This window comes from Geopseudomonas sagittaria, assembly GCF_900115715.1.
Classification (GTDB): Bacteria; Pseudomonadota; Gammaproteobacteria; order Pseudomonadales; family Pseudomonadaceae; genus Geopseudomonas; species Geopseudomonas sagittaria.
Genome location: NZ_FOXM01000003.1, coordinates 287,484 through 396,104, shown reverse-complemented (window position 1 = coordinate 396,104; position 108,621 = coordinate 287,484). Strand labels below are relative to the sequence as shown.

The window sequence follows — 108,621 nt, the reverse complement described above, 5'->3', positions numbered from 1 at the left end:
TTCTCGGCCTGCTGGGCCAGCCAGCGGCACAGGTTGCCCAGCGAGATGATGTAGTTGCCTTCGTTGTGCATGGTTTTCGGCACGGCGAAGTCGGGGATCTTGCTGGCGGCGTCGCCGCTCTTCAGCAGGTAGATGTCGTCGCGCTTGACCGGGGTGTGCAGCGGCGCACCGAGGGCCTTCCAGTCGGGAAACAGTTCGTTGAGTGCGCGTGGTTCGAAGACGGCGCCGGAGAGGATGTGCGCGCCGACTTCGGAGCCTTTCTCCACCACGCAGACGCTGAGCTCCTGGCCGGCCTCGGCGGCTTTCTGCTTCAGTCGGCAGGCGGCGGAGAGACCGGCAGGGCCCGCTCCGACGACGACGACGTCGAATTCCATGTATTCGCGTTCCACTCTCTAATCTCCTAACTCAAGGCTGGCAATCTGCTTGTTGGAATCCGCAAAGGCGGTTTTTGTGCAGCGCAATATATTTACGCTGTACGGCAAGGTCGGTACAAGCGTTTGTTTGACGCTGACTGAAGACGCGCATTTTAAGGCGCGGCGCTCGCACAGTGGAAGTTTTGTCGTATTGACCGGTCAGGGGGATGCCGTCAAGATATTGTGTTTTTGCTGGTCGCGGTAGCGCTGAGCGTCGGTTCCACCCGACAGGCAGCCCGGCCTGGTACGCCTTGGCGATACCATATCAATTCACCGGAGAACACGAGGAATCCATGAAGATTCTGGTAGCTGTCAAACGAGTGGTCGATTACAACGTCAAGGTTCGCGTCAAGGCGGACAATTCCGGCGTCGACCTGGCCAACGTCAAGATGTCGATGAACCCGTTCTGCGAGATCGCCGTGGAAGAAGCGGTGCGTCTGAAGGAGAAGGGCATCGCCACCGAGATCGTGGCCGTCTCCGTTGGCCCGACCGCTGCCCAGGAACAGCTGCGCACCGCGCTGGCCCTCGGCGCCGACCGTGCCATCCTGGTCGAATGCGCTGACGAGCTGAACTCGCTGGCCGTGGCCAAGCTGCTCAAGGCCGTGGTCGACAAGGAACAGCCGCAGCTGATCATCACCGGCAAGCAGGCCATCGACAGCGACAACAACCAGACCGGCCAGATGCTCGCCGCGCTGACCGGCTTCGCCCAGGGCACCTTCGCCTCCAAGGTTGAAGTGGCCGGCGACAGCGTCAACGTCACCCGCGAGATCGACGGCGGCCTGCAGACCGTGGCCCTCAAGCTGCCCGCCATCGTCACCACCGACCTGCGCCTCAACGAGCCGCGCTACGCCTCCCTGCCCAACATCATGAAGGCCAAGAAGAAGCCGCTCGATGTGGTCACTCCCGAGGCGCTGGGCGTGTCCACCGCCTCGACCGTGAAGACCCTCAAGGTCGAAGCTCCGGCCGCACGCAGCGCCGGCATCAAGGTCAAGTCGGTGGCCGAACTGGTCGAGAAACTGAAGAACGAAGCGAAGGTGATCTGATGGCTATCCTGGTTATCGCTGAGCACAACAATGCAGCGCTGGGTGCTGCGACCCTGAACACCGTTGCCGCCGCTCAGCAGATCGGTGGCGACATCCACGTGCTGGTCGCCGGTAGCGGTTGCGCCGCCGTGGCCGAAGCTGCCGCCAAGGTGGCTGGCGTGGCCAAGGTGCTGGTCGCCGACAGTGCCGCCTTCGCCCACCAGTTGCCCGAGAACGTCGCTCCGCTGGTCGCCGGGCTCGGCAAGGGCTACAGCCACGTACTGGCTGCCGCCACCACCACCGGCAAGAACGTGCTGCCGCGCGTCGCCGCACTGCTGGACGTCGACCAGATCTCCGAGATCATCAAGGTGGAGAGCCCGGACACCTTCAAGCGGCCGATCTACGCCGGCAACGCCATCGCCACCGTGCAGTCCTCGGCGGCGATCAAGGTGATCACCGTGCGCAGCACCGGTTTCGACCCGGTGGCGGCCGAAGGCGGCGCTGCGACCATCGAGGCAGTGGCGGCGGGCAGCGATGCCGGCATCTCCAGCTTCGTCGGCGAGGAGCTGGCCAAGTCAGAGCGTCCCGAGCTGACCGCCGCCAAGGTGGTGGTCTCCGGTGGTCGCGGCATGCAGAATGGCGAGAACTTCGCACTGCTCTACAAGCTGGCCGACAAGCTCGGTGCAGCCGTCGGCGCCTCGCGCGCTGCCGTCGATGCCGGCTTCGTGCCCAACGACATGCAGGTCGGCCAGACCGGCAAGATCGTCGCTCCGCAGCTGTACATCGCCGTGGGCATCAGCGGCGCCATCCAGCACCTGGCCGGCATGAAGGACTCCAAGGTGATCGTCGCGATCAACAAGGACGAGGAAGCGCCGATCTTCCAGGTGGCCGACTACGGCCTGGTGGGCGATCTGTTCGACATCGTTCCGGAGCTGGAAAAGGCCCTGTAAGCCGGCGTGCTCCTGTCGAGAACCCGCTCTTCGGAGCGGGTTTTTTATGCTCGGCACAACCGCGGGCGCGCAGCTGTCCCTTAAATCCCCGGCGTCCCTTAAACTAGCGGGCTTACCGGCTGTGCCGGCAACCGACTTGCGAGGTGTTCATGACCATCCGTTGCACCCTGTCGCGCCTCGCTGTGGCGCTGCTGGTACTGGCCGGCGCGAGCCAGGCACTGGCTGCCGGCAAGTGCGAGCGCCTGGTCGCTACCGGCAATCCGGACCAGCCGCCCTATCTCTGGCGTGATCCGCAGAACCCGCAGCAGCTGGTGGGCGCCAGCGCCGACCTGTTCAAGGCGCTGGGCAAGGAACTGGGCGTGAAGGTCGAGGTGATCTACGCCGGCAAGCGCGCCAGCGCGGAGGCCGACGCGCTGAACGGGCGGGTCGATCTGCTGCTCGGCAGCTACCTGACCCCGGCGCGCCTCGAGCAGTTCGACTTCATCCATCCGGCCTATCTCGAGGTGCCGGTGCAGGTCTGGGCGCACCGCGACCGCGCCCCGCTATTCACCCAGCTGGGCGATCTGGCCCGCCACCGCGGACTGGCGGTCGCCGCCGGCAATTTCGCCGAGCCGCTGGCACAGCAGGCTGCCGAGCAGTTCAAGCTCAAGCGCACCAACCAGGCGGGCGAGGCCCTGCAGCAGTTGTGGCTGGGCAAGGTCGACTATCTGCTGCTCGAGCGCCACGCTGGCGGCGCACTGGTCGAGCGGCTGGGCATGGAGGCCGATCTGCAGCCCCTCGAACCGGCATTGAGCAGCGAGCCGTTGTTCCTTGCCCTGTCGCACAACTCGGCCTGCAACGATCCTTGGCTGCGCGGCAAGCTGGCCAGGAAAATGACCGAATTTCGCACCGCCGGCCTGCCGCAGACCCTGCTGCAGCGCAACCTGGAGCGCTGGAAAGCCCAGCCCCTGGCGACGGTGAGCCCCTGAAGCAGGATGTTTTCGATGACACAACGTATTGGTGCCGCGCTGGCACTGTTGCTGCTGGCCGGCTGTGCCAGCGATCCGGCGCCCGTCGCGCAGCTGCAGCTCACCGAGCAGGCGCTGCAGCAGGCGCGTGCCGTGGGCGCGACCGGCGAGCCGGAAGCGCTGGGCCGTGCCGAAGCCGGCCTGGCCGGCGCGCGGCAGGCCTTCGAGCGTGAGGAGTATCGCCAGGCGCGCATGCTCGCCGAGCGGGCCGAGCTGGACGCCCGGCTGGTCGAGGCGCAGAGCCTGACCGCCAGCCATCGTGCGCATATCAACGAGATGAAAGCGCGCATCGCCGAGCTGCGCGCCCAGCTGGAGGCTCAGCCGTGAGCATGGCGAAGATGCGTTCGTGGTGGGGGCTCTGCGCCGCCGCCGTGCTGCTGACCGGTTGCGCGACCCATGAGGATCCGCAGCAGGCGCTGGAAGAGGCGCGCCACAGCCACCAGTTGCTCGCCAGTGATTCGGTGGCGCTGGCCAGTGCGCCCAAGGATGTGATGCGTTCCGGCGAGTTGCTGGCGCGCGCCGAGCGGCTGGCCAGCTATTGGGGCAGCGAGGAGGATGTCGCGCACTACGCCTACCTGAGCCGGCAATACAGCGCGATTGCCCGCGAGCACAGCGTGCTGGCCGCGGAACAGCAGCAGCTGACTCGCCTGCGCAAGGAGCGCGAGCGCCTGCAGCTGGCGCTGCGCGAGGCCAAGCTGCTCAGCGTGCAGCAGCAGAGTCGCTGGCTGGAAGAGCAGATGCTCAGCCTGGCGACCACCTCGACCGAGCGCGGTCTGGTGATGACCCTGGGCGATGTGCTGTTCGATGCGGGCCGGGCAGAACTGAAGAGCTCGGCCAACCGCACGGTGCTCAAGCTCCACCAGTTCCTTCGGCTCAATCCGCAGCGTATCGTGCGTATCGAGGGCTACACCGACAACCGTGGCCAGACCGCCGAAAACCTGCTGCTATCGCGCGCCCGGGCACAGGCGGTGGCCGATGTGCTGGTCGAGCTGGGTATCGCTGCCGAGCGGATCGAGGTGCAGGGCTATGGCGAAGCCTTCCCGCTGGCGGCGAATGCCTCCAGTCACGGTCGGGCGCAGAATCGTCGGGTCGAGATCGTGTTTTCCGACGACCTGGGTCAGCTCGGAGCGCCGCGCGAGTAACCTGCGCAAGGCCGGGCGCCGGGCGAACATCAACCGGTAAGTGCCGACGGCGCAGCTGTCGGCATCCGTTTTGGCGAGGCTGGCGATGATGGTCATGCGTGCATTTCTCGGTGGGCTGCTGTTGTGTGGTCTAGTCGCCTGTGACTCCGACCAGTCGCCGCAGCCGAAGGCGCCAGCCAGCGAGCCGGCGGAGGCGGTGCTGCCGGCGCCTGTCGAGCCCGCGCCTCCTGTGCCGGCCGCCGCACCCGCGCCTGCCCCGCAGCCGGCTCCCGAACCGCCAGTTCCCGAATCCGAGCCGCAGGGTCAGCCTGCGCCGCCTCAGAAGTCCTCGCAGGTGCCGTCCGCACCGCGCCCGGCCGACTCCGCGCGTGCCGCCGCCGCGAGCCGGCCGGTAGCGCCGTTGGACCTCAGCCTGCCCAGCGAGGTGCTGGAGCGCTTCAAACTGCCCGACGAAGTGCCGGTCGAGGCCCTTGAACCGCCCGCCCTGTTGCCGCCGTTGTTCGTCGACAAGGCCACCGAACCCGACTCCTTCGAGCTGGGCGGCAAGCTGATCACCAGCGAGCGCCCGGTTGCGGACGAGGACTCCTGGCACTCGGTGGAGGGCGTCGAGCTGCAGTTGCAGTTCCGTCGCTGAGTTGGCCGCGGCGGCTACTCGTCCTCGCCGTCCTCCCGACGCGCCTTGGCCTCCAGTTCCGCGTTGCGTTTGTGCATGCGTTCCAGCTCTTCCTCGCTGAGCGGCATCTTGTCGGCGCTGTCGCGTAGCAGCAGCAGGCTGCCGACCACCGAGCCGAAGGCCAGGGCCAGAAACAACCAGGCGTACCAGGGCATGATCTTCTCCATCAGTTGATGTCGTCCTCACCATAGCGCCGACCGCTGCGGCTGTCTTGCCCGTTCGCCCGGCGCTCCGGCCGGCACGGGCTTGCGCTACAATGCCCGGCGATTCGACTTGCCGAGAGAGCCCCATGTCCTGCCAGACCCCGATCATCGTCGCCCTGGATTTCCCCACCCGTGAAGCCGCGCTGGCCCTGGCCGAGCGACTCGACCCGCAGCAGTGCCGGGTCAAGGTCGGCAAGGAGCTGTTCACCCGCTGTGGACCGGCCGTGGTCGAGACCCTGCAGCAGCGTGGCTTCGAGGTGTTCCTCGACCTGAAATTCCACGACATCCCCAACACCACGGCCATGGCGGTCAAGGCTGCCGCCGAGCTGGGTGTGTGGATGGTCAACGTGCACTGTTCCGGCGGCCTGCGCATGATGGCGGCCTGCCGCGAGACCCTGGAGGCGCTGAGTGGACCCAAGCCGCTGCTGATCGGCGTGACCGTGCTGACCAGCATGGAGCGCGAGGATCTGGCGGGGATCGGCCTGGATGTGGAACCGCAGGAGCAGGTGCTGCGCCTGGCCTCCCTGGCGCAGCAGGCCGGTCTGGACGGTCTGGTCTGCTCGGCCCAGGAAGCGCCGGCGCTGAAGGCCGCGCAGCCGGCCCTGCAGCTGGTGACCCCGGGCATCCGCCCGGCCGGCAGCGCGCAGGACGACCAGCGCCGCATCCTCACCCCGCGTCAGGCGCTGCAGGCCGGTTCCGACTATCTGGTGATCGGCCGGCCGATCAGTCAGGCCGCCGATCCGGCCGTCGCGCTGGCCGCGGTGGTGGCCGAGCTGCACGGCTGAGTTTTTCTGGCACGGCGCGACGGGCGACGGGGAGGTGTCGATGAGCGAGTTCGATCCCTACCGCCCGCCGCAGGCGTCGCTGCTCGATCCGCACCTGCCGGCCGCGTTCGTCGGCGGCGCCTGGAGCCGCAGCCAGTTGCGTGTGCTAGGCGCCCTGGCCCTCGGCTACCTGTTCGGTCTGTTCGTCCTGCTGGCGCTGAGCCTGTGGCAGGTGCTGCATCCGCAGTTCGCGCCGCTGCCCTTTACCCATCTGCTGGGTCTGCTGCTGGTGCTGCTCTGGGGCTACCTGCTGCTGCGCCTGCGCGCGCTGCTGGCCAGCCGCTTCGGGTTGCACGATGGCCTGGACTGGCCCTTGGCACTGCAGATACTGCTGGGTCTGCTGGCGGTCGGCTTCGCTGCGCTGCCCGACGAACAGGTCCAGAATCCGCTGTGGCTGGAGCTGGGCAGCTTCGCGTTGTTCGTCGCCCTGGGGCTGTGCGTGCTGCGCTTTGCCCTGTGCCTGCAGCGTATCCCCCGGCCCTATCCGGCGCTGCGCCTGTTCGCCTGGCTATTGCTGCTTGCCGGGATCGCCTGCGCCAGCGTGGTGTTGCTGGTGCCGGCACTGCTGCTCGGCCTGGCCGCGGCTGCGGCGCTGGCCTGGGTATTCTTCACCGCCGCCGGCGAGCTGCCGGAATGACCACGCCGCCTCGCGCGGCCGCTTGACTCATTGCGCCGTGCGCTGCGCCCGGCGAGTAAGGCGGAGCAGCCTGCTGCGGGACGCCGGCCCCGGCCGTACTCACTCGTCGCGCCCTTCCAGCATGGTCCGCTTGAGCAGCACATAGATCGCGCCGGTGCCGCCGTGCTTGGCCAGGCAGGAGGTGAAGCCGAGCACCTGCGGATGCTGGCGCAGCCAGGTGTTGACGTGGCTCTTGACCATCGGCCGGCGGCCGTCGGTGCGCGCGGCCTTGCCGTGGGTGACGCGCACGCAGCGCACCTCGAAGCGCGCCGCCTCGGCGAGGAATTCCCACAGGGTGGCGCGTGCCTTCTCGACGTTCATGCCGTGCAGGTCGAGACTGCCCTCGAAGGCGATCTGGCCGGCCTTGAGCTTGCGCATCTGGCCTTCCTGCACGCCGTCGCGCGCCCAGTACAGCTCGTCCTCGGCGCCGACGTCGATGACGAACAGGTCGGAGAGGCCGTCCACCGTGGTGGTTTGCTGGGTGAGGATCGCGTTCTGCTGGCGACTGCTGAGTTGTTGGCGGTCGGTCTTGGGCTTGCCGGTGTCGGCGCGCTCCTCGACCTTGATGCGCTTGACCCCGCGCATCTCGCTGTGGAACAGGGAAAAATCGTCGTCTTGCATGCTGGCTCTCCGCATCGGACGCGCAATTCTAGCGGAACTTTGCGCCCGTGCGGATGCCGGCTGCAGGCGGGGCGGAGCTTTGCCTCGCCGTGTGCGTGGGTCAGGCGCCGAGCGCCGCGGCGTCGGCCACCACGGTGGCGAACAGGTCGGCCAGGGCGGCCAGCTCGACGCGGTGCAGGGTGGCGGCGTCCACCAGGCTGCCGTCGATGCCCGGCAGGTCGCGGGTGGCGCAGGCGGCGGCGACCACCGTGCTGCGATAGCCGAGGTCCTTGGCGGCGCGCACCGTGGCGCTCACGCACATGTGGGTCATGAAGCCGACCACTACCAGCTCCTCGCGGCCCAGTTCGCGCAGCACGCGATCCAGCTCGCTGCGGGCGAAGGAGTTGGGCAGCGGCTTGCGCACCACGGCCTCGCCGGGCTGCGGAGTCAGTTCCTCGAAGATGTCGCCGCGCGGGCCTTCGGGGTCGAACAGGTAGCCGGGCACGCCGATGTGCTGCACGTGCACCACGGAGGCACCGGCGGCGCGCGCCGCCTCGAGCAGGCGCAGGATCTGCGCGGCGGCATCCTCGACGCCCGGCAGGCGCAGGTCGCCGTTGCGGTACTCGTTCTGCGCATCGATGATCAGCAGGGTGGCCTGCTTGAGGTCGGCGGCCGGGTAGCCGCTGCCGGTCAGTTCGAACAGGGTCTTGGCGTCGCTCATGCTGTACTCCGGTAGGGGATGGACGCGACCATTGTGGGCATGACGACGGCGGCGCTGAAGGCTCAGGCTTGCCGACCGACAATGCATTTTTGCAGGGAGCCCCGATGGCCTTCGACTGGAACGACATACCCGTGCTGCTGGCGCTGGAGCGCCACGCCACCCTGGCTGCAGCGGCGCGGGCGCTGGCGGTCAACCCGACCACCGTCGGCCGGCGCCTGCAGGCGGCCGAGCGGGCGCTGCAGGTACGCCTGTTCCTGCGCGACGGCGGCAGCTACCGGCCGACGGCGGCCGGTCAGGTGCTGCTGCAGCGCGCTGCGGCCCTGCAGGGCGACGTGCAGGGCATGTTGCTGGCTGCCCGCGAGGAGGCGCAGAGCGTGGCCGGCAGCGTGCGGCTGACCTCGGTGGAGTTTCTCCTCGCTCACTGGCTGATTCCGCAACTGCCCGGTCTGGCCGCGCGCCATCCGCAGCTCGACCTGCAGCTGCTCGGCGACAACCGCGACCTGTCGTTCACCCGCCACGAGGCCGATCTCGCACTGCGCCTGGCGCGGCCACAGCAGGATGCCGCGCTGGTGATGCGCAAGGTCGGCGAACTGGGTTACGCGGTGTACGGCGCGGAGGGCTTCGCCGCGGCGCGGCCGGACGACTGGCGCCGGCTGCCGTGGCTGGGCTTCGACGCGAGCCTCGGCCATCTGCCGGAGGCGCGCTGGTTGCAGCAGCTGGACCCGCAGGATGGGGTACGCCTGCGGGTGACGGCGGTGACCTCGCTGCAGCGCGCCTGTCAGGCCGGGCTGGGTCTGGCGCTGCTGCCCTGCCTGGTCGGCGAGGTGCCCGGACTGCGCAGGCTGTCCGGCGTCGAGCTCAGCCGCGAGCTGTGGTTGCTGTGCCACCGCGACCTGCGCCAGACCCTGCGTTTTCGCGCGCTGGCCGACTGGCTGGCGGAGCGTGTGGCGGCGGATGCACAACTACTGAGCGGCGTGCCGAGCTGACGGCCGAGGACGTTGCCGAGCGGCGGCGCGGGTCTTGGCGACGCCCTTCGGCTAGAATGCGCGGCCCATCACCGAGGACCCCAGCCATGAGCGCCAACCACAGCCGTCTGCAAAGCATCCGTGACCTGATCCGCTGGGGTGTCAGCCGCTTCCATGGCGCCGAGCTGTTCTTCGGTCACGGCACCGACAACGCCTGGGACGAGGCGCGGGCGCTGGTACTCGGCGCGCTGCACCTGCCCTGGGACATGTCGGCCGACTACCTCGACTGCCGCCTGGAGGCCGACGAGCTGGAGGCGGTGCGCGCGCTGCTGCAGCGGCGCATCGACGAGCGCATTCCGGCCGCCTACCTGCTCGGCGAAGCCTGGTTCTGCGGTCAGCCGTACTGCGTCGACGAGCGCGTGCTGGTGCCGCGCTCGCCGATCGCCGAACTGATCGAGCGGCAGTTCACGCCCTGGCTCAATGGCGCGCCGGCGCGCATCCTCGACTTGTGCACCGGTTCCGGCTGCATCGGCATCGCCTGCGCCCACGCCTTCCCGGAGGCCGAGGTGGTGCTCGCCGACCTGTCGTTCGACGCGCTGGAGGTGGCCAACCTCAACATCGAGCGTCACCAGCTGGAAGAGCGCGTCTACACCGTGCAGGGCGACGGCTTCGACGGACTGCCGGGGCAGCGCTTCGACCTGATCGTCTCCAACCCGCCCTACGTGGACGCCGAGGATTTCGCCGACATGCCGGCCGAGTTCCACCACGAGCCGGCCATGGGCCTGGCCTGCGGCGCCGACGGTCTGGATCTGGTGCGGCGCATGCTCGCCGAGGCGGCCGATCACCTCACCGAAGACGGCCTGCTGGTGATCGAGGTGGGCAACAGCCAGGTGCACGTCGAGGCCGCCTACCCGGAGGTGGCGTTCACCTGGGTCGAGTTCGCGCGTGGCGGCCACGGCGTGTTCGTGCTGAGTGCCGAGCAGTGCCGCCAGCATCAGGCACTGTTCCGCTCGCGCCTGCAGGGCGAGTGAGCCGCTGCCGAGCGTAGGATGGGTATCGCTGCGCTCCACCCATCCTACTCAATGCCGTGCCGTCAGCTCGGCGGCAGGATGAAGCGCGCCAGGCCGTCGAGCAGTTCGACGGCCAGCGGCAGCTGCGGGTCGTTGTAGGACGCCAGCGGTGGGGCGTCGGCCGGCACGATGCGCAGCATATGGTTCATGCCCTCGATGATCAGCAGCTGCGCCTCCGGCTTGGCCTGCTGCAGGAGCAGGGCTTCTTCCAGATCGACTTGGACGTCGTGGCTGCCCTGGATGATCAGCGCGGGTATCGGCACTCGGGCGAAGGCCTCTGCCGGGCGCTGGCGCAGCAGCGAGATCAGGTAGGGCTGCACGCTCGGGCGCAGCAGCACCTGCAGCTTCGGCGACACCTCGGCCACCGTGCGGCCCTGTTCCAGCTCATCGAGGATCGCCTCGGTCTGCGCCGCCAGCGCTGGCGGCAGGCGTCCCTGCAACTGGTCGCGCAGTACCGTGCCGAGCGGATGGGCGATGCCGGCCAGACTGACCAGCGCATCGGCGCCGGCGTCCACCGCGGCGAGGGTGGCGATCAGCGCGCCCTCGCTGTGGCCGAGCAGGATCAGCTGGGAAAAGCGCGGATCAGCCTTGAGCAGTTGCCCCCAGGCCACCGCATCGGCGACGTAGGCCTCGACGCTCAACTGCTCCTCGCGGGGGGCCGCCGCGCGGCTGGCGGCCACCCCGCGCTTGTCGTAGCGCAGGCTGGCGATGCCGCGCTCGGCCAGGCCGAGGGCCAGGCGCCTGAGGCTGTCGTTGTTGCCCCCGGCGGGATTGTTGCCGTCACGGTCGGTCGGGCCGGAGCCGGCGATGATCAGCACCACCGGCGCCGGCTGCGTAGTCGCGGGCAGCATCAGGCTGCCGTGCAGGATGCCGCCGGGCACGACCAGCTCGACCGGCCACTGCAGGATGCTCGGCAGGGCGACCCGGGTCAGGCCCGAGCAGAGCAGAAGGGTCAGCAGCAACAACGTTCGGAACATGCGGGCGGCTCGCAAGGGCGTGGCGGTGGGCGGAGCGGGGAGGGCGTCAGACGTTGCCGGCGTTTCCCCAGCAGGCGGGCGCTTGGGTATACTTCGCGGCTCTCTATTTTTCCCCGCCGCGGAGCATCCTGCATGTCTGGCAATACTTACGGCAAGCTGTTCACCGTCACCACTGCCGGTGAAAGCCATGGTCCGGCGCTGGTCGCCATCGTCGACGGCTGCCCGCCTGGGCTGGACATCTCGCTGGAAGACCTGCAGCGCGACCTCGACCGCCGCAAGCCCGGCACCAGCCGCCACACCACCCAGCGCCAGGAAGCCGACGAGGTGGAAATCCTCTCCGGCGTGTTCGAGGGCAAGACCACCGGCTGCCCAATCGGCCTGCTGATCCGCAACACCGACCAGAAGTCCAAGGACTACTCGGCGATCAAGGACCTGTTCCGCCCGGCCCACGCCGACTACACCTACCACCACAAGTATGGCCTGCGCGACTACCGCGGCGGCGGCCGCAGCTCGGCGCGCGAGACCGCCATGCGCGTCGCCGCCGGCGCCATCGCCAAGAAGTACCTGGCCAGCCTCGGCATCCAGGTGCGCGGCTACATGAGCCAGCTCGGCCCGATCGAGATCCCGTTCAAGAGCTGGGACAGCGTGGAGGACAACGCCTTCTTCAGCCCCGACCCGGACAAGGTGGCCGAGCTGGAGGCCTACATGGACCAGCTGCGCCGCGACCAGGACTCGGTCGGCGCGAAGATCACCGTGGTCGCCGAAGGCGTGCCGCCGGGTCTCGGCGAGCCGATCTTCGACCGTCTCGACGCCGAACTGGCCCACGCGCTGATGAGCATCAACGCGGTCAAGGGCGTGGAGATCGGTGCCGGCTTCGCCAGCGTCGCCCAGCGCGGCACCGAGCACCGCGACGAGCTGACCCCGGCGGGCTTCCTGTCCAACAATGCCGGCGGCATTCTCGGCGGCATTTCCTCCGGCCAGCCGATCGTCGCCCACCTGGCGCTCAAGCCGACCTCGAGCATCACCACGCCGGGCCGCTCCATCGACGTCCACGGCAATCCGGTGGAAGTGATCACCAAGGGCCGCCACGATCCCTGCGTCGGCATCCGCGCCACGCCGATCGCCGAGGCGATGATGGCCATCGTGCTGATGGACCACCTGCTGCGCCACCGCGCGCAGAACGCCGACGTGCAGGTGAGCACCCCGGTGCTGCCGCAGCTGTGAGTGCCGGTGCCGGCCGGATGCCTTCCCGGGTAGCCCGGTCGGCGCTCGCTAGATCATGACCTCCGTGTTGCCCTACTGGCGCCTGTCCGGCTTCTACTTCAGCTACTTCGCCCTGCTCGGCGCGACGGCGCCGTTTCTCGCCCTGTATTTCCATCACCTGGGCTTTTCCGCGGCGCGCATCGGCGAGCTGGTGGCGATTCCCATGCTGATGCGCTGCGTGGCGCCCAACCTGTGGGGCTGGCTGGGCGACGTCACCGGCCGGCGCCTGCTGATCGTGCGCCTCGGTGCGCTCTGTACCCTGGTCAGCTTCGCCAGCATCTTCTACCGCCAGGACTACGCCTGGCTGGCGCTGGTGATGGCCCTGCATGCGTTCTTCTGGCATGCGGTGCTGCCGCAGTTCGAGGTGATCACCCTGGCCCACCTGCGCGAGCAGGCGGCGCGCTACAGCCAGATCCGCCTGTGGGGCTCGATCGGCTTCATCTGCACCGTGGTCGGCCTCGGCGCGCTGTTCGAGCGGCTGAGCCTGGATGCCTATCCGTGGGCGCTGATCGGCATCATGCTGGCCATCGTCCTCAGCAGCCTGTGGATTCCCAACGCCCAGCCGCAGGTGCACGCCGACGAAACCGCGCGCGGTGGTTTCCTGCAGCAGCTGCGCCGTCCCGGCGTGCTGGCGTTCTACGCCGCGGTGGCGCTGATGCTGCTCAGCCACGGCCCGTACTACACCTTCATCACCCTGCACCTGGAAAGCCTCGGCTACAGTCGTACCCAGATCGGCTGGCTGTGGGCGCTCGGCGTGCTGGCCGAGATCCTCCTGTTTCTGGTGATGGCGCGCCTGCTGGCGCGCTTCTCGGTGCGCCAGGTGCTGCTCGCCAGCCTGTTGCTGGCCGTGCTGCGCTGGCTGCTGCTCGGCAACCTGGCCGCGCACTGGCCGGTGCTGCTGCTGGCGCAGGTGATGCATGCCGCCACCTTCGGCAGTTTCCACGCCGCGGCCATCCACTTCGTGCGCCACAGCTTCGCCGCCCGCCAGCAAGGCCAGGGGCAGGCGCTGTATGCCGCGCTGTCCGGCGTCGGTGGCGCGCTCGGCGCGCTGTACGCCGGCTACAGCTGGAGCAGCCTCGGCCCGGCCTGGACCTTCGCCCTCGCCAGCCTGGCGGCGCTGCTGGCCGCGGCGATCATTGCCCGCCGCCTGCGCGAGCCGGAGCTGGCCCCCTGAATCCGCTCTTCGCCACCCGAATATTCGAGATCCCCAAGATGACCGATCAGCGCGAACTCCTCACCCGGCAGATCATCGACGCCGGCCGTTTCCTCTACGGCCGCGGCTGGTCGCCGGCCACCAGCAGCAACTACTCGGCGCGCCTGTCTGCCGACCAGGCGCTGCTCACCGTGTCCGGCAAGCACAAGGGCCAGCTGACCGACAACGACGTGCTGGCCACGGATCTTTCCGGCAACAGCCTGGAGCCGGGCAAGAAGCCGTCGGCCGAGACCCTGCTGCACACCCAGCTGTACGCCTGGCGCGCCGACATCGGCGCGGTGCTGCACACCCACTCGGTCAACGCCACCGTGCTGTCGCGCCTCACTCCCACCGATCATCTGCTGCTGGAGGACTACGAGCTGCAGAAGGCTTTTTCCGGGGTGACCAGCCACGAGGGCCAGGTGCTGGTGCCGATCTTCGCCAACGACCAAGACATCGCCCGCCTGGCCGGCAAGGTCCAGCAGTGGCTGGATACCCATCCCGACTGCGTGGGCTACCTGATCCGTGGCCACGGCCTTTACACTTGGGGTCCGCAGATGAGCGACGCCCTGCGCCAGATCGAGGCCTTCGAGTTCCTCTTCGAATGCGAACTGAAGACCCGCCAGGTGCTGGGTCGCTGAGCCCCCTCCTGACTGGACAAGCCGACTTAACAAGGAACCGCCCATGAGCCGCCTGAGCGTCTACCACGAGTCCACCCCGCAGCTGCCGAACAAGGTGCTGACCCACGCCGAGGACATCGCCGCCACCCTGGCCGAGGTCGGCGTGCGCTTCGAGCGCTGGCAGGCCAGCGCGCCGATCGCCCCCGGCGCCAGCCAGGAGGAGGTGATCGCCGCCTACCGCCACGAGATCGACAAGCTGATGAACGAGCAGGGCTACGTCACAGTCGACGTGATCAGCCTGGATCGCAGCCACCCGCAGAAGGCCGAGCTGCGCGCCAAGTTCCTCGACGAGCACACCCACGGCGAGGACGAGGTGCGCTTCTTCGTCGCCGGCCGCGGCCTGTTCACCCTGCATGTCGGCGATCAGGTGTACGCGGTGCTGTGCGAGAAGAACGACCTGATCTCGGTGCCGGCCGGCACCCGCCACTGGTTCGACATGGGCGAGGAGCCGCACTTCGTCGCCATCCGCCTGTTCAACAACCCCGAGGGTTGGGTGGCCAAGTTCACCGGCGACAGCATCGCCAAGACCTTCCCGCCGCTGGAGGACTGAGCGTGCCGATCAAAGCCATCCTCACCGACATCGAAGGCACCACCAGCGCGGTCAGCTTCGTCTTCGACGTGCTGTTCCCCTTCGCCGTCGAGCACCTGCCGGGCTTCGTGCGCGCCCATGCCAATGAGCCGGCGGTGGCCGTCCAGCTGGACGCCGTGCGCGCCGAAAGCGGCGAGGCGCAGGCCGATGTCGAGCGGGTCATCGCCATCCTCCTCGAGTGGATCGCCGCCGACCGCAAGGCCACCCCGCTCAAGGCGCTGCAGGGCATGGTCTGGGAGCAGGGCTACCGGGCCGGCCAGCTCAAGGGCCACGTCTATGCGGATGCGGTGGAGGCGCTGCGTCAGTGGCATGCCGCGGGCTACGCGCTGTACGTGTACTCCTCCGGCTCGATCCAGGCGCAGAAGCTGATCTTCGGCTGCTCGGAGGCAGGCGACCTGACCCCGCTGTTCTCCGGCTATTTCGACACCACCAGCGGCGGCAAGCGCGAGGCCGAGTCCTATGCGCGCATCGCCGCGGCCATCGGCCGCCCGGCCGGCGAGATCCTGTTCCTCTCCGACGTGGTGCAGGAACTGGATGCCGCCCAGGCCGCTGGCATGGCCACCTGCGGCCTGGCCCGCGACGGCGGCGAACTGGGCGGACACCTGACGGTGACCAGCTTTGCCGCCATCGCGCCAGCGGCATTCTGACGCCGTTCCGGAACACGCCAGCCAGCCGCCGCGCGGCGGCGGGTCTGCCACGGTGGCGTCACACGGCGGTTCCAGACTGTCGCAAAGCCGGCGCGCTGCCGACACTCCCGATTCTCTGCGCAGCCCAGGCTGCGCAATATTTTCAATGACTTGCAAGGAAAGACGCCCATGAGCGACTACCAGGAAACACTCTACGACGGTTACGGCCAGCGTTTTCGCATCGACGAGATGCTGCATGAAGTGCGTACCGAGCATCAGCATCTGGTGATCTTCCAGAACGCCCGCATGGGTCGGGTGATGGCGCTGGACGGCGTGATCCAGACCACCGAGGCCGACGAGTTCATCTACCACGAGATGCTCACCCACGTGCCGATCCTCGCCCACGGCCTGGCCAAGCGCGTGCTGATCATCGGCGGCGGCGACGGCGGCATGCTGCGCGAAGTCGCCAAGCACCGCAGCGTCGAGCACATCACCATGGTCGAGATCGACGGCACCGTGGTCGAGATGTGCAAGCAGTACCTGCCCAATCACTCCAAGGGCGCCTTCGACGATCCGCGTCTGAACCTGGTGATCGACGACGGCATGCGCTTCGTCGCCACCACCGAGGCGAAGTTCGACGTGATCATCTCCGACTCCACCGACCCGATCGGGCCGGGCGAGGTGCTGTTCTCGGAGAACTTCTACGAGGCCTGCCGTCGCTGCCTGAACGACGGCGGCATCCTGGTCACCCAGAACGGCACGCCGTTCATGCAGCTGGGCGAGGTGCAGACCACCGCCAAGCGCATGCACGGCCTGTTCGCCGACTGGCACTTCTACCAGGCGGCGGTGCCGACCTACATCGGCGGCGCCATGACCTTCGCCTGGGGCAGCACCAACGCCGACTACCGCAAGCTGCCGCTGGAAACCCTGCGCCAGCGCTTCGCCGGCAGCGGCATCGTCACCCGCTACTACAACGCCGACGTCCATCAGGGCGCCTTCGCCCTGCCGCAGTATGTGCTGCAGGCGATCCACAAGCCGAGCAACGACTGAGGCCCGCCGCGCAGCCAGCAGCAAACGCGCAGCAACCAGCCAAAGAGAAGGGGCCCGATCAGGGCCCCTTCGCGTTTTAGCGTCCTGCGCCGGTGCGGCCGGCGGATTCAGGGGCGACAGGCGGCCAGCTCTTCCATCAGGGTTTGTACCAGCGCAGCGGCCGGCAGCGGGCGGGCCATGGCCGCCCCCTGGCCGGCCCACAGCGACAGGTATTCGCTGCGCCCCTGGCGGACGGCGGCCTGGCGGATGTCGCCAGTCAGCGCGTTCTGCACCGGGTAGGCGGGCACCTGGTCTTCCTCGGCGGCCAGGCGGCGCATGAAGTCGTTGGCGATGCCGCGCGCCAGGCGGCCGGAGAAGGCGCGGGTCAGGCGCGTGCTGTCGTCGCGGGCGGTGAGGATCGCCTCCTTCCAGATCGAGGGGATGCCCGACTCCGGGCAGCAGAGGAAGGCGGTGCCCAGTTGCGCGGCCTGGGCGCCGAGCAGCAGGCAGGCGGCGATGCCACGGCCATCCATGATCCCGCCCGCGGCGATCACCGGGATGTTCACCGCCGCCACCACCTGCGGCAACAGCGCCAGCAGGCCGAGGCAGGACTGCTGCGGGTCGCCGAGGAAGCTGCCGCGATGGCCGCCGGCCTCGCAGCCCTGGACACAGACCAGGTCGGCACCGACCGCTTGCCAGGCCCGGGCCTCGGCCACCGTGGTGGCGGTGCCCATCACCCGGCAACCGGCGGCATGAAAGCGGGCGACGGTGGTCGCGTCGAGGATGCCGAAGGTGAAGCTGACCAGCGGCGGCGCCAGCTCCAGCAGGGTTTCGATCTGTGCGCGGTTGCCCTCGCAGAAGCGCGCCGGCCGGCCGCCGGGCGGCAGGCCCAGTTCGGCACGCAACGGGTCGAGGCGGGCCTGGGCGCGGGCCACTTCCGCCTCGCTGGGGTCGGGATCGTCGAGGATGAACAGGTTGACGTTGAACGGCCGGTCGGTCAGCGCACGCACCCGTGCCACCCCCTCGCGCATCGCCGCCGGCGACAGCGTGGCGGCGGCGAAGGAGCCCAGGGCACCGGCGTTGCACACGGCGGCGACCAGCTCCGGGGTGGTCGCGCCGCCGGCCATGGGCGCCTGGATCAGCGGATGGCGTAGGCCGGTGAGGGTGGTGAACGATGTGTTCGCTACGGGCATGGCGTTGCCTCCTGGAGCCTGAGCAGTCCGTAGTCTGGCCTCAATGCAGCGGCTTGACCATGTACCGCGCCGGTACCCGATAGGAGGCCAGGTTGCGCTGCTGCACGGACTCCAGTTCGGCCTCGGCCACATAGCCCAGGCGCGCCCAGAAATCCTCCGAGCCCTGTACCGAAACCAGAGCGGAATACCTGATCTGCGGCGTGCGCCCGTGCTCCAGGTTGCGCCTCACCAGCGCCGGGCCGATGCCGCGTCCTGCGGCGCGGCGCGCCACCGCCAGATCGTGCAGGTACAGGCAGTCGGGATGGTTCGGCGCGCTGAAGGCGCCATCCAGCGGCGTGACCTTGCCGGCCTGCGAGCGGTAGCCGAACAGGTAGGCGCACACGCCCTCGCCATCCTCGGCGACCCAGGCCAGGTCGGGGAAGCCGTGCAGGCGCTGGAGGATGATCGCGGCGCTCTCCAGCAGCTCGCGGGGGTAAGACGCTTCCTGGATCGCCAGCACGGCGGGGATGTCGTCTTCGGTCATCAGACGCAGGTGGTAATTCATGGCAGTTGGCAGGGATCGCTCGATCGGGGCGCTTAAGCAGGACAGGATGGGTCGGCAAGACGGCTTGCGGGGATGGCTGCGCTGCAGGGCTGGCGCGGCGGGGCAATTATTCCAGATTGGCGCGGGCAAGTATGCCCCGTGCTATTGCGCAGGGTTGCGCGCTGCGCAGTCAATAATCCAGACGTGCGCCCTGCAGTCGGCCATGCACCGTGACCAGGTCATAGGTGCGCTCCTCGTCCTTGAGCTGATTGACGATCCGGTAGGCGAGTTTGTTGGCGGCGCTGCTCAGCCGCTGGCAGTCCGCCATGGCGGGCATCGCCTGCAACTGGCGGTCGACTTCGCGGGCGGCCTTGCGACCGATCTCATGATGACCGAGTTCATGCTGGTTCAGCGCCGTCAGATAGCGCTGGAAGCGTTCGCGCTGGCCGGCGCTGCCGCCGACCAGGCGTGGCAGTTGGATGGTGGTGTTCAGTCCGGTGGATACCGCAATGATCCGGCAATCGCCATTGGCATCTGCAGCCCAGCGATAGTTCCAGCTCACGCGCCAGGTGGTGTAGGCGTGGAATGTTTGCCCGTCATGGCGGATCGGCGAGGTATTGTTCAGCGCCCTGGCCAGCGACCCGGAATTGCTTGCCGCTACTTCATAGTCGCTATAAGTGAGTGTTTCGCTGATCTCGGCGGATGCAATAGGTGCCATCAGGGCGAGCGTCATCAGGAAAGTTGCATGCTTGAGCTTGCGGGTAACGCCTGGCTGGCAAGCGTTCTTGCAGTTCAGGTCTTTCATACTGACATGCCCCTGCAGGCTGCCCGAATCCTTTGGCTGGGCGCGCAATTGCTCGCGCAACACTTGATGCGGGAGTGTTTTAATTGTTCTTTATGGTGTGGTGGTGTGCTTTCAATATTGAAACTAGCAGGGGTTTCAATGGTTTCTTGAGGTCGTATATATGAAATTAGGCGATTTAGGATTGGTGGGTTTATTTGGAATAATTAATTGGCTGTGAGTTTGGCGGCAATAATTTGTTATCGATGTTGTTGCTGGTTCTGCTCGGGTTCTGTTGCTGTATTTGTCGCTGCGGCTCGAAGAGTTGACGTCACAACTGGCGTGGGCCCCGCCGATGGTTGAGTTTTCTTTGTTTATCAGGGCTTGCCCGGGTCAGCCTTGTGGCGCCCTCCGTGTCGGAGGGCGGGCTTGTCGGCAGTGGCCGCTGAGCTGACTGTTGTCCCGATCCGGCGAGGTTTCGGCGGGATGTAGCGTTTTTTGGCGTTTCGGTGCGATGTTTTTCTGTCGTCAGCCGGGGCTTGTCTTTCGTCCAGGGCCATCAACTCCCGGCGTGGTCAGGGCGGTGCGCGCAGCCGTGGATGGCCAGGGGCCTGTGGCAAGGGGAGGCGGCTATACAGCAGGCATGTTTTGGGGCTAGGCTGAACTCGCTGTGGATTTTCAACTGATGAAAAACCAGGGAGTGCGGGCAATGGCTACGATCGCTCCAGACGATATCAGCAGCACCGTTTTGCGCAGGATGAAGGAGGGTGGTTTCGACTTTGCCCGAGTTCATCCCATTGAGTTTTATGCGATTTTCAGCGACGAGGAGAAAGCGCGGCAGGCGGCAAGGAGTTTCCGTGGCGAATCGCTGAATGCCCAGGTCAGCCAGCGCGAGGGAGGCTGGCATTTGCAGGTGAGCAAGGTGATGTACGCCACCCACGCCGGCATCGACGATTTCGAGCACGACCTGCAGGAGCTGGTCGCTCCGCTGGGTGGCGTACTGGATGGCTGGGGCGTGACCCAGGAAGTGGGCGACGCGCATCCTTGATGGCTTTATCGACCCTGGTGGCCTGTTTGGTTGGTTCGGTGAGTCAATTTCGGCGCCCATGGCCCCGATACGGCGTTGCCAGTCCTCACCATAGCCCTGCTATGACTCGTCGCGGCGCCTTGTCTCGGAACCATGCTCATCCGAACTTGAGTTAACCAACTACCGCACAGGCCACTAGTCCCGTCCGTCGTTGCAGGAGCTGCGACGGAGGGACGTTCCATCGTTCCCGAGTTTTCCCTGCCCGACTTTAGGGCGCGCTTCCGGCGAGCGCTGCTTGATCTGCGTTGTTTTGAGGCGTGCACGCGGTGGCGCAGGAGTGTCGCGCGCCATTTTGGCGCGGGGGTGCCTGCTTTTTTGTGTAAGCGCATGATTTATAAGGAATTATAAGAATGGCGCGGCTCTTGCATTATGCATGGCAAGAGGCACAGACAGGGAGCCCGCGAGCATGGTTCGCAGCACTTACGATGAGATGTACGACGCCCAGGGCGATTGCCGGGCACACTATCGCACCTTCGCCCGCTGGCTGGCCGCCACGCCGGCCGAGCAGCTGGAGCAGCGCCGACGTGAGGCGGACCTGCTGTTCCATCGCGCAGGCATCACCTTCACCCTGTATGGCGACGATCAGGGCACCGAGCGCCTGATTCCCTTCGACACCATCCCGCGCAGCATTCCGGCGAGCGAGTGGCGCACGATCGAGCAGGGCTGCATTCAGCGGGTACGCGCGCTGAACATGTTCCTCAGCGACCTCTATCACGACCAGCGCATCGTCAAGGCCGGGATCGTCCCGGCCGAGCAGGTGCTGGCCAACGAGGGCTACCAGCTGGCGATGCAGGGCATCGACCTGCCGCACAATCTCTACGCGCATATCGCCGGGGTCGATCTGGTGCGCGACGGCGACGGCACCTACTACGTGCTGGAAGACAACCTGCGCACGCCCAGCGGCGTTTCCTACATGCTGGAAAACCGCAAGATGATGATGCGCCTGTTCCCCGAGCTGTTCGCCGGGCAGCGCATCGCGCCGGTCAACCACTACCCGAACCTGCTGCTGGACACCCTGAAGAGCTCCAGCCTGGTGGACCACCCCAGCGTGGTGGTGCTCACCCCCGGCCGCTACAACAGCGCCTACTTCGAGCACGCCTTCCTCGCCCGCGAGATGGGCGTCGAGCTGGTGGAGGGCGCCGACCTGTTCGTGCGCGACGAGCGCGTGTACATGCGCACCACCGCCGGCCCGCAGCCGGTGGACGTGATCTACCGGCGCATCGACGACGCCTTCCTCGATCCGCTGGCCTTCAATCCCGACTCCATGCTCGGCGTGCCCGGCCTGCTGGCGGCCTACCGCAAGGGCAACGTGGTGCTGGCCAACGCCATCGGCACCGGGGTGGCTGACGACAAGTCGATCTATCCCTACGTGCCGGAGATGATCCGCTTCTATCTGGACGAAGAGCCGATCCTGCACAACGTGCCGACCTGGCAGTGCCGCAAGCCGGCCGAGCTGTCCCACGTGCTGGCCAACCTCGAGCAGCTGGTGGTCAAGGAAACCCAGGGCTCCGGCGGCTACGGCATGCTGGTCGGCCCGGCCGCCAGCCAGGCCGAGATCGAGACCTTCCGCGCCCGCCTCAAGGCCAATCCGGCAGCCTACATCGCCCAGCCGACCCTCAGCTTGTCGACCTGCCCGACCTTCGTCGACAGCGGCGTGGCCCCGCGGCACATCGACCTGCGTCCGTTCGTGCTGTCCGGGCGCGAGGTACGCCTGGTCCCCGGCGGGCTGACCCGCGTGGCGCTGCGCGAGGGCTCGCTGGTGGTGAACTCGTCGCAGGGCGGCGGCACCAAGGACACCTGGGTGGTCGAGGAACCGACCGCCGCCCCCGAATCCCGCGAAGTCTGAGCGAGAACCGTCATGCTGAGTCGAACTGCTGCCGATCTGTACTGGATGTCGCGCTATCTGGAGCGCGCGGAAAACATGGCGCGGATGCTGGATGTCAGCCATTCGCTGTCGCTGATGCCGCAGGGCGGGCGCGGCGATGGCCTGGAAGAGCTGGCCATGCCGCTGCTGATCACCGGCACCCTGGACGCCTACCTGGAGCGCCATGGCGAGCTGGACGCCGAGCGCATCCTGCACTTCTTCGCCCTCGACGCCGACAATCCGGCGAGCCTCTACAGCTGCCTGCGTGCGGCGCGGGCCAACGCCCACGCGGTGCGCGGGCGGATCACCGCCGACGTCTGGGAGAACATCAACGCCACCTGGCTGGAGATGCGCCACATCGCCACGCAGTCGCCGGCGAACTTCGGCGCCAGCCATTTCTGCGAGTGGGTCAAGGAGCGCTCGCACCTGTTCCGCGGTGCCACCGAGGGCACCATCATGCGCGGCAACGCCTATCGCTTCATCCGTCTCGGCACCTTCATCGAGCGCGCGGACAATACCCTGCGCCTGCTCGATGCCCGCCACCAGCTGATGGGCGACGAGCCGCTGGGCGACTCCTCGGCGCGTGACTACTTCCAGTGGAGTGCGCTGCTGCGCGCGCTGTCGGCCTACGAGGCGCATGCCGCCCTGTATCGCGGCTCGCCGCGGGTCGCCCAGGTGGCCGAGCTGCTGCTGCTGCGCCCCGAGGTGCCGCGCTCGCTGCGCACCTGCATCGGGGCCCTGAGCCAGATCCTCGCCGAGATTCCCGGCACCAACGGTCGCCCGGCCCAGCGCATGGCCGCCGAGCTGGAGGCGCGCCTGCGCTTCACCGGCATCGAGGAGGTGCTGGAGGAGGGGCTGCAGGCCTGGATTCACGATTACATCCTGCTGGTGCGCCAGCTGGGCAGCGCCGTCCACAGTGCCTATCTGGAGGCCGTATGAAACTTGCCATCCATCACGACACCATCTACCGCTACGCGGACCAGGTGCGGGCCAGCATTCAGTATCTGCGTCTGACGCCGCAGGACAGTCCGCGCCAGCGGGTACTCGACTGGGCGCTTGAGCTGCCGCAGGCGGCCCATCGACAGCGCGACGGCCACGGCAACATCCTCCATGTGCTGACCCTCGATGAACCCCATCAGGCCATCGTCATCAACGCCCACGGCCATGTGGAAATCGACGAGGACTGCGAGAGCGAGAACGATCCGGGCTCGCCGCTGCCCTACCTGCGCAGCACCGCCCTGACGGCGGCCGATGCCGCCCTGCGCGAATTTGCGCGCAGCGTCTGCGGCGCACAGCGCGACCGCCCGGCGCTGATAGATCTGATGGCGCAGTTGTACCAGCGCATGCCGTTCACCCCCGGTGCGACCCGCGTCGAGACCACCGCGGCGCAGGCCTTCGCCCTCGGCGCCGGGGTCTGCCAGGACCACACCCATGTGTTCCTCGCCTGCGTGCGCAGTCTGGGCATTCCGGCGCGCTACGTGTCCGGCTACCTGTGCGCCGCGGGCAGCGAGCGGCTGGTCAGCCACGCCTGGGCGGAGGTCTGGCTCGATGGCGCCTGGTACAGCTTCGACGTGACCAACCAGCTGGCCCGTCCCGAGCGCCATCTCAAGCTGGCGGTCGGCCTCGACTACCTCGACGCCTGCCCGGTACGTGGCATGTGTCGCGGTGGCGGCCAGGAGCAGATGCACGCCCAGCTGCAGGTCATTCCCCAGCAGCAGGAGCAAGTGCAGGAGCAGTGACCGCTCAATGGCTGCGCGGTTGTCCGGCGCCCACGGCGAGTGGGCGCCGCTTCGACCACAGCCGGCGCATCAGCCACTTCTCCAGTTCCACCAGCAGCATGACCGCCAGGCCGCAGGCTGCCACCAGGGTCCAGCCCTGGGCATCCAGCGCCGCAGTGCCGAACAGCGCCTGCAGCGGCGCCCAGTGACTGAACGCCAGCTGCAGCGGCAGCAGCAGGGCAACCATCGCCCAGACCATCGGGTTGTCGCGCAGGCCGAAGCTGGCGGGACCGTGCAGACGGCGGGCGCAAAACAGGTAGCCGGTCTCGCCGGCCACCAGCGCGTTGACCGCCAGGGTGCGGGCGACGTCCAGCGGCAGGCCGAGCTGCTGGGCGTAGAGGAACAGGCCGAGGCTGGCGCCGGTCAGCAGCAGGCCGACGAACAGCAGACGCCACAGCAGTTGTCCGGACAGCAGCGGTTCGGCCGGATCGCGCGGCGGGCGCTGCATCAGGTTGTCCTCGGCTGGCTCGAAGGCCAGCGCCAGCGACAGGGTGACGGCGGTGATCATGTTGACCCAGAGGATCTGCAGCGGGGTGATCGGCAGGGTCAGCCCGAGGGCGATGGCGAACAGCAGCACCAGGGCCTCGCCGGCGCTGGTCGGCAGGATGAACAGGATCGACTTGCGCAGGTTGTCGTAGACCGTGCGACCTTCCTCCACCGCATGGGTGAGGGTGGCGAAGTTGTCGTCGGCCAGCACCATCTGCGCGGCCTCCTTGGCCGCCTCGGTGCCCTTGATGCCCATGGCGATGCCGATGTCGGCGCGCTTGAGTGCCGGGGCATCGTTGACCCCGTCGCCGGTCATTGCCACTCGCTCGCCGCGGGCCTGCAGACGCTCGACCAGGCGCAGCTTGTGCGCGGGGTTGGTACGGGCGAACACCGTGGTGTCGCTCAGCCGCGTATCCAGTGCGGCATCGTCGAGCTGATCGAGATCGGTTCCGGTCAGCGGCATGCCGCCACCCAGGCCCAGCCGCTCGGCGATCACCGCGGCGGTGGCGGCATGGTCGCCGGTGATCATCTTCACCGCGATGCCGGCACTGCGGCATTCGGCGATGGCGGCGATGGCCTCCTCACGCGGCGGGTCGAGCATGCCGACCAGGCCGAGGAGAATGAAGTCGCCCTTGAGGTCGGCGTAGTCCAGCTGGCTCTGCGGTGCCGGCAGTGGGCGCATGGCCAGGCCGATCATGCGCAGGCCGTCGGCCGCGCCCTCGTGCAGGCGGGCATGCCAGGCGCGTGGGTCGAGGCGCTCGGCGTTGCCGTCGCGCAACTGGCGGTTGCACAGTTCGAGCAACCGCTCCGGCGCACCGAACAGGTAGATCAGGCCGTGGCCGGAGTGGTCGTGATGCAGGCTGGCGGTGCAGCGCAGCTCCGGGCTGAACGGAATGCTGTCGACCCGCGGCAGGCGGCTCAGCTCATGGGCGCCATCCAGGCCGAGCTTGCCGGCCAGTGTGAGCAGCGCCGCTTCGGTGGGGTCGCCGCTGATCTGCCAGCCCTCGGCGGCCAGACGCAGGCTGGCGCTGTTGGCGAGCAGGCCGGCACGGGCCAGTTCGAGCAGGTCATCGGCCGGCGGCGGTGCGAGCAGGCAACCTTCGCGGCTGAGGCTGCCGGTCGGTTCATAACCGACGCCGCCGATCTGGTAGCTGTGCGCGGTGGTGAACACCTGCTGCACGGTCATCTCGTTGCGGGTCAGGGTGCCGGTCTTGTCCGAGCAGATCACCGTGACCGCGCCGAGGCTCTCCACCGCCGGCAGGCGGCGGATGATCGCGCGATGGCGGGCCATGCGCTGCACGCCGAGGGCGAGGACGATGGTCAGCACCGCCGGCAGGCCTTCGGGGATCGCCGCCACCGCCAGGCCGACGGCGGCCATCAGCATCTCGCTGGGCGAGTAGTCGCGCCAGAACACGCCGATCAGGAAGGTCAGCGCGGCGAGCAGGAGGATGGCCACGGTGAGCTGCCGGGCGAAGCGCTGCATGTCGGCCAGCAGCGGGGTCTGCAGGCTTTCCACCCGGCTCAGCAGGCCGCTGATGTGGCCCAGTTCGGTCTGCTGGCCGGTGGCCACCACTACGCCGGTGGCGTTGCCGGCACTGACCAGGGTGCCGGAGTAGGCCATGCCGTGGCGGTCGCCGAGGCTGGCGGCGCGGTCGACGGCGGCGCAGTCCTTGTCGGCCGGCAGCGATTCGCCGGTGAGCATGGCCTCGTCGATGCGCAGGTCGCGGCAGTCGATCAGGCGCAGGTCCGCCGGTACGCGGTCGCCGGCTTCGAGCAGGACGATGTCGCCGGGCACCAGCTGTTCGGCCGACAGCGACTGGCTCGCCCCGTTGCGGCGCACCCGGCTGTCGTGGGTCAGCAGCTTGCGGATCGAGCGCATGGCCTGTTCGGCCTTGCCCTCCTGGATGAAGCCGACCAGCGCGTTGATCAGCACCACGCCGAGGATCACCAGCGCGTCCAGCCGGTGGCCGAGCAGCCCTACTAGCAGTGCGGCGCCGAGCAGCACATAGATCAGCAGGTTGTGGAACTGGTGTAGCAGGCGCCTGAACCAGCCCGGCCCGGCGGTCTCCGGCAGGAGGTTGGGACCATACTGGCGCAGGCGCCGCTCGGCCTCTTCGACACTCAGCCCGGCAGCGTGGCTGTGCAGTTGCTCGAGGCACTGTTGGGGGCTGCGTGCGTGCCAGTCCTGTGGCGCTGCCGGGGGCATGGCTGTTCTCCTGGTTGCTGCGGGTCATGCTCTGCGCGGCCGCCGCTCGGCCGGCGCCTCGAGAGTCGAGTATGGGGCTTCAGTTGTCCGTGCGCTCGTAGACGTACGGCTCCATCAGGTCCTGCATGCTGTAGAAGCCGTTGCCCCGCTCCAGCAGGTTCTTGGCGGCGAACAGCACGCCATTGCCGAAGGCCTCGCGGGCGATGGACTCGTGGCTGAGGCGCACGGTCTGGTAGGGAAAGCCGAAGAGGATCTCGTGGCGGCCGACGATGCCGCCGGCGCGGATCGACTTGATGTCGTCGCTGCATTGGTCGAGGGTTTCGGCGATGACCCGGGCGGTGCCGGAGGTTTCCGGCTTGGCTGCGAAGTGCTCCTCGATGATGGCGATATCGGCCTCGGGAGCGATCTGCTTGAGGATCTTCGCCGCCAGGATCAGGAAGTTGATGCCGATGGTGATGTTCGGCGACCAGAGCACCCGGGTGTGCTCGGCCACTGCCCGCAGTTGCGCGACGCGCTCCTCGGGGTACTGGGAAATGGCGCTGATGATGGCGATGCCGCGCTGGCTCGCCGCGCGGGCATACAGGTCGAGGCCGTCGGCGCTGGAGAAGTCGATGATCACGTCGACCGGGTGGCGGTCGAGCAGGCTGTCCATGGCGATCTCGTCGCAGCCGAAGATCAGCGCCGGATTGTCGGAGACCACGCCCAGGCAGTCGGCGGCCGACTTGCGCTCGGGATTGGCCGAGCCGCGGATGACCCACTGCAGCGCAGTGGCGTCGCTTTCGAGCAGAACGGAGGCGACAGACTTGCCTGTGCGTCCAAAACCTATCAATCCAACCTTCAATTTGCATGCCCTCGAGTGTTCGATTGTTGTTGTCCGAATACGCATACTCCCGGGGAAAATGACTGCGCGTTCAATATGTTGTGGGTGGTCCGGGCGGACCGACCGCGTCCCGACCTTACCCCATGCTGGCGCGGTGGGTCCACGCGTCGGGCCGGGGCCAAGGCTGCGTGATGGATGTGACGATTGCGGGACACTGCGCCGCAGCCCCCGAGTTACGGGGGCTGCGGTCTCGTAATATCCCGCAATAAAACCACGGTCTTTGCCGCCTGGCCGCGGCGGCTCGCCCTGCGGGGCGATCCGCAACCTGCTGCAAGCGTGGACGCGCCGGCAATTCGGCGTCGCTCCGCTTTGCCTCGCGGCGCTGGCCCAGTAGGATCAGCGCTTTTCGCGAAGGGAGTACGCGCATGCGCACCCAACTGGACAGCTGCCTGGCGGCCGTCAACCAGGTTCTGCTCGGCAAGGACAAGCAGGTGCGCCTGGCCCTGGCCTGCCTGCTGGCGCGTGGCCATCTGCTGCTGGAGGATCTGCCGGGGATGGGCAAGACCACCCTCAGCCATACCCTGGCCAGGGTGCTGGGCCTCAGTTATCAGCGCATCCAGTTCACCTCCGACCTGCTGCCCGGTGACATTCTCGGCACCTCGGTATTCAATCGGGAAACCGGGCAGTTCATCTTCCATCCGGGGCCGATCTTCGCCGAGCTGGTGCTGGCCGACGAAATCAACCGCGCCACCCCGAAAAGCCAAAGCGCCCTGCTCGAGGCGATGGAGGAGGGGCAGGTGACCATCGAGGGGGCCACGCGGCCGCTGCCCGAGCCGTTCTTCGTCATCGCCACGCAGAACCCCAGCTGCCAGGGCGGCACCTTCGCCCTGCCTGAGTCGCAGCTCGACCGCTTCCTGATGCGCGTGTCGCTCGGCTATCCGGCGCGCAGTGCCGAGAAGGCACTGCTGCTCGGCGAGGCGCGCCGCGACCTGCTGCCGCGTCTGGAACCGATTCTCGACCACGCCGCGCTGGCGCGGATCCAGGCCGAGGTGCCGGGCGTGCATGCCAGCGATGCGGTGATCGACTACGTCCTGCGCCTGGCCGAGGCGACCCGTACCCAGCCGGCCTTTGCCCTTGGCCTGTCGCCGCGCGGCAGCCTGGCGCTGCTCGCCGCGGCGCGGGCCTGGGCGATGCTGGCCGGCCGTGACTACGTGATTCCCGAGGACGTGCAGGCGGTGCTGCCGTCGGTGGCCGGCCATCGCCTGCGCGACCAGGCCGATCCGGCCGGGCACGGCGGCGGTGCGCTGGTGCAGTGGTTGCTGCGCGAAGTGACGCCGTTCTGATGCCCGCCCGCCTGTTTGCCACGCGCTGGCACCGCTGGCTGGAGAAGCGCATTCCGCCGGCCCGCCAGGTGCGTCTGGACCAGCGGCGGATCTTCATCCTGCCCACCCCGCAGGGGTTGATGTTCGGTCTGGCGCTGCTGCTGATGCTGCTGGCGGCGATCAACTACCAGAACAGCCTGGCCTACGGGCTGACCTTCCTGCTGCTGTCGCTGGGCCTGGTCACCATCCTGCACACCTACCGCAACCTGGCCGGCCTGGTGCTGGCCGCGGGCGAGGCGCCGCCGGTGTTCGCCGGCGAGCAGGCCGGTTTTCGTCTGCGCCTGCAGAGCAACGGGCGTGCCCATCGCGGCATAGCCCTGGGTTGGCCCCCGGCGCCGCTGCAGGCGGTGGAGGTCGAGGCCGACGGCAGCAGCGAAATGGAGCTGTTCCTGCCCGCCAGCCAGCGCGGTTGGCTGCGTGCGCCGCGCCTGCGGGTCGAGAGCCGCTTTCCCCTCGGTCTGTTGGTGGCCTGGAGCTGGGTCGACCTGGATCTGGCGGCGCTGGTCTATCCGCGCCCGCTGAGCGGCGAGCTGCCGCCTGCCGGTGGCGGCGTGGCGGACGACGAGGAGCCGGGGATGGCCAGCACGCGCAGCGGCGTCGACGACTTCCAGGGGCTGCGCCCCTACCAGAGCGGCGACTCGCGCCGGCGTCTGCACTGGAAGGCCTGGTCGCGCGGCCAGGGGCTGCTGGTCAAGGACTTCGCCGAGCTGCAGGGGCATGACCTGTGGCTGGACTTCGACAGCCTCGGCGGCGATCGTGAAGCGCGCCTGTCGCTGCTCTGCCACTGGGTCGTCCAGTTGGCCGGTCACGAGCAACCCTTCGGCCTGCGCCTGCCGGGGGTGAGTCGTGCACCCGGTAGCGGCGCGCTGCAGCGCGAGCTGTGCCTGCGCGAGCTGGCGCTGTTCGGCCTGCCGGCCAATCCTGCGGAGGTCCGTCGATGAAGGCTTCGCCGGCGATTCCGCGCATCAGCCTGCTCTGGCTGCTGGTGGCCCAGGCGCTGGTGATCCTGCCGCACCTGGCCCATCTGCCGGGCTGGATAACGGGTCTGTGGCTGGTCTGCGCCACCTGGCGCTTCCAGGTGTTCCGCATGCGCACCAGCTATCCCGGTGGGGTGACCAAGGGCTTCATGCTGCTGGCGGCGGGGGTGGGGGTATACGCCTCGCGCGGTTCGCTGATCGGCCTGGATGCCGGGGTGGCGCTGCTGATCGCCACCTTCGTGCTCAAGCTGGTGGAACTCAAGACCCGCCGCGATGCCCTGGTGCTGGTATTCCTCGGCTTCTTCGCGGTGGTCACCAGCTACCTGTTCGACGATAGCCTGCCGGCCGCGGTGTACAGCCTGCTACCGGTGACCGCCCTGCTGGCGGCGTTGATCGGCCTGCAGCAGAGCGGCCTCAGCGAGCGGCCCTGGCCGACCCTGCGCCTGGCCGCCAGCCTGCTGCTGCAGGCGGTGCCGCTGATGCTGGTGCTGTTTCTGCTGTTCCCGCGGCTGGGGCCGCTGTGGTCGGTGCCCATGCCGGGCGAGCGCGGCACCACCGGCCTGGCCGAGAGCATGAGTCCGGGCGACATCGCCGAACTCAGCCAGTCCTCGGCGCTGGCGTTCCGGGCCAGTTTCGACGGACCTATTCCGCCGCGCCCCGAGCTCTACTGGCGCGCGCTGACCTTCGAACAATTCGACGGTCGGCGCTGGTCGCAACTGCCCGAGCCGCCGCGCACCGAGCCGGACTGGCAGGCGGAGGGGCCGGCGCTGTCCTACAGCATCGTCATGCAGCCGAGCGGCCAGCCCTGGCTGTTCGCCCTGGATACCGCGCGCACGGAGCTGGAGCAGACCCGGCAGATGGGCGACTTCCGTCTGCAGCGGCGCCGGCCGGTGGAGCAGAGCCTGCTCTACGACGTGACCTCATGGCCGCAGGCCCGCCGCGAGCCGCAGGCCAGTCCGCGCCTCGGTGCCGCCCTGCAGCTGCCGGCCGACGGCAACCCGCGGGCGCGGCGCTGGGCGGCGCAGCTGCGCCAGCGCCACGGCGAGAATCCGCAGGCGCTGGTCGACGAGCTGCTCGGCCACTTTGCCCGCGAGGCGTACTTCTACACCCTCAAGCCGCCGCTGGCCGGTGCCGACACCGTCGACCACTTCCTGTTCGACAGCCGGCGGGGCTTCTGTGCCCACTATGCCGGGGCGATGACCTTCGTCCTGCGCGCGGCCGGCATTCCGGCGCGGGTGGTGGCCGGCTATCAGGGCGGCGAGCTGAATCCGGCCGGCAACTACGTGTTGGTGCACCAGTTCGATGCCCACGCTTGGGTCGAGTACTGGCTGCCGGAGCGTGGCTGGGTCAGCGTCGACCCGACCTTCCAGGTCGCCCCCGAGCGCATCGAGCAGGGCCTGGAGCAGGCGCTGCCGGCCGAGGATGCCTTCCGCGCCGGGACCGCGCTGTCGCCGATCCGTTACCGGCATGTCGCCTGGCTGAATTCGCTGCGTCTGTCCTGGGACAGTCTCAACTATGCCTGGCAGCGCAAGGTGCTCGGCTACCAAGGCGAGGCGCAGCTCGAACTGCTCAAAGGCTGGCTGGGCCAGGTGGATGCCAGCCGGGTGGCGCTGCTGCTGGTCGCGGCGGCTGCGCTGCTGCTCGGCGGCCTGGCCTTGCTGCTGCTCAAGCCGTGGCAGCGCGAGCATGACCCGCTGCTGCGGCTCTACCAGCGCTTCGAGCGCCTGCTGGCGCGCCATGGCCTGCGCCGCGAGGGTGGCGAGGGGCCGCTGGCGTTCGCCGCGCGGGCCGCCGCGGCGCTGCCGGCGCAGGCGCGGGAGATCGACGCCTTTGCCCAGCGGTTCGCCTGGCAGCGCTATGCCGGCACGGCCGCCGACCTCGCCGCGCTGCGCCGGGCGCTCAAGCAGCTGCGGCGCAAGCTGCCGCGGCGAGGCTGGTGGGGCGCCGGCGCGCTCGTCCGTGGCCCCCGCCGTGAGGTCTGAGCCGCGCGGTGCCTGGACTGCTTCGCGGTGGCGGCGGCAGGCGCCTGCTATGCTCGGCGCTGAAGCGGATCAACCCCTTGCGGAGGAAACTCAATGGCGGCACTGGCCAATCGGCTGATCGCGCGCTTCATTACCCTGGAGGTGGCCCTGCTGGCGACCGGGGCGCGGCTGGCGGCCGCTACCGACGCAGAAGCCTTGCACGACCTGCGCATCGCCGTGCGGCGCCTGCGCAGCCTGCTGCGGCCGCTGCGCGGCCTGCCAGGCGTCGACACCCTGGAGGCGGCCACCGCCGAGGTCGGGCGGCTGAGCAGTCCGCTGCGCGATCTGGAAGTGCTGATCAGTGAGCTGGAGCATCACGGCCTGCACAGGCCCGCGATGGCGCGCCGGCAGATCCTCGAGCAGGGCTATCAGGCCCTGCTCGCCGGTCCGGCGCTGCCCCATCTGCAGCAGTGCCTGACCCAGTGGCCCGGGTTGCTGCGCGAGGTGGAGCGCGAAGGGCTGCTCAAGGGCATGGAGAAGAAGTTGCACCGCCGGCTGCTGCGCCAGCAGCAGGCGCTGCAGACGGCGCTGGCCGACCCGGCGCACGACCGCCATCGTCTGCGCCTGCTGGTCAAGCGCGTGCGCTACGCCGCCGAGGTCTGGCCGCATCAGCTGTCCGCGCCGCCGGCTGCCCTCAAGGCTGCGCAGTCGGCGCTGGGCGACTGGCACGACCATCTGCAATGGTGCCTGCGAGCCGGCGACGAAGCCGACCTGCAGCCCTGCCTGGTGCGTTGGCAGCGCGAGCTGGCGGCCGCCGAGGTCGAGGCGGATGCGGTGCTGCTGCAGCTGCAGGAGGCACTGGGCGCGGCGGACAGCGTCTGCTGATCGCCGTGCCCGCGAGCATTGAGAGCTAAGCCAGCTCCGGCAGGCCGAAGAACGCTCGGGCGCAGGCCGTGCTGTGTGCCGCCAGGATTTCCGGCGTCTCGTGGCGATGGCGCGCGACCTCGTTGAGCACCTCGATCAGGAAGGCCGGCTCGTTGTGACCGTGCTTGGGGCGTGGCCGCAGGGTGCGCGGCAGCAGGTAGGGGGCATCGCTTTCCAGCATCAGCCGGCCGGCCGGAATCTCGCGCACCAGTGGGTGGAGGTGGCTGCCGCGGCGCTCGTCGCAGATCCAGCCGGTGATGCCGATATGCAGGTCGAGGTCGAGGTAGGCGTACAGCGCGCGCTTCTCGCCGGTGAAGCAGTGCACCACCGCGGCCGGCAGACGGTCGCGGAACTCGCCGAGGATCGCCAGCAGGCGCTCGCTGGCCTCGCGCTCGTGGAGGAACACCGGGCGGCCCAGCTCGCAGGCCAGCGCCAGTTGCTCCTCGAGCGCGCGCTCCTGCTGGGGCCTGGGCGAGAAGTCGCGATTGAAATCCAGCCCGCATTCACCCACTGCACGCACCTGCGGCTCGCCCAGCAGGTCGCGCAGCCGACGCGCACTGTCGCTGTTCCACTGGCTGGCCTCGTGGGGGTGCAGGCCGGCGGTGGCGAACAGACGGCGGCCTTCGGGGTCGAACTGCCGGCACAGTTCCAGTGCCGCTTCGCTGTCGTCCGGCGAGGTACCGGTGAGCACCATCTGGCAGACGTCGGCGGCATAGGCGCGTTGCAGAAAACCTTCGCGGTCTTTGGCGAATGAGGCATGGGTCAGATTGACGCCGATGTCGATCAGCTGCATGGTGCTGCACCCGTATTCTGGCCGAATGCCCTGGAAGGGAATTCGAGATTGACGAAAAAGAGCTTATTTAACCGCAACCTGGCTGCCCGATGCAGCGGCTTTGTCGAGCGTTGTGCCGCGACGCTGCCCGTCCTGATGCTGCTGGGGTGCCTGCTGGCGCTGCTGCCGCAGGGCGCCAGTGCGCGTCTGGCCGGCCCGCCGGAAGGCTGGGCGCCGGGCGAGACGACTCGCGATCTGGCCGCCGTGCGTGCCAGCGGCCAGCTGCGCGTGCTGGTCAACCAGAGCCGCAACAGCTCCGGCGAGGTGCGCGGCGAGCCGATTGGCATCGAGTATCGGCGTCTGCGCGCCTTCGAGCAGTACCTCAATCGCAACGCCCGCGACGGTCGCGAGGTGCGCCTGAAGCTGATCCCGCTGCCCAAGGAGCAGTTGCTGCCGGCGTTGCTGCGTGGCGAGGGCGATCTGGTCGCGCCGGGCGAGCTGCTGCCGGTGCGCCGCGGCATGGCGGTGCGCGCCAGCACGCCGATCCTGCGCGATGTGCCGCTGGTGGTGGTGGCGCGCCAGGGCAACCGCCGCTATCAGCGTCTCGAGCAACTGGCCGGCCGCAGCCTGGCGCTGCCGGCGGGCAGCGCCGCACGCGATGCCTTGCTGAAGGTCAATGCCGGCTTGAAGACGCCGATCGTCGCCGACTGGCAGGACCCCAGCCTGGCCGTGGAGGATGTGCTGGAGCTGGTGCACGCCGGCATCCTGCCGATGACCGCGGTCGAACTGCCGATTGCCGAGCGCTGGGCCAAGGTACTGCCGAAACTGCGCATCGAGCGCCACCTGCAACTGACCGACCAGGGTGACATGAGCTGGTTCGTGCAGCGTGCGGCGCCCAACCTGCGCGCCAGCGTCGACCGCTTCCTGCGCGGCTACCGCGCCCCGGCCGATCAGGATGCGGCCTTCCTGCGGGTCTATCGGCGCCTGTACAAGGTCCACTATCCCCTTGGCCGTCTCGAGCGCCAGCGTCTCGAGCGGGTGCGTCCGGTGCTGATGCAGCATGCCCGGGCGCAGTCGCTGGACTGGCTGCTGCTGGCGGCGCTGGCGTTCAAGGAGTCGACCCTCAATCCGGCCGCCCGCGGGGCTGGCGGGGCCACGGGGCTGCTGCAGGTCACGCCGGCGGCGGCGCGCAACGTCGGGGTGGGCAATGCCGCCAGTCTCGACGGCAACGTGCAGGCCGGGGCGAAGTATCTGGCGATGATCCGCCGACGCTATTTCGCCAGCGCCCAGTTCAACGAGCGCGAGCGCATGGCCTTTGTCCTCGCCGCCTACAACCTGGGCCCGCAGCGCGTGCAGCGTCTGCGCGCCGAGGCCCGCAGGCGCGGGCTCAATCCCAACCAGTGGTTCTTCCAGGTCGAGCGGCTGGCCGCCGAGCGCTTCGGCATGGGCGTGGTCAGCTACGTCAGCAGCGTCAACAAGTACCATCTGGCCTTCGCCCGCGAGCGCTATCGTCTGGAACCTTGATCGATCTGGTTTTTCGATCGGTTACGCCGGGGGTTTGCGCTGTTCGTTTCGGGTTTCTCGGCTAGATTCTCTTCATCACCTGCCTGAAGAGAATCCTGTCATGAATGCGTTCTGTGCCTCCCTGATGTCCACCCGCGGCGGCTACGGCCTGACCGTGCTGCGCGTGGTGATCGGCTTGACCTTCATGGCCCACGGCGCCCAGAAGCTGTTCGGCTGGTTTGGCGGTGGCGGTCTGGCCGGTGTCGGTCAGTGGATGGAGTCGATCGGTCTGGCCCCGGGTTACCTGATGGCGCTGCTGGCCGGCAGCGGCGAGTTCTTCGGCGGCCTGGCGCTGGTCATCGGCCTGCTGGTGCGCCCGGCGGCTGCGGTGCTGGTCGTGGTCGCGCTGGTGGCGATCTTCAGCGTGCACTGGGTCAACGGCTTCTTCATGAGCAACAACGGCTACGAATACGCCTTGGCGCTGCTGGCGGCCTGCGTGGCGCTGCTGCTGGAGGGCGCCGGCAAGCTGTCGTTTGACGAGGTGCTCGCGCGTGCCTGCTCCAGCCGCTGAAGCGGGCGCTCAGGGATAATCGATCTCGACCACGTACCAGGTGCGCTCGCCGGTCGGTGTGTGCACCTGTACTTCGGCGTCCAGCGCCTTGCCGACCAGGGCGCGGGCCAGCGGCGAGTCGATGCTGATCAGGTTGAGCTTGAGGTCGAACTCGTCGGGGCCGACGATGCGATAGCGGGCGGTTTCGCCGTCCTCGTCCTCGAGGGTGACCCAGGCGCCGAAGTAGACCTTGCCGGGATCGCTCGGCCGCTCACTGATCACCTTGAGGTTCTCCAGGCGCTTGCGCAGAAAGCGCACCCGACTGTCGATCTCGCGCAGCATCTTCTTGCCGTAGGTGTACTCGGCGTTCTCGGAACGATCGCCCTGGGCGGCCGCCTCGCTGACCGCCTGGGTGACCTGCGGACGGCGCACGTTCCACAGCTCGTGCAACTCGGCGCGCATGCGTGCCTCGCCCTCGGGGGTGATCAGCGGGGTGCCGGCGGTACGCGGCGGACGGTAACGGCTCATCGGGCATTCATCCAGCAAGGCGGGTGGTAGGCAGGTTCAGGTTTCGCGCAGCACGGCGAGCGGGCTGGCATTCAGGGCGCGGCGGGTGCCGAGCAATCCTGCGCCGCCGACCAGCAGCGCGCCGATCAGCGGCAGCAGAAGCAGGGATGGGTGCGGCTGCCAGGACAGGTCGAACACCAAGCGGTAGAGCAGGGCGCTGGCCACTTCGCAGCCCAGCGCCGCGAGCAGGCCGCTGCCGGCGCCGAGCACGGCGAACTCGTTGCGGCGGGCGCGGACCAGCAGTCCGCGTTCGGCACCGAGGGCGCGCAGCAGGGCGCCTTGGCGGATACGCTCGTCCAGCGTCGCCTGCAGGCCGGCGAACAGCACCGCGAGGCCGGCCGCGAGCACGAACAGCAGCACGTATTCGACCGCCAGGGTCACCTGGCCCAGGATGCTGCGCAGCTGGGCGAGCACCGCGTCGACCTGCAGCAGAGTGACTGCCGGGAAGGCGCGCGCCAGCTCGACCAGCGCGCGCTCGGAGCCTGGTGGCAGGTAGAAGCTGGTGAGGTAGGTGGTCGGCAGGTCGGCGAGGATGCGTGGCTCGAAGATCATGAAGAAATTCGGCTGGAAATTGTCCCAGTTGACGCTGCGCAGGCTGCTCACCCGTGCCTCCACCTCCTGCCCGGCGATGCTGAAGACGAGGCGATCACCCAGGCCGACGCCGAGGCGTTCGGCCAGCTCGGCCTCCATCGACACGGCCGGGCCATGGTCGGCTGGCAGGCCGTCCCACCACTGACCGGCGAGCAGCTGATTGTCCTGCGGCAGGCTGGCCGACCACGTCAGGCTGAGGTCGCGGCGTACCGCGCGGTCGCCGCGGGTTTCCTGGTCGACCCGAGTCTGCCACGGCTCGCCGTTGATGCTGAGCAGCCGCCCGGGGACGACCGGATAGAGCGTGGCGGGCTGCGGCGACAGCTCGGCGATACGTGCGGCGAAGGCCTGTTCCTCGGCGGGCAGGATGTTCAGGGCGAAGTGGTTGGGCGCCTGCTCGGGGAGCTGCGCGTGCCAGTTGTCCAGCAGTTCGCTGCGCAGCATCACGGCCAGGGCCATGGCCAGCAGGATCAGGCCGAAGGCCAGCGACTGCCCGGCGGCCGCCAGCGGATGGCGGAGCAGCTGGCCTAGACCCAGGCGCCAGGTCAGCCCGGCGTTGGCCAGCAGGCCGCGCAGGCCGCGCAGGGCCAGCAGCCACAGGCCGCCGAACAGCAGGCAGGCAACCAGGCCGCCGCCGAGCAGGGCGAGGGTCAGCAGGATCTCCAGACTCAGCCACCACATGATCAGGGCCAGCGCCAGCAGGGCGCAGGCGTAGACCAGCCAGCTGGCCAGGGGCAGCGGCAGCAGGTCGCGGCGCAGCACGCGCAGCGGCGGCACCCGGCCCAGGGCGGCCAGCGGCGGCAGGGCGAAGCCGGCCAGCGCCACCAGGCCGGTGGCCATGCCGACCAGCGCCGGCAGCAGGCCGCCGGCGGGGATCTCGTCCGGCAGCAGTCCACCGAGCAGGTAGAACAGGCCGAACTGCGCCAGCCAGCCGAGCAATGCGCCGGCCAGGCTGGCGAACAGGCCGAGCAGCAGCAGTTGCAGGCCGAACAGCAGCAGCGCCTCGCGGCGCGACAGGCCGAAGCAGCGCAGCATGGCGCTCAGGTCGTAGCGCCGACTGGCGAAGCGTGCGGCGGACAGGGCGACGGCAACCCCGGCGAGCAGTACGGCGACCAGGCTGGCCAGGCCCAGATAGTGTCCGGCGCGGTCGAGGGCGCCGCCGATCTGGCGGCTGCCGTCGCGAGCGTCCTGCAGGCGCTGGTGGGCGGCCAGGCCGGGCTCGATAGCGCGGCGATAGGCGGCCAGCGCGGCGGGCTCGCCGCGCCACAGTTCGCGGTAGCTGACCCGACTGCCGGGCTGGACCACCCCGGTGCTGTCCAGGTCGGCCAGGTTGATCAGCACCCGCGGGGTCAGGCTGTAGAAGTCGCCGGCGCGATCGGGCTCGTAGGTCAGCACCCGGGTCAGGCGCAGCGGCTGGCGACCGATCTCGATCGAGTCGCCGATCGCCAGGTCCAGCGCCACCAGCAGGCGCGCCTCGACCCAGGCCTCGCCGGGCGCCGGGCGTCCGCCGGGCGTCTCGGCGGCGAAGGGGCGCTCGGCGCTCCTCAGCTGGCCGCGCAACGGGTAGGCCTCGTCCACTGCCTTGACGCTGGCCAGCTGGATGGCCTGGTCGGTGGCGACCACGCTGGAAAACTCCACGGCACGGGCGTGCGCCAGGCCCTGCTGGCGGCCGGCGGCGATCTGCTCGGCAGCGGCGGGGGCGCTGCCGCGCAGCACCAGGTCGGCGGCGAGGAATTCGCCGGCCTGCAGCAGCATGGCGCCATTCAGACGGGCGCTGAAATAGCCGATGGCACTGCTGGCCGAGACGGCGATCAGCAGAGCGAAGAACAGCACGCGCAGTTCGCCGCTGCGCGCCTCGCGCAGCAACTGGCGCAGGCTCAGCTGGAGCAGGCGGGTAAGCGGCAGGGTGCGCATGTCAGGCCTCCGTGGCGACCAGGCGCCCAGCTTCCAGGCGGATCTGCTGCTGGCAGCGGGCGGCCAGGCGGGCGTCGTGGGTAACCAGCACCAGGGTGGTGCCGCGCTCGCGGTTGAGCTCGAACAGCAGTTCGGTGATGCGCTCGCCGGTGAGGCTGTCTAGATTGCCGGTGGGTTCGTCGGCAAACAGGATGTCCGGCTCGCCGACGAAGGCACGGGCAATCGCTACCCGCTGCTGCTCGCCACCGGACAGCTGGCGTGGGTAGTGGCCGAGGCGCTGGCCGAGACCGACCCGCTCCAGCAGGTTGCGCGCGCGTTCGCGGGCCTCGCCGCAGCCGGCCAGCTCCAGCGGCAGCATGACGTTTTCCAGCGCGGTGAGGCTGTCGAGCAGCTGGAACGACTGGAACACGAAGCCGACGTGTTCGGCGCGCACGCGGGCGCGCTGGTCCTCATCGAGATGGGAGAGGACATGGCCGGCCAGCAGCACGTCACCGCTGCTGGGGCGGTCGAGGCCGGCGAGCAGGCCGAGCAGGGTGGATTTGCCCGAGCCGGAGCGACCGACGATGGCCAGGCTGTCGCCGCGGCCGAGCTGCAGGGATAGATCGTCGAGGATGGTCAGCTCGCCTTCCGCGCTGCCGACCACTTTGCTAAGGTTCTGCGCGGCAAGAATGCTGCTGTTCATGGAGAATCCGATGCGTATCTGGTTGTTGCGCGGCTGTCTGGGCCTGCTGTTGCTGGCCCAGAATGCGACGGCGGGAACCTTGCTGGTCGTTGGCGATAGTATCAGTGCGGCTTTCGGCCTGGAAACCCGCGATGGCTGGGTCAGCCTGCTGGCCGAGCGTCTGCAACGGGAGGCTCCGCAGTGGCAGGTGGTGAACGCCTCGGTGAGCGGCGACACCAGTGCCGGCGGGCTCTCCCGCCTGCCGGCGCTGCTCGATGCGCATGCGCCACAGCTGGTGCTGATCGAGCTGGGCGGCAACGACGGCCTGCGTGGCCAGCCGCCTGTGCAATTGCAACAGAATCTTGCGGCTATGATTGCGCAGAGCCGCGCGGCCGGGGCAGAGGTGCTGCTGCTGGGCATGAGGCTGCCGCCCAACTACGGCCCGCGCTATACCCGCGCCTTCGAGCAGGCGTACGTCGAGCTGGCCGAGCGCGAGCAGGTGCCGCTGGTGCCGTTCTTCCTCGAGGGCGTGGGGGGCGTCGACGGCATGGTGCAGGCCGACGGCATCCATCCGACGGCCGCCGCCCAGCCGATTCTGCTGGAAAATCTCTGGCCGACGCTGCAACCGCTGCTGTGAGGCTTTTCCCGCCCGAGGCTTTCGGCTAAGGTTGCGCGCCGCGCCGCCCCGGAGCCATTGATGTCGCGCCATTCCTGGTCCCTGTACGCCTACCGGCTGCTTGTTCCCGACGAGCAGCTGGACCTGTTCGCTTGTCAGGAGGCGCGCATGCACCTGGTCGCCCGGCAGCTGGAGCTGGACGATCCGGGCGATCACACCCTGTGCGGCAGCCTGTTGCCGGCCCATCCGTTGTGGCAAGCGCTGGACAAGACCGCACTGAAGGATCGTCGCCTGTGCTCGGCCTGCCTGCAGCGCCTGCGTGCCGACCGTCATGGCTTGCCGCGCGACTGGCCGTTGCGCTGAGGTTTCCCCTGCTTTTGCCGGGGGTGTACAATTAATGACCGTTAAAATTGCTCAGGTATCGCCGATGTTCACCCGTGTTGTTGCCGTTCGCCCCATGCTGGCCAGCCTGGCCGCACTGCTGCTGGCTGCACCCGCCGGCGCGCTCGAACTGCCTCTGCCGCCGCCCGGTGAGGATGTTGTCGGCCAGGTCCGGGTGATCAAGGCCAAGTACGAGGACACCTTCGCCGACATCGGCACGGCCAACGACCTCGGCTATCTGGAAATGGTCGCTGCCAATCCGGGCGTCGATCCCTGGCTGCCTGGCGAGGGAACCGATATCGTCCTGCCGACCCGCTTCGTGCTGCCGCCAGGACCGCGTGAAGGCATCGTGATCAACCTGGCCGAGTACCGCATGTACTACTACCCCAAGGGTCAGAACGTGGTGCATACCTTCCCGATGGGGATCGGCCGCGAAGGCTGGGGCTCGCCGATCGCCAGCACCACCATCACCGGGAAGTTTCCGAATCCGACCTGGACGCCGCCAGCGTCGATCCGCGCCGAGCATGCCGCGGACGGTGACATTCTGCCGGCGGTGTTCCCGCCGGGACCGGACAATCCGCTGGGCCCATTCAAGTTCACCCTGGGTACGCCGGGTTACCTGATCCACGGTTCGAACAAGAAGTTCGGCATCGGCATGCGTGTCAGTCATGGCTGCTTCCGCATGCTCAACCACAACGTGCTGGAGCTGGCGAAGATGGTGCCGGTCGGCACGTCGGTGCGGATCATCAACGAGCCGTACAAGTTCGGCGTAGCGGGCGGCAAGGTCTACCTCGAGGCCCACACGCCGCTGGACGATCACGGCGACCCCTCGGTGGTCGACAAGCACACCGAAGTGATCAATACCCTGCTCAAGCGCGATGACCTGAAAGACAGCATGCGTCTGGACTGGGAGGTGGTGCGCGAGGTGGTCGCCGCCGAGGATGGCCTGCCGGTGGAGATCGCCCTGTCGCGAGAGGAGCTGGCCAGCGCGGTAACGCACTAAGCCGTTGCTGGTTGGAAAAGCCCGCTGTGGCCAGGCTGCAGCGGGCTTTTTATTGCCTGAGCGCTGGGCAACTACTCTATGGGCGTTGTTGCCAGGCAATAAAAAAGCCGACCCTCGCGGGTCGGCTTCTGCAAATGCAAGGTCGTGAAACCTATTACTTGCGGCTGGCTTTTTCCAGCATGCGCAGGGCGCGCTCGTTGGCTTCGTCAGCGGTCTGCTGAGCCTTCTGAGCAGCTACCAGAGCTTCGTCGGCCTTGCGGTAGGCTTCGTCGGCACGAGCCTGAGCGCGGGCAGCGGCGTCTTCGGTAGCGGTCAGACGGGCTTCGGTTTCTTTGGACATGCTGCTGCAACCGGTAGCCAGGATGGCGGCCAGGGTCAGAGCGGAAATTTTCAGAACGTTGTTCATCGTGTTCCCCTTAAGGTGGACTTTCCATGATGCAATCTCCCTTACGGGAAATCGGCTGGGTTATATAGTACGCATTACTTTTAGTAAGTAAACGTGTCGAGTGCAAGGCGAGTGGAATTTTTTATGTTTTGTTATGTGCTTGATCGCGGATCTGTTTAAAAAACAATCAGTCGACTGCTCCTCGTGGGGGCACTTGTTCGGACTCCGGTTGTCCAATCGGCGTGATCCGCGCCGTTGAAGAGGGATGCTCGGGGCGCTACAGACTTTGGACAGGGCCTGGCAGGCTTTGCTAATGTTCCCTATTCCGGCAGACAGTTTTATGGCTATCGTCGCTGAACTGGACGGCGGTTGCGCAGTGCAAGGGGAGACGCGTGATGAACAAGTCACTGCCCATTCGGCATGATCAGGTTGGCAAGCAGTTCGAGGTGACGGTGGATGGCTGTCGTGCCTACCTGTCCTACATGGACCTGGGCAAGCAGACCATCGACATCTACCGCACCTTCGTGCCCGATGCCCTGCGCGGGCGTGGCGTGGCGGCGGCGCTGACCGAGCAGGCGCTGCAGTTCGCCGAAGGCAAGGGGTATACCGTGATTCCTTCCTGCTCCTATGTGGAGCGCTATCTGGAGCGTCGCCAGCGTAGCGTCGAGCGTCAGGAGTAGGGCGGATCAACCAACAAAAAGCCGGGCGAATGCCCGGCTTTTTGTTGTCTGCATGGTCGCTCAGCCACGCTTGCGCTTGGGCAGGACGTCCTTGAGCTTGGCGTGCATGCTGCGCAGGGTCTTTTCCGTGCTGTCCCAGTCGATGCAGGCATCGGTGATGGACACGCCATACTTGAGGTCGCAGAGGTCCTTCGGAATCGACTGGCTGCCCCAGCCCAGGTGGCTTTCCACCATCAGGCCGATGATCGAGTTGTTGCCCTCGAGGATCTGGTTGGCGACGTTTTCCATCACCAGCGGCTGCAGAGCCGGGTCCTTGTTGGAGTTGGCGTGGCTGCAGTCGACCATGATGTTCGGGCGGATGCCGGCCTTGGTCAGTTCCTGCTCGCACAGGGCGACGCTGACCGAGTCATAGTTCGGCTTGCCGTTGCCGCCGCGCAGGACCACGTGGCCGTAGCGGTTGCCCTTGGTGGTGACGATCGACACCTGGCCCTGCTGGTTGAGGCCGAGGAAACGGTGCGGGCTGGAAACCGACTGCAGGGCGTTGATCGCCACGGTCAGGCTGCCGTCGGTGCCGTTCTTGAAGCCGACTGCCGAGGACAGGCCGGAGGCCATTTCGCGGTGGGTCTGCGATTCGGTGGTGCGCGCGCCGATGGCCGACCAGCTGATCAGGTCCTGCAGGTACTGCGGGGAGATCGGGTCGAGGGCTTCGGTGGCGGTCGGCAGGCCCATCTCGGCCAGATCGCAGAGCAGCTTGCGGCCGATGTGCAGGCCGTCCTGGATCTTGAAGGAGTCGTCGAGGTAGGGGTCGTTGATCAGGCCCTTCCAGCCGACGGTGGTGCGCGGCTTTTCGAAGTACACGCGCATGATCAGGAACAGGGAGTCGGAAACCTCGGCAGCCAGCACCTTGAGGCGCTCGGCGTACTCGTGGGCGGCCTTGATGTCGTGGATCGAGCAGGGGCCGACCACCACGAACAGGCGGTGATCCTTGCCGTCGAGAATGTCGCGCACCACTTGGCGGCCGTGGCTCACGGTCTGGCGGGCGGTTTCGGTGAGGGGCAGTTCGTGCTTGAGCTGGTCGGGGGTGATCAGCGCCTCGTTGGAGGCGATGTTAAGGTCGTCGATCGGTAAATCAGCCATCGTGTTACTACTCGTCAGGTCACGGATGCCGTCCGCCAGCCAGGCCCGTGGCGGAGCGCAGCAATATGGGGCAACGGGATGCCTGAACCTTAACGCTTTAGGCCGCCGCTTCACAATAAAGACTTGCAGTTTTTCCGGGGTTGGCCGCAGCCGTTCGGCCGCTTTATTGCCATGCATCAGTGTGCGATCAGCGGTGGTTTTCTGCGCGAGTGGCTTGCCTACGCCGGCACGGCCCATGGATAGTGCGCGATCGCTATTGTTGAGGAGCATTGCCATGAGCGAATCCGCTCGCCCGCGCATCGGCATCATCGGTACCGGTGCCATCGGTGGATACTACGGCCTGATGCTGGCTCGCGCCGGTTTCGAGGTGCACTTCCTGCTGCGTAGCGAGTACGCGGCGGTGGCTCGCGAGGGCCTGCGTGTGCGCCATGCCCAGCTCGGCGAGCTGCATCTGCCCAAGGTCAATGCCTGGCAGGATGCGGCCGCGATGCCGGTCTGCGACTGGCTGCTGGTCGGCGCCAAGACCACCAGCAATGGCGAGTTGGCGCCGCTGATTGCCCAGGTCGCCGCGCCAGGGGCCAAGGTGGTGCTGCTGCAGAACGGCCTGGGCGTGGAGGATGCGTTGCGTCCGCTGCTGCCCGACTCGCTGCACCTGCTCGGCGGCTTGTGCTTCATCTGTGCCCATCGCGAGGCGCCGGGCGTGGTGGTCCACCAGTCCCAGGGCGTGTGCAACCTGGGCTACCACAGCGGTCCGGCCCTGGCGGGTGAGCGTCTGGCGCTGCTCGAGCAGGGCGTGGCCTGGCTGCGCGAGGCAGGCATCGAGTCCAGCGTGCTTGCCGATCTCAACCAGGCGCGCTGGCAGAAACTGGTATGGAACATCCCCTACAACGGTGTCTCGGTGCTGCTTGGCAGTTCCACGCGGCCGCTGATGGCCAATGCCGACAGCCGCGCGCTGCTGCAGTCGCTGATGCAGGAAGTGGTCGATGCCAGCCTGGCCTGCGGCTACACGCTGCCGGACAACTACCCGCAGAAGCTGCTGGCCTACACCGACCGCATGCCCGACTACCTGCCGAGCATGTACCACGACTTCGCCCAGCAGCGCCCGGCCGAGCTGCCGGCGCTCTACGCAGCACCGCTGGCCGCGGCGACTGCGGCGGGTGTCGAGATGCCGCGGGTGCGCATGCTGTATCAGGCGCTGTCTTTCCTGCAGGCTGCGGGCAGGCGATAGGAAGGAAGCCGGTATGGCCGGCGCGCGGTGCTGTTCAGGTCGCTCGCGTGCCTCCCGGCGGGGCCGGCGAGTGATCGTTAAACGCCTGCTACGCTGAGTAGGAAACACAGCCCCCGCCAACGGAGGCCTGATGATCCGCTCGATTCTCTACGCCACCGATCTCGGTCTGTTCGCGCCTTACGTGCTGCAGCATGCGCTGTTGCTGGCGCGTGCCCATGGCGCCGATCTCTATGTCCTGCATGTGGTCGAGCCGCTCGGCTTGTTCGCCGAGTCGGTTCTGCAGACCCATCTGGACGAGGCTACCCTCACTGATCTGCAGGCTAACGGGCTGGACAGCGTGATGGTGAGCATCGAGCAGCGGGTGTTCGAAGGCTTCTGTGACGAGTTGCGGGAAAGCGAAGAGGACTCGCTGCCGATCCGGGCCGTGCGGGTACTGCTCGGCGACCCGCCACAGATGATTCTGCAGGAGGCCCAGGATCTGGGCGTCGAGCTGATCGTGATCGGCTCGCACAGCCAGAGCATGGGAGCCGGTTCGGCGCTGGGGCGCACCTGCATGCGGCTGCTGCAGCAGGCTCGGGTGCCGGTCTATCTGGTGCCGATCATTCCGGAGGGTAGCGGCTGTTGAGTGAAAGCATACAAAAAGGCCATTTTAATCTAAGATCAAAAATAGACCATGGATATGGTTATAAAAGATAAGGGCTGCAGTGGGCAGCCTTCGGCCTAATTCCCGTTTCGAGGATTTTTCATGAAGCTTCAGCAACTGCGTTACATCTGGGAAGTGGCGCATCATGAACTGAATGTTTCGGCCACCGCCCAGAGTCTGTATACCTCGCAGCCCGGGATCAGCAAGCAGATCCGCCTGCTGGAGGACGAGCTGGGGGTCGAGGTCTTCGCCCGCAGTGGCAAGCATCTGACCCGGGTGACGCCGGCGGGCGAGCGGATCATCACCACGGCCGGGGAAATCCTGCGCAAGGTCGAAAGCATCAAGCAGATCGCCCAGGAGTTCTCCAACGAGAAGAAGGGCACGCTGTCGATCGCCACCACCCACACCCAGGCGCGCTATGCCTTGCCGGGAGTGATCAGCGCCTTCATCAAGCAATATCCGGAGGTGGCCCTGCACATGCATCAGGGCTCGCCGACGCAGATTGCCGAGATGGCTGCCGATGGCACCGTGGACTTCGCCATCGCCACCGAGGCGATGGAGCAGTTCGGCGATCTGGTCATGATGCCCTGCTACCGGTGGAACCGCTGCGTGATCGTCCCCCAGGGCCATCCGCTGACGCGCCTGCCGAAGCTGACCCTGGAGGCGCTGGCCGAGCATCCCCTGGTGACCTACGTGTTCGGCTTCACCGGTCGCTCCAAGCTCGACGAGGCCTTCAGTCATCACGGTCTCGAGCCCAAGGTGGTCTTCACCGCCGCCGATGCCGACGTGATCAAGACCTACGTGCGCCTGGGGCTGGGGGTGGGCATTGTCGCGCGCATGGCCATCGATCCGGTGCTCGACCAGGACCTGGTGATGCTGGATGCCAGCGAACTGTTCGAGCCCAGCGTGACCAAGATCGGCTTCCGTCGCGGCACCTTCCTGCGCGGCTTCATGCTGGACTTCATCGAGCGCTTTGCGCCGCACCTGACCCGCGAGCGGGTGGCCGAGGCGGTGCAGTGCCGCAACAAGTCCGAGCTGGAAGAGCTGTTCGTGGATGTGCAGCTGCCCACCTGCTGAGCAGGCGCTAGGCATAAAAAAGCCCGACCAGCGGTGGTCGGGCTTTTTTCGTCTGCGCCCGGGCGAGGCGTTTAACGCTGCGGGCGCAGGCCTGCGCTCAGCGGTACTCGCAGAGATAAGCGGTGTCCTGGGCGACCTTCAGCTGGAACTTGCTGTCGGCCGGCACGTTGAACTTGCTGCCGGCGGCAAAGGTTTCCCAGCTGTCGCTGCCCGGCAGCTTGACGGTCAGGGCGCCGGCCACCACGTGCATGACTTCGGCCTTGGCGGTGCCGAATTCGTACTCGCCGGGAGCCATCACGCCGACGGTGGCGGGGCCTTCGCTCATCTCGAAGCCGATGGATTTGACGGTGCCGTTGAAGTACTCGTTGACCTTGAACATGCGGGCCTCGCAGGAAGGGAAGAAAAGGGTCCGCAGTATGCCCAAGGCGCATGAATACGTCACCTGTGCCGCTGCCACGGGCAGTGCAATCGTGCTCGCTGGCCCTGGCCTTCGGCGACTCAGTGTGGTGCTTGTAGTTCGAGGCGTGCTGCGGCGAGTGTCGGCAGGGTCAGCGGCAGCAGGCGGGCGATGTTGCGCGCATCGTCGATGCCGCGATGCTGGGTGCCGCGAAATACCAGCCCGGCCTGTTCCAGTGCGTGGTTCAGGCCGACCTGCTTGCGCCCGGCGCTGTCCTTGAACTGGCGGTTGAACAGCTTCTTCAGGTTGAAGTGCGGCAGCCCGGTCAGGCAACTGGCGATCTGCTGCCGGCGCCATTCTGCCTCGAACTGTTGGCGATCGTAGTTGCCCCAGCTGAGCCAGCCTTGCAGGCTGGCCAGATGTTGCTGCAGCCAGGGTTCGAAACTTGCCTGCAGCTGGAGCAGGGTAGGCGCGCCGTCCACGTCGGTCTGGCGGATATGCGTCAGCTGCCGGCAGAAGGCGGTGAGCTGCGGGCAGCGGGTAGGGCGGACGAAGCTCTGGAAGTGGTCCTGCTCGCGGCCCTGCTCATCGACGATCACGGCGCCGATCTCGATGATTTCCATTTCTTCGATCGGCCAGCCACCGTCATCGGTGGTCGCTTCCAGGTCGATTACCAGCCAGTGCTTCATGCGCGCCGCTCCTCCGTCCGTATGGCGCGAGTATGGGGTCTGCCTACTGCTGCGGCAAACCCCTGTGCTAGGCTCAGGCGCTCGCTCAATGGAGGTGAAAGGATGGCAAAGGTCGCATTTCTGGGGCTCGGGGTGATGGGCTACCCGATGGCTGGACATCTGGTGCGCAACGGCCATGAGGTGTGCGTGTACAACCGCACGGCGGAGAGGGCGCAGCGCTGGGTTGCCGAGCACGGCGGGCGCAGTGCCGTGACGCCGCGCGAGGCCGCGCTGGGTGCCGAGTATGTGATGAGCTGCGTGGGCAACGATGACGATCTGCGCGCCGTGGTGCTGGGTGCGGATGGCGCCTTCGCCGGCATGGCGCCGGGCTGCGTGCTGGTCGATCACACCACCGCATCGGCAACGGTGGCGCGGGAGCTGGCGGTGCTGGCCGCCGAACGCGAGCTGGAGTTTCTCGATGCGCCGGTATCCGGTGGCCAGGCCGGTGCGCAGAACGGCGTGCTGACGGTGATGGTGGGTGGCGAGCCGGCAGTGTTCGCCCGCGCCGAGCCGGTTATTCAGAGCTATGCGCGCATGGTGCGCCTGATGGGGCATGCCGGTAGCGGTCAGTTGACCAAGATGGTCAATCAGATCTGTATCGGTGGTCTGCTTCAGGGGTTGTCCGAGGCATTGCATTTTGCCCAGTGCGCGGGCCTGGATGGCAAGGCGGCGATGGAGGTGATCAGCAAGGGCGCGGCGCAATCCTGGCAGCTGGAGAATCGTCACGCGAGCATGCTCGAGGGGCGCTTCGACTTCGGTTTCGCGGTAGACTTGATGCGCAAGGATCTCGGCATCCTGCTCGACGAGGCGCGCAGCAACGGCGCCCAGTTGCCGGTCACCGCGCTGGTCGATCAGTTCTACGCCGACGTGCAGGCGGCGGGCGGCGGGCGCTGGGATACCTCGAGCCTGCTCACCCGACTGAAGTCGCCGGCGAAGTCCTGAGTGACCCGGGTCAGTGCGCCCAGGTGCTGCGGAGGCTGAGCAGGGCGGCGCCTGCATCCAAGCCGGCGTGGCGTGTCTCCGCGGAATAATCATGATGGGCAGCACTTGGCGAGTGCCGAAGCGGCGGCTATCCTCGCGCGCCGCGTGGCGGAGGTCACGCCTGGTTATCTGGGTCCAAAATTGTTCTGGTGGCACTGATCATGCAATGTCGAGCCGGTTGTGGGGCCTGCTGCATCGCCCCGTCGATTTCCTCGCCCATCCCCGGCATGCCCGCGGGCAAGCCGGCCGGTGTGCGCTGCGTGCAGCTGGATGAGGGAAACCTCTGTCGTCTGTTCGGTCGACCTGAGCGGCCAGCGGTGTGCGCACGGTTTTCCGCCGACCCGCTGGTCTGCGGCGAGACGGATGAACAGGCCATTCGCCTGCTGAGCGAGCTGGAGCAACTGACGGCCTGAGTCGCCTTCACCCTGGGGCGCCAGTGCTGCGGGTGGGGGTTCGGGCTTTTCTGCGGCGAGCAGTTCGCAGCGATCCCGGGTGGAGGTCTGCCGGGGTGGTGGGGTAGGCCGGAAAAGCAAAAGGGCTGCCGAGGCAGCCCTTTTGTATGTAGCGCCGAACTTACTTGCGCTGATCCAGCGGCAGGTAGTCACGCTGGGTGTAGCCGGTGTAGATCTGGCGCGGACGGCCGATCTTGTAGCCTTCGGCGTACATTTCCTTCCACTGGGCGATCCAGCCGGCGGTACGTGCCAGGGCGAAGATCACGGTGAACATGCTGGTCGGAATGCCGATGGCCTTCAGGATGATGCCCGAGTAGAAGTCGACGTTCGGGTACAGGTTGCGTTCCTTGAAGTACGGATCGTTGCGCGCGATCTCTTCCAGCTTCATGGCCAGCTCGAGCTTCGGATCGTTGATGCCCAGCTCGGACAGCACCTCGTCGCAGGTCTGCTTCATGACCTTGGCACGCGGGTCGAAGTTCTTGTACACGCGGTGACCGAAGCCCATCAGCTTGAACGGGTCGTTCTTGTCCTTGGCCTTGGCGATGAACTTCTCGATGTTCGACACGTCGCCGATTTCGTCGAGCATGGTCAGCACGGCTTCGTTGGCGCCACCGTGGGCCGGTCCCCACAGCGCGGCGATGCCGGCGGCGATACAGGCGAACGGGTTAGCACCGGTGGAGCCGGTCAGGCGCACGGTGGAGGTGGAGGCGTTCTGCTCATGGTCGGCGTGCAGGATGAAGATGCGGTCCATGGCCTTGGCCAGGATCGGGTTGATCTTCTTCTCTTCGCACGGGGTGTTGAACATCATGTGCAGGAAGTTTTCCGCGTAGCTCAGATCGTTGCGCGGATACATGATCGGCTGGCCGGCTGAGTACTTGTAGCACATGGCAGCCATGGTCGGCATCTTGGCGATCAGGCGGATCGCGGAGATTTCGCGGTGCTGCGGATTGTTGTTGTCCAGCGAGTCGTGGTAGAACGCCGACAGGGCGCCAACCATGCCGCACATCACGGCCATCGGGTGAGCGTCGCGACGGAAGCCGTTGAGGAACGACTTCATCTGCTCGTGAACCATGGTGTGGTTCTTCACCAGGCCGGTGAACTCGGCCTTCTGTTCGGCAGTCGGCAGCTCGCCGTAGAGCAGCGCGTAGCAGGTCTCGAGGTAGTCGGACTTCTCGGCCAGCTGCTCGATCGGGTAGCCGCGGTGCATCAGGATGCCCTTGTCGCCGTCGATGAAGGTGATCTTCGACTCGCAAGCGGCTGTCGACATGAAGCCAGGATCATAGGTGAAGACGCCCTGATTGGTCAGGGCCCGGACGTCAATGACGTCGGGACCGGCGGTCCCAGAGAGAATGGGCAGCTCGACGGGGGCTGCGCCCTCGATGATCAACTGTGCTTTCTTGTCAGCCATAACCGGCCTCCTAAAATTTTGCTTGGCTTGAAATCATCTTTATGAAACACGGCCCCCCAGGCAGGGCCCGTGCCACTATAGAGCCATAAAAGCGAAAGTCAATTTGTCCGAAAGTCGGTTTGCGTCGCTTTCCGGCCGGCATGTTCGTGCCAATTAGACGGCTATTTACTCCTTTTGCAGGGGTGCGACAATCAGTCCTTTAGGCTAGGGGGGCGCGTTGTCATCGAAGGTCTAACTGTCTATACTGCGTGGCCGACCGCCAGAGGCTATGCCAGGCCTAGGTTCTGGCTGTTGTCGCTCCCTGGTGATGGGTACCTGACAAGTGCACCTTCCCGACAACTTGCCCTGCTGGTTGGGGCTCTCAGTGTGAAAAGAAGCCGTGAATAGCAAACGACCCGTAAACCTAGACCTTAGGACCATCCAACTCCCAATCACTGCTTACACGTCCATCGCTCACCGTATTTCCGGCGTCATTCTGTTCGTGGGCATCGCAGTGCTGTTGTATGCACTCGATCTGTCCCTGACGTCCGAGGAAGGCTTCGAGCAGGTGAAGGCGTGTCTGACCAGCCCTCTGGCCAAGTTCGTGATCTGGGGCCTGTTGTCCGCGCTGCTGTACCACATGGTAGCCGGTATTCGCCATCTGATTATGGATATGGGCATTGGTGAAACGCTGGAAGGCGGCAAGCTGGGCTCCAAAATCGTCATCGCCATCTCCGCGGTGCTGATCGTTCTTGCGGGGGTGTGGGTATGGTAACCAACGTCACTAACTTCTCTCGGTCGGGTCTGTACGACTGGATGGCCCAGCGGGTTTCCGCTGTGGTTCTCGCGGCTTATTTCATCTTCCTGCTGGGCTACCTGGTAGCCAATCCGGGTCTGAGCTTTGCCGACTGGCACGGTCTGTTCTCCCAAAACTGGATGCGCATCTTCAGCCTGCTGGCCATCGTTGCCCTGAGTGCACACGCGTGGGTCGGCATGTGGACCATCTCCACCGACTACCTGACGCCGATGGCGCTGGGCAAGTCGGCCACCGCTGTGCGTTTCCTTTTCCAGGCAGTCTGCGGCATCGCCATGTTCGCGTTCTTTGTCTGGGGTGTGCAGATTCTTTGGGGTATCTGATCCATGGCTAACATTCCTACTCTTTCCTTCGACGCCATCATCATCGGTGGTGGCGGTGCCGGCATGCGCGCCGCGCTGCAGCTGTCCCAGTCGGGACACAAGACTGCCGTGGTAACCAAGGTCTTCCCGACCCGCTCGCACACCGTATCCGCCCAGGGCGGCATCACCTGCGCCATCGCATCGGCCGACCCGAACGACGATTGGCGCTGGCACATGTACGACACCGTCAAGGGTTCCGACTACATCGGTGACCAGGACGCGATCGAATACATGTGCTCCGTTGGCCCGGAGGCCGTGTTCGAACTCGAGCACATGGGGCTGCCGTTCTCCCGTACCGAACAGGGTCGCATCTATCAGCGTCCGTTCGGCGGTCAGTCCAAGGGACCGGATAACCCGACCCAGGCCGCACGTACCTGTGCCGCAGCCGACCGTACCGGTCATGCCCTGCTGCACACCCTGTACCAGGCCAACCTGAAGAACGGCACCACCTTCCTCAACGAGTGGTTCGCGGTCGATCTGGTGAAGAACCAGGACGGCGCCATCGTCGGCATCATCGCCATCTGCATCGAGACTGGCGAGACGGCTTATATCCGCGCCAAGGCCACCGTGCTGGCCACCGGCGGTGCCGGCCGCATCTACGCGTCCACCACCAACGCCCTGATCAACACCGGTGACGGCGTGGGCATGGCCCTGCGTGCCGGCGTGCCGGTGCAGGACATCGAAATGTGGCAGTTCCACCCGACCGGCATCGCCGGTGCTGGCGTGCTGGTGACCGAAGGTTGCCGCGGCGAGGGTGGCTACCTGATCAACAAGCACGGCGAGCGCTTCATGGAGCGTTACGCGCCGAACGCCAAGGACCTGGCCGGTCGCGACGTGGTCGCCCGCTCCATGGTCAAGGAAATCATCGCCGGTAACGGCTGTGGTCCGGATGGCGATCACGTGCTGCTGAAGCTCGATCACCTCGGCGAGGAAGTGCTGCACAGCCGCCTGCCGGGCATCTGCGAACTGTCCAAGACCTTCGCTCACGTCGATCCGGTGACTGCTCCGGTTCCGGTCGTGCCGACCTGCCACTACATGATGGGCGGCGTAGCCACCAACATCCATGGCCAGGCCATCACCCAGGACGCCAACGGCAACGACAAGATCATCGACGGTCTGTTCGCCGTAGGTGAAGTAGCCTGCGTATCCGTACACGGCGCCAACCGTCTGGGCGGCAACTCGCTGCTCGACCTGGTGGTGTTCGGTCGTGCCGCGGGTCTGCACCTGGAAAAAGCCCTCAAGGAAGGCATCGAGCACCGTGGTGCCACCGAGTCCGACCTCGAGGCTTCGCTCAAGCGCCTGTCCGGCGTCAACGAGCGCACCACTGGCGAAGACGTGGCTCCGCTGCGTAAAGAGCTGCAAAACTGCATGCAGAACTACTTCGGTGTATTCCGTACCGGCGAATACATGCAGAAGGGTATTGCCCAACTGGCCGACCTGCGTGAGCGCATCGCGAACGTCAAGATCGCGGACAAGAGCCAGGCTTTCAACACTGCGCGTACCGAAGCGCTGGAACTGCAAAACCTCCTCGAAGTGGCCGAAGCCACGGCGATCGCTGCCGAGGCTCGCAAAGAGTCCCGCGGCGCGCATGCCCGCGAAGACTTCGAGGATCGCGACGACGAGAACTGGCTGTGCCACTCCCTGTACTTCCCGGGTGAGAAGCGCGTGACCAAGCGTGGTGTCAACTTCTCGCCGAAGACCGTTCCGGCCTTTGAACCCAAGGTTCGTACTTATTAAGGGTGACCGCCATGTTGCAAGTGAGTGTTTATCGCTATAACCCGGAGAAAGACGCTGCTCCGTTCATGCAGGACTTCCAGGTCGACACCGGTGGCAAGGACCTGATGGTGCTGGACGTGCTGGCGCTGATCAAGGAGCAGGACGTCACCTTCTCCTACCGTCGTTCCTGCCGCGAAGGCGTGTGCGGTTCCGACGGCATGAACATCAGCGGCAAGAACGGCCTGGCCTGCATCACCCCGCTGTCGGCGGTGGTGAAGAACGGCAAGCTGGTGGTCCGTCCGCTGCCTGGTCTGCCGGTCATTCGTGACCTGGTGGTCGATATGAGCATCTTCTACAAGCAGTACGAGAAGGTGCAGCCGTATCTGCAGAACGATACTCCGGCTCCGGCCATCGAGCGTCTGCAATCCCCGGAACAGCGCGAGAAGCTGGACGGTCTGTACGAGTGCATCCTGTGCGCCTGCTGCTCGACCTCCTGCCCGTCGTTCTGGTGGAACCCCGACAAGTTCCTCGGTCCGGCTGCCCTGCTGCAGGCCTACCGCTTCCTGGCCGACAGCCGTGACACCAAGACCGAAGAGCGTCTGGCCTCGCTGGACGATCCGTTCAGTGTGTTCCGTTGCCGCGGGATCATGAACTGCGTGAACGTTTGCCCCAAGGGTCTCAACCCGACCAAGGCAATCGGTCACGTACGTAACATGCTGCTGCAAAGCGCTACCTGATGATCTGCCTCTGGCAGTGATTCAACCAAGTCAGCACGGGGTGGTGGGTTACCGCCGCTCCGTGCTGCTGCAGAACCAGCCGTAGCTCACAAAGCTGCGGTTTTTTGATCAAAAAACGACCAGCAGGGGCAACCGGGCTGGAACCCGGACCATCTGCGGGATCCGTAGTGGCTTTACCGAAGTCGCTGCTCTGGACTTTCGAGCCATCCTGCGGTCTCCACGCCAGGTGGTGTCCCCTTACCGAGGGTGACCTAGCATGCATGAAAGCGTAATGCAGCGGATGTGGAACAGTGCCCACCTGTCCGGTGGAAACGCTGCCTACGTCGAAGAACTCTACGAGCTCTTCCTGCACGATCCCAACGCTGTGCCCGAAGAGTGGCGCACCTACTTCCAGAAGTTGCCGGCCGACGGCAGCCAGTCCCCCGACGTTTCCCATGCCACGGTCCGCGATCACTTCGTGCTGCTGGCCAAGAACCAGCGTCGCGCCCAGCCGGTATCCGCCGCTGCGGTGAGCAGCGAGCATGAGAAGAAGCAGGTCGAAGTGCTGCGTCTGATTCAGGCCTTCCGCATGCGTGGCCATCAGGCATCCCAACTGGACCCGCTGGGTCTGTGGGAGCGCAAGGCGCCGGCCGATCTGTCGATCCATCACTACGGTCTGACCGACGCCGACCTGGATACCGTCTTCCATACCGGCGAGCTGTTCATCGGCAAGCAGGAAGCGACCCTGCGTGAAATCCGCGATGCCCTGCAGGCGACCTACTGCGGCACCATCGGTGCGGAATTCACCCACATCGTCGATTCCGAACAGCGCAAGTGGTTCCAGCAGCGTCTGGAAAGCGTGCGCGGCCGTCCGCAGTTCTCCACCGAAGCCAAGAGCCACCTGCTCGAGCGCCTGACGGCTGCCGAGGGCCTGGAGAAGTACCTGGGTACCAAGTTCCCGGGTACCAAGCGCTTCGGTCTGGAAGGTGGCGAGAGCATGGTGCCGATGGTCGACGAGATCATCCAGCGCAGCGGCTCCTACGGCGCCAAGGAAATCGTCATCGGCATGGCCCACCGCGGCCGTCTGAACCTGCTGGTCAACGCCCTCGGCAAGAACCCGCGCGACCTGTTCGACGAGTTCGAAGGCAAGAAGGTCGAAGGCCTCAGCTCCGGTGACGTGAAGTACCACCAGGGTTTCTCCTCCAACGTCATGACCCCGGGTGGCGAAGTGCACCTGGCCATGTCGTTCAACCCGTCGCACCTGGAGATCGTTTCTCCGGTGGTCGAGGGCTCCGTGCGTGCCCGTCAGGACCGTCGCGGCGATACCACGGGTGAGAAGGTGGTGCCGGTTTCGATCCACGGTGACGCGGCGTTCGCCGGTCAGGGCGTGGTGATGGAAACCTTCCAGATGTCGCAGATTCGCGGCTTCAAGACCGGTGGCACGATCCACATCGTGATCAACAACCAGGTCGGTTTCACCATCAGCAACACCGAAGACTCGCGTTCCACCGAGTACTGCACCGATCCGGCGAAGATGATTCAGGCGCCGATCCTGCACGTCAACGGCGATGACCCGGAAGCTGTACTGTTCGTGACCCAGCTGGCCGTCGACTACCGCATGCAGTTCAAGCGTGACGTGGTTATCGACCTGGTCTGCTACCGCCGTCGCGGCCACAACGAGGCCGACGAGCCGAGCGGCACCCAGCCGCTGATGTACCAGAAGATCGCCAAGCAGCGCACCACCCGCGAACTGTATGCCGATGCGCTGGTGCAGTCCGGCACCCTGAGTGCCGAACAGGTCCAGGCCCGCGTCGACGATTACCGTACCGCGCTGGACAATGGCCTGCACGTGGTGAAGAGCCTGGTCAAGGAGCCGAACTCGGAACTGTTCGTCGACTGGCGTCCGTATCTGGGCCATGCCTGGACCGCGCGTCATGACACCAGCTTCGACCTGAAGACCCTGCAGGAACTGAACCAGAAGCTGCTGCAGATTCCGGAAGGCTTCGTGGTGCAGCGCCAGGTCGCCAAGATCCTCGAGGATCGCGGCCGCATGGGCGCCGGTGCCATGCCGATCAACTGGGGCTTCGCCGAGACCCTGGCCTACGCCACCCTGCTGGTCGAAGGCCACCCGGTGCGCATCACCGGTCAGGACGTCGGTCGCGGCACCTTCTCGCACCGTCATGCCGCGCTGCACAGCCAGAAGGATGCCAGCCGCTACATCGCGCTGCAGCACCTGTATGAAGGTCAGCCCAAGTTCGACCTGTACGACTCCTTCCTTTCCGAAGAAGCGGTACTGGCCTTCGAATACGGCTACGCCACCACCACGCCCAACGCGCTGGTGATCTGGGAAGCCCAGTTCGGCGACTTCGCCAACGGTGCCCAGGTGGTGATCGACCAGTTCATCACCAGCGGCGAGCACAAGTGGGGTCGTCTGTGCGGCCTGACCATGCTGCTGCCGCACGGCTACGAAGGCCAGGGTCCGGAGCACTCCTCCGCGCGTCTGGAGCGTTACCTGCAGCTGTGCGCCGAGCAGAACATCCAGGTCTGTGTGCCGACCACCCCGGCGCAGGTCTACCACATGCTGCGCCGCCAGGTGATCCGCCCGCTGCGCAAGCCGCTGGTGGCCCTGACGCCGAAGTCGCTGCTGCGTCACAAGCTGGCCGTCTCGACCCTGGAAGATCTGGCCCAAGGCTCGTTCCATCCGGTCCTGCCGGATGTCGACAGCCTGGATCCGAAGAAGGTCGAGCGTCTGGTCCTGTGCAGCGGCAAGGTCTACTACGATCTGCTGGACAAGCGTCGTGCCGAGGGTCGCGAGGACACCGCCATCGTGCGTATCGAGCAGCTCTATCCGTTCCCGGAGGAAGAGCTGGCCGAGATCATGGCGCCCTACAAGAACCTCAAGCACGTGGTCTGGTGCCAGGAAGAGCCGATGAACCAGGGCGCCTGGTACTGCAGCCAGCATCACATGCGTCGCGTCATCAGCGCGCACAAGAAGACTCTCGGCCTGGCCTACGCCGGCCGCGAAGCTTCCGCAGCGCCGGCATGTGGCTACGCCTCGATGCACGCCGAGCAGCAGGAAAAACTGCTGCAGGACGCTTTCACCGTTTAATGCCTTCACCAGTGCGCTGCCGGACCCCGCGTCCGGCAGTCGCACGTTTGAAGAACCCGAATCAATAGGAACCGCAGATAATGGCTATCGAGATCAAAGCCCCGACTTTCCCGGAATCCGTCGCTGACGGTACCGTCGCCACCTGGCACAAGCAGCCGGGCGACGCCGTCAAGCGTGACGAGCTGATTGTCGACATCGAAACCGACAAAGTGGTCATGGAAGTTCTGGCCGAAGCCGATGGCGTTCTCGCCGAAATCGTCAAGAACGAGGGCGATACCGTGCTCAGCGGCGAGCTGCTCGGCAAGCTGACCGAAGGTGGCGCCGCTGCCGCCGCTCCGGCTCCTGCCGCTGCTGCCCCGGCTGCTGCCGCCGCTGCCACTGCCGCCGAGGAAGCCATCCTGTCCCCGGCCGCGCGCAAGATCGCTGCCGAGAACGACCTGGACCGCAATGCCATTCCCGGCACCGGCAAGGGCGGTCGCGTGACCAAGGAAGACGCCGTGGCTGCCGTCGACGCCAAGAAGGCCGCTCCGGCCGCTCCGGCTGCCAAGCCGGCTGCTCCGGCCGCCGACGCGCCGATCTTCGCCGCTGGCGATCGCGTCGAGAAGCGCGTGCCGATGACCCGCCTGCGCGCCAAGATCGCCGAGCGTCTGGTCGAAGCGCAGTCCTCCATGGCCATGCTGACTACCTACAACGAAGTCAACATGAAGCCGGTCATGGACCTGCGCGCCAAGTACAAGGACCTGTTCGAGAAGAAGCACAACGGCGTGCGTCTGGGCTTCATGTCCTTCTTCGTCAAGGCTGCCACCGAGGCGCTGAAGCGCTTCCCGGGCGTCAACGCCTCGATCGACGGCGGCGACATCGTCTACCACGGCTACTCGGATGTCGGTGTGGCAGTGTCCAGCGACCGCGGCCTGGTGGTTCCGGTGCTGCGCAACGCCGAGCTGATGAGCCTGGCCGAGATCGAAGGCACCATCGCCAACTACGGCCGCAAGGCCAAGGACGGCAAGCTGACCATCGAAGAGATGACCGGCGGCACCTTCACCATCTCCAACGGCGGCGTGTTCGGCTCCCTGCTGTCCAGCCCGATCGTCAACCCGCCGCAGACCGCCATCCTCGGCATGCACAAGATCCAGGACCGCCCGATGGCCGTCAACGGCCAGGTGGTGATCCTGCCGATGATGTACCTGGCGCTGTCCTACGACCACCGTCTGATCGATGGCAAGGAAGCGGTGAGCTTCCTGGTGGCCATCAAGGACCTGCTGGAAGACCCGGCCCGTCTGCTGCTGGACGTCTGATCCCGCACATCTCCCACGGCGCCCCCTGACAGAGGAGGCGCCCGGTTTATCCCAAAAGGATCGAGAGTTATGACTCAGAAATTCGACGTAGTGGTGATTGGCGGCGGCCCAGGCGGCTACGTGGCAGCCATTCGCGCGGCCCAGCTCGGCCTGAAGACCGCCTGCATCGAGAAGTACAAGGGCAAGGAAGGCAAGGTCGTCCTCGGCGGTACCTGCCTGAACGTCGGCTGCATCCCCTCCAAGGCGCTGCTGGACAGCTCCTGGAAGTACCACGAGGCCAAGGAAAGCTTCGGCGTCCATGGCATCGAGGTCAAGGGCGTGAGCATGGACGTGCCGGCGATGGTTGAGCGCAAGGCGTCCATCGTGAAGAACCTGAACACCGGCGTTGCCGGCCTGTTCAAGGCCAACGGCGTGACCCTGGTCGAAGGCCACGGCAAGCTGCTGGCTGGCAAGCAGGTGGAAGTCACCGGCGCCGATGCCCAGGTCCAGGTGCTGGAAGCCACCCATGTGATCATCGCCTCCGGCTCCAAGCCGATCGACATTCCGCCGGCTCCGGCTGACCACGAGATCATCGTCGACTCCACCGGCGCCCTGGAATTCCAGAGCGTGCCGAAGAAGCTGGGCGTGATCGGCGCCGGCGTCATCGGTCTGGAGCTGGGCTCGGTGTGGGCCCGTCTGGGTGCCGAAGTGACCGTGCTCGAGGCCCAGGACAAGTTCCTCTCGGCCGTCGACGAGCAGATCGCCAAGGAAGCCCTGAAGCTGCTGACCAAGCAGGGTCTGGACATCCGTCTGAATGCCCGCGTGACCGGCTCGGAAGTGAAGAAGAAGCAGGTTACCGTGCACTTCACCGACGCTGCCGGCGAGCAGCAGCTGACCTTCGACAAGCTGATCGTCGCCGTCGGCCGTCGCCCGGTGACTCAGGACGTGCTGGCTGCCGACAGCGGCGTGACCCTGGACGAGCGCGGCTTCATCTATGTCGACGACCAGTGCGCCACCAGCGTGCCGGGCGTGTACGCCATCGGTGACGTGGTGCGTGGCCCGATGCTGGCCCACAAGGCCTCGGAAGAGGGCGTGATGGTTGCCGAGCGCATCGCCGGCCACAAGGCGCAGGTCAACTACGATCTGATCCCGTCGGTCATCTACACCCATCCGGAAATCGCTTCGGTCGGCAAAACCGAGCAGCAGCTGAAGGCCGAAGGCGTTGCCATCAACGTCGGCACCTTCCCGTTCGCTGCCAGCGGCCGCGCCATGGCTGCCAACGATACCCACGGTCTGGTCAAGGTCATCGCCGATGCCAACACCGACCGCGTGCTGGGCGTGCACGTGATCGGCCCGGCGGCTGCCGAGCTGGTCCAGCAGGGCGCCATCGGCATGGAATTCGGCACCAGTGCCGAAGACCTGGGCATGATGGTGTTCTCGCACCCGACCCTGTCGGAGACGCTGCACGAAGCTGCCCTGGCAGTGAATGGCCATGCCATCCACATTGCCAACCGCAAGAAGCGCTAATCCGCGTCTGCCGTACGGATGAGGCCTGGCCTGATCCGTACGGCCCCCAGCGGCCCCGGTCGTGGGAGTCTCAGACTTCCCGTGACCGGGGCCGTTGTCGTTTCGGCCATTGGCGGTGCGCGATGTCGATCTCGACTTGACTGGCTGCCCAAACAGGCTACCGCTGCAGGCTTTTCCCGATTAAGATCCGTGGTGCCAATACTTACAACTAAAGTGGTATGGAAAGATGAATCTTCACGAATATCAGGGTAAGCAGTTGTTTGCCGAGTATGGGTTGCCGGTATCCCTGGGATACGCAGTCGATACTCCCAAAGAAGCAGCCGAAGCATGCGACAAGATTGGCGGCACTGCCTGGGTGGTCAAGGCCCAGGTACATGCCGGCGGTCGTGGCAAGGCGGGCGGCGTCAAGCTGGTTCGTAGCAAGGAAGAAGCCAAGGCCTTTGCCCAACAGTGGCTCGATCAGCGTCTGGTGACCTACCAGACCGACGCCAATGGGCAACCGGTCAGCAAGATTCTGGTCGAGTCCTGTACCGATATCGCCAAGGAGCTGTATCTGGGCGCGGTGGTCGACCGCTCCACCCGGCGCATCGTGTTCATGGCCTCCACCGAGGGTGGCGTGGACATCGAGAAGGTCGCCCACGAGACTCCCGAGAAGATCCTCAAGACCACCATCGACCCGCTGGTCGGCGCCCAGCCGTTCCAGGGTCGCGAGCTGGCGTTCAAGCTCGGCCTCAAGGGCGACCAGATCAAGCAGTTCGCGCAGATCTTCGTCGGCCTGGCCAAGCTGTTCCAGGACTACGACCTGGCCCTGCTCGAGGTCAACCCGCTGGTGATCAAGACCGACGGCAACCTGCATTGCCTGGATGCCAAGCTCAACATCGACGGCAACGCCCTGTACCGCCAGCCCAAGCTGCGCGAGATGCAGGACCACTCCCAGGACGACCCGCGCGAGGCCCACGCGGCCAAGTGGGAGCTCAACTACGTGGCGCTGGACGGCAACATCGGTTGCATGGTCAACGGCGCGGGTCTGGCCATGGGCACCATGGACATCGTCAACCTGCACGGTGGCAAGCCGGCCAACTTCCTCGACGTCGGCGGCGGCGCGACCAAGGAGCGGGTGGTCGAGGCGTTCAAGATCATCCTCTCCGACAGCAACGTGAAGGCGGTGCTGATCAACATCTTCGGCGGCATCGTGCGCTGCGACATGATCGCCGAAGGCGTCATCGGCGCCGTTCGCGAGGTCGGCGTGCAGGTGCCGGTGGTGGTGCGCCTGGAAGGCAACAACGCCGAGCTGGGTGCCGGCGTGCTGGCGGAAAGTGGTCTGAACATCATCGCGGCAACCAGTCTGACCGACGCCGCGCAGCAGGTCGTCAAGGCCGCGGAGGGCAAGTAATGAGCATCCTGATCGACAAGGACACCAAGGTCATCTGCCAGGGCTTCACCGGCAGTCAGGGTACCTTCCATTCTGAGCAGGCCCTGGAATATGGCACCCAGATGGTCGGCGGCGTGACTCCCGGCAAGGGCGGCACCAGCCATCTCGGTCTGCCGGTGTTCGACACCGTCAAGGATGCCGTGGCCGCTACCGGTGCCACCGCGTCGGTGATCTACGTGCCGGCGCCGTTCTGCAAGGACTCCATCCTCGAGGCGGCCTTTGGCGGCATCCAGCTGATCATCTGCATCACCGAGGGCATCCCGACCCTCGACATGCTCGAGGTCAAGGTCAAGTGCGATGAGCTGGGCGTGCGCCTGATCGGGCCGAATTGCCCGGGCGTGATTACCCCGGGCGAGTGCAAGATCGGTATCATGCCCGGCCACATCCACCTGCCGGGCAAGGTCGGTATCGTGTCGCGTTCCGGCACCCTGACCTACGAGGCGGTGAAGCAGACCACCGATGCCGGCTTCGGCCAGTCCACCTGCGTGGGCATTGGTGGTGACCCGATCCCGGGTTCGAGCTTCATTGATATCCTGAAATTGTTCGAACAGGATCCGCAGACCGAAGCCATCGTGATGATCGGCGAGATCGGCGGCAGTGCCGAGGAAGAGGCGGCGGCCTTCATCAAGGCCAACGTGAGCAAGCCGGTGGTGTCCTACATCGCCGGCGTGACCGCACCGCCCGGCAAGCGCATGGGCCATGCCGGCGCGATCATTTCCGGCGGCAAGGGCACTGCGGACGAGAAATTCGCCGCGCTGCAGGATGCCGGGGTGAAGACCGTGCGCTCGCTGGCCGATATCGGCAAGGCGCTGGCCGAAGTGACTGGCTGGTCCATGAAATAAGCTCCGGTGGAGCTGGCTTGAGGAAGAGGGCCACCTGCGGGTGGCTCTCTTCGTTTCGGGCGTTCGCCGGGTTCCGACTCCACTCTCTGGTTGTACGCATGAACCATCTGAAAACCGTCGATGTACTGGCCCTCGGCTTCATGACCTTCGCGTTGTTCCTCGGCGCCGGCAACATCATCTTCCCGCCGAGTGCCGGCATGGCCGCTGGCGAGGCCGTGTGGAGTGCCGCGCTGGGCTTTCTGATTACCGGCGTCGGTCTGCCGTTGCTCACCGTGGTGGCGCTGGCGCGGGTCGGTGGTGGCATGGCGCAGCTCACGGCCCCGCTGGGGCGGCGCGCCGGATTGCTGTTCGCCGTCGCGGTGTATCTGGCCATCGGCCCGCTGTTCGCCACCCCGCGCACCGCGGTGGTGTCGTTTGAAATGGGCCTGGCACCCTTTGCCGGCAACCAGCCCCTGCCGCTGGCGCTGTACAGCGTGGTGTATTTTGCCGTGGCGCTGTTTCTGGCTCTCAACCCTGGCCGCCTGCTCGAGCGCGTCGGCAAGCTGATCACCCCGATCCTCATCGTCGGCCTGCTGGTGCTCGGCGGCGCGGCGATCTTCGCGCCGGCCGGGGAGGTCGGCACCGTCGCGCCGGACTATCAGGCTGCGCCGCTGATGCAGGGCTTCCTGCAGGGCTATCTGACCATGGACACCCTGGGCGCACTGGTGTTCGGCATCGTCATCGCCACCGCCATCCGCGATCATGGCGTGGACATGGCGCATCGGGTCACGCGCTATTCGATCATGGCCGCCCTGATTGCGGCCATTGGTCTGGCGCTGGTCTATCTAGCGCTGTTCCGCCTCGGTGCCACCAGCCAGGGCATCGCCGGCGAGGCGCAGAACGGCGTGCAGATTCTCACCGCCTACGTGCAATACACCTTCGGCACCCCGGGCAGCCTGCTGTTGGCGCTGGTGATTACCCTGGCGTGCCTGACCACGGCGGTCGGGCTGATCGCCGCCTGTGGCGAGTTCTTCAGCAGCCAGTTTGCGCTGTCCTATCGCACCGTGGTGGTGGTGGTCAGCCTGTTCAGTCTGCTGGTGGCCAATCTGGGGCTGACCCAGCTGATCAGCATTTCGGTGCCGGTGCTGGTCGGTCTCTATCCGCTGGCCATCGTGCTGGTGCTCCTGAGCCTGGCTGATGGATTGTGGCTGCATGCACCGCGGGTGTTCGTGCCGGTGATGGCGATGACCCTGGTATTCGGCGTCGCGGATGGTCTCGCCGCGGCAGGTTTCGCTGCTGTGGTGCCGGGCTTCCTCGCGCGCCTGCCGCTGGCCGAGCACAGCCTGGGCTGGCTGCTGCCGGTAGCGTTGGCCTTGCTGCTGGCTGTGCTGTATGACCGCTGGCAGGGGCGTTTGCCGGAGTGATGCGAGGGTCCGAGGTCGCCGCCGCACTGGGCGGCTGGCCTCGGCTGGCGCAGCGCACGCCTTCGCGGCGCGGTTGCGGTGTTTGCGCCTGGCTATAATCGCCGGGACCTTACAAGGAGTTGTGATGCCATTCGACCAACAGTATCTGCCCCATGGGCTCGCGCTCGGCTGGTTTGTCCTGTGCTGGTTGGGCTACACCCGCTACGCGATCTGGAAGGGCAAGGACACCCCCTGTCTGGCCAGCGTGCTGCACCTGTATCGCGAGGACTGGATGCGCCGCCTGCTGATGCGCGACAACCGCATCGCCGACGCCAACGTGATCGGCAATCTGGAGCGCAACGCCTCGTTCTTCGCCTCCAGCACCCTGATCATCCTCGCCGGTATCCTCACCGTGCTGGGTTCCACCGAGCGCGCGGTATCGGTGCTGGCCGGACTGCCCTTCGTGCAGGAGGTCAGTCGCGAGATATCCGAGATCAAGATCATCAGCGTGGCGCTGGTGTTCATCTACGCCTTCTTCACTTTCAGCTGGTGCATGCGCCAGTACAACTTTGCCGCGATGCTGGTTGGCGCGGCGCCGATGATTTCCGAGCGCAACGTCACCGAGCAGGAGCGCAAGGCCTACGCCGAGCGCACGGCGCGGGTGATCTCGATGGCCGCCAACCAGTTCAACCTCGGCCTGCGTTCCTACTACTTCGGCCTGGCAACCCTGGCCTGGTTCATCAACCCCTGGTTCTACATGCTGGCCACCGCCGGGGTGGTGGTGGTGCTGTACCGCCGCGAGTTCCATTCGGACGTGCTCGAGGTGATGGTCTACAGTCCCACCCCGCTGGGTGAGCCGTCGAAGGAACGGGTGGAGTAGACGAGGTCGCAGGGGCGGCTGCTGGTGTCCGCCGCTGGGCAAAAAAAACCGCCCTGCCCGCAGCGCAGGTTGCGTGCCGGGCAGGGCGGGTTTGGCTACCGGCGATCCTACTGTTTCTGCTCTTCCATGGCCTCTCCCGCCGCTTTGCCGGCGTCCTCGACGGCCTTGGCGGCATCCTGGGCCTGCTCGGTAACGTTCTGTTGGACTTCAGCAGCTTTCTCCTCGACGGCAGCACCGGCATCCTTCATGGTGTCGGTTGCCTCGGCGGCCTTCTCCTCGACCGCTTCGCCAGCCTGTTTGGCGGCGTCGCCCATCGATTGAACGGATTGCGCTGCAGAGTCTGCGGCCGTCTTGGCTTTTTCTTCAGGCTTGTCGCCGCAGGCAGCCAGGCCGAGAGTGGCCGCGAGCAGCAGGGCGTAAGTCAGCGGTTTTTGCATGTTGGTGCTCCTTGGGAGTATCCGTTCAGGGACGGGGTCAATGACCGAGTATAGGTAATGCAGGCGCACAGCCTGGTCGGTCGCGATGTTTTTCAAGCCATTTGCCGAGGCCGCTGCGCAGGGTGGTGCGCATCTGCACAATCTCCTATTTGGAAGGGTGCCACCCTGGAAAGTTCAGTCGGTATCGTGCTTTTGGTAGGAGTCGTGCTTTTGGCGTGCGCAACTTGGGCTGCCAGCAGGCTGCAGGTATCATGAGCCGCCTGCAAAGATGCCCTGGCAACGCTGTTCTCATCTGGTAGCGAGCCGAGCCTGCCCGCTCTTGCACTGATGCGCCGTCCTGGCCCGGGCCACTCCCCTCATAACCTGCGGAATTCTGTCGGATGGATGCTCTGCTGATCGTCGGTGGCCTGCTGCTGATCCTGTTCGGACTGCTCTGGCTGGTGGCCCGCGCCTTTGCCACCAGCCTGTTGTGGGGTTGCGCCAGTCTGCTGCCGCCGCTGACCCTGGTGTTCATCCTGGCCCAGTGGCGCCGCGCGCGCAGCGCGGTGGTGCTGATGGGGCTGGGCTGCATTCCCCTGGTGGTCGGCTTGACCCTGCTCGCCAGCCATGATGCCGACCGTCTTGCGGCCATCCTCAGCCTGCGCTGGCTGGAGGAGGAGCCCAAGCTCGCCAGAGATCTGGATATCCGTCTGCGTGCCGAGTTCAATGGCACGTCCTTCGCCCCCGAACTGGGCGAACTGATCGACGGCACCCTGGTGCTGCGCGAAGGCGACGACTTCTTTGCCCGTCGCGAGTTGAGCATCCGCCTGCCGGCATACGCCGGTGGCGACCTGCGTCTCGACGTGCTGCCGGAGGACCGCGGCGATCTGCCGGAGATCGAACTCAGCTGGCTGCTCCCCGATCAGGACCTGCCCGAGGCAAGGCAGATCAGCAGTGGCTACACCCTGCACCTCGATCTCAAGGCCGTGCCGCCGAACCGCTTGCGCGGCGACTTCCATCTGGTCCTGCCGCCCAGCTACCGGACTTCGCTGAGCGGCGATGTGGAGCTGTACAGCAATCGCCTGCGCTATCGCAATGGACGGGTCGATACCCGCTACAACTCCCAGGAAACCATCGCCTGGGTGATCACCGATTATCTGCAGCGCAGCAGCCGTCAGCACGATGTCCAGCTGTTGCCGTTGCCGCTGCTCGATCTGAGCGTCGAGCGCCTCGATCTCGAGGTCGAGGCGCATGTTGCCGGTGTGCCGCGCCGGAGCAGTCTCAGCCTGAGCCGCAGCGAGATGCACGGCTGGCGCGTCAGCGACGACCGGGCGGCGCCCCTGCCAGAGCCCAGCGAGGAGGAGCTGCTGCGCACCGCTCCGGTGCCGACCACCATCGTCCGCGGGGATGCGCGGCCGCTGGATCGGCGCATCGGCTTCTCCCTGGAGCGCCTGCTGGGCGCGCCGAGCCGTTATCTGGGCGCGCGCATGCAGGTGGTCACCGAGCGCGGGCGCAGCGCCGAAGGGCGCTTTGCCGGGATCAACGAGAAGGGGCGCCTGGTGATCCAGCACTCGCTGGGCGGGCAGGGCGAGGCCAGCTTCCTGCTGCGTCCGGGCGAGGTGGCGCAGATCGAGCTGCTCGAGCCCTGACCCGCCGGATTCCGCAGGTCTTCTGCCAAGCCCTTGAAATTCCGGATGAAGTCTCCATATCCATGACGTTCGCCGCCAAGCGGCTTTGTCATTGTGGAGTTCGCATTCATGAGCGTGGAGACTCGCAAAGAGACCCTGGGTTTTCAGACTGAAGTGAAGCAGCTGCTTCACCTGATGATCCATTCCCTGTATTCGAACAAGGAGATCTTCCTGCGCGAGCTGATCTCCAACGCATCGGACGCGGCCGACAAGCTGCGTTTCGAGGCGCTGGCCCATCCCGAGTTGCTCGAGGGCGGCGACCCGCTGAAGATCCGTGTCAGCTTCGACAAGGAAGCGCGCACCGTCACCCTGGAAGACAACGGCATCGGCATGAGCCGCGACGAGGTCATCGCCCACCTCGGTACCATCGCCCGCTCCGGCACCGCCGACTTCCTGCAGAACCTGTCCGGTGACCAGAAGAAGGACTCCCAGCTGATCGGCCAGTTCGGCGTCGGCTTCTACTCCGCCTTCATCGTCGCCGACCAGGTCGACGTCTACACCCGCCGTGCCGGTGCCCCGGCCAGCGCGGGCGTGCACTGGAGCTCGAAGGGCGAGGGCGAGTTCGACATCGCCGATATCGACCAGCCCGCGCGCGGTACCCGCATCGTCCTGCACCTCAAGGCCGGCGAGGAAGAGTTTGCCGACGGCTGGCGCCTGCGCAATGTCATCAAGAAGTACTCCGATCACATCGGTCTGCCGATCGAGCTGCCCAAGCAGCAGTTCGGCGAGGAAGCGCAGGCCGCCGAGGTCGAGTGGGAGACCGTCAACCGCGCCAACGCGCTGTGGACCTGCCCGCGCAGCGAGATCAAGGACGAGGAATACCAGGAGTTCTACAAGCACGTCGCCCACGACTTCGAGAATCCGCTGGCCTGGAGCCACAACAAGGTCGAGGGCAAACTCGAGTACACCTCGCTGCTCTACGTGCCGGGTCGTGCGCCCTTCGACCTCTACCACCGCGAGGCGCCCAAGGGGCTCAAGCTCTATGTGCAGCGCGTGTTCATCATGGACCAGGCCGACCAGTTCCTGCCGCTGTACCTGCGCTTCATCAAGGGCGTGGTCGACTCCAACGACCTGTCGCTGAACGTCTCCCGCGAGATCCTCCAGGCAGGCCCGGTGATCGACTCGATGAAGTCGGCACTGACCAAGCGCGTGCTGGACATGCTGGAAAAGCTGGCCAAGAACGATCCCGAACAGTACAAGGCGTTCTGGAAGGCGTTTGGCCAGGTGCTCAAGGAAGGTCCGGCCGAAGACTTCGCCAACAAGGAAAAGATTGCCGGCCTGTTGCGTTTCGCCTCCACCAGCGATGCCAGCGGCGAGCAGAGCGTGGCCCTGGCCGATTATGTCGGTCGCATGCCGGAAGGTCAGGACAAGATCTACTTCCTCACCGGCGAGAGCTATGCCCAGGTGAAGAACAGTCCGCACCTGGAGGTGTTCCGCAAGAAGGGCATCGAGGTCCTGCTGCTCACCGACCGCATCGACGAATGGCTGATGAGCCATCTCACCGAGTTCGACGGCAAGCAGCTGGTCGATGTCGCCCGCGGCGACCTGGATCTGGGCAAGCTGGACTCGGAAGAGGACAAGAAGGCCCAGGAGGAGGTCGCCAAGGCCAAGGAGGGGCTGATCGAGCGCCTCAAGGGCGCGCTGGGCGAGCAGGTCGCCGAGGTGCGCGTTTCCCATCGTCTGACCGATTCGCCGGCGATCCTCGCCATCGGCGAGCAGGACCTGGGTCTGCAGATGCGCCAGATCCTCGAGGCCAGCGGGCAGAAGGTGCCCGAGTCCAAGCCGATCTTCGAGATCAACCCGCAGCACCCGCTGATCGAGAAGCTGGATACCGAGGCCGACGAGGAGCGCTTCGCCGACCTGTCGCACATCCTCTTCGATCAGGCCGCGCTGGCCGCCGGCGACAGCCTCAAGGACCCGGCTGCCTATGTGCAGCGTCTGAACAAGCTGCTGGTGGAGCTGTCCGCCTGATCGGCTGAGCGCCACTGCGTCGCTGCAGCGAGAATGCCGTTCCCCCGCGAGGGGGAGCGGCATTGTTGTTTCTGGCGCCGCTCGCTTGTTCGGCGTGGGGCGCCATCAGTCTCGCGAGTGTCATCGGTTCGTCATGGAAAAGTCATAGGCTCGCGCCATCTCAACGAGGAGTGCGCTATATGCAGTTGTTCAGGATGGCGGGTGTGCTGGCGGTTATGGGGCTGGCCTCCAGCCTGGCCATGGCCGAGGTGCAGGTCGAGGGGCCGGTCGAGTACGGCGTGTTCGAGACTCCGCCGCGCGAGGTGCAGCCGGGCGAGCGGGTGCTGCTGCGCAGCAACCAGCAGGTGCAGACGACCACCACGATTCCGGCCCGGCTCGGCACCAAGTTCGGCCTGCGCCTGACCCTGAGCGGCAAGCAGGTCGACGACACCCCGCTGACCCTGCTGTACCTCACCCCCGGTGTGGTCACCCCCGACGGCCAGCGTCACGATCGTTTCGAGGTGGTGCAGAAGCTGGCCCCCGGCGCGACTCAGGACGTGATGGCTTTCGAGTTCACCGAGCACCACGAGGTGGTGCCCGGCGAGTGGCACTTCCTGGTGTTCCAGGGCGACCGCAAGCTGGCCGAGCAGCGATTCGACGTGCGCTGATCGATGCTGATAACGACAAGGCCCGAAACTCTGTGCTTCGGGCCTTGTCGTTTCCGCTGCTGGGATCAGGCCAGGCGGCTTTCCAAGCGGGTGCCGTTGACCAGGTTGTCGGCCAGCGGACAGCGCCGCTCGATTTCCGCGAGCACCGCCTGCTTTTCCTCGCGGCTGAGGTCGGCGTCGATCGTTACCTTGACCCGCAGCGCCTGGAAGCCCGGGCGCACGTCGTCGCGGCGGCCGAGCAAGCCGTCCGGATCGTAGTCGGCCTCGATCTCGAACTGCATGCCGCGCAGCTCGAACTTGCGTTGGTGGGCGAGGAAGCGGCCGATGGTGCCGAAACAGCCGGCCACGGCGGCGAGGATGATCTCCAGCGGGGTCGGGCCGAGATCCTGTCCTGCGGCGTTCTTCGGCTGGTCCATGCGGATCACGTGGTTGCCGGACTCCACGGTGATGGCGAAGGCGTGATCCAGGCTGCCGCTGGCGCGGATGGTCTTCAGCGTCATGTCACTGGCCCTTGCCGCAGGTCTTGATGCCGAGCAGGCTGTAGGCCGGGCACCAGCCGAGCAGGCCGGTAGCCAGCGGCGCCAGGCCGATCAGGCCCCACCAGCCGATCACTCCAGTGGCGCCGAGCAGCAGCAGGGCCAGGCCTGCGATGATGCGCAGGATCTTGTCGGTCTTGCCAACGTTGCATTGCATGTGGGGTTTCTCCCTTGCAGGTGGGGGCGGATGCCGTCAGTTCAGCGTAGTCGCTGCGGCCGTGCCCGACGCCTCTGTATACCCTGCAGGGTATGTTTGTGCCAGTGACGGAGTCCCGGTTCGGGCAGCTTCCCGGCAGAAGAGGGGCGGCAGAAACGACAACGGCACCCGAAGGTGCCGTTGCAGTGGAGCGGGAGCGGCTTACTTGCCGGTCCAGCGCTTGAGCACCAGGGTGGCGTTGGTGCCGCCGAAGCCGAAGCTGTTGCTCATCACCGTGTTCAGGGTGACGTTCTCGCGGGTCTGGGTGACGATCGGCAGATCGGCCACTTCCGGGTCCACTTCCTCGATGTTGGCCGAGCCGGCGATGAAGTTGCCTTCCATCATCAGCAGGCTGTAGATCGCTTCCTGCACGCCGGCGGCGCCCAGCGAGTGGCCGGACAGGCTCTTGGTCGAGCTGATCGCCGGAGCCTTGTCGCCGAACACGGTGCGCACGGCGCGGGCTTCCGCCACGTCGCCGACCGGGGTCGAGGTGCCGTGGGTGTTGAGGTAGTCGATCGGGGTGTCGACGGTGGCCAGCGCCTGCTGCATGCAGCGAATCGCGCCTTCGCCGCTCGGGGCGACCATGTCGTAGCCGTCGGAGGTGGCGCCGTAGCCGACGATTTCGGCGTAGATCTTCGCGCCGCGCTTGAGGGCGTGCTCCAGCTCCTCGACCACCACCATGCCGCCGCCGCCGGCGATGACGAAGCCGTCACGCTTGGCGTCGTAGGCGCGGGAGGCCTTTTCCGGGGAGTCGTTGTACTGGGTGGACAGGGCGCCCATGGCGTCGAACAGGAAGCTCTGGCTCCAGTGCTCCTCTTCACCGCCGCCGGCGAAGACCACGTCCTGCTTGCCCATCTGGATCTGCTCCATGGCATTGCCGATGCAATGGGCGCTGGTGGCGCAGGCGGAGGAGATCGAGTAGTTGACGCCCTTGATCTTGAACGGGGTGGCCAGGCAGGCGGACACGGTGCTGCCCATGGTGCGCGGCACGCGGTACGGGCCGACGCGCTTGACACCCTTCTCGCGCAGGATGTCCATGGCTTCCATCTGGTTGAAGGTGGAAGCACCGCCGGAGCCGGCGATCAGGCCGACGCGGGGGTTGGAGATCTCTTCCTCGCTCAGGCCGGCATCCTTGATCGCCTGCTGCATGGACAGGTAGGCGAAGGCGGCGGCGTCACCCATGAAGCGATAGACCTTGCGGTCGATCAGCGCTTCGAGGTCGAGGTCGACGGAGCCGGAAACCTGGCTGCGCAGCCCCATGTCGGCATAGGACTGGTTGAAGCGGATACCTGGGCGGCTGGCGCGCAGGCTGGCGGAAACGGTCTCTTTGTCATTGCCCAGGCAGGACACGATGCCCATCCCGGTGATCACGACGCGGCGCATGCGGGTAACCCTTAGAAGCTGTCAGTGGAAGTGAACAGGCCGACGCGCAGGCCTTCGGCGCTGTAGATCTCGCGGCCATCGACGCTGACGGTGCCATCGGCGATGCCGAGGATCAGCGAACGGCTGATGGTGCGCTTGATATGAATGTTGTAGGTGACTTTCTTGGCGGTCGGCAAGACCTGGCCGAAGAATTTCACTTCGCCCGAGCCCAGGGCGCGGCCGCGGCCGGGGTTGCCCTGCCAGCCGAGGTAGAAGCCAACCAGCTGCCACATCGCATCCAGGCCCAGGCAGCCGGGCATCACCGGGTCGCCCTCGAAGTGGCAGGCGAAGAACCACAGGTCCGGGTTGATGTCGAGCTCGGCAACGATTTCGCCCTTGCCATACTTGCCGCCGGTCTCGCTGATGTGCGCGATGCGATCGATCATCAGCATGTTGGGGGCGGGCAGTTGCGCATTACCCGGGCCGAACAGTTCACCGCGACTGCAGCGCAGCAGTTCTTCCCGAGTGAAGGCGTTTTGTTTTGTCATGCGAGCTCCTCGACGATCCCTGTACCACAGGGGGCAGATCTTTCTGGCCGCGCTCCTCCGGTGGAGGCGTGGCTATGGTCTGGCTATAGACTATGGCCAGTTGATGAAAGTCACAGCCGGAGTCTGGTCATTCTGCGACGAATGGTGCTGTCCAGTGCTGTGCGGGGTGCAAGCGTGCCGCATTTCGGGGATTTTCGCCACCCGTCTATGGTCGGTTCTGCACCCAGCGCTGCAGGATGTAGCGCAGATCGGAGCGCTTGAACGGCTTGGCCAGATAGTCGTTCATGCCGGCGGCGAGGCAGGTCTCGCGGTCGCCCTGCAAGGCGTTGGCGGTCAGGGCGATGATCGGTGTATGCCGGTTGGGTCCCTCGCCGCTGCGGATCTGCCGGGTGACACTGTAGCCGTCGAGGTCGGGCAGGCGACAGTCCATGAGGATCGCCGCGTAGGCCTGTGCGCCGGCGGCCTGCAGGGCCTGCTGGCCGCTGCTGACCAGATCGACGTTGAAGCCCAGGCTGCGCAGGATGGCCTCGATCACCGTCTGGTTGACCGGGTTGTCCTCCACCAGCAACACCGACTGGCCGCCGCCCTGTTCCAGTTCGCCTTCCAGCAGTGCCTGCTCGCCGGCCAGGCAGTGGCGCCAGGGTAGTGGCAGCTCGAGGGTGAAGGTCGAGCCGCGGCCGAGCGTGCTTTCGGCGTGCAGTCCGCCGCCCATGCGTTCGGCCAGGGTGCGGGCAATCGACAGGCCCAGGCCGGTGCCGCCATAGCGGCGCGAGGTGGAGGTGTCGGCCTGTTCGAAGGCATCGAACATGTGCTGCAAACGCTCGGGGGCAATGCCGATGCCGGTGTCCTGTACCGCACAGGTCAGCCAGAGCATCTGCTGCTGATCGAGCATCTGCCAGCGGGTGGTGACGGTGATGCGGCCCTCCTCGGTGAATTTCAGCGCGTTGCCGATCAGGTTGACCAGCACCTGACGCAGGCGGGTGGGGTCGCCGCGCACCTCGATGTTGTCCAGGCCCGGTTGCAGGTCCATGAGCAGCTGCAGGCCACGCTGCTGGGCGCTGGGGCGAAATACCTGGACCGAGCTGGCGATCAGGTCGGGCAGCTTGAACGGGATGTTTTCCAGCTCCAGCGAGCCGCGCTCGATGCGTGAGAAATCGAGGATGTCGTTGATCACCTTGAGCAGGTGTTCGGTCGACTCGGTGGCCAGGGCCGTGTATTCGCTCTGTTCGCTGCTCTGCTCGGTGGTTTCCAGCAGTTGCAGCATGCCCAGTACGCCGTTCATCGGCGTGCGCAGCTCGTGGCTCATCATCGCCAGGAAGTCCGACTTGGCGCGGTTGGCCTTCTCGGCTTCTTCGCGGGCGCCGACCAGTTGGGCGATGCTGCGCTGCTGCTCGGTCTGCGCCTGTTCCAGGGCGGCCGCCAGGTGGTTGATGTGGCGCGCCAGATCGCCGATCTCGCCGCCGTCGGCTTCCGGCAACTTGGTGTGGTAGTCACCGCCCTGGATCGCCTCCACCGCGTGGCCCATGGCGTCGATGGGCTGGATCAGGCTGCGCGCCAGGCGATAGGCGAGCAGCAGGGTCAGCGCCAGGGCCAGCAGGGCCAGCACGCTGGCGCGCAGCAGGATCTGCTGCTGGCGCTGGCGGAAGGCTTCGTCGGTCATGCCGACCACCACCCGACCCAGCTGCTCGTCGTCGCTGTTGCCCTGCGCCAGGGGCGGGCTGAGCAGGAAGGGGTCGTCGAGCCTGATCTGCTGGCGGACAATCGCTGCCTGATACACCTCGATGCGCGTATCGCGCCGCCCCAGGGCCTGCTCGACATAGGCGAGCACCCGCTCCTCGCGGTCGCGCACCTCGATGAAGCGTACGTGCGGGATGTGCAGGCTGGCCTGCAGCAGGCTGTCGAGGATCGGCGCGTTGCCGGAGATCACCGCGTACTCGGTCGCCGGGGCCAGTTGGTCGGCGATTAGCTGGCCGGTCTGGGTCAGCTCGGCGTGCAGATCCTGCAGGCGGGTATAGGTGAAGTAGCCGGTCAGCAGCAGGGTCAGCAGCAGCGCCGGGCCGAGGCTGATGGCCAGGGTCCGGGTGCGGATGTTGCTGTGGCGCCAGCGCAGCATCATGGCTCTCTCTCCCAATCCTGCAGGCGCCGGGCCTGGTCGCGGTCGTCGCTCAGCTCGATGCCCAGCGAGCGGGCGACCTGCGCATTGCTGAGGACCTTGAAGTCGCGCGGGTAGGCCTCGCGGGGCCACTGTTCGGGTGGCAGCGAAAGCAGCCGGTCGAGGTCGTTGAGCCAGTCCTGCTGGTCGCTGTAGCTGCTGCTCAGGCTGCCGGCGCGGATGAAGGCGGCCGTCGGGCCGATCAGCGCCAGCTTGCGACTGTAGCTGGCGAGCAGTACGCCCTTGATGCTGCGCGGGTTGTACAGGGCCGGATCGTCGATGCCGAGCAGCACGTCGCTCTCGTCGAGCAGGCGATTGAGCGGGCGGCTGTCGCCGCTGTCCGGCCAGTACCAGGCGCTGATGGCCAGTCCCTGGGCGGCAGCCTGGCGGCGCAGTTCGTTGACCAGAAAGCGGCTGTCGTCGCTGTACAGCAGGCCGACCCGGCGTGCCTGCGGCAGCAGTTGGCGAACCAGGCGCAGCTGGCGCGCGGGCGCGGGGTCGCTCCACAACAGGGTCAGCAGGGCGGGGCGCTGGTCACCCAGGCGCTGGTGGGCCTGCACTCGGCTGATCTGCATGACCAGGGTCGGCGGTCCGCCGGGATCGCTGAGGCGCCAGTCGAGGGCGCCGGCGCCGAGCAGGACCAGCCGGCTGTCGCTGGGCAGGGTCGAGGGCGAACTCAGCCGGCTCGGGTGCATGAGCTGCACGCGGTCACTCGGGCGGCGTGCGGTGAGATCGGCCACGAAGCGGTGCAGGGCCGGCGTGTCATGGCTGGTCGCGATGATGATCTCGGCCGCCGGCGCCAGTGGTGTGATGGCCAGCAGGCAGAGCAGCACGAGCGTTTTGATAAGTCTCATCCTTGAGATGCTCGGCATGATTCAGAGTTCGAGCCCGGCGGAGATCCAGAACACGCGGCGCTCGTCGTAGTTGTTGTTCGGCCAGCCGAGGGGCTCGTCGTCCAGGCGCTGCTGCAGCACGCCGGCCAGCTCCAGCTGGCCGCTGCCCAGGCGCAGGCGCTTGGCCAGGCGCAGGTCTGCGCGTTCGAAACGGTACTCGTTGAGACTGTCGGCGCCATAGTAGAACAGTGCGCTGGACCAGTCATGCCCCCAGTCGCGCAGCCAGCCGGCCGAGCCGCTGTGGCGCGGGGTGAGGCGCCGGTCGATGCGGTGGGTGGCGTCGAACTCGATGTAGGCATAGCCCAGGCGCAGACGATCTTGCAGGCCCAGCTGCCAGTCCAGTTCACCCTCGGCACCCTTCAGGCGCAGGCGGTTGTCGTTGCTGGGCATGAAGTCGTACACCTTGAGCGGCTCGCTGATCAGCTTGTCGATCTCATCGTAGAACAGCTTGAAGTCGAGGCTCAGGCCGAGGTCGGCAAAGTGGCCGTTGTAACCCAGCTCGCGCGAGCGCATGCGTTCCTGCTCGAGATTGCCTGGGCCTCTGGCGCTGGCGAAATAGCGGGCCTCGCTCTGGCCGAGCGCGGCCGGCTGCAGATCGCGGACGGGATACTGCCAGTCGACATGGTTCTCGAACATGTCCGGTGAGCGCACCGCCTCGGAGTATACCGCGCGCAGGCCGTGGGCCGGGGTGATCAGGTAGTTGAGGGCGAGGCGTGGCGACAGCGACGGGCTGGTCGCATTGTCGTCCTCGAGCATGGCGCCGCCCTGCAGCAGCCAGTGCTGGTCGATTCGCCATTCGAACTGGCCGAACAGGCTCCAGGTATCCCGGCTGCGCCGGCCGTTGAGGTAGACGTCCGAGTCGGCGCGGTCATGCTGGTAGCGCAGGCCGCTGACCAGGCGCAGGTTGTCGGACAGGCTGAGGGTGTCCTGGATTTCGAGGTCGAAGCGGCTCTCGCGCACGTCCTCGTTGATCAGGCCGCAGCTGTGGGCAAGCGTGCCTTGACCTGGGTTGAGCGTGGCGAAGGCCTGCCGCAGGATCCGGGTGGCCAGGGCGGTCTGTTCGGGCGTGCCGGCCGGCGGGGTGAAGTTGCCCGCTTGCAGGTTCTGACCGAGCTGCTCGACGTACTGTGGCGACAGCGCCCACAACTGCCCCAGCTGCGGGCTGAACGCCAGCTGCCCCTCGCAGGCGCGCCACTGGCGCAGGCGCTCCCACTGCTGGAGGTTGCCCTGTACATAGAGGCTGTGGGTCGAATCGAGATCGAGGTTCCAGCGCAGGCTGCCGGCATAGTCGCGGGCGCGCACGTCCGAGTCGGCGTCCTGCTCCCAGGCCTGGGGGGCGATGGGGAAGACCGGCTGGTAGTGGTTGTCGACCTGGTTGCTGCCTTCCTTGAGGGCCAGCTGCCAGTCCAGCGACTGTCGGGCATCCAGCTCCTGGTTCACACGCAGGTTGAGGCGGCTGAGCCGCTGGCCGTCGCGAAAGTCGCGGCCGTCCGCCCGGTGGTCGAAGCCGTCGTCCTGCTGCCCCGACAGCGACAGTCGCAGGTCGCCGCCACGCCAGCCCTGGCCGTGGCTGGCGTACCAGTCGTCGATGCCGCGCTGGCCATGGGTCACCTTCAGGCGCGTGCCGTGGCTGTCGCGGGGGGCGCGGGTGAGGATGTTGATGACCGCCATCAGCGCATTGGCGCCGTAGCTGACCGTATTGGGGCCGCGGAACACCTCGATGCGCTCGATGTCTTCGATGGCCACGGGAATGTCGTTCCAGTCGACCTGGGCAAAGCCGGCGCGATATACCGAGCGGCCATCGACCAGCACCTGCAGGCGGCGGGCTTGGTTGGCATTGCTGCCGTGGTAGTTGACGGTTGTGCTGTTGCCGTTCTGCGGCACCACCAGCATGCCGGGCACCAGGCGCAGCAGTTCGGGCAGGCTGCGCGCGCCGCTGGCGCGGATCAGTTCGCGGTCGAGCACGCTGACGCTGCCCGGTACGGCCGCCGGGGCCTGCTGCAGGCGGGTGGCGGTGAGAACCTCGGGCAGCGCCGTGGCGGCGAGGAACAGGTCCTCGGCGAGCGCTGCTCCGCTGGCCAGGGTGCCGAGCAAGGGCACCAGCGATACACGCAGGGGAACAGCCACTGCCGCACTCCCGATTCGATTGGGGGCGGCATGTTAACCGAGGCACGGCGTTTTGCCAGCGTGCAGGTGTCACAGCACGCTGGTCGACCGGCGGTCGCTCCGTATAATGCAGCGATTGCCGCCTGGCGGCCCGATATGGATTGATCATGACTGAGCAGCAACCCATTGCCGTGCTCGGCGGCGGCAGCTTCGGTACCGCGCTGGCCAACCTGCTGGCAGAAAACGGCCAGCGTGTACTCCTGTGGATGCGTGACCCGGCGCAGGCCGCGGCGATCCGCGACAAGCGCGAGAACCCGCGCTATCTCAAGGGCATCAAGGTGCATGCGGCGGTCGAGCCGGTCACCGAGCTGGCCGCCACCTTGCAGGCCTGCTCGCTGGTGTTCGTCGTGCTGCCGTCCTCGGCGCTGCGCAGCGCGCTGCAGCCGGTGGCCGATCTGCTGGTGGGCAAGCTGCTGGTCAGCACCACCAAGGGCATCGAGGCCGATACCTTCAAGCTGATGAGCCAGATCCTCGAGGAGATCGCCCCGCAGGCGCGCATCGGTGTGCTCTCCGGGCCGAACCTGGCCCGCGAGATCGCCGAGCACGCGCTGACCGCCACGGTGGTCGCCAGCGAGGACGAGGAACTCTGTCAGCGCGTGCAGCAGGCCCTGCACGGGCGCACCTTCCGTGTCTACGCCAGCCGCGACCGCTTCGGCGTCGAGCTGGGCGGCGCGCTGAAGAACGTCTACGCGATCATGTCCGGCATGGCGGCGGCGCTGGGCATGGGCGAGAACACCAAGAGCATGCTGATCACCCGCGCCCTGGCCGAGATGACCCGCTTCGCGGTGACCCTGGGCGCCAACCCGATGACCTTCCTCGGCCTGGCCGGGGTCGGCGACCTGATCGTCACCTGTTCGTCACCCAAGAGCCGCAACTATCAGGTCGGCTACGCTCTGGGACAGGGGCTGAGCCTGGAGGCGGCGGTCGAGCGCCTGGGCGAGGTGGCCGAGGGGGTCAATACCATCCGCGTGCTCAAGGCGCGCGCCGAGCAGCTGGGCGTGTACATGCCGCTGGTCGCCGGCCTGCACGCCATACTGTTCGAGGGTCGCACCCTGCAGCAGGTCATCGGCCAGCTGATGTCCGGCGAGCCGAAGACCGACGTCGATTTCATTTCCGCCAACGGTTTCTGAAGGAGAGCGCTACATGTCCGATGTCAAACAGAGTCGTGAAGGTCTGATCCTGCGCGTGCTGTGGATGATCCTGTTCGTGCTGGTCTGGCAGGTGGCCGAGCTGGTGCTGCTGGCGCTGGTGCTGGTGCAGCTGGTCTACCGTCTGACCAGTGGCCGGCCCCATGTGGGGGCGATGAATTTCGGCGACAGTCTGAGCCAGTACCTGGCGCAGATCGGTCGCTTCGGCTGCTTCCACAGCGACGAGAAGCCCTGGCCGTTCGCCAACTGGCCGACGCCGCGCGAGCCGCAGGGCGAGGGTGCCGAGGCCGTGCTGGCCGCCACCTGGAGTGCAGCGGCGGCCCCGGCGGCGGCTGCCGCGCCGAATGCCTCCCCGGTGCCGGAAGCGACCCCCGCCGAGCAGGCTCCGGCCGCGGACAGCGCACCCGTGGCGAGCGAGGCGCCGGTCGAGTCTGCCGCGCAAGATGAGCCCGCAGAGAAAGATACTGCCGTAGCGAAGGGCGAGGGTGGTGCGGACGCCGCGCCGGAGCCCAAGGCGTGAGACTCTGGCTGCTGCGTCACGGCCAGGCCGCCCCCTACGTGAAGACCGGCGATCACCTGCGCGAGCTGACCGAACGGGGGCGGCGCGAGGCCTTGCATGCCGCCGGGCATCTGCTCGGCGAGCCGCTGGACACCATCCTGGTCAGCCCCTACGTGCGCGCACAGCAGACCGCCGAGCTGGTGCACGAAGCCCTGGCACGGGCGCCTGCGCTGTTCACCATCGACGGCATCACCCCCGACGACGATCCGCGCCAGGCCCTGCAGCTGCTGGCCGAGCGGCGCGAGCAGAACCTGCTGCTGGTCACGCACCAGCCACTGGTCGGTGCGCTGGCCGGGCTGCTGGTCTACGGCCACCTGCAGCAGCCGCTGCCGTTCAATACCGCGAGCCTGGCGCTGCTCGAGGGCGAGATGCCGCTGGCCGGACTGATGAACCTGCTGGCCATCCATCACCCGCCGAGCCACTGCTGAGCAGCCCATGAGCGTGCATATCGAAGAAATCCGCCTGAATCTGCCGCACATCGAGCTGGCTGCGCACCTCTACGGTCCCGAAGACGGTCAGCCGGTGCTGGCCCTGCATGGCTGGCTGGACAACGCCATGAGCTTTGCCCGTCTCGCGCCCAAGCTCGACGGCCTGCGCATCGTCGCCCTCGACCTGGCCGGGCATGGCCATTCGGGACACCGCCCCGCCGGGGCCAGCTACGCACTGTGGGACTATGCGCTGGATGTACTGCAGGTGGCCGAGCAGCTCGGCTGGCAGCGCTTCTCCCTGCTCGGCCATTCGCTGGGTGCGAGTGTCGCGATGCTGCTGGCCGCGGCACTGCCCGAGCGCGTCGAGCGCCTGGCGCTGATCGACGGCCTGCTGCCATTGACCCACGAGCCGGAGCAGGCGCCCCACCAGCTGGGCGAGGCGCTCAGGGCCCAGCTGGCCCTGCCCGGCAAGCGCAAACCGGTGTATGCCAGCGTCGAGCGCGCCGTCGACGCCCGCCTGCGTGGCGGCTATCCGCTCAGCCGCGAAGCGGCCGAACTGCTCGGCAGTCGTGGGTTGATGCCGCAGGCTGGCGGTTATACCTGGCGCAGCGATCCGCGCCTGACCTTGCCCTCGCCGCTGCGCATGAGCCGCGCCCACGTCGAGGCCTGCGTCCGCGCCCTGCGCTGCCCGGTCAGTCTGGTGCTGGCCGAGGAGGGCATACCGGTGCGCCACCCGCAGTCGATGGCACTGATCGAAGAACTGCCGATCACCCTGCATCGTCTGCCCGGTGGACACCATCTGCACCTGGATGACGAGGCGGGTGCGCGTGCAGTAGCAGACTGTTTCAAACCCCTGTTCGCTGCGCCTTGACTTGCGCCGGGCAAGTGCCGAGGCTGGACGCCATTGCACGGGAGAATGCGCATGATTGAGTTGTACACCACTGCTCCCCCCACGGGGCGGCAGCTTTTCAGCGTACTCGGTGAGCGTGGCCAGCACGACGCGCGGCACAGCGGCCACCTGCCACAGGCGATCCCGAGACGATGAGAACCAGCATGCGAGGAGTGCTGGGAGCACTCGCCCTGATGGTCGCGCCGGCCTGGGCCGATGTGCCGGGCAGCAGCGATCTGGAGATCCTGCCGCGTTTCGCGGGGGCCGAGATCGTCGACTACCGGGTGGAGGACAATGTTGCGCGGCTCTACCCGCAGAGTGCGTTGCGCCGTATCAGCGGCCGCTTGCGCGTGGACGGCGAGATCGAGGTGGTCGGGCGCCTGAGCGCGCTGACCTACGAGCTGCCGCGTGGCCATGGCAGCAGCGAAGCCTTTACCCAAGCACGCGCCGCGTTGCTGGCGCAGGGCGCGCGAGCGCTGCACTGGTGCGAGGGGCGCGAATGCGGGGCCAGCAGCCTGTGGGCCAACAACGTGTTCGGCAATGCGCGGCTGTTCGGCGGCGACGAGCAGCAGGCCTATCTGTTGCTGCAGCTGGCTGCACCGCACCAGGACAGCCTGCTGGCGCTGTATGCCATCACCCGGGCCACTCGCCGCGCCTACCTGCACGTCGAGCTGCTGGAAGCCAATGCGCCGCAGGGCGAGCACCTGCCCAACGCCGAAACCCTGTTGCGCCAGCTCAAGGAGGCCGGTGTGCTGGAGCTGGCGCAGCTGCCGGCCGAGCCGGTCGACCCCTGGCTGGCCCTGCTGGCGCGGGCGCTGCGTCTGGATACCGGCGTGCGCCTGCAGCTCAGCGGCGAGGCGGCGCCGGCGTGGCGCGAAGCGCTGATCGAGCGCGGAACCCGCGCCGTCCGCCTGGAAAGCACCGCGAGCGAGAGGCCGGGGCTGCGCTTGGAGTGGTTGCGTTGAACTCCCGAAGCACACGGATGCCCCCCCTGCCGGCCTTGCCGGCATCCCGCGGCAAGGAAAGACGATGATCGAACATGACCGCCTGCTGGTGCAGATCCTCATGCTGGCGCTGCTCGGCGCCTGCCTGTGGGTGCTGGCGCCGTTCTGGTCGGCGCTGTTCTGGGCGGCGGTGCTGGCCTTCGCCAGCTGGCCGCTGATGCGTGGCCTGACCCGCCTGTTGCGCGGGCGCACGAATGTCTCCGCCGGCATACTGACCCTGGGCTGGATGCTGCTGGTGGCGGTGCCGCTGATCTGGCTGGGCTTCAACCTGGCCGACCATATCCGCTCCGCCATGGCCCTGCTCAAGGACCTGCAGGTGGAAGGCCTGCCCGCGCCGCCAGCCTGGCTGGCCGGTGTGCCGCTGTTCGGCGGGCAGCTGGTGGATCTGTGGAATGCCCTCGATGTGCAGGGTGCCGCGCTGTTCGCCGGGGTCAAGCCGTACATGGGCGAGGTGGGCAACTGGTTGCTGGCGCGCAGTGCGCAGATCGGCGGCGGCGTGCTGGAGCTGGTCCTGAGCCTGGTGCTGGTGTTCTTCTTCTATCGCGACGGCCCGCGCATGGCCGAGTACGCGCGCAGCCTGCTGGAGCGGCTGATGGGCGGGCGCGCCGAGCACTATGTGGAGCTGGTTGCCGCCACCGTGCAACGGGTGGTCAACGGGGTGCTCGGCACGGCGGCGGCGCAGGCGGTGATGGCGCTGATCGGCTTCCTGATCGCCGGGGTGCCGGGCGCCGTGGTTCTGGCCATCCTCACCTTTGCCCTCAGCCTGGTCCCCGTCGGTCCGCCGCTGGTGTGGATCCCCGCCACCGCCTGGCTGTTCTGGCAGGGCGACTACGGGATGGGGGTATTCCTGGGTGCCTGGGGACTGGTGGTGATCAGCGGCATCGACAACGTGGTCAAGCCCTACCTGATCAGTCGCGGCGGCAACCTGCCGCTGGTGGTGGTTATCCTCGGCGTGTTCGGCGGCATCCTTGCCTTCGGCTTCATGGGCCTGTTCCTCGGTCCGACCCTGCTGGCGCTGGCCTACAGCCTGATCGGCGACTGGATCGCCAGCCAGCCGCACAGCCGACATCAGCATCAGCCGCCCGCCAGCTGATCAGCGCCCTTGAGGGTGCTCGCGTTCGTAGCGTTCCAGCGAGTCGCTGGCGATCATCCGCCCCAGGGCGATCAGCTCGGGGGCCTTGTAGAACTCGAAGAAGCGGCAGACCCGCTTGGGCACGTTGACCAAGATGTCCGGCGGATAGCCGGCCATCTTGTACTGCCCCAGCGAGTTCTGCATCACGTCGATGCTCTGGTTGATCAGCTCCAGCAGGTTGTCCGGGGCCCCGTTTTCCACGACATGGATATGGCTGGCCTTGGCCGCGGCGACGCCGTGGGTGGAGCCCCCTTCCGCCAGCCCCTCGGTACTGAGCAGCAGGGCGGGCAGGTCCGGATCATTGCGACGGAAGAACGGCAGGCGGGCACCCAGAGCGCCAATCGAACCCATCATCTGGTCGAGGCGGTGCTTCAGCGCCGCCGGGCGCTCGATCACCGGCAGTTCGTACTGGATCTGGTTGGTGGCGTTGACGTTGACCGCGACGATCAGGTCGCAGCGACTGGATACCACCGGCACGATCGGGATCGGGTTGAGCAGGCCGCCATCGACCAGCACCCGCGAGCCCTGCACCACCGGGGTGAACAGGCTGGGAATCGCCGCCGAGGCGCGCATGGCCTGGTGCAGGCAGCCTTCCTGGAACCACACTTCCTGCTGGTTGGTGAGGTCGGTGGCCACGGCCGTGTAGGGGATCGGCAGGTCCTCGATGTTGATTTCGCCGAGAAAGGCACGAATCCGCCCGAAGATCCGCTCGCCGCGAATCGCGCCCAGCGAGAAGCTGACGTCGAGCAGACGCAGCACGTCCAGATAGTCCAGGGTCTCCACCCAGCGCCGGTACACCGGCAGTTTGCCGGCGGCATAGATACCGCCGATCACCGCGCCCATCGAGCTGCCGGCGATGCAGGCGATCTCGTAGCCACGCGCCTCCAGCTCCTCGATCACGCCGATATGTGCATAACCGCGAGCTCCGCCCGAGCCGAGCACCAGTGCGACACGCTTGCCCATGATGATTCCCCCATCTTCTGCAGGACCGGTGCGAACACGGTGCAACTCGACACCATATGGCTCATTCCCGGTCTCTTGTATTTCAGTATGGCCCCGATCTCGACTGCAGGTCTTGCCCTGTGGTGTTTGCTAGAATCGCCGCCATCGCGAATGACCCCCGGAGTGTCTGCATGACCGCCCCCACCAGCGAACCGATCCGCCTCACCCAATACAGCCATGGCGCCGGCTGTGGCTGCAAGATTTCCCCCAAGGTGCTGGAGGTGATCCTCGCCGGCAGCGGCGCGCAGAACCTCGACCCCAAGCTGTGGGTCGGCAACGCCTCGCGCGACGATGCGGCAGTCTATGCCATTGACGAGGAACGCGGGGTGGTCTCCACCACCGACTTCTTCATGCCGATCGTCGACGATCCCTTCGACTTCGGCCGCATCGCGGCCACCAACGCCATCAGCGACATCTACGCCATGGGCGGCGACCCGCTGATGGCCATCGCTATCCTCGGCTGGCCGGTCAACGTGCTGGCGCCGGAAGTCGCCCGCGAAGTGATCCGCGGCGGTCGCTCGGTGTGCGACGAGGCGGGCATCCCGCTGGCCGGCGGCCACTCCATCGATGCCCCCGAGCCGATCTTCGGCCTGGCGGTCACCGGCATCGTCGACAAGCGCTTCATGAAGCGCAACGACACCGCCAGCGAGGGCTGCCGGCTGTACCTGTCCAAGCCGCTGGGCATCGGCATCCTCACCACCGCCGAGAAGAAGGGCAAGTTGCGCGCCGAGGATGTGGGCGTGGCCCGCGACTGGATGTGCACCCTCAACAAGCCCGGCGCCCGCTTCGGCAAGCTGGAGCAGGTCAAGGCGATGACCGACGTCACCGGCTTCGGCCTGCTCGGCCACCTGGTCGAGATGGCCGACGGCAGCGGCCTGACCGCACGCATCGACTACGCCGCGGTACCGCGCATCGCCGGCGTCGATTACTACCTCGACCAGGGCTGCGTGCCCGGTGGTACCCTGCGCAACTTCGACAGCTATGGCGACCGCATCGCGCCGCTGCCGGAAGCGCAGAAGCTGCTGCTCTGCGATCCGCAGACCAGCGGCGGTCTGCTGGTGGCGGTGGAGCCGGCTGGCGAGGCGGAATTCCTCGCCCTGGCCGCCGAGCTGGGTCTTGCGCTGGCGCCGATCGGCGAGCTGGTGGCCCGACAGAACCACGCGGTAGAGGTGCTCTGATGCGTGCCAACAGCGCCCACTACCGCGACATCTTCCTTCACGACCTGCCGCTGATGGATGTGCGCGCCCCGGTGGAATACACCAAGGGGGCCTTCCCGCACACGGTCAACTTGCCGCTGATGAACGATCTCGAGCGGCAGAAGGTCGGCACCTGCTACAAGCAGCACGGCCAGGACGCCGCCATCGAGCTGGGCCACCAGCTGGTGAGCGGCCAGCTCAAGGCCGAGCGCATCGAGGCCTGGGCGGCCTTCGCCCGCGCCAACCCCAACGGCTACCTGTACTGCTTCCGCGGCGGCCTGCGCTCGCAGATCACCCAGCAGTGGCTCAAGGACGAGGCCGGCATCGAGTATCCGCGGGTGATCGGCGGCTACAAGGCGCTGCGCAACTTCCTCATCGACACCACCGAGGCGGCGGTGAGCGAGTGCGACTTCGTCATCGTCGGCGGCCTCACCGGCACCGGCAAGACCGAGGTGCTGGCGCAACTGGACAACCCCCTCGACCTGGAGGCGCTGGCCAACCATCGCGGCTCCAGCTTCGGCAAGCACGCCACGCCGCAGCCGGGGCAGATCGACTTCGAGAACCTGCTGGCCATCGACCTGCTGAAGAAGCGCGCCGCCGGCATCCAGCAGTTCGTCCTCGAGGACGAGAGCCGCCTGATCGGCAGCTGCTCGCTGCCGCTGCCGTTGCACCAGGGCATGCAGGAATACCCGCTGGTATGGCTGGAAGACAGCCTGCAAGGCCGCATCGAGCGCATCCTCGGCGACTACGTGATCGACCTGTCCGCCGAATTCATCGCCCTGCACGGCGCGGAGCAGGGTTTCGTCGCCTTTGCCGAGCGCCTGCAGCAGAGCCTGAAGAACATCGTCAAGCGCCTGGGGGGCGAGCGCTACCAGCGTCTGGCGGCGATCATGGACGAGGCGCTGGCCGAGCAGCAGCGCAGTGGCGCGGTCGACCTGCACCGCGGCTGGATCGAGGGTCTGCTCGGCGAGTACTACGACCCGATGTACGCCTACCAGCGCGAGAGCAAGGCGGCGCGCATCGAGTTCAGCGGCGACCAGCGCGCGGTCGTGGAGTATCTGCGCCAGCGGGCAGCCCATCGCCGCTGAGGCGAGGAACCGGCCCGGCGCCTGGCGTCCGGGCCGGCGACTAGACTTGCAGGAATTCCCGCAAAAAGGAGCATCAACGATGAAGACCTGGATCGTGCTGCCGGCACTGGCGCTGGGCCTGACGCTGGCCGGCTGCGCCGGCAAGACGCAGAATCGCGACGGCTGTGCCTATCAGCTGGACGCGGCGTGGCAGGAGCTGGATCTCGCCAAGGCCGAAGGCTTTGCCGGCACGGTCAGCTACTCCAAGGCCCTGTCCCTGATCACCGCCGCCAAGACCCAGCAGCAGTTCGAGGCCTACGATGGCTGCGTGAAAAAGGCCGAGCGGGCGCGCTACTACATCCGCGAGTCGCGCGCCGGGCGCTGAGTCATTCGGCCTTGCGGCCGGCCATGTGGCGCAGGTAGGCCAGCAGCTGGTCGAGCTGCGCTTCGCTCAGCGCGGCCTCGTCGAAGCCCGGCATGCGCCCCTGCGGCCAGTGGCGCAGGGCCTGCGGGTCGCGGATGTAGCGGCGCAGCAGGTCGGCGCGCAGGTACTCGGTAGGGTTGTAGGGCAGGTTGAGATCCGGGCCGAAGGCCGCATCGCCCTGCTTGTTCAGGCGGTGGCAGGCCAGGCAGTGCTTCTGGAACTGGGCGAAGCCGAGGCTGACCGGATCGTCCGCCGCCAGCGCGGGATCGGGGCGCATCGCCGGGAAGCGCTTGGCCACCGATGCCAGCACGCGCAGGCGCACCATGCGAAACGGCCATTGCTCGGGGCCGATCTGCTCCGCTGCGGGGTTGCTCCATACCAGATAGAACGGGCCGGCGCTCCTGCCGGCCTTGCCCAGCGGTGGCCAGGGCGCGGCCGGGTCTTCCACCGCCAGCCAGGCGCGCGAGCCCGGCGCGTCGAGCAGGGCGGCAGCCGACAGCTCGGCGGCAAAGCCGTCGTCGGCCACCGCCTGCAGGTGGTCCTCGGGCTTCACTCCCGGCAGCAGCTCGGCCAGCGGCAGGGCGCGGTAGCGCATGGCGCGCTTGTAGGACACGTCGGCGGGAATCTCCAGCACGCGACTGGCCGGGTGGGCGAGCAGTTCGGCGCTGCTGTAGCGGCGGCTGCCGTCGGCCAGTTCCACCAGCAGCTCGGTGGCGCCGGCCAGGGGCGAGAGAAGGGCGAGCAGGAGCGGCAGGGCGCGCATGGGCAGGTATTCCGCGTGGAGGCTTCGCGCGGACCTTAGCAAAGTTGGCAGAGCGCGTCCCGGCCGCGTAGCATCGCCGTCTTTGCCGCAAGGAAGAGTCATGCTCGCCGAGTTGTTCGCCGTGATGGCGCCGGTGCTGATTGTCGCCGGTATCGGATACGCCTGGGCGCGCTCAGGGCAACCCTATCCCACCGACTTCGTCGCCCGCCTGGTGCTGAATGTCGGCACCCCCTGCCTGGTGCTGTCCACCCTCAGCCGGACCGAGGTCGACGCCCAAGCCTTCGGCCAGATGGCGCTGGCCTGCGTGCTGGTGTCGGCGCTGATGGGTCTGATCGGCGTCGCCCTCAGCCGGGTCATGGACCAGGACTGGAAGGTGCTGGTGCCGGCCTACCTGTTCCCCAACACCGGCAACATGGGCCTGCCGATCAGTCTGTACGCCTTCGGCGAAGCCGGCCTGGCGCTGGCGGTGGCCTTCTTCCTGATGCTCTCGGTCGGCCATTTCACCCTCGGCATGATCCTCTCCGGTGCCGAACGCTCGTGGCGCAAGCTGCTGATCAACCCGATCATCCTCAGCCTGGGTGCGGCGCTGGCGGTGATGCTGCTTGATCTGCAGCTGCCGCGCTGGCTGGCCAACACCGTCAACCTGCTGGGCGGGCTGAGCATTCCGCTGATGCTGATCACCCTCGGCGTGTCGCTGGCAAGCATCCGCGTGCGGCACATCGGCCAGGGCGTGCTGCTCGGCGCGTTGCGGATCTTCTGCGGGGCGGGGGTGGGCTGGCTGATCGGGCTGGCGCTGGATCTGCAGCCGCTGGCGCATGGGGTGCTGGTGCTGCAGTCGGCGATGCCGGTAGCCGTGTTCAACTACCTGTTCGCCGTGCGCGCCAACCGCTCGCCGGAGGCGGTGGCGAGTCTGGTGCTGTGTTCGACGCTGCTGTCCTTCGTCTTTCTGCCGCTGCTGCTGGTCTGGTGGCTGCCGGCCTGACGCGGGTTGGCCGGCAGGGTTCAGCCGACCAGGCGACTCAGATTGGGCAACACCAGCAGCAGGGTCACGGCAACGACGGCCAGTGTGGCCTGCCGCCATTTGGGGGTGAACTTGATCATTGTCAGGGCCTTTTATTGTTGTTGGCCTGTTAAAGGGGCTGTCTGGCAGCAAACTACCTGCAATTCGGGCAGGTTCAGAGTGGATTCAATATTGAACACTCTACAATTCGTATCGTTACAAAGTTAGATGTTTTCGCCGCAAAAAGTTTCCTGAGCACGATGCTGCGCACTAGCGCAGTACCGGCAATCCCCAGCCAAGGCTTATCGCAGAGCCTTGGCGTGCTGCTCGAACGGCGCGCCATGCGCGTTGACCATTGGTCGGATGCTCGTCTGCAGGGCTTGAACAGCGGGCAGCCCGCATGCGAAAGCCCGTGGGGCCGCGTGGGTTCGGAGTGGCGCTGCTGACGCATCGGCAGGCACGAATGATAGCACAGGCGGCACTGTCAGTTTTTTGACCAGTGCACAAGCCTGTGCAGGGGGCAGTGCTGTGGGGACCGGCCGCGACCGGGTTCGAGCGTGGCTCGGCAAGCGCTAGCGCAGACCCGCCGCCGCGAGCAGCGCCGGGATCGACTGCTCGCTTGCGCCGGTCTGGGTGCCCGCCATCCGTTCTGCCGCGACCGCACCGATCACCAGGATCGCCGGGCTTTTCAGCCCGAAGGCGGCGGCGTCTTGCGCCATGGCGCCGAGGCTGCTGCGGCATTCGCGTTGCTGCGCCAGCGAGGCGTTCTCGATCATCGCCACCGGCATGTCGGCGCGCATGCCGCCGGCCAGCAGGCCGTCGCGGATGTCGGCCAGCTTGGCCACGCCCATGTAGACGACGAGCGTGGTGCCGCCCTGGGCCAGCGCCGGCCAGTTGAGGCTGCTGTCGTCCTGGGTGTGGGCGGTGACCAGGGTCACGCCGCGCGCGACGCCGCGCAGGGTCAGCGGGATGCCGCACTGGGTGGCGCCGGCCAGCCCGGCGGTGATGCCGTTGACGATCTCGCTGGCGATGCCGCGTTCTGCCAGCCAGTCGGCTTCCTCGCTGCCGCGGCCGAAGATGCACGGATCGCCGCCCTTCAGGCGCGCCACGCACTTGCCTTGGCGGGCGTAGCGCAGCATCAGGCGATGGATGAACTCCTGCGGCGTGGAGCGGCAGCCGCCGCGCTTGCCGACGCCGATCACCCGCGCCTGCGGGCAGTGTTCGAGCACCGCCGGGTTGACCAGGTCGTCGATCATCACCACCTCGGCCTCGCCCAGGGCGCGCACGGCCTTGAGGGTCAGCAGTTCCGGGTCACCCGGGCCGGCACCGATCAGCCAGACTTTTGCGCTCATGTTCATCACCTCTCTTGTGTCGCTTGCCGATCGCTCCCCGCGCTCTGCGCGGGAGCCATCCGTCAATGTTGTTTCAGGCCTTGGCCGTCACCGGCTGCGCGAGCAGCCGCTTGATTTCCGGTACGCAGGAGCCGCAGCTGGTGCCGCACTTGAGTTCCTGCTTGAGGCCGTCGAGGTCGAGGCCGCGGTCGATGCCCGCGCGGATCGCGGTATCGCTGACGTTCATGCAGCTGCACAGCGTCTTGCTCTTGCATCCCCCGGCGTTGCCCGGTGGCGTGCTGAGCGGGGCGAGCAGCCAGCGGCGCAGCTCGGTGTCGGCCTTGCCTTCGCTCCACAGCGCCTTCAGCCAGTCGCGCGCGGCGGTTTCGCCGGCCAGGCGGATGGCGGTGATGCGCCCGTCCTCGATGCGCACGCGCTTGCCGACGGTGCGCCGCGGGTCGTCGTAGGCCAGCACCGGACCCTGGTCGAGCTTGAGCAGGGCATCGATCTGCGCCAGCAGTTCGGTTTCCGGCGCCACGGCACAGGCGGCCTTGATCAGCAGCGCCGGGCGCTCGCGACCGGTGAGGGTCAGGCTGGCGTAGGCGAACGACTCGAACAGCGGGCGCAGGGCCTCGAAGCGCTCTTGCACCTCGCCCTCCACCAGGGCGAACAGCTGCCAGGGCAGCTCGACCTTGTCCACCTCGACGCCGGCGTGCTTGAGCTCCGGCTGCTTGGACAGTGGATCGAAGGCCGGCAGGGTCAGCACGTTGGTGCCCAGGCCCTTGAGGAAGCGGTCGCCCCAGTGCATCGGCAGGAAGGCCTGGCCGGGACGGATCGCCTCGTCGGCCTGCACCGGCAGGATCAGGCTGCCGCGGCGGCTGCGCAGCTTGACCAGATCGCCACTGGCCAGGCGCCGACGCTGCAGTTCGTCCGGGTGCAGACTGAGCGCGGCCTCCTCGACATGGCCGAACAGCTGCGCGGCGGTGCCGGTGCGGCTCATGCCGTGCCACTGGTCGCGCAGGCGGCCGGTGTTGAGGGTCAGCGGATAGCGCGCCTCGCGCTGTTCCTGGGCGGCGCGGTACGGATCAGCGACGAACTGGGCGCGGCCGCTGGGCGTGGGGAACACCCCGTCGCCGTACAGGCGCGGCGTGCCGCGGGTGGCGCCGGCGGGGAACGGCCACTGCTGCGGGCCGAGGTCGTCGAGCAGGGCGTGGCTGATCCCGGACAGGTCGAGGTCGCGGCCGGCGGTGAGCTGCTTGTACTCCTCGAACAGGGCGGCGGGGTTGCTGAAGTCGAACAGGCTGGGCAGGCCGGGGCGCAGCTGGGGTTCCAGGCGGCGGGCGAAGTCGCAGACGATCGCCCAGTCCGGCCGCGCCTCTGCGGGCGCCGGCACGGCGCGGCGCACATGGCTGATGCGCCGCTCGGAATTGGTCACCGAGCCTTCCTTCTCGCCCCAGGTGGCGGCGGGCAGCAGCAGGTCGGCGTAGCGGCAGGTCTCGGTGGTGAAGAAGGCTTCCTGTACCACCACGAACGGGCAGGTGGACAGGGCTTCGTGGATCCTGGTCTGGTCGGGCATCGACTGTGCCGGGTTGGTGCAGGCGATCCACAGCGCCTTGATCTTGCCGACCCTCACCGCCTCGAACAGTTCGATGGCGGACAGACCGGGCTGCTCGGGCAGGCCGTCGACGCCCCAGTAGCCGGCGACCTCCGCGCGGTGCGCGGCATTGCCGGCCTCGCGGTGGCCGGGCAGCAGGTTGCTCAGGCTGCCGGTCTCGCGCCCGCCCATGGCGTTGGGCTGGCCGGTGAGCGAGAAGGGCCCGGCGCCGACCCGGCCGATCTGCCCGGTGGCCAGGTGCAGGTTGATCAGCGCGCTGTTCTTGGCGCTGCCGGCGCTGGACTGGTTGAGGCCCATGCACCACAGCGACAGAAAGCTGGGCGCCTTGCCGATCAGTTCGGCGCAGCTCTGCAGGCTGTCGACGGAGATGCCGCAGATATCCGCCACCGCCGCCGGGGTGTAGGCGTGGACCAGCTTCTTCAGCGCGTCGAAGCCCTCGGTGTGGGCGTCGATGAAGGCGCGGTCGATCCAGCCTTCCCACAGCAGGATGTGCAGGATGCCGTGGAGCAGCGCCACGTCGGTGCCGGGCAGGATCGCCAGGTGCAGGTCGGCCAGCTCGCAGGTGTCGGTGCGCCGCGGGTCGACGACGATGATCTTCATCTCCGGGCGGCTGGCCTTGGCCGCCTCCAGGCGGCGGAACAGCACCGGATGGGCGTAGGCCATGTTGCTGCCGGCGATCAGCAGGCAGTCGCTCTGCTCGATGTCCTCGTAGGAGCAGGGCGGGGCGTCGGCGCCCAGGCTGCGCTTGTAGCCGACCACCGCCGAGGACATGCACAGCCGCGAGTTGCTGTCGATATTGTTGGTGCCGACCAGCGCGCGGGCCAGCTTGTTGAAGGCGTAGTAGTCCTCGGTCAGCAGCTGGCCGGAGATGTAGAAGGCCACGCTGTCCGGGCCGTGTTCGCGGATGGTTTCGGCGAACACCGCGGCGGCGTGATCCAGCGCGCCGTCCCAGTCGGTGCGCGCGCGGGCCAGGCCCTTGCCCAGGCGCAGTTCGGGGTACAGCGCGCGGGCGGCCAGGTCGCCGGTCAGGTGCAGGGTCGAGCCCTTGCTGCACAGGCGGCCGTAGTTGGCCGGGTGGTCGGGGTCACCCTGCACGCCGCGAATCGTCTCGCCGTCGTGCTCGATCAGCACGCCGCAGCCGACGCCGCAGTAGCAGCAGGTGGAGGCGGTGGTCTGGGTGGGCTGATTCATGGCAGTCGCTCCGTGTGATGCAGGTTGCGGGAGCCGGCCAGCGGCTCCCGCAGGGTCAGGCGCATTCGCCGATGGTCGTCAGGGCCAGCAGCACGCGGCCGCCCTCGACCTTGACCGGGTACTTGTGCGTGCAGCCGACGTCCGGCTCCAGCGCCGCGCCGCTCTCCAGGTCGATCTGCCAGTTGTGCAGCGGGCAGGCCACGCGCTTGCCGTAGATCAGCCCCTGGGACAGCGGGCCGCCCTTGTGCGGGCAGCGGTCGTCGAGGGCGAACACCTCGTCGGCGGCAGTCCGGAACAGCGCGATGTCGCCCTTGGGGCCGGCGACGATGCGCGCGCCGAGCACGTTGATCTCTTCCAGGGCGCAGATATCCAGCCAGTTCATGGGGTGGCCTCCACTGCGACGACGGGGATGCGTTCGAATTCCTTCTTCAGCGCCGGGGTGGCGACCTGCTGCTGCCAAGGGTCCTGCTCGAAGGACAGGGCGAACAGCAGCCGCGCATGCAGCGCCTGACGCTTGCCGGCGTCCTCGAGTACCGCCTTCTTGATGTGCTCGAGGCCGACGCGGTGCAGGTAGTGCACGGTGCGCTCCAGGTAGAAGGCCTCCTCGCGGTACAGCTGGAGGAAGGCCAGGCTGTACTCCATGACCTCCTCGGCGCTCTTGAGCTTGACGAAGAACTCGCCGGCCTCGGTCTTGATGCCGCCGTTGCCGCCGATGTACAGCTCCCAGCCCGAATCCACGCCGATGATGCCGACGTCCTTGATCCCCGATTCGGCGCAGTTGCGCGGGCAACCGGAGACCGCCAGCTTGACCTTGTGCGGCGACCACATGCCGAACAGCGCGTGCTCGAGGTCGATGCCCATCTGCGTCGAGTTCTGCGTGCCGAAGCGGCAGAACTCGCTGCCGACGCAGGTCTTCACGGTACGGATGGACTTGCCGTAGGCGTGGCCGCAGGGCATGTCCAGGTCCTGCCAGACGCCCGGCAGGTCTTCCTTCTTGATGCCGAGCAGGTCGATGCGCTGGCCGCCGGTGACCTTGACCATCGGCACCTGGTACTTGTCGGCCACGTCAGCGATGCGCCGCAGCTCGGCCGGGGTGGTCACGCCGCCCCACATGCGCGGCACCACCGAGTAGGTGCCGTCCTTCTGGATGTTGGCGTGGGCGCGCTCGTTGATCAGGCGCGACTGCGCATCGTCCCTGGCCTCGCCCGGCCAGGTGGAGATCAGGTAGTAGTTCAGCGCCGGGCGGCAGGTGGCGCAGCCGTTGGGGGTGCGCCACTCCATGAAGGCCATGGTATCGGCCAGCGAGGTCAGGTGATGGTCGCGGATCGCCTTGCGTACCTGGCCGTGATTGAGGTCGCTGCAGCCGCAGATGGCCTTCTCGCTCTTGGGCTTGACGTCGGCGGCGCCGCCGACGGTGCTGATCAGGATCTGCTCGACCAGGCCAGTGCAGGAGCCGCAGGAGCTGGCGGCCTTGGTGTGCTTCTTCACCTCGTCGACGCTGAACAGGCCGTTTTCCTGAATGGCCTTGACGATGGTGCCCTTGCACACGCCGTTGCAGCCGCACACCTCCATGTCGTCGGGCATGTTCGCGGTGCTGTGCTGGCCCTGGTGGCCGACGTCGCCGATAGTGTTCTCGCCGAACATCAGGTGGTCGCGGATCTGGCTGATGTTGGCGCGCTCGCGAACCTGGCGGAAATACCAGCCGCCGTCGGCGGTATCGCCGTACAGGCAGGCGCCGACCAGGATGTCGTCCTTGACCACCAGCTTCTTGTACACGCCGCCGATCGGGTCGGAGAGGGTGATGGTCTCGGTGCCGTCCTCGCCCATGAAGTCGCCGGCGGAGAACAGGTCGATGCCGGTCACCTTGAGCTTGGTCGAGGTCACCGAGCCCTGGTACATGCCGATGCCGAACTGGGCCAGGTGGTTGGCGCAGACCTTGGCCTGCTCGAACAGCGGGGCGACCAGGCCGTAGGCGATGCCGCGGTGGCTGGCGCACTCGCCGACGGCGTAGATGCGCGGATCGAAGGTCTGCAGGGTGTCGCTGACCAGGATGCCGCGGTTGCAGGCCAGGCCCGCGCGCTCGGCCAGTTCGGTGTTGGGGCGGATGCCGGCGGCCATCACCACCAGGTCGGCGGGGATCACCTCGCCATCCTTGAACTGGGCGGCGCACACCCGGCCTTCGCCGTTGTCGAGCAGGGCGGCGGTGTGGGTGTTGAGGCGGAAGCGGATGCCGCGCGCTTCCAGGGCGCTCTGCAGCAGCTGGCCGGCGGTCTTGTCCAGCTGGCGATCGAGCAGCCAGTCGCCGATGTGCACCACGGTGACGTCCATGCCGCGCAGCTTGAGACCGTTGGCCGCCTCCAGGCCGAGCAGGCCGCCACCGATCACCAGCGCGTGGCGGTGGGTCTTGGCGGTGGCCATCATCATCTCGGTGTCGGCGATGTCGCGGTAGCCGATCACGCCGTCCAGATCGTTGCCGGGGACCGGCAGGATGAACGGGTTGGAGCCGGTGGCGATGAGCAGGCGGTCGTAGGCGACCTCGCTGCCGTCGGCGGCGATCACCTTGCGGTTGCGGCGGTCGATGTCGACCACCTTGCAGCCGATGCGCAGGTCGATGCCGTTGGCCTTGTACCAGTCGAGGTCGTTGAGCACGATCTCCTCGAAGGTCTGTTCGCCGGCCAGCACCGGGGAGAGCAGGATGCGGTTGTAGTTGGGATGCGGCTCGGCACCGAACACGGTGATGTCGTACATGTCTGGCGCGAGCTTGAGCAGCTCCTCCAGGGTCCGCACCCCAGCCATGCCATTGCCGACCATCACCAGCTTGAGCTTGTTCATGGTTTGACTCCCGTCGCGCAAACCGCCCTGCGAAAAACAAAAAAGGCGTCCTGCCGTTGCCAGCAGGACGCCTTTGTCCGATCCCGAATCGCTCGGGGAGCGCCACCCCTCGCCGTTGAGGGTTGCGCTCGATGAATTGTGGGAAGTTCTAATGCAGGTGCTGTGCCAACTGCCCGGAAGCGGCGGTTTGCCGGGGTTTTCAGGAGTTCCTGAGTGACCCAATCAGGCTTTTCGGCACCGCCATGAGGCGGATTGCCTCGTTATGGTGCGCGTGCGCTGGCGCCGTGCGGAGTCGTGCGCCAGGCTCGGGGCGGTCGCTTCAGCACGCCTCGCGCTGCGCTTCCCGGAAACCATGGAAACTGGCGAACGCCTCGACGGGCTGGCGCTCGCTCTGCAGCCAGTTCTCCGGCGCCTCGTTGTCGCCATGGCCGAGGGCAATGCCACACACCAGCACCTCATCCTCGCCCAGCGGCAGGTGGCGGCGCACCACGGCGTGGAAGGGGGCGAAGGCGGCCTGGGCGCAGGTGTGCAGTTGCTGGGCACGGGCGGCGATCAGGATGTTCTGGATGAACATGCCGACATCCAGGTAGCTGCCGGTGTTGAGACGGCGGTCGAGGGTCACCAGCAGGCCGACGGGGGCGTCGAAGAACTGGTAGTTGCGCAGCATCTGCTGCTCGCGCCGCTGGTGGTCGTCGCGGCCGATGCCGAGCTGTTCGTAGAGGGCGAAGCCGTTGCGCCGGCGCCGCTCCCGATAGGGCTCGACCCACTGCGTGGGGTAGTAGCTGTACTCGGCCTGATGCTGGTCGGGGCTTTCGCTGGCCGCCTGCAGGATGTCGCGGCACAGCGCCTCGCGGACCTCGCCGCTGACCACGTAGACGCGCCAGGGCTGGATGTTGTTGCCGCTGGGGGCGCGGGCGGCGACCTCGAGGATGTGGCGGATCACCTCCGGGGAGACCCCGGTGGGCAGGAAGCGGCGTACCGACTTGCGGGAGCGGATCGCGTGATCGACGTGCATGCGGATTTTCCTCGGACTGAAGGGCCTGGTTCTGACGGCTATTGCTCGGCGAGACGGCCTGGCCGGGCGACCAGGCCGCAGCGGCTTACCAGAGCTTGACGGTGTAGTTGACGATGACGCGGTTCTCGTCGATGTCGGTGGTGTGGCTGCCGCGATAGGCGACGTTGCGCAGGCGCAGGCCGACGTTCTTCAGCGGGCCGCTCTGGATCACGTAGCCGAGGTCGATATCGCGCTCCCATTCCTTCGCCTCGGCGCCGCCGATCTTGAAGTTGTCGCCGCTGACGTAGCGGGACATCAGGGTCAGGCCGGGCATCCCCAGGGCGGCGAAGTCGTAGTCGTAGCGGGCCTGCCAGGAGTCCTCCCTGGCGCGCAGGAAGTGGTGGTAGGTCACGGTGTTCAGCGCCCAGGGGTCGGTGCCGCCGGCGATGAAGGGCAGGCCGGTGTCGCCGCTCTGGTCCTGGTAGGCGACGCCGAAGGCATGGCCCTTGAAGGCGAGGGTGAACATGGCGCCGAGGTTGCGGTTGTCGACCGTGGTGTTGCCTTCCTCGCCGCTGTCGAAGTAGCGGATGTCGGTCTTCAGCGTCATGCCTTCGGCCAGCGGCAGGCTGTACAGCAGGTTGCCGTAGTGCTGGTGGTAGTTGTCCTCCAGCTCGGCATAGAAGTAGCTGGCCGTCAGGTTGGCCAGCGGTGCGTAGCTGGCGCCGGCATAGTTGAAGCGGTCGCTGTCCACGCCACCGCCGACCAGGGCGCCGCCTTCGGCGAAGGCGGCCATTTTCATGTCCTCGTAGTTGGTCGAGTCGCGCAGGCGGGTGCTGCGGAACTGGCCGGCGGTCAGGGTCAGCTTGTCGATGTCCTTCGATACCAGTTGCGCGCCCTCGAAGGTCTGCGGCAGCAGGCGGGTATCGTTGCGATAGGCCACCGGCAGCAGCGGCTCGTGGGTGCCGACGCTGAGCACGCTCTGGGCGAACCTGGCCTTGCCGGTCAGGCCGAGAAAGCTCCACTCGTCGGGCGTCTCGCCGGTTACCCGGTTGCGCGGCAGCACGTTGGCGCCGCCGGTGCCATCGCCGCCGTCCAGCTTGATGCCGAGCAGGCCGAGGCCGTCGACGCCAAAGCCCAGCGGGCCCTCGGTGAAGCCCGAGTTGTAGCGCAGCATGAAGCCCTGGCCCCATTCCTCGGCCTTATGGTTGCCGACCGCGTTGTCGCGAAAGTCGCGGTTCATGTAGAAGTTGCGCGCGTTGAGGTTCAGCTGGCTGTCCTCGACGAAGGCGGCCAGCGCCGGTGCGGAGGCGCTGGCAGCGCCGATGGCGAGGGCCAGGGGAAGTACTGGGAATGTCTTGAGCATGTTCAAACCTCTTGTTGTTGTCGTTGGTCGGGTACTGCGTCACTTGAGTCGGCTGGCGCAACACGTGCTGCGCGATGTTTTTTCGGGCATGAGTCGGCCCGTGCAGTGAACTGGCGAAGTTCGCTGCCTGTCAGGGGTTCAGCAGTTGCTTGGTTGTTTCAGGTGAGCTCGGCGTAGCCTCTGAGGCGTATGTGTCCTTGCTGATTGGTCAAGAGAAGCTCGCCCGGAGTACCGCCCTGGCGATACAGCCGGGGTTGATCACCCATGGCAATGGGTGACACGAAGCGCGCGCCGAAGCGCTTGAGGCGCGCGCTCGGCAGCAGGGCGCCGAGCATGCCCATGCCCAGCATGCCCTGGGCGAACACATCGGCATGTCCGGCCTGGCGGGCGATCTCCGCCTGCAGGTGCACGCGATTGTCATCCCCCGAGGCCTGGGCAAAGGCGCCGATCTGCTCGCGGCTGATCGGCACGGCGCTGCGCGCCGGGGCTGCCGGCGTATCCAGCCGCGGCCCGTTGCGCGGCGCGCCCGGCGTGGGTATGGCGACGTAGATGCTGAGCATTTCGCAGACCAGCGCACCGTCCTCCGCACTCAGCCGGGTGTGCTTGTGCAGCAGGCTGAAGCGGCCCTTGTCGTGCACCGTGCCCAGCTCGGCACGGCTGTGGTACAGCTGGCCGGGCAACAGTGCACGGTGGTAGACGAAATGCTGTTCGCCGTGCAGCAGTTGATGGGCCGCCAGACCGGTCATGGAAAACAGCTGATCGATCACGCGCAGGTCCATGTCGGCGCTGAAGGCCAGCGTCGGCGGCAGCTCGCGGCTGTCCGGGGTGATGCCGATGGCCTGCTGCAGCGCCTGCGCCCGCGCACTGGCGAACGACCATTGACCGTCGGCGAAGCGCTGTCCGCTGAGTGACTGGAGATCCATGGTGTTCACCAGCCGCCGGCAACGCTGAGCGATTCGCCGGTGATGGCGCGCGCCGCGTGGGAGGCAAGAAATACCGCGCTGTCGCCGATCTCGCTGGGCTCGAGCAGGCGCTTGAGCGGCTGGCGGTCGAGTATGTGCTGTTGCAGGGCCTCCTCCTCGCTGATGCCGTCCTGGGCGGCCAGTTGCGGCAGCTGTTTCTCCACCAGGCTGGTGCGCACCGCACCGGGCAGGATGGCGTTGGCGGTGATGCCCTGGTTGGCGGTTTCCAGCGCCAGGGTGCGGGTCAGGCCGATCAGGCCATGCTTGGCGGCGATGTAGGCGCTCTTGTAGGGCGAGGCCAGCTTGCCGTGCACCGAGGCGATGTTGATGATGCGTCCGCTCTGCTGCGCCAGCATGCTCGGCAGGGCGTGCTTGCTCATCAGGAACGGGCCGGTGAGCATCACCGCCAGCAGGGTGTTCCACCGATCCAGCGGGAAGTCCTGCACGGGGGCGATGTACTGCAGCCCGGCATTGTTGACCAGCACATCCACGGCCGGCCGTTCCTCCCGCAATTGTGCAAAGAAGGCGGCGATCTGCGCCTCGCTGGTGACATCCACGGCATAGGCGCGGGCATTGGGCAGCTGGCTGGCGGCCTGTTCGGCCGCCGCCAGGTTGATGTCGCACAGGGCCACGAAATCACCCTGGGCGGCGAAGGCCCGGGCAATCGCCAGGCCGATGCCCTGGGCGGCGCCGGTGACGACGACGGTACGGCCGGTCTGAGTCATGTGCATACTCCCCGATCATGCCGCCTGGAGGTGGCAGCGGCTGATGGCGCCGAGGGCGCCGGTGTTTTCCAGCGACGACAGGTCGCCGGTGTCCTGGCCTAAGTAGGCGGCGCGGATGACCCGGCGCATGACCTTGCCGTTGCGGGTCTTCGGCAGCTCGCTGACGAAGTGCAGGTGCTTGGGCGCCATGGCCTTGCCCAGCCGGTTGCCGATCAGCCCGCGCAGCTCGCTGTCCAGCGCCGGGCTCGGCTGGACGCCGGGGTGCAGCACCACGAAGCACACTGGCGCCTCGCCCTTGATGTCGTCGGGGACGCCGATGGCGCCGGCCTCGAGCACCTGCGGATGGCTGACCAGGATGGACTCCATCTCCGCCGGACCGATGCGCTTGCCGGCGACGTTCAGGGTGTCGTCGGAGCGGCCGGTGATGGTCCAGAAGCCTTCTGCATCGATGATCGCCCAGTCGCCGTGCACCCAAGTGTCGGGAAAGCGGTTGAAGTAGGAGTTCTCGTAGCGCTCCGGCTCCTGCCAGAAGCTGTGGGTCATGCCGATCCATGGCTGGGTCATCGCCAGTTCGCCCAGCGCCTGCTGCACCGCTTGGCCCTGGCTGTCGCAGACCTGGGCGGCCATGCCCGGCATGCGGCTGTTGAAGGTCACCGGCGAAATCGGCTTGACCAGCACGTTGGTGAGGATGCCGCCGCCGATCTCGGTGCCGCCGGCGTAGTTGATGATCGGATAGCGGCCGTTGCCCACGGTGTCGAACAGCCACAACCATGGTTCCGGGTTCCACGGTTCGCCGGTCGAGGTGAAGGTGCGCAGGGCGCCGAGGTCGTGGCCCTGGGCGATGGCGTCGCCATGCTGCATCAGCGAGCGCACCAGGGTCGGCGAGACGCCGATGTGGGTGGCCCGGTGCCGGGTGCCGATCTGCCAGACGCGGTCCGCCTGCGGGAAGTCCGGCGAGCCTTCGTAGAGGACGGCACAGGCGCCATTGATCAGGCTGCCGAACACCACCACCGGGCCGGTCAACCAGCCCATGTCGGTGATCCAGAACAGCCGATCGTTCTGGCCGACGTCCATGCACAGGCCAACGTCCAGCGCGGCCTTGAGCGGGAAGCCGCTGTGGGTGTGCACCGCGCCCTTGGGCTTGCCGGTGGTGCCGGAGGTGTAGATGAGCATCAGCGGTGCCTGGCTGTCGACCACCGCGGTCGCGCACTGGCTGCCGTCGCAGCTTTCCAGGCTGGCGAAATCGAGGTCGCGCTCGGCGTTCCAGGGGATATCGCGACCGAGGCGGCGCACCACCACCACCTTTTCCAGACCCGGGCAGAGGGCGGCGGCCCGGTCGGCTTCCTCCTTCATGCGGATGGTCTTGCCGCGGCGCAGGAAGCCGTCGGCGGTGATCAGCAGCTTGGCGCCGCTGGCCTCCAGGCGGGTGGCCAGGGCTTCGGCGGCATAGCCGGAGAAGGCCGGGGTGAAGATGGCGCCGAGCTTGACCACCGCCAGCAGAGCGACCACGGTCTCGATCAGCAGCGGCATGTAGATGGCGACGCGGTCGCCGGGCTCCACGCCCAGTTCAACCAGGCCCTGGGCCACGTTGTTCACCCGGCGGGCGAGTTCGCCGTAGCTGGCTTCGACGATCTGCCCGTCCTCGCTCTCCCAGATCAGCGCCGGGCGCTGGGCCTGGACCGGATCGGCGGCCCAGCGCTCCAGGGCGGAGCGAATGATGTTCAACTGGCCGCCTTCGTACCAGCGCGGGTGCTTGATGCCGCCGGCGTCATTCAGGGCGGTCTGGTAGGGCGTGTCCCAAGTGATGCCCAGGGCTTGCTCCAGGGCCTGGGCAAACCAGCGCGGATCATTGGTCGATCGCTCGAGGAAGGTCTCGTAGTCGCTCTCGCCCAGGGCCTGCATCCACTGATGCAGGCGAGTGCGCTGGATGAAATCCTGGCTGGGTGTCCAAACGGCTGTGCTGGTCATGGTCGTTTCCTGATCTTGTTATTTAACTTGTGTCACTTGAAGTTCTTGTTCACCAGCAGCTTGAGCGAGCCAACCACGCCTGCGCGGAAGCACAGCACGCAGAGCACGAAGATGCCGCCAAGGATCGAGGTGCCCCAGGTGCCCAGCGGCGAACCTGCCAGCAGGTGCTGCAGCGAAACCACGATGCCAGCGCCGACGAAGGGGCCGAGCAGGGTACCGACGCCACCGAGCAGGGTCATCAGCACCACTTCGCCGGACATGTGCCAGTGCGCATCGGTCAGGGTCACCAGCTGGAACACCACGGCCTTGGTGGAGCCGGCCAGGCCGGCAATGGCCGAGGAGATGACGAAGGCCAGCCACTTGTAGCGGCTGATGTTGTAGCCCAGCGAGGTGGCCCGATCCTCGTTCTCGCGGATGGCATTGAGGATCTGGCCGAAGGGCGAGTGCACCACGCGCAGTACCACGGCGAAGCCGAGTACGGCGATGGCCAGCACGAAGTAATACAGGGCGTGGTCGTCGGCCAGGTCGATGAAGCCCAGCAGCTTGCCGCGAGTGATGCCGTGCAGTCCGTCTTCGCCGCCGGTGAAGGGCGCCTTGAGGAACAGGAAGTACAGCATCTGCGACAGGGCCAGGGTGATCATGGCGAAATAGATACCCTGGCGGCGAATGGCCAGGGCGCCGAACAGCGCGCCGATCAGGGCCGCGGCCAGGGTGCCGCCGATGATCGCCAGCTCCGGGCCGATGCCCGGGTGCTGGCTCAGCAGGTAGCCGGTGCTGTAGCCGCCGGCGGCGAGGAAGGCGGCGTGGCCGAACGACAGCAGTCCGGTGTAGCCCAGCAGCAGGTTGAACGAGCAGGCGAACAGGCCGAAGCACAGCAGCTTCATCAGGAACACCGGGTAGGCGACCCAGGGCGCCACCAGGCCGATGGCGATCAGCGCGATGTATAGTGCGTTGATCTGGCGCTGTTTGCCGATCTCGCGTTGTTGCGTGATTGTCAGCACAGATTGGGTATTCATCGGCTTATGCCTCCTTACCGAACAGACCGTTGGGGCGTACCAGCAGGACCAGGATCATCACGAAGAAGATCACGGTGCTGGCCGACTCGGGCCAGTACACCTTGGTCAGGCCCTCGATCAGACCCATGGATACACCGGTGATGATGGCGCCCATGATCGAACCCATGCCGCCGATCACCACCACGGCAAACACCACGATCAGCAGGTTCGAGCCCATGGTTGGCGACACCGAGTAGATGGGCGCGGCGAGAGCCCCGGCGAAGGCCGCCAGCGCCACGCCGAAACCGTAGGTCAGGGTGGTCAGCAGCGGTACGTTGACGCCGAAGGCCTGCATCAGTTGCGGCTTCTCGGTGCCGGCCCGCATGTAGGCGCCCAGACGGGTCTTCTCGATCATGTACCAGGTGAACAAGCACATCCCCAGGCCCGCCACCAGGACCCAGACGCGGTAGGTCGGCAGGAACATGAAGCCCAGCTTGAAGCCGCCCTGCAGCGCCTCCGGGATCGGATAGCTGCTGCCGGACACGCCGAACAGGTTGATGAAGCTACCCTCGATGATCATGGCCAGGCCGAACGTCAGCAGCAGGCCGTAGAGATGATCCAGATGCGCGATGCGGCGCAGCAGCAGGCGCTCGATCAGGATCCCCAGGGTGCCGACCAGCAGGGGCGCCAGAAGCAGAGTCGTCCAGTAGCCAACACCGAGAAACTTCAGCAACAGCATTGCGCTGAAGGCGCCCAGCATGTACTGCACGCCATGGGCGAAGTTGATGATGCGCAGCAGACCGAAGATGACTGCCAGCCCCAGACTCAGGAGCGCGTAGAACGCGCCGTTGATCAGGCCCAGCAACAGCTGGCCGAACATTGCTGCCAGAGGTACACCGAATATTGTTGTCATTGTCGCTCACCCTCCAGAGGAGTCACGGGCGCGGCGCGCCCGTGACCTGACCGATCAGTTCTTTGCCACCAGCTTGCACTTGCTTTCCGAGAGCGGCAGGAAGGCTTCGTCCGCCGGAATGGTGGAGAGGATCTTGAACAGATCCCACTCGCCCTTAGACTCTTCCGGGGTCTTGACCTGGGCCAGGTACATGTCGTGCACCATGCGGCCGTCAGCCCGCACGCGACCGTTCTGGGTGAACATGTCGTTGATCGGGGTTTTCATCATGTGTTCGCGGATCCCCTGCGGGTCGTCGGAACCGGTGGCTTCGACGGCCTTCAGGTACTGATAGGTGCTGGAGTACATGCCGGCCTGAACCATGGTCGGCATGCGCTTGGTGCGTTCGTAGTAGCGCTTGGCCCAGGCGCGGGACGCGTCGTTCATGTCCCAGTACCAGCCGGAAACGAACTGGGTGCCCTGGGCGGTCGGCAGGCCGATGGCCTTGATGTCGGTGATGAACACCATGAGGCTGGCCATGGTCTGGCCGGCGTCGACCAGGCCGAACTGGTTGGCGGTGGAGATGGCGTTGACCAGATCCGAGCCGGCGCTGGCTAGGCCGATGACCTTGGCGCCCGAGGCCTGGGCCTGGAGGATGTAGGAGGAGAAGTCGCTGGTCGGGAAGGGGTGGCGGGCCTTGCCGATGACCTTGCCGCCGCTGGCCGCTACCGCCTTGGATACCTGCTCTTCCATGGCATGACCGAAGGCGTAGTCGGCGCTCAGCAGGTACCAGCTGTCGCCGCCGTTGGCGACGATGGCGTTGGCGGCACCGTTGGACACCGAGTAGGTGTCGTAGACGTAGTGGAGATGGTTGGGGGTGCAGTATTCGTTGGTCAGGCTGGCGGCTGCGGCGGTGGAGACGATGGCGAAGCGGTTTTTCTCTTCCACCAGGCGGCTCACGGTGATGGCCACCGCCGAGGAGTTGAGGCCGGCGATCAGGTCGACGCCGCGGCGATCGAGCCACTCGCGGGCGGTATTGGCGCCGAGGTCGGCGTTGTTCTTGTGGTCGGCGCTGAACAGCACGATTTTCTTGTCGCCGACCTTGCTGTCGAAATCCTCGACGGCCATGCGGATGGCTTCCAGGCCGCCAGGGCCGGCCAGATCGCTGTAGGGGCCGCTCAGATCGTCCAGGTAGCCGATGCGGATTTCATCGTCGCTGATGCTGGCCTGTGCGGTGCCGGCCAGCAAGCCGGTGCAGAGTCCGGTCGCGATGGCTTTGGCAATGCGCGAAGTGCTGAAGCTGAAAGGAACTGACATGTGCGTCTCCATGGCTCCAGGGGAGCTCGTTGTTGTTATGAATTGGCAGTACGGATTCAAACGCCGAGCATGGCGTTGAGATGTTCGCGCTTGCTGTCCAGCTCCGCGGCGCTGAACTGGTCGACCACCTGACCGTGCTCGATCAGGTAATGGCGGTCGGCCAGGGGCGCGGCGAAGCGGAAGTTCTGCTCCACCAGGATGATGGTCAGGCCCTTCTCCTTGAGCCTGACCAGCACCTCGCCGAGCTTCTGCACGATCACCGGGGCGAGACCCTCGGTGATCTCGTCGAGCAGCAGCAGGTTGGCGCCGGTGCGCAGGATGCGCGCCATGGCCAGCATCTGCTGCTCACCGCCGGACAGCCGGGTGCCCTGGCTTCTGCGCCGCTCGTAGAGGTTGGGAAACATCTCGTAGATCTCGTCGAGGCTCATGCCGCCGCTGCGCACGGTCGGCGGCAGCAGCAGGTTCTCTTCGACGTTCAGGCTGGCGAAGATGCCGCGCTCTTCCGGGCAGTAGCCGGCGCCCAGACGCGGGATCTGGTAGGCGGGCAGGCAGGTGGTTTCCCGGCCGTTGACCATGATCGAGCCGGTGCGCCGGCCGACCATGCCCATGATCGACTTGAGGATGGTGCTGCGTCCGGCGCCGTTGCGGCCGAGCAGGGTGACCAGTTCGCCGCGGTTCACCTTCATGTCGATGCCGTGGAGGATGTGCGATTCGCCGTAGAAGGCGTGCAGGTTGTCCAGGCGCAGCTGTTCGATCGGCGTGGCATGCAACTCAGACATGTGCGGCCTCCTTGCCCATGTAGGCCTCGCGCACCTGCGGGTTGGCGGAAACCGTCGGGTAGTCACCCTCGGCCAGCACCTTGCCGCGCGCCAGCACGGTGATGCGGTCGCACAGGCTGCTGACCACCTTGAGGTTGTGCTCGACCATCAGCACGGTGCGGCCCACGGCCGCCCTGCGGATCAGCTCGACCACCCGCTCGACGTCCTCGTGGCCCATGCCCTGGGTCGGCTCGTCGAGCAGCATCACCTTGGGATCCAGGGCCAGGGTGGTGGCCAGCTCCAGGGCGCGCTTGCGGCCGTAGGGCAGTTCGACGGTCTTGCGCGCGGCGAAGCTCTGCAGGTCGACGGCTTCGAGCAGCTGCATGGCGCGTTCGTTGAGCATGTTGAGGGTGCTGGCCGGCTTCCAGAAGTGGAACGAGGTGCCCAGCGGGCGCTGCAGGGCCACGCGCACGTTCTCCAGCACGCTCATCTGGCCGAACACCGCCGAGATCTGGAACGAGCGCACCAGGCCCTGGCAGGCGATCTGGTTGGGGGCCAGCTTGCCGATGGCCTTGCCCTGGTAGAGTACCTCGCCGCGGGTGGCGGGCAGAAAGTGCGTCAGCAGGTTGAAGAAGGTGGATTTGCCGGCGCCATTGGGGCCGATCAGGGCGTGGATATGCCCTTGCTGCACCTGGAGATCGACCGAGTCCACGGCGGTGAAGCCATTGAACTCCTTGGTCAATCCCCGGGTTTCGAGGATGACATTGCTCATCGGATACTTTTCCTGCCAGGTGTTGATTGTTGTTGTTCAACCGGCACCGCGCCTGAGGCGCGGGTAACGCTGCGGCCGTGGCCGCGTACGCAGGAGAGGAATCCGTGGTGCGTCCTGCGTAGCTATAGCAACTGCTGTTCCTGCTCTTCTTCCCGTTCGTGGCCTTCCAGCGGCTCCAGCTCCACCTTGGCCAGGTCGGTCTGCAGCTTGTTGAGAAAGTGCAGCAGGCTCACGCTGTCGTCGAACCCCAGGCCGCTCAGGGCCTGCTGGTAGAACGCGTAGATCCTCGGCTGCAGGCTTTCCCAGTAGGCCTGGCCCTGTTCGGTCAACTGCACCAGACGGGCACGGCCGTCGTCGGGGTGCGGAATGCGCAGCACATGGTTGTCGCGCTCCATGCGCTTGAGCACCCCGTCCAGGCTCTGCCGGCTGACCACCAGGTACTCGGTCAGCTGGTTGAACGAGATGCCCTGCTCGTAACCCGGGCGGGACAGGGCGCCGAGCACCGCCCATTGCACGGTGCTGATGCCCATCTCGTTCTGCACCTGGCGCTGCAGGATGTTCCCCGTCTGGAACAGGCGGAAGAACAGCCTGTTCGCTACACCCTTCGATGCGTTGTCGTTCATGTCGATTCCCTATGTCCCGGTAAGCCTGGCTTGGCCGAAGTGGCGCCCTGCTTGCCGGGGCAGCAGGGGCTTCACTTGGGTATGTATTCGCGAGCGATGATATTTTTCATGATCTGCGCGGTGCCGTCACCGATCTGCAGGCCGAGCACGTCGCGCAGACGCTGGGCGAACGGCAGATCCTCGCCGTAGCCGGTGTGGCCGTGGGCCAGCAGGCACTGGTTGATCGTGTCATAGGCCAGCTTCGGCCCCCACCACTTGTTCATGGCGGCTTCGGGGTTGTGCGGCAGGCCGTTGTCCTTCAGCCACAGCGCGTAGTAGCACTGCAGGCGCGCCGCCTGGACGAAGGTCTGGTACTCGGCCAGCGGATGGGTCAGGCCCTGGAAGGCCGCCAGCGGCTGGCCGAAGGCCTGGCGCTCGGTCAGCCACTGCCAGGTCTCGTCCAGCGACTGCTGGGCCAGGGCCAGGCACTGCAGGCCGATCAGCGCGCGGCTGTAGTCGAAGCCCTGCATGACCTGCTTGAAGCCCTTGCCTTCCTCGCCGAGGCGATGGCTGGCTGGTACTTCGACGTTGTCGAAGAAGATCGAGCCACGGCCGATGGCGCGCTGGCCGGCATCCTCGAAACGGGTGGTGCTGATGCCTTTGGCATTCATCGGCACGAGGAAGGCGCTGATGCCGTTGGCGCGTGATTCCTGGCTGCCGGTGCGGGCGAACACCACCGCGACGTCGGCCTGGTCGGCCATGGAGATCGAGGTCTTCTCGCCGTTGAGCACGTAGACGTCACCCTTGCGCTCGGCCTTGAGCCGCAGGCTGGCGGCGTCGGAGCCGCCGCTCGGCTCGGTCAGGGCGATGCACGCCACCTTGCGCCCGGCGGTGATCTCGGCGAGCCACTCGCGGGCCAGTTCCGGCGCGGCGTGCTGGGCGATGATCTGGCCGTTGAGCGAGGTCAGCAGCGGGATGTAGCCGACGTTGAAGTCGCCCCTGGAAATCTCCTCGATGATGATGCCGGCGGTGACGCAGTCCAGACCGCTGCCGCCGAATTCTTCCGGCAGTTCGCCGCCGAGCAGGCCCATTTCACCCATCTGCTGGATGACGGCGCGCTCGATGTTGCCTTCGCGGTCGCGCTGGCGATAGCCGGGGGCGAGCACGTCGGCGCTGAAGCGGGCAACGCTTTCCCGGATGGCGTTCTGTTGTTCGTTGAATCCGAAATTCATGATTCTCTCCGAGCCTGGTCTGGGGGCTGCGCCGGCAGCGCGAGGGCTGCCGGCGTCAGCGCGTTAGCGGTAGAACTTGCGGAAGTCCGGCTTGCGCTTTTCCTTGAACGCGGCGGTGCCTTCCTTGGCCTCGTCGGTGTCGTAGTACAGGCTCAGCGCCTGCATGCCGAGACCGCCGATGCCGGCGATGTTCTCGCTGTCGGCGTTGAACGAGCGCTTGGCGATCGACAGGGCGGTCGGACTCTTCTCGAGGATCTCGTCGCACCACTTCTGCACTTCGGCATCCAGCTCCTCGTGCGGCACCACGGCGTTGACCAGGCCCCAGTCCAGCGCCTGCTGGGCGCTGTACTTGCGGCACATGTACCAGATCTCGCGGGCGCGCTTCTCGCCGATCACCCGCGCCAGGTAGGCGGTGCCGAAGCCCGGGTCGACCGAGCCGACCTTCGGCCCGACCTGGCCGAAGATGGCCTTGTCGGAGGCGATGGACAGGTCGCAGACCACGTGCAGCACGTGGCCGCCGCCGATGGCGAAGCCGTTGACGCGGGCGATCACCGGCTTGGGCACGGCGCGGATCAGGCTCTGCAGCTCTTCCACCGGCAGGCCGATCAGGCCGCGGCCGTCGTACTGGCCGGCGTGGGCGCCCTGGTCGCCACCGGTGCAGAACGCCTTGTCGCCGGCGCCGGTGAAGACGATCACGCCGATGGCCTTGTTCCAGCCGGCGCGGTTGAAGGCGTCGATCAGCTCCAGGCAGGTCTGGCCGCGGAAGGCGTTGTAGCGGTCCGGGCGGTTGATGGTGATGGTGGCGACGCCATCGACTTCGCTGTACAGAATGTCTTCGTAGTTCATGGGTATGTTCTCCTGGTTAGCCGGCCATGGTCAGGCCGCCGGACACGCTGATGACCTGTCCGGTGATGAAGTTGGCGTCGTCGCTGGCGAGCAGGGCGATGATCCCCGGGTAGTCTTCCGGCTGGCCGAGGCGGCGCATCGGCACGGCGTTCTTGAAGGCTTCCAGCAGTTTTTCCGGGTTGTTCGAGGTGTCCGCCACCGCCTTGAGCAGCGCGGTATCGGTCGGGCCGGGGCAGACCACGTTGAAGTTGACGTTCTTGGTCGCCAGTTCGCGCGCCAGGGTCTTCGACAGGCCGACCAGGCCAGCCTTGCAGGCGGCGTACACCGCTTCGCCGGAGGAGCCGACGCGGGCGGCGTCGGAAGCGACGTTGATCACCTTGCCGCCACCGGCGGCTAGCATCTTCGGCAGGACCACGTGGTGCATGTTCAGCGCGCCGGTCAGGTTGATGGCGATCAGTTGCTCCCACATCGCCGGCTCGGTCTTGAGGAACGGCATGAAGCGGTCGAACCCGGCGTTGTTGACCAGCACGGTGGGCACGCCCAGATCCTGCTCGATGGCCGCCACGGTGCTGACGATGGCCGCGTAGTCGGTGATGTCGGCGGCGTAGGCGCGGGCCTGGCCGCCAGCCTCGACGATCAGGTCGACGGTGGTTTGCGCGGCGCCGGCGTCGCGATCGAGCACCGCCACCAGGCTGCCTTCCTCGGCGAAGCGCAGGCACACCGCGCGGCCGATG

105 protein-coding genes and 1 pseudogene (1 of these 106 cut by a window edge) are annotated in these 108,621 nt (G+C 66.9%); 59 read left to right on the top strand and 47 right to left on the bottom strand.

Annotated features, from left to right (window positions below; genetic code table 11):
* On the bottom strand, positions 1-389 hold a 389-nt coding region (locus tag BM297_RS05970), incomplete at its 3' end, for an NAD(P)/FAD-dependent oxidoreductase (RefSeq protein ID WP_139231023.1).
* 317 nt (positions 390-706) lie between these two features.
* Here BM297_RS05970 and BM297_RS05965 point away from each other — a divergent pair.
* From BM297_RS05965 to BM297_RS05940, 6 genes are all read left to right on the top strand, one after another.
* Entirely contained in the window at positions 707-1,456 is a 750-nt protein-coding gene (locus tag BM297_RS05965; protein ID WP_092429272.1) for an electron transfer flavoprotein subunit beta/FixA family protein, read from the top strand.
* Positions 1,456-2,385 (top strand): electron transfer flavoprotein subunit alpha/FixB family protein, encoded by a 930-nt coding sequence (locus BM297_RS05960; RefSeq protein WP_092429270.1) that lies wholly within the window; start codon positions 1,456-1,458, stop codon positions 2,383-2,385. Before BM297_RS05965 ends, BM297_RS05960 begins: the two co-directional genes overlap by 1 nt.
* A 149-nt stretch (positions 2,386-2,534) precedes the next feature.
* A complete protein-coding gene (locus tag BM297_RS05955; RefSeq protein WP_092429268.1) occupies positions 2,535-3,353 on the top strand; it encodes a substrate-binding periplasmic protein in 819 nt (272 codons plus the stop codon).
* A 15-nt stretch (positions 3,354-3,368) separates the two neighbouring features.
* Entirely contained in the window at positions 3,369-3,719 is a 351-nt protein-coding gene (locus BM297_RS05950; protein ID WP_092429266.1) for a DUF4398 domain-containing protein, read from the top strand.
* A 2-nt stretch (positions 3,720-3,721) separates the two neighbouring features.
* Positions 3,722-4,534 carry an OmpA family protein gene (locus BM297_RS05945; RefSeq protein WP_092429264.1) on the top strand — a complete coding sequence of 271 codons (813 nt, stop codon included), beginning with the start codon at positions 3,722-3,724 and terminating at the stop codon, positions 4,532-4,534.
* 334 nt (positions 4,535-4,868) lie between these two features.
* Positions 4,869-5,168: a hypothetical protein gene (locus tag BM297_RS05940; protein WP_139231022.1), complete on the top strand. Its 300-nt coding sequence runs from the start codon at positions 4,869-4,871 to the stop codon at positions 5,166-5,168.
* A gap of 14 nt (positions 5,169-5,182) precedes the next feature.
* On the opposite strand, the gene BM297_RS05935 is transcribed toward BM297_RS05940, so the two are convergent.
* A complete protein-coding gene (locus tag BM297_RS05935) occupies positions 5,183-5,362 on the bottom strand; it encodes a DUF2897 family protein (protein ID WP_092429304.1) in 180 nt (59 codons plus the stop codon).
* A gap of 134 nt (positions 5,363-5,496) precedes the next feature.
* On the opposite strand from BM297_RS05935, the gene pyrF reads away from it, so the two are divergent.
* Entirely contained in the window at positions 5,497-6,195 is a 699-nt protein-coding gene (gene pyrF, locus BM297_RS05930; protein WP_092429260.1) for an orotidine-5'-phosphate decarboxylase, read from the top strand.
* A 40-nt stretch (positions 6,196-6,235) separates the two neighbouring features.
* Entirely contained in the window at positions 6,236-6,871 is a 636-nt protein-coding gene (locus BM297_RS05925; protein WP_092429259.1) for a hypothetical protein, read from the top strand.
* 99 nt (positions 6,872-6,970) lie between these two features.
* Here the strand turns inward: BM297_RS05925 and BM297_RS05920 are convergent, their stop codons facing one another.
* Entirely contained in the window at positions 6,971-7,531 is a 561-nt protein-coding gene (locus BM297_RS05920) for a Smr/MutS family protein (RefSeq protein ID WP_092429257.1), read from the bottom strand.
* A gap of 100 nt (positions 7,532-7,631) precedes the next feature.
* A complete protein-coding gene (locus BM297_RS05915) occupies positions 7,632-8,231 on the bottom strand; it encodes a cysteine hydrolase family protein (RefSeq protein ID WP_092429255.1) in 600 nt (199 codons plus the stop codon).
* 104 nt (positions 8,232-8,335) lie between these two features.
* On the opposite strand from BM297_RS05915, the gene BM297_RS05910 reads away from it, so the two are divergent.
* Complete coding sequence (locus BM297_RS05910; protein ID WP_092429253.1) at positions 8,336-9,217, top strand: LysR family transcriptional regulator; 882 nt, start codon at positions 8,336-8,338, stop codon at positions 9,215-9,217.
* A gap of 86 nt (positions 9,218-9,303) precedes the next feature.
* The gene (gene prmB / locus BM297_RS05905; protein ID WP_092429251.1) at positions 9,304-10,227 is read left to right on the top strand and encodes a 50S ribosomal protein L3 N(5)-glutamine methyltransferase; all 924 of its coding nucleotides are present in this window, start codon (positions 9,304-9,306) and stop codon (positions 10,225-10,227) included.
* Positions 10,228-10,289: 62 nt separating this feature from the next.
* On the opposite strand, the gene BM297_RS05900 is transcribed toward prmB, so the two are convergent.
* Positions 10,290-11,243, bottom strand: a complete 954-nt coding sequence (locus BM297_RS05900) for an alpha/beta hydrolase (RefSeq protein ID WP_092429249.1) — start codon at positions 11,241-11,243, stop codon at positions 10,290-10,292.
* Positions 11,244-11,375: 132 nt separating this feature from the next.
* Here BM297_RS05900 and aroC point away from each other — a divergent pair, with 132 nt between their 5' ends.
* The 6 genes from aroC (at position 11,376) to speE (ending at position 16,643) form a co-directional block, all read left to right on the top strand.
* A complete protein-coding gene (gene aroC, locus BM297_RS05895; RefSeq protein ID WP_092429247.1) occupies positions 11,376-12,467 on the top strand; it encodes a chorismate synthase in 1,092 nt (363 codons plus the stop codon).
* A 55-nt stretch (positions 12,468-12,522) separates the two neighbouring features.
* Positions 12,523-13,680, top strand: coding sequence for an MFS transporter (locus tag BM297_RS05890; protein WP_092429245.1), 1,158 nt, complete (start codon positions 12,523-12,525; stop codon positions 13,678-13,680).
* Positions 13,681-13,718: 38 nt separating this feature from the next.
* Positions 13,719-14,339 (top strand): methylthioribulose 1-phosphate dehydratase, encoded by a 621-nt coding sequence (locus tag BM297_RS05885; RefSeq protein WP_092429244.1) that lies wholly within the window; start codon positions 13,719-13,721, stop codon positions 14,337-14,339.
* A 43-nt stretch (positions 14,340-14,382) separates the two neighbouring features.
* Positions 14,383-14,928 (top strand): 1,2-dihydroxy-3-keto-5-methylthiopentene dioxygenase, encoded by a 546-nt coding sequence (locus BM297_RS05880; protein ID WP_092429242.1) that lies wholly within the window; start codon positions 14,383-14,385, stop codon positions 14,926-14,928.
* Positions 14,929-14,930: 2 nt separating this feature from the next.
* Positions 14,931-15,614 carry an acireductone synthase gene (gene mtnC, locus BM297_RS05875; RefSeq protein ID WP_092429240.1) on the top strand — a complete coding sequence of 228 codons (684 nt, stop codon included), beginning with the start codon at positions 14,931-14,933 and terminating at the stop codon, positions 15,612-15,614.
* Positions 15,615-15,782: 168 nt separating this feature from the next.
* Complete coding sequence (gene speE, locus BM297_RS05870; RefSeq protein ID WP_092429238.1) at positions 15,783-16,643, top strand: polyamine aminopropyltransferase; 861 nt, start codon at positions 15,783-15,785, stop codon at positions 16,641-16,643.
* Between the two features lie 107 nt (positions 16,644-16,750).
* Here the strand turns inward: speE and BM297_RS05865 are convergent, their stop codons facing one another.
* The 3 genes from BM297_RS05865 to BM297_RS05855 all read right to left on the bottom strand — a co-directional run bounded on the left by BM297_RS05865 (position 16,751) and on the right by BM297_RS05855 (position 19,143).
* Entirely contained in the window at positions 16,751-17,815 is a 1,065-nt protein-coding gene (locus tag BM297_RS05865) for an NAD(P)H-dependent flavin oxidoreductase (protein WP_092429236.1), read from the bottom strand.
* A 40-nt stretch (positions 17,816-17,855) separates the two neighbouring features.
* Positions 17,856-18,338, bottom strand: coding sequence for a GNAT family N-acetyltransferase (locus BM297_RS05860; protein ID WP_092429302.1), 483 nt, complete (start codon positions 18,336-18,338; stop codon positions 17,856-17,858).
* A gap of 190 nt (positions 18,339-18,528) precedes the next feature.
* Entirely contained in the window at positions 18,529-19,143 is a 615-nt protein-coding gene (locus tag BM297_RS05855) for a DUF922 domain-containing protein (RefSeq protein WP_092429234.1), read from the bottom strand.
* Between the two features lie 685 nt (positions 19,144-19,828).
* On the opposite strand from BM297_RS05855, the gene BM297_RS05850 reads away from it, so the two are divergent.
* From BM297_RS05850 to BM297_RS05835, 4 genes are all read left to right on the top strand, one after another.
* Positions 19,829-20,167 (top strand): ribonuclease E inhibitor RraB, encoded by a 339-nt coding sequence (locus BM297_RS05850; protein ID WP_092429232.1) that lies wholly within the window; start codon positions 19,829-19,831, stop codon positions 20,165-20,167.
* Between the two features lie 445 nt (positions 20,168-20,612).
* Positions 20,613-22,052, top strand: a complete 1,440-nt coding sequence (locus BM297_RS05845; RefSeq protein ID WP_092429230.1) for a circularly permuted type 2 ATP-grasp protein — start codon at positions 20,613-20,615, stop codon at positions 22,050-22,052.
* Between the two features lie 12 nt (positions 22,053-22,064).
* Positions 22,065-23,009 (top strand): alpha-E domain-containing protein, encoded by a 945-nt coding sequence (locus BM297_RS05840; RefSeq protein WP_092429228.1) that lies wholly within the window; start codon positions 22,065-22,067, stop codon positions 23,007-23,009.
* On the top strand, positions 23,006-23,809 hold the full coding sequence (locus BM297_RS05835; RefSeq protein WP_092429226.1) for a transglutaminase family protein: 804 nt from the start codon (positions 23,006-23,008) through the stop codon (positions 23,807-23,809). Before BM297_RS05840 ends, BM297_RS05835 begins: the two co-directional genes overlap by 4 nt.
* Before the next feature lie 4 nt (positions 23,810-23,813).
* On the opposite strand, the gene BM297_RS05830 is transcribed toward BM297_RS05835, so the two are convergent.
* Positions 23,814-26,540, bottom strand: coding sequence for a cation-translocating P-type ATPase (locus BM297_RS05830; RefSeq protein WP_092429224.1), 2,727 nt, complete (start codon positions 26,538-26,540; stop codon positions 23,814-23,816).
* A 79-nt stretch (positions 26,541-26,619) separates the two neighbouring features.
* A complete protein-coding gene (locus BM297_RS05825) occupies positions 26,620-27,369 on the bottom strand; it encodes a 4-hydroxy-tetrahydrodipicolinate reductase (protein ID WP_245768214.1) in 750 nt (249 codons plus the stop codon).
* A 416-nt stretch (positions 27,370-27,785) separates the two neighbouring features.
* Between BM297_RS05825 and BM297_RS05820 the strand changes: the two genes are divergently transcribed.
* The 4 genes from BM297_RS05820 (at position 27,786) to BM297_RS05805 (ending at position 32,565) form a co-directional block, all read left to right on the top strand.
* On the top strand, positions 27,786-28,703 hold the full coding sequence (locus BM297_RS05820) for an AAA family ATPase (protein ID WP_092429220.1): 918 nt from the start codon (positions 27,786-27,788) through the stop codon (positions 28,701-28,703).
* Positions 28,703-29,683 carry a DUF58 domain-containing protein gene (locus tag BM297_RS05815; protein ID WP_092429218.1) on the top strand — a complete coding sequence of 327 codons (981 nt, stop codon included), beginning with the start codon at positions 28,703-28,705 and terminating at the stop codon, positions 29,681-29,683. The genes BM297_RS05820 and BM297_RS05815 overlap by 1 nt, the downstream gene beginning before the upstream one ends.
* Complete coding sequence (locus tag BM297_RS05810; RefSeq protein ID WP_092429216.1) at positions 29,680-31,701, top strand: transglutaminase TgpA family protein; 2,022 nt, start codon at positions 29,680-29,682, stop codon at positions 31,699-31,701. Before BM297_RS05815 ends, BM297_RS05810 begins: the two co-directional genes overlap by 4 nt.
* A gap of 93 nt (positions 31,702-31,794) precedes the next feature.
* Positions 31,795-32,565, top strand: a complete 771-nt coding sequence (locus tag BM297_RS05805; RefSeq protein WP_092429214.1) for a CHAD domain-containing protein — start codon at positions 31,795-31,797, stop codon at positions 32,563-32,565.
* 25 nt (positions 32,566-32,590) lie between these two features.
* Here the strand turns inward: BM297_RS05805 and BM297_RS05800 are convergent, their stop codons facing one another.
* Positions 32,591-33,397, bottom strand: coding sequence for a TatD family hydrolase (locus BM297_RS05800; RefSeq protein ID WP_092429212.1), 807 nt, complete (start codon positions 33,395-33,397; stop codon positions 32,591-32,593).
* 135 nt (positions 33,398-33,532) lie between these two features.
* Between BM297_RS05800 and BM297_RS05795 the strand changes: the two genes are divergently transcribed.
* Together BM297_RS05795 and BM297_RS05790 are read left to right on the top strand one after the other, a co-directional pair.
* The gene (locus BM297_RS05795) at positions 33,533-34,900 is read left to right on the top strand and encodes an MltF family protein (protein WP_092429210.1); all 1,368 of its coding nucleotides are present in this window, start codon (positions 33,533-33,535) and stop codon (positions 34,898-34,900) included.
* Between the two features lie 100 nt (positions 34,901-35,000).
* Positions 35,001-35,450 (top strand): DoxX family protein, encoded by a 450-nt coding sequence (locus BM297_RS05790; protein WP_092429208.1) that lies wholly within the window; start codon positions 35,001-35,003, stop codon positions 35,448-35,450.
* A 9-nt stretch (positions 35,451-35,459) separates the two neighbouring features.
* On the opposite strand, the gene greB is transcribed toward BM297_RS05790, so the two are convergent.
* The 3 genes from greB to BM297_RS05775 are packed head-to-tail and all read right to left on the bottom strand — an operon-like array spanning position 35,460 to position 39,180.
* Positions 35,460-35,957, bottom strand: coding sequence for a transcription elongation factor GreB (greB, locus tag BM297_RS05785; protein ID WP_092429206.1), 498 nt, complete (start codon positions 35,955-35,957; stop codon positions 35,460-35,462).
* Between the two features lie 36 nt (positions 35,958-35,993).
* On the bottom strand, positions 35,994-38,498 hold the full coding sequence (locus tag BM297_RS05780; RefSeq protein ID WP_092429204.1) for an ABC transporter permease: 2,505 nt from the start codon (positions 38,496-38,498) through the stop codon (positions 35,994-35,996).
* A gap of 1 nt (position 38,499) precedes the next feature.
* Positions 38,500-39,180: an ABC transporter ATP-binding protein gene (locus tag BM297_RS05775; RefSeq protein ID WP_092429202.1), complete on the bottom strand. Its 681-nt coding sequence runs from the start codon at positions 39,178-39,180 to the stop codon at positions 38,500-38,502.
* Positions 39,181-39,190: 10 nt separating this feature from the next.
* On the opposite strand from BM297_RS05775, the gene BM297_RS05770 reads away from it, so the two are divergent.
* The 3 genes from BM297_RS05770 to BM297_RS05760 all read left to right on the top strand — a co-directional run bounded on the left by BM297_RS05770 (position 39,191) and on the right by BM297_RS05760 (position 41,159).
* Positions 39,191-39,796: an arylesterase gene (locus BM297_RS05770; RefSeq protein ID WP_092429300.1), complete on the top strand. Its 606-nt coding sequence runs from the start codon at positions 39,191-39,193 to the stop codon at positions 39,794-39,796.
* Positions 39,797-39,856: 60 nt separating this feature from the next.
* Positions 39,857-40,138: a hypothetical protein gene (locus BM297_RS05765; RefSeq protein ID WP_092429200.1), complete on the top strand. Its 282-nt coding sequence runs from the start codon at positions 39,857-39,859 to the stop codon at positions 40,136-40,138.
* A 64-nt stretch (positions 40,139-40,202) separates the two neighbouring features.
* Complete coding sequence (locus tag BM297_RS05760) at positions 40,203-41,159, top strand: L,D-transpeptidase family protein (protein WP_092429198.1); 957 nt, start codon at positions 40,203-40,205, stop codon at positions 41,157-41,159.
* Between the two features lie 154 nt (positions 41,160-41,313).
* Here BM297_RS05760 and BM297_RS05755 read toward each other — a convergent pair whose 3' ends face one another.
* Positions 41,314-41,565, bottom strand: a complete 252-nt coding sequence (locus tag BM297_RS05755) for an Lpp/OprI family alanine-zipper lipoprotein (protein ID WP_090308018.1) — start codon at positions 41,563-41,565, stop codon at positions 41,314-41,316.
* 374 nt (positions 41,566-41,939) lie between these two features.
* Here BM297_RS05755 and BM297_RS05750 point away from each other — a divergent pair, with 374 nt between their 5' ends.
* On the top strand, positions 41,940-42,224 hold the full coding sequence (locus BM297_RS05750) for a GNAT family N-acetyltransferase (protein ID WP_092429196.1): 285 nt from the start codon (positions 41,940-41,942) through the stop codon (positions 42,222-42,224).
* A 60-nt stretch (positions 42,225-42,284) separates the two neighbouring features.
* On the opposite strand, the gene BM297_RS05745 is transcribed toward BM297_RS05750, so the two are convergent.
* Positions 42,285-43,361, bottom strand: coding sequence for a 3-deoxy-7-phosphoheptulonate synthase (locus tag BM297_RS05745; protein WP_092429194.1), 1,077 nt, complete (start codon positions 43,359-43,361; stop codon positions 42,285-42,287).
* A gap of 274 nt (positions 43,362-43,635) precedes the next feature.
* Here BM297_RS05745 and BM297_RS05740 point away from each other — a divergent pair, with 274 nt between their 5' ends.
* The 3 genes from BM297_RS05740 to cysB all read left to right on the top strand — a co-directional run bounded on the left by BM297_RS05740 (position 43,636) and on the right by cysB (position 46,309).
* Complete coding sequence (locus BM297_RS05740; protein ID WP_092429192.1) at positions 43,636-44,589, top strand: putative 2-dehydropantoate 2-reductase; 954 nt, start codon at positions 43,636-43,638, stop codon at positions 44,587-44,589.
* Between the two features lie 130 nt (positions 44,590-44,719).
* Positions 44,720-45,214, top strand: coding sequence for a universal stress protein (locus BM297_RS05735; protein WP_092429190.1), 495 nt, complete (start codon positions 44,720-44,722; stop codon positions 45,212-45,214).
* 120 nt (positions 45,215-45,334) lie between these two features.
* Positions 45,335-46,309, top strand: coding sequence for an HTH-type transcriptional regulator CysB (cysB, locus tag BM297_RS05730; protein ID WP_092429188.1), 975 nt, complete (start codon positions 45,335-45,337; stop codon positions 46,307-46,309).
* Between the two features lie 97 nt (positions 46,310-46,406).
* Here cysB and ppnP read toward each other — a convergent pair whose 3' ends face one another.
* Both ppnP and BM297_RS05720 read right to left on the bottom strand, forming a co-directional pair.
* On the bottom strand, positions 46,407-46,688 hold the full coding sequence (ppnP, locus tag BM297_RS05725) for a pyrimidine/purine nucleoside phosphorylase (protein WP_090308032.1): 282 nt from the start codon (positions 46,686-46,688) through the stop codon (positions 46,407-46,409).
* A gap of 119 nt (positions 46,689-46,807) precedes the next feature.
* A complete protein-coding gene (locus BM297_RS05720) occupies positions 46,808-47,395 on the bottom strand; it encodes a 3'-5' exonuclease (protein ID WP_092429186.1) in 588 nt (195 codons plus the stop codon).
* Positions 47,396-47,497: 102 nt separating this feature from the next.
* On the opposite strand from BM297_RS05720, the gene BM297_RS05715 reads away from it, so the two are divergent.
* A complete protein-coding gene (locus BM297_RS05715) occupies positions 47,498-48,376 on the top strand; it encodes an NAD(P)-dependent oxidoreductase (protein WP_092429184.1) in 879 nt (292 codons plus the stop codon).
* Positions 48,377-48,576: 200 nt separating this feature from the next.
* On the top strand, positions 48,577-48,828 hold the full coding sequence (locus tag BM297_RS05710) for a YkgJ family cysteine cluster protein (protein WP_175526606.1): 252 nt from the start codon (positions 48,577-48,579) through the stop codon (positions 48,826-48,828).
* 160 nt (positions 48,829-48,988) lie between these two features.
* Here the strand turns inward: BM297_RS05710 and gltA are convergent, their stop codons facing one another.
* Entirely contained in the window at positions 48,989-50,275 is a 1,287-nt protein-coding gene (gltA, locus tag BM297_RS05705; protein ID WP_092429182.1) for a citrate synthase, read from the bottom strand.
* A gap of 379 nt (positions 50,276-50,654) precedes the next feature.
* Between gltA and sdhC the strand changes: the two genes are divergently transcribed.
* From sdhC to BM297_RS05650, 11 genes are all read left to right on the top strand, one after another.
* Positions 50,655-51,029 carry a succinate dehydrogenase, cytochrome b556 subunit gene (sdhC, locus tag BM297_RS05700; protein ID WP_090308041.1) on the top strand — a complete coding sequence of 125 codons (375 nt, stop codon included), beginning with the start codon at positions 50,655-50,657 and terminating at the stop codon, positions 51,027-51,029.
* Positions 51,023-51,391: a succinate dehydrogenase, hydrophobic membrane anchor protein gene (gene sdhD, locus BM297_RS05695; RefSeq protein WP_092429180.1), complete on the top strand. Its 369-nt coding sequence runs from the start codon at positions 51,023-51,025 to the stop codon at positions 51,389-51,391. The genes sdhC and sdhD overlap by 7 nt, the downstream gene beginning before the upstream one ends.
* Before the next feature lie 3 nt (positions 51,392-51,394).
* Positions 51,395-53,167 carry a succinate dehydrogenase flavoprotein subunit gene (gene sdhA / locus BM297_RS05690; RefSeq protein ID WP_092429178.1) on the top strand — a complete coding sequence of 591 codons (1,773 nt, stop codon included), beginning with the start codon at positions 51,395-51,397 and terminating at the stop codon, positions 53,165-53,167.
* Between the two features lie 11 nt (positions 53,168-53,178).
* Positions 53,179-53,883, top strand: a complete 705-nt coding sequence (locus tag BM297_RS05685; protein ID WP_092429176.1) for a succinate dehydrogenase iron-sulfur subunit — start codon at positions 53,179-53,181, stop codon at positions 53,881-53,883.
* Positions 53,884-54,139: 256 nt separating this feature from the next.
* Positions 54,140-56,971, top strand: coding sequence for a 2-oxoglutarate dehydrogenase E1 component (locus tag BM297_RS05680; protein ID WP_092429174.1), 2,832 nt, complete (start codon positions 54,140-54,142; stop codon positions 56,969-56,971).
* 80 nt (positions 56,972-57,051) lie between these two features.
* Positions 57,052-58,266: a 2-oxoglutarate dehydrogenase complex dihydrolipoyllysine-residue succinyltransferase gene (gene odhB, locus BM297_RS05675; RefSeq protein WP_092429172.1), complete on the top strand. Its 1,215-nt coding sequence runs from the start codon at positions 57,052-57,054 to the stop codon at positions 58,264-58,266.
* A gap of 69 nt (positions 58,267-58,335) precedes the next feature.
* Positions 58,336-59,772 (top strand): dihydrolipoyl dehydrogenase, encoded by a 1,437-nt coding sequence (gene lpdA / locus BM297_RS05670; RefSeq protein ID WP_092429170.1) that lies wholly within the window; start codon positions 58,336-58,338, stop codon positions 59,770-59,772.
* Positions 59,773-59,998: 226 nt separating this feature from the next.
* Positions 59,999-61,165, top strand: coding sequence for an ADP-forming succinate--CoA ligase subunit beta (sucC, locus tag BM297_RS05665; RefSeq protein WP_092429168.1), 1,167 nt, complete (start codon positions 59,999-60,001; stop codon positions 61,163-61,165).
* Entirely contained in the window at positions 61,165-62,046 is an 882-nt protein-coding gene (sucD, locus tag BM297_RS05660) for a succinate--CoA ligase subunit alpha (protein WP_092429166.1), read from the top strand. Before sucC ends, sucD begins: the two co-directional genes overlap by 1 nt.
* A gap of 98 nt (positions 62,047-62,144) precedes the next feature.
* The gene (gene brnQ, locus BM297_RS05655) at positions 62,145-63,449 is read left to right on the top strand and encodes a branched-chain amino acid transport system II carrier protein (protein ID WP_092429164.1); all 1,305 of its coding nucleotides are present in this window, start codon (positions 62,145-62,147) and stop codon (positions 63,447-63,449) included.
* Positions 63,450-63,573: 124 nt separating this feature from the next.
* Positions 63,574-64,308, top strand: a complete 735-nt coding sequence (locus tag BM297_RS05650; protein WP_092429162.1) for a DUF599 domain-containing protein — start codon at positions 63,574-63,576, stop codon at positions 64,306-64,308.
* Positions 64,309-64,415: 107 nt separating this feature from the next.
* Here the strand turns inward: BM297_RS05650 and BM297_RS05645 are convergent, their stop codons facing one another.
* Entirely contained in the window at positions 64,416-64,745 is a 330-nt protein-coding gene (locus tag BM297_RS05645) for a hypothetical protein (protein ID WP_092429160.1), read from the bottom strand.
* A 380-nt stretch (positions 64,746-65,125) separates the two neighbouring features.
* Between BM297_RS05645 and BM297_RS05640 the strand changes: the two genes are divergently transcribed.
* From BM297_RS05640 to BM297_RS05630, 3 genes are all read left to right on the top strand, one after another.
* On the top strand, positions 65,126-66,373 hold the full coding sequence (locus BM297_RS05640; protein ID WP_092429158.1) for an MFS transporter: 1,248 nt from the start codon (positions 65,126-65,128) through the stop codon (positions 66,371-66,373).
* Positions 66,374-66,481: 108 nt separating this feature from the next.
* Positions 66,482-68,383 carry a molecular chaperone HtpG gene (htpG, locus tag BM297_RS05635; RefSeq protein ID WP_092429156.1) on the top strand — a complete coding sequence of 634 codons (1,902 nt, stop codon included), beginning with the start codon at positions 66,482-66,484 and terminating at the stop codon, positions 68,381-68,383.
* Between the two features lie 179 nt (positions 68,384-68,562).
* On the top strand, positions 68,563-69,030 hold the full coding sequence (locus BM297_RS05630; RefSeq protein WP_092429154.1) for a DUF3859 domain-containing protein: 468 nt from the start codon (positions 68,563-68,565) through the stop codon (positions 69,028-69,030).
* Between the two features lie 65 nt (positions 69,031-69,095).
* Here the strand turns inward: BM297_RS05630 and BM297_RS05625 are convergent, their stop codons facing one another.
* The 7 genes from BM297_RS05625 to BM297_RS05595 form a co-directional block, all read right to left on the bottom strand.
* The gene (locus BM297_RS05625) at positions 69,096-69,530 is read right to left on the bottom strand and encodes an OsmC family protein (RefSeq protein ID WP_092429152.1); all 435 of its coding nucleotides are present in this window, start codon (positions 69,528-69,530) and stop codon (positions 69,096-69,098) included.
* Between the two features lies 1 nt (position 69,531).
* The gene (locus BM297_RS05620; RefSeq protein WP_092429150.1) at positions 69,532-69,723 is read right to left on the bottom strand and encodes a YgaP family membrane protein; all 192 of its coding nucleotides are present in this window, start codon (positions 69,721-69,723) and stop codon (positions 69,532-69,534) included.
* A gap of 201 nt (positions 69,724-69,924) precedes the next feature.
* Positions 69,925-71,145 carry a beta-ketoacyl-ACP synthase I gene (fabB, locus tag BM297_RS05615; RefSeq protein ID WP_092429148.1) on the bottom strand — a complete coding sequence of 407 codons (1,221 nt, stop codon included), beginning with the start codon at positions 71,143-71,145 and terminating at the stop codon, positions 69,925-69,927.
* Positions 71,146-71,156: 11 nt separating this feature from the next.
* Positions 71,157-71,672: a 3-hydroxyacyl-[acyl-carrier-protein] dehydratase FabA gene (gene fabA / locus BM297_RS05610; protein ID WP_092429146.1), complete on the bottom strand. Its 516-nt coding sequence runs from the start codon at positions 71,670-71,672 to the stop codon at positions 71,157-71,159.
* Between the two features lie 205 nt (positions 71,673-71,877).
* Positions 71,878-73,782, bottom strand: a complete 1,905-nt coding sequence (locus tag BM297_RS05605) for an ATP-binding protein (protein WP_394328008.1) — start codon at positions 73,780-73,782, stop codon at positions 71,878-71,880.
* A gap of 2 nt (positions 73,783-73,784) precedes the next feature.
* Positions 73,785-74,678, bottom strand: coding sequence for an ABC transporter substrate-binding protein (locus tag BM297_RS05600; RefSeq protein ID WP_092429142.1), 894 nt, complete (start codon positions 74,676-74,678; stop codon positions 73,785-73,787).
* Between the two features lie 21 nt (positions 74,679-74,699).
* On the bottom strand, positions 74,700-76,844 hold the full coding sequence (locus BM297_RS05595) for a TonB-dependent receptor plug domain-containing protein (RefSeq protein ID WP_092429140.1): 2,145 nt from the start codon (positions 76,842-76,844) through the stop codon (positions 74,700-74,702).
* Between the two features lie 146 nt (positions 76,845-76,990).
* On the opposite strand from BM297_RS05595, the gene BM297_RS05590 reads away from it, so the two are divergent.
* From BM297_RS05590 to BM297_RS05565, 6 genes and pseudogenes are all read left to right on the top strand, one after another.
* Positions 76,991-78,013 (top strand): NAD(P)H-dependent glycerol-3-phosphate dehydrogenase, encoded by a 1,023-nt coding sequence (locus tag BM297_RS05590; protein WP_092429138.1) that lies wholly within the window; start codon positions 76,991-76,993, stop codon positions 78,011-78,013.
* Positions 78,014-78,026: 13 nt separating this feature from the next.
* Positions 78,027-78,332, top strand: a pseudogene (locus BM297_RS21460) (DUF4389 domain-containing protein); the annotation flags it as partial.
* 215 nt (positions 78,333-78,547) lie between these two features.
* Positions 78,548-79,018, top strand: a complete 471-nt coding sequence (gene sixA, locus BM297_RS05580) for a phosphohistidine phosphatase SixA (protein ID WP_092429134.1) — start codon at positions 78,548-78,550, stop codon at positions 79,016-79,018.
* Between the two features lie 7 nt (positions 79,019-79,025).
* On the top strand, positions 79,026-79,889 hold the full coding sequence (locus BM297_RS05575) for an alpha/beta hydrolase (protein WP_092429132.1): 864 nt from the start codon (positions 79,026-79,028) through the stop codon (positions 79,887-79,889).
* Between the two features lie 170 nt (positions 79,890-80,059).
* A complete protein-coding gene (locus tag BM297_RS05570; RefSeq protein WP_092429130.1) occupies positions 80,060-80,872 on the top strand; it encodes a DUF4892 domain-containing protein in 813 nt (270 codons plus the stop codon).
* Between the two features lie 64 nt (positions 80,873-80,936).
* Positions 80,937-82,004 carry an AI-2E family transporter gene (locus BM297_RS05565; RefSeq protein ID WP_092429128.1) on the top strand — a complete coding sequence of 356 codons (1,068 nt, stop codon included), beginning with the start codon at positions 80,937-80,939 and terminating at the stop codon, positions 82,002-82,004.
* Here the strand turns inward: BM297_RS05565 and BM297_RS05560 are convergent, their stop codons facing one another.
* Complete coding sequence (locus BM297_RS05560) at positions 82,005-83,006, bottom strand: patatin-like phospholipase family protein (protein WP_092429126.1); 1,002 nt, start codon at positions 83,004-83,006, stop codon at positions 82,005-82,007.
* A 170-nt stretch (positions 83,007-83,176) separates the two neighbouring features.
* Between BM297_RS05560 and selD the strand changes: the two genes are divergently transcribed.
* The 3 genes from selD to BM297_RS05545 all read left to right on the top strand — a co-directional run bounded on the left by selD (position 83,177) and on the right by BM297_RS05545 (position 85,693).
* A complete protein-coding gene (gene selD, locus BM297_RS05555) occupies positions 83,177-84,223 on the top strand; it encodes a selenide, water dikinase SelD (protein WP_092429124.1) in 1,047 nt (348 codons plus the stop codon).
* Entirely contained in the window at positions 84,223-85,329 is a 1,107-nt protein-coding gene (gene mnmH, locus BM297_RS05550) for a tRNA 2-selenouridine(34) synthase MnmH (protein WP_092429122.1), read from the top strand. Before selD ends, mnmH begins: the two co-directional genes overlap by 1 nt.
* 79 nt (positions 85,330-85,408) lie before the next feature.
* Entirely contained in the window at positions 85,409-85,693 is a 285-nt protein-coding gene (locus tag BM297_RS05545; RefSeq protein ID WP_092429120.1) for a hypothetical protein, read from the top strand.
* A gap of 1 nt (position 85,694) precedes the next feature.
* Here BM297_RS05545 and BM297_RS05540 read toward each other — a convergent pair whose 3' ends face one another.
* A complete protein-coding gene (locus BM297_RS05540) occupies positions 85,695-86,495 on the bottom strand; it encodes a cytochrome c (protein ID WP_092429118.1) in 801 nt (266 codons plus the stop codon).
* A gap of 100 nt (positions 86,496-86,595) precedes the next feature.
* On the opposite strand from BM297_RS05540, the gene BM297_RS05535 reads away from it, so the two are divergent.
* Complete coding sequence (locus BM297_RS05535) at positions 86,596-87,477, top strand: AEC family transporter (RefSeq protein ID WP_092429116.1); 882 nt, start codon at positions 86,596-86,598, stop codon at positions 87,475-87,477.
* 590 nt (positions 87,478-88,067) lie between these two features.
* On the opposite strand, the gene cobA is transcribed toward BM297_RS05535, so the two are convergent.
* The 18 genes from cobA to BM297_RS05445 form a co-directional block, all read right to left on the bottom strand.
* Complete coding sequence (gene cobA / locus BM297_RS05530; RefSeq protein ID WP_092429296.1) at positions 88,068-88,847, bottom strand: uroporphyrinogen-III C-methyltransferase; 780 nt, start codon at positions 88,845-88,847, stop codon at positions 88,068-88,070.
* A 73-nt stretch (positions 88,848-88,920) separates the two neighbouring features.
* A complete protein-coding gene (locus BM297_RS05525; protein WP_092429114.1) occupies positions 88,921-91,632 on the bottom strand; it encodes a nitrate reductase in 2,712 nt (903 codons plus the stop codon).
* A 55-nt stretch (positions 91,633-91,687) separates the two neighbouring features.
* The gene (gene nirD / locus BM297_RS05520) at positions 91,688-92,014 is read right to left on the bottom strand and encodes a nitrite reductase small subunit NirD (protein WP_092429112.1); all 327 of its coding nucleotides are present in this window, start codon (positions 92,012-92,014) and stop codon (positions 91,688-91,690) included.
* Positions 92,011-94,464: a nitrite reductase large subunit NirB gene (gene nirB / locus BM297_RS05515; protein WP_092429110.1), complete on the bottom strand. Its 2,454-nt coding sequence runs from the start codon at positions 94,462-94,464 to the stop codon at positions 92,011-92,013. The genes nirD and nirB overlap by 4 nt, the downstream gene beginning before the upstream one ends.
* Positions 94,465-94,783: 319 nt before the next feature.
* Positions 94,784-95,479 carry a nitroreductase gene (locus BM297_RS05510; RefSeq protein WP_092429108.1) on the bottom strand — a complete coding sequence of 232 codons (696 nt, stop codon included), beginning with the start codon at positions 95,477-95,479 and terminating at the stop codon, positions 94,784-94,786.
* Positions 95,480-95,564: 85 nt separating this feature from the next.
* Positions 95,565-96,821: an OprD family porin gene (locus BM297_RS05505; RefSeq protein WP_092429107.1), complete on the bottom strand. Its 1,257-nt coding sequence runs from the start codon at positions 96,819-96,821 to the stop codon at positions 95,565-95,567.
* A gap of 158 nt (positions 96,822-96,979) precedes the next feature.
* Positions 96,980-97,744, bottom strand: a complete 765-nt coding sequence (locus tag BM297_RS05500) for an FAS1-like dehydratase domain-containing protein (protein WP_092429105.1) — start codon at positions 97,742-97,744, stop codon at positions 96,980-96,982.
* Between the two features lie 5 nt (positions 97,745-97,749).
* Positions 97,750-98,508, bottom strand: a complete 759-nt coding sequence (locus tag BM297_RS05495; RefSeq protein WP_092429103.1) for a 3-hydroxybutyrate dehydrogenase — start codon at positions 98,506-98,508, stop codon at positions 97,750-97,752.
* 15 nt (positions 98,509-98,523) lie between these two features.
* Positions 98,524-100,476 (bottom strand): AMP-binding protein, encoded by a 1,953-nt coding sequence (locus BM297_RS05490; protein WP_092429101.1) that lies wholly within the window; start codon positions 100,474-100,476, stop codon positions 98,524-98,526.
* 32 nt (positions 100,477-100,508) lie between these two features.
* Positions 100,509-101,492: a branched-chain amino acid ABC transporter permease gene (locus BM297_RS05485; RefSeq protein ID WP_092429099.1), complete on the bottom strand. Its 984-nt coding sequence runs from the start codon at positions 101,490-101,492 to the stop codon at positions 100,509-100,511.
* A 4-nt stretch (positions 101,493-101,496) separates the two neighbouring features.
* Positions 101,497-102,384: a branched-chain amino acid ABC transporter permease gene (locus BM297_RS05480; RefSeq protein WP_092429097.1), complete on the bottom strand. Its 888-nt coding sequence runs from the start codon at positions 102,382-102,384 to the stop codon at positions 101,497-101,499.
* Between the two features lie 54 nt (positions 102,385-102,438).
* Positions 102,439-103,677 (bottom strand): ABC transporter substrate-binding protein, encoded by a 1,239-nt coding sequence (locus BM297_RS05475; protein ID WP_092429095.1) that lies wholly within the window; start codon positions 103,675-103,677, stop codon positions 102,439-102,441.
* 56 nt (positions 103,678-103,733) lie between these two features.
* Complete coding sequence (locus BM297_RS05470; protein ID WP_092429093.1) at positions 103,734-104,456, bottom strand: ABC transporter ATP-binding protein; 723 nt, start codon at positions 104,454-104,456, stop codon at positions 103,734-103,736.
* Complete coding sequence (locus BM297_RS05465) at positions 104,449-105,207, bottom strand: ABC transporter ATP-binding protein (protein WP_092429091.1); 759 nt, start codon at positions 105,205-105,207, stop codon at positions 104,449-104,451. The genes BM297_RS05470 and BM297_RS05465 overlap by 8 nt, the downstream gene beginning before the upstream one ends.
* 122 nt (positions 105,208-105,329) lie before the next feature.
* Complete coding sequence (locus BM297_RS05460; RefSeq protein ID WP_092429089.1) at positions 105,330-105,830, bottom strand: MarR family winged helix-turn-helix transcriptional regulator; 501 nt, start codon at positions 105,828-105,830, stop codon at positions 105,330-105,332.
* Between the two features lie 71 nt (positions 105,831-105,901).
* The gene (gene aliB, locus BM297_RS05455) at positions 105,902-107,041 is read right to left on the bottom strand and encodes a cyclohexanecarboxyl-CoA dehydrogenase (RefSeq protein WP_092429087.1); all 1,140 of its coding nucleotides are present in this window, start codon (positions 107,039-107,041) and stop codon (positions 105,902-105,904) included.
* 63 nt (positions 107,042-107,104) lie between these two features.
* Entirely contained in the window at positions 107,105-107,887 is a 783-nt protein-coding gene (locus BM297_RS05450; protein WP_092429085.1) for an enoyl-CoA hydratase-related protein, read from the bottom strand.
* Positions 107,888-107,903: 16 nt separating this feature from the next.
* Positions 107,904-108,621 carry the 3' portion of an SDR family NAD(P)-dependent oxidoreductase gene (locus BM297_RS05445; RefSeq protein ID WP_092429083.1) on the bottom strand. 50 nt of this gene lie beyond the right edge of the window, so the window shows 718 of its 768 coding nt (coding positions 51-768); its start codon lies off the right edge, out of view; the stop codon is at positions 107,904-107,906.

Bases quoted from the DNA above. Each gene is read 5' to 3' on its own strand.
- BM297_RS05965 (WP_092429272.1), top strand. From the start codon at position 707: ATGAAGATTCTGGTAGCTGTCAAACGAGTGGTCGATTACAACGTCAAG.
- BM297_RS05960 (WP_092429270.1), top strand. From the start codon at position 1,456: ATGGCTATCCTGGTTATCGCTGAGCACAACAATGCAGCGCTGGGTGCT.
- BM297_RS05955 (WP_092429268.1), top strand. From the start codon at position 2,535: ATGACCATCCGTTGCACCCTGTCGCGCCTCGCTGTGGCGCTGCTGGTA.
- BM297_RS05950 (WP_092429266.1), top strand. From the start codon at position 3,369: ATGACACAACGTATTGGTGCCGCGCTGGCACTGTTGCTGCTGGCCGGC.
- BM297_RS05945 (WP_092429264.1), top strand. From the start codon at position 3,722: ATGGCGAAGATGCGTTCGTGGTGGGGGCTCTGCGCCGCCGCCGTGCTG.
- BM297_RS05935 (WP_092429304.1), bottom strand. From the start codon at position 5,362: ATGCCCTGGTACGCCTGGTTGTTTCTGGCCCTGGCCTTCGGCTCGGTG.
- pyrF (WP_092429260.1), top strand. From the start codon at position 5,497: ATGTCCTGCCAGACCCCGATCATCGTCGCCCTGGATTTCCCCACCCGT.
- BM297_RS05925 (WP_092429259.1), top strand. From the start codon at position 6,236: ATGAGCGAGTTCGATCCCTACCGCCCGCCGCAGGCGTCGCTGCTCGAT.
- BM297_RS05920 (WP_092429257.1), bottom strand. From the start codon at position 7,531: ATGCAAGACGACGATTTTTCCCTGTTCCACAGCGAGATGCGCGGGGTC.
- BM297_RS05915 (WP_092429255.1), bottom strand. From the start codon at position 8,231: ATGAGCGACGCCAAGACCCTGTTCGAACTGACCGGCAGCGGCTACCCG.
- BM297_RS05910 (WP_092429253.1), top strand. From the start codon at position 8,336: ATGGCCTTCGACTGGAACGACATACCCGTGCTGCTGGCGCTGGAGCGC.
- prmB (WP_092429251.1), top strand. From the start codon at position 9,304: ATGAGCGCCAACCACAGCCGTCTGCAAAGCATCCGTGACCTGATCCGC.
- BM297_RS05900 (WP_092429249.1), bottom strand. From the start codon at position 11,243: ATGTTCCGAACGTTGTTGCTGCTGACCCTTCTGCTCTGCTCGGGCCTG.
- aroC (WP_092429247.1), top strand. From the start codon at position 11,376: ATGTCTGGCAATACTTACGGCAAGCTGTTCACCGTCACCACTGCCGGT.
- BM297_RS05890 (WP_092429245.1), top strand. From the start codon at position 12,523: ATGACCTCCGTGTTGCCCTACTGGCGCCTGTCCGGCTTCTACTTCAGC.
- BM297_RS05885 (WP_092429244.1), top strand. From the start codon at position 13,719: ATGACCGATCAGCGCGAACTCCTCACCCGGCAGATCATCGACGCCGGC.
- BM297_RS05880 (WP_092429242.1), top strand. From the start codon at position 14,383: ATGAGCCGCCTGAGCGTCTACCACGAGTCCACCCCGCAGCTGCCGAAC.
- speE (WP_092429238.1), top strand. From the start codon at position 15,783: ATGAGCGACTACCAGGAAACACTCTACGACGGTTACGGCCAGCGTTTT.
- BM297_RS05865 (WP_092429236.1), bottom strand. From the start codon at position 17,815: ATGCCCGTAGCGAACACATCGTTCACCACCCTCACCGGCCTACGCCAT.
- BM297_RS05860 (WP_092429302.1), bottom strand. From the start codon at position 18,338: ATGACCGAAGACGACATCCCCGCCGTGCTGGCGATCCAGGAAGCGTCT.
- BM297_RS05855 (WP_092429234.1), bottom strand. From the start codon at position 19,143: ATGAAAGACCTGAACTGCAAGAACGCTTGCCAGCCAGGCGTTACCCGC.
- BM297_RS05850 (WP_092429232.1), top strand. From the start codon at position 19,829: ATGGCTACGATCGCTCCAGACGATATCAGCAGCACCGTTTTGCGCAGG.
- BM297_RS05845 (WP_092429230.1), top strand. From the start codon at position 20,613: ATGGTTCGCAGCACTTACGATGAGATGTACGACGCCCAGGGCGATTGC.
- BM297_RS05840 (WP_092429228.1), top strand. From the start codon at position 22,065: ATGCTGAGTCGAACTGCTGCCGATCTGTACTGGATGTCGCGCTATCTG.
- BM297_RS05835 (WP_092429226.1), top strand. From the start codon at position 23,006: ATGAAACTTGCCATCCATCACGACACCATCTACCGCTACGCGGACCAG.
- BM297_RS05830 (WP_092429224.1), bottom strand. From the start codon at position 26,540: ATGCCCCCGGCAGCGCCACAGGACTGGCACGCACGCAGCCCCCAACAG.
- BM297_RS05820 (WP_092429220.1), top strand. From the start codon at position 27,786: ATGCGCACCCAACTGGACAGCTGCCTGGCGGCCGTCAACCAGGTTCTG.
- BM297_RS05815 (WP_092429218.1), top strand. From the start codon at position 28,703: ATGCCCGCCCGCCTGTTTGCCACGCGCTGGCACCGCTGGCTGGAGAAG.
- BM297_RS05810 (WP_092429216.1), top strand. From the start codon at position 29,680: ATGAAGGCTTCGCCGGCGATTCCGCGCATCAGCCTGCTCTGGCTGCTG.
- BM297_RS05805 (WP_092429214.1), top strand. From the start codon at position 31,795: ATGGCGGCACTGGCCAATCGGCTGATCGCGCGCTTCATTACCCTGGAG.
- BM297_RS05800 (WP_092429212.1), bottom strand. From the start codon at position 33,397: ATGCAGCTGATCGACATCGGCGTCAATCTGACCCATGCCTCATTCGCC.
- BM297_RS05795 (WP_092429210.1), top strand. From the start codon at position 33,533: ATGCTGCTGGGGTGCCTGCTGGCGCTGCTGCCGCAGGGCGCCAGTGCG.
- BM297_RS05790 (WP_092429208.1), top strand. From the start codon at position 35,001: ATGAATGCGTTCTGTGCCTCCCTGATGTCCACCCGCGGCGGCTACGGC.
- greB (WP_092429206.1), bottom strand. From the start codon at position 35,957: ATGAGCCGTTACCGTCCGCCGCGTACCGCCGGCACCCCGCTGATCACC.
- BM297_RS05780 (WP_092429204.1), bottom strand. From the start codon at position 38,498: ATGCGCACCCTGCCGCTTACCCGCCTGCTCCAGCTGAGCCTGCGCCAG.
- BM297_RS05775 (WP_092429202.1), bottom strand. From the start codon at position 39,180: ATGAACAGCAGCATTCTTGCCGCGCAGAACCTTAGCAAAGTGGTCGGC.
- BM297_RS05770 (WP_092429300.1), top strand. From the start codon at position 39,191: ATGCGTATCTGGTTGTTGCGCGGCTGTCTGGGCCTGCTGTTGCTGGCC.
- BM297_RS05765 (WP_092429200.1), top strand. From the start codon at position 39,857: ATGTCGCGCCATTCCTGGTCCCTGTACGCCTACCGGCTGCTTGTTCCC.
- BM297_RS05760 (WP_092429198.1), top strand. From the start codon at position 40,203: ATGTTCACCCGTGTTGTTGCCGTTCGCCCCATGCTGGCCAGCCTGGCC.
- BM297_RS05755 (WP_090308018.1), bottom strand. From the start codon at position 41,565: ATGAACAACGTTCTGAAAATTTCCGCTCTGACCCTGGCCGCCATCCTG.
- BM297_RS05750 (WP_092429196.1), top strand. From the start codon at position 41,940: ATGAACAAGTCACTGCCCATTCGGCATGATCAGGTTGGCAAGCAGTTC.
- BM297_RS05745 (WP_092429194.1), bottom strand. From the start codon at position 43,361: ATGGCTGATTTACCGATCGACGACCTTAACATCGCCTCCAACGAGGCG.
- BM297_RS05740 (WP_092429192.1), top strand. From the start codon at position 43,636: ATGAGCGAATCCGCTCGCCCGCGCATCGGCATCATCGGTACCGGTGCC.
- BM297_RS05735 (WP_092429190.1), top strand. From the start codon at position 44,720: ATGATCCGCTCGATTCTCTACGCCACCGATCTCGGTCTGTTCGCGCCT.
- cysB (WP_092429188.1), top strand. From the start codon at position 45,335: ATGAAGCTTCAGCAACTGCGTTACATCTGGGAAGTGGCGCATCATGAA.
- ppnP (WP_090308032.1), bottom strand. From the start codon at position 46,688: ATGTTCAAGGTCAACGAGTACTTCAACGGCACCGTCAAATCCATCGGC.
- BM297_RS05720 (WP_092429186.1), bottom strand. From the start codon at position 47,395: ATGAAGCACTGGCTGGTAATCGACCTGGAAGCGACCACCGATGACGGT.
- BM297_RS05715 (WP_092429184.1), top strand. From the start codon at position 47,498: ATGGCAAAGGTCGCATTTCTGGGGCTCGGGGTGATGGGCTACCCGATG.
- BM297_RS05710 (WP_175526606.1), top strand. From the start codon at position 48,577: ATGCAATGTCGAGCCGGTTGTGGGGCCTGCTGCATCGCCCCGTCGATT.
- gltA (WP_092429182.1), bottom strand. From the start codon at position 50,275: ATGGCTGACAAGAAAGCACAGTTGATCATCGAGGGCGCAGCCCCCGTC.
- sdhD (WP_092429180.1), top strand. From the start codon at position 51,023: ATGGTAACCAACGTCACTAACTTCTCTCGGTCGGGTCTGTACGACTGG.
- sdhA (WP_092429178.1), top strand. From the start codon at position 51,395: ATGGCTAACATTCCTACTCTTTCCTTCGACGCCATCATCATCGGTGGT.
- BM297_RS05685 (WP_092429176.1), top strand. From the start codon at position 53,179: ATGTTGCAAGTGAGTGTTTATCGCTATAACCCGGAGAAAGACGCTGCT.
- BM297_RS05680 (WP_092429174.1), top strand. From the start codon at position 54,140: ATGCATGAAAGCGTAATGCAGCGGATGTGGAACAGTGCCCACCTGTCC.
- odhB (WP_092429172.1), top strand. From the start codon at position 57,052: ATGGCTATCGAGATCAAAGCCCCGACTTTCCCGGAATCCGTCGCTGAC.
- lpdA (WP_092429170.1), top strand. From the start codon at position 58,336: ATGACTCAGAAATTCGACGTAGTGGTGATTGGCGGCGGCCCAGGCGGC.
- sucC (WP_092429168.1), top strand. From the start codon at position 59,999: ATGAATCTTCACGAATATCAGGGTAAGCAGTTGTTTGCCGAGTATGGG.
- sucD (WP_092429166.1), top strand. From the start codon at position 61,165: ATGAGCATCCTGATCGACAAGGACACCAAGGTCATCTGCCAGGGCTTC.
- brnQ (WP_092429164.1), top strand. From the start codon at position 62,145: ATGAACCATCTGAAAACCGTCGATGTACTGGCCCTCGGCTTCATGACC.
- BM297_RS05650 (WP_092429162.1), top strand. From the start codon at position 63,574: ATGCCATTCGACCAACAGTATCTGCCCCATGGGCTCGCGCTCGGCTGG.
- BM297_RS05645 (WP_092429160.1), bottom strand. From the start codon at position 64,745: ATGCAAAAACCGCTGACTTACGCCCTGCTGCTCGCGGCCACTCTCGGC.
- BM297_RS05640 (WP_092429158.1), top strand. From the start codon at position 65,126: ATGGATGCTCTGCTGATCGTCGGTGGCCTGCTGCTGATCCTGTTCGGA.
- htpG (WP_092429156.1), top strand. From the start codon at position 66,482: ATGAGCGTGGAGACTCGCAAAGAGACCCTGGGTTTTCAGACTGAAGTG.
- BM297_RS05630 (WP_092429154.1), top strand. From the start codon at position 68,563: ATGCAGTTGTTCAGGATGGCGGGTGTGCTGGCGGTTATGGGGCTGGCC.
- BM297_RS05625 (WP_092429152.1), bottom strand. From the start codon at position 69,530: ATGACGCTGAAGACCATCCGCGCCAGCGGCAGCCTGGATCACGCCTTC.
- BM297_RS05620 (WP_092429150.1), bottom strand. From the start codon at position 69,723: ATGCAATGCAACGTTGGCAAGACCGACAAGATCCTGCGCATCATCGCA.
- fabB (WP_092429148.1), bottom strand. From the start codon at position 71,145: ATGCGCCGCGTCGTGATCACCGGGATGGGCATCGTGTCCTGCCTGGGC.
- fabA (WP_092429146.1), bottom strand. From the start codon at position 71,672: ATGACAAAACAAAACGCCTTCACTCGGGAAGAACTGCTGCGCTGCAGT.
- BM297_RS05600 (WP_092429142.1), bottom strand. From the start codon at position 74,678: ATGAGACTTATCAAAACGCTCGTGCTGCTCTGCCTGCTGGCCATCACA.
- BM297_RS05590 (WP_092429138.1), top strand. From the start codon at position 76,991: ATGACTGAGCAGCAACCCATTGCCGTGCTCGGCGGCGGCAGCTTCGGT.
- BM297_RS05575 (WP_092429132.1), top strand. From the start codon at position 79,026: ATGAGCGTGCATATCGAAGAAATCCGCCTGAATCTGCCGCACATCGAG.
- BM297_RS05570 (WP_092429130.1), top strand. From the start codon at position 80,060: ATGAGAACCAGCATGCGAGGAGTGCTGGGAGCACTCGCCCTGATGGTC.
- BM297_RS05565 (WP_092429128.1), top strand. From the start codon at position 80,937: ATGATCGAACATGACCGCCTGCTGGTGCAGATCCTCATGCTGGCGCTG.
- BM297_RS05560 (WP_092429126.1), bottom strand. From the start codon at position 83,006: ATGGGCAAGCGTGTCGCACTGGTGCTCGGCTCGGGCGGAGCTCGCGGT.
- selD (WP_092429124.1), top strand. From the start codon at position 83,177: ATGACCGCCCCCACCAGCGAACCGATCCGCCTCACCCAATACAGCCAT.
- mnmH (WP_092429122.1), top strand. From the start codon at position 84,223: ATGCGTGCCAACAGCGCCCACTACCGCGACATCTTCCTTCACGACCTG.
- BM297_RS05545 (WP_092429120.1), top strand. From the start codon at position 85,409: ATGAAGACCTGGATCGTGCTGCCGGCACTGGCGCTGGGCCTGACGCTG.
- BM297_RS05540 (WP_092429118.1), bottom strand. From the start codon at position 86,495: ATGCGCGCCCTGCCGCTCCTGCTCGCCCTTCTCTCGCCCCTGGCCGGC.
- BM297_RS05535 (WP_092429116.1), top strand. From the start codon at position 86,596: ATGCTCGCCGAGTTGTTCGCCGTGATGGCGCCGGTGCTGATTGTCGCC.
- cobA (WP_092429296.1), bottom strand. From the start codon at position 88,847: ATGAGCGCAAAAGTCTGGCTGATCGGTGCCGGCCCGGGTGACCCGGAA.
- BM297_RS05525 (WP_092429114.1), bottom strand. From the start codon at position 91,632: ATGAATCAGCCCACCCAGACCACCGCCTCCACCTGCTGCTACTGCGGC.
- nirD (WP_092429112.1), bottom strand. From the start codon at position 92,014: ATGAACTGGCTGGATATCTGCGCCCTGGAAGAGATCAACGTGCTCGGC.
- nirB (WP_092429110.1), bottom strand. From the start codon at position 94,464: ATGAACAAGCTCAAGCTGGTGATGGTCGGCAATGGCATGGCTGGGGTG.
- BM297_RS05510 (WP_092429108.1), bottom strand. From the start codon at position 95,479: ATGCACGTCGATCACGCGATCCGCTCCCGCAAGTCGGTACGCCGCTTC.
- BM297_RS05505 (WP_092429107.1), bottom strand. From the start codon at position 96,821: ATGCTCAAGACATTCCCAGTACTTCCCCTGGCCCTCGCCATCGGCGCT.
- BM297_RS05500 (WP_092429105.1), bottom strand. From the start codon at position 97,744: ATGGATCTCCAGTCACTCAGCGGACAGCGCTTCGCCGACGGTCAATGG.
- BM297_RS05495 (WP_092429103.1), bottom strand. From the start codon at position 98,508: ATGACTCAGACCGGCCGTACCGTCGTCGTCACCGGCGCCGCCCAGGGC.
- BM297_RS05490 (WP_092429101.1), bottom strand. From the start codon at position 100,476: ATGACCAGCACAGCCGTTTGGACACCCAGCCAGGATTTCATCCAGCGC.
- BM297_RS05485 (WP_092429099.1), bottom strand. From the start codon at position 101,492: ATGAATACCCAATCTGTGCTGACAATCACGCAACAACGCGAGATCGGC.
- BM297_RS05480 (WP_092429097.1), bottom strand. From the start codon at position 102,384: ATGACAACAATATTCGGTGTACCTCTGGCAGCAATGTTCGGCCAGCTG.
- BM297_RS05475 (WP_092429095.1), bottom strand. From the start codon at position 103,677: ATGTCAGTTCCTTTCAGCTTCAGCACTTCGCGCATTGCCAAAGCCATC.
- BM297_RS05470 (WP_092429093.1), bottom strand. From the start codon at position 104,456: ATGTCTGAGTTGCATGCCACGCCGATCGAACAGCTGCGCCTGGACAAC.
- BM297_RS05465 (WP_092429091.1), bottom strand. From the start codon at position 105,207: ATGAGCAATGTCATCCTCGAAACCCGGGGATTGACCAAGGAGTTCAAT.
- BM297_RS05460 (WP_092429089.1), bottom strand. From the start codon at position 105,830: ATGAACGACAACGCATCGAAGGGTGTAGCGAACAGGCTGTTCTTCCGC.
- aliB (WP_092429087.1), bottom strand. From the start codon at position 107,041: ATGAATTTCGGATTCAACGAACAACAGAACGCCATCCGGGAAAGCGTT.
- BM297_RS05450 (WP_092429085.1), bottom strand. From the start codon at position 107,887: ATGAACTACGAAGACATTCTGTACAGCGAAGTCGATGGCGTCGCCACC.